Here is a 111,398-nt window from a genome sequence, read left to right as displayed (position 1 = left end):
TCTACGCCCGCGAGGCGTTCGGCGACTTCGCCGGGTTCCTCGCGGCCTGGGCGTACTGGATCACCACCTGGGTGTCCAACGCCGCGCTCGCCGTCGCCGCCGTGGGCTACCTCGACGTACTGATCCCGGTCAGCCACCACCGCTGGACCGCGTGCCTGGCCGCCCTGGTCATCCAGTGGCTCCCGGCCCTCGCCAACTTCGCGGGCACCCGCTGGATCGGCGCCGTGCAGCTGGTCTCCACCGTGCTGAAGTTCGTACCGCTGCTGCTCGTGGCGGTCGGCGGACTGTTCTTCTTCGACCCCTCCAAGCTGGGCCCGTTCAACGCGGGCGGGGGCAGCGCGGTCGGTGCCGTCTCCGCCTCCGCCGCCCTGCTGCTCTACTCCTACCTCGGCGTGGAGTCCGCCGCCGTCAGCGCCGGCGAGGTCCGCGACGCCCGCCGCAACGTCGGCCGGGCCACCGTGATCGGCACCGTGGGCGCCGCCGTCGTCTACCTCCTCGGCACGGTCTCCGTCTTCGGCACCGTCTCCCACAGCAGCCTGGTGAAGTCGACCGCGCCGTTCTCCGACGCCGTGAACTCGATGTTCGGCGGCACCTGGGGCGGCTGGGCCGTGGCGCTCGCCGCGCTGGTCTCGATGACCGGCTGCCTGAACGGCTGGACCCTGCTCAGCGCGCAGACCCCGTACGCCGCCGCGCGCGACGGGCTCTTCCCGGCCGCCTTCACCCGGCGCCGGCGCGGGGTGCCGACCGTGGGCGTCGGCGTCACGGTCGTCCTCTCCTCACTGCTCACCGTCTACAACTTCATGGCGGGCTCGGCGCACGTCTTCGAGGTCCTGGTACTGGTCACCACCTTCACGGCGACCGTCCCCTACCTGCTGGCCACGGCCGCGCAGCTCCACCACCTCGCCTCCGGCCGCCGCGACGCGGTCGACGGACGGCGGCTGGTGCGTGACGCGGTGATCGCCGCCGTCGCCGCGGGCTTCTCCATCTGGCTGGTCGCGGGCGCGGGCTACGCGGCGGTCTACCAGGGCGTGCTGTTCCTGTTCGTCGGCATCCTCGTCTACGCCGTGATGGCCGGACGGCGGCGCCGCTCCGAAGCCTGAGCACGAAGGAGCCCGGCGGTCCTGGAAGGGGCCGCCGGGCTTCGTCGTACCTGCTAACTGCACAAGCGGATCGCCTCCTACCGCTGGCCCGGGTGATCTTCGGCTGCGTACCGTGACCCACCGACGACGAGCCGCGTGGACAGGGAGTGAGCAGCGAGTGCAGCCGACGTTCGTACTGGTACATGGCGCCTTCGCCAACTCCTTCTCCTTCGCCCCGCTCCAGGCCGAGCTGGGACTGCTCGGGCACCGCTCGGTCGCCGTCGACCTGCCCGGCCACGGCTTCGGAGCGACCTACCCGCACGCCTACCAGGCACCGCAGGACCCCGAGGGGCTCGCCACCGCGCCCGGCGCGATCAAGGGCGTCACGCTCGCCGACAACACCGCCCACCTGATCGGGGTGCTGGAGCGGGCCAAGGCGAACGGCCCCGTCATCCTCGTCTCGCACAGCCGGGGCGGCATCACGGCCACCGCCGCCGCCAACGCGCGGCCGGACCTGATCGACCGGCTGGTGTACGTCTCGGCCTGGGCCCCGGTCGAACTGGAAGCCGGTCAGTACTACGCCGAGCCGGAGATGGCCACGGTCGACCCCGCCTCGCTCACCCTCGCCCTGGCCGGGAACCCGGCCGAGCTGGGCCTGCTCCGCGTCAATTTCCGCACCGCCGACCCGGCAGCCCTCGCCGCGCTCAAGGACGCCTTCCTCGCGGACGGCACCGACGACGAGTTCCTCGTCTTCCTCAACACCTTCCAGCCCGACGAGAACCTCGACGCGGGCGGTGCGGCCGACCGCGCCCGGGCCGACACCTGGGGCCGGGTCCCGAAGACCTACGTACGCCTCGCCGACGACGTGAGCATGCCGCTCGCCCTCCAGGACCGGCTCATCCGCGAGGGCGACGAGCTGACCCCGGACAACCCCTACGACGTACGCACCCTCGCGGGCAGCCATCTGAAATGGCTGGTCGACCCGGCTCCGGCGGCCCGCGTGCTCGCCGGACTCGCCCCGATCACCGGCTGACCGGGAAATACCCCTTTGTGCTTACATCCTGACCTGCCCCAGTCGGCATGTCTGGACAAAACATTGACAGCGGACGGCACAGGGACTTGTATCCCGTCCCGACGCAACAGCGCTCACCCTCCCCAGCACAGTGAGGTGCAGGAACGATGGACCGCTCTTCTCGCTCGCGCTCGCGCCGACTGGCTCCCGTCGTGGCAGTGGCCGCCGCGGCAGCCCTCACCCTCGCCGGCTGCTCCAGCGGTTCCGGCGGGAAGAAGGCGACGGAGGGAGGATCGGGGGCGCCGGCCGGCAAGGCCGACACCCCCCGGATGACGGTCGCGCTGGTCACCCACCAGTCGCCCGGCGACACCTTCTGGGACATCGTCCGCAAGGGCGCCGAAGCCGCCGCAGCCAAGGACAACATCAAGCTCGTCTACTCCGCCGACCCCAACGCGGGCACCCAGGCCAACCTGGTGCAGAACGCCGTCGACCAGAAGGTGGACGGCATCGCGGTCACCCTGGCCAAGCCCGACGCCCTGAAGGACGTCATCGGAAAGGCGAACGCGGCGAAGATACCCGTGGTCGGCCTCAACTCCGGGCTCAGCGACTGGAAGAAGCTCGGACTGCTCCAGTTCTTCGGGCAGGACGAGAGCGTCGCGGGCGAGGCGCTCGGCAAGAAGCTGAACGAGGTCGGCGCCAAGAAGATCGTGTGTGTGATCCACGAGCAGGGCAACGTCGGCCTCACCCAGCGCTGCGACGGCGTGAAGAAGACCTTCTCCGGCAAGACCGAGACGCTGTACGTCAACGGCACCGACCGGCCGTCCGTGCAGTCCACCATCACCGCCAAGCTGAAGCAGGACAGCTCCCTCGACCACGTCGTCACCCTCGGCGCCCCCTTCGCGCTGACCGCCGTGCAGTCCGTCGCCGACGCGGGCGGCAAGGCCAAGGTCGCCACCTTCGACCTCAACAAGGACCTCACGGGCGCCGTCAAGAAGGGCACCATCGAGTTCGCGGTGGACCAGCAGCCCTACCTCCAGGGCTACTTGGCCATCGACTCGCTGTGGCTGTACAAGAACAACGGCAACTACAGCGGCGGCGGCGAGCAGCCGGTGCTCACGGGTCCGGCCTTCGTGGACAAGTCCAACGTCGACCGGGTCGCCGAGTTCGCGGCGAAGGGCACCCGCTGATGAGTACCGCCCAGCAGACCGAACCGGCGGCCTCCCCGCCACCGGTTCCCGGTCCGGCGCCGGCCGCCGGGCGCACCGCCGGGCGCCCGCTCGCGCTGCGGCTGCTGGCCCGGCCCGAAGTGGGCGTGTTCCTGGGGGCGGTGGCCGTCCTGGTCTTCTTCCTGATCGCGGCCCCCTCGCTGCGCCAGGGCGACTCGATGGCCACCGTGCTCTACCAGTGCTCCACCATCGGGCTCATGGCGCTGCCGGTCGCCCTGCTGATGATCGGCGGGGAGTTCGACCTGTCCTCCGGCGTCGCCGTCATCACCTCCGCGCTCACCGCGAGCATGCTCAGCTACCAGCTCACGGTGAACGTCTGGACCGGCGTCCTCGTCTCCCTCGTCCTCTCCCTGGCCATCGGCGCCTTCAACGGCTGGATGGTGGTGCGCACCGGGCTGCCCAGCTTCCTGGTCACCCTCGGCACCTTCCTGATCCTCCAGGGCGTCAACCTCGCCGTGACCAAGCTGGTCACCGGCAACGTCGCCACCGACGACATCAGCGACATGGACGGCTTCGCCCAGGCCAAGGCGGTCTTCGCGTCCTCGGTCGACATCGGGGGAGTCCAGGTGAAGATCACCGTCTTCTACTGGCTGGTCTTCGCCGCGCTCGCCACCTGGGTGCTGCTGCGCACCAAGTACGGCAACTGGATCTTCGCGGCCGGCGGAAGCAAGGAGAGCGCCCGTGCGGTCGGCGTCCGGGTGGACTTCACCAAGATCACGCTGTTCATGCTGGTGAGCTTCGGCGCGTGGTTCGTCGGCATGCACAACCTGTTCGCGTTCAACACCGTGCAGTCCGGTGAGGGCGTGGGCCAGGAGCTGATCTACATCGCGGCCGCGGTGATCGGCGGCTGTCTGCTGACCGGCGGCTCGGGCTCCGCGATCGGGCCGGTCTTCGGCGCGTTCATGTTCGGCATGGTCAACCAGGGCATCGTCTTCGCGGGCTGGAACCCCGACTGGTTCAAGGCGTTCCTCGGTGTGATGCTGCTCGGCGCCGTCCTGATCAATCTGTGGGTCCAGCGCACGGCGACCCGGAGGTGAATGCGATGACCGGCCAAGACACCGCTCCACTGGTGGAGTTGCGCGACGCGGGCAAGTCGTACGGCAATGTACGCGCCCTGCACGGCGTCGACCTGACCGTCCACGCCGGACGGGTCACCTGCGTCCTCGGCGACAACGGCGCGGGCAAGTCCACCCTGATCAAAATCATTTCGGGCCTGCACCGGCACACCGAGGGCGAATTCCTCGTGGACGGCGAGCCGGTGAGCTTCGACAGCCCGCGCGACGCCCTGGCCAAGGGCATCGCGGCCGTCTACCAGGACCTCGCCACCATCCCGCTCATGCCGGTGTGGCGGAACTTCTTCCTCGGCTCCGAACTCACCAAGGGCCCCTGGCCGTTGCGTCGCCTGGACATCGCCCGCATGAAGGAGACCGCCGACCGCGAACTACGCGAGATGGGCATCGTCCTGGACGACCTGGAACAGCCCATCGGTACCCTCTCCGGCGGCCAGCGCCAGTGCGTGGCCATCGCCCGCGCCGTCCACTTCGGCGCCCGCGTGCTGATCCTGGACGAGCCGACCGCCGCGCTCGGCGTCAAGCAGTCCGGGGTGGTCCTCAAGTACATCGCCGCCGCCCGTGACCGGGGTCTCGGCGTCATCTTCATCACCCACAACCCCCACCACGCCTACATGGTCGGCGACCACTTCACCGTCCTCCGCCTCGGCACCCTCGAACTCAGCGCGGCACGCGGCGACATCACCCTGGAGGACCTCACCGACCACATGGCGGGCGGCACGGAACTCACGGCACTCAAGCACGAGTTGGCGCAGGTGCGAGGGGTGGATGTGGCGGGGCTGCCGGACGAGCCGGACCTGAGGGCCGAATGACCGCACCCTGAGCCGTCACGGTGACATCGCTATCCTGCCCGTCGTGACGGTGGGAACCGAAGAGACCCGGCTGATCGTCCTGCGGGGCAACAGCGCCTCGGGGAAGTCCTCGACCGCGGCCGGGCTGCGCGAACGGTTCGGCCGCAACCTCGCCATCGTGGGGCAGGACAACCTCCGCCGCGATGTACTCCGCGAACATGACCGCCCCGGCGCGGCCAACATCGGCCTGATCGGCATGACGGCCCGCTACGCGCTGGACGCCGGGTTCCACACGGTCGTCGAGGGCATCCTGTACGCCGACCGGTACGCCGCGATGCTGGAGGACCTGGTGCGCGAGCACCGGGGCGTCTCCCGCTGCTACTACCTGGACGTGCCGCTGCAGGAGACGCTGGCTCGGCATGTGACGAAGGGCGACGCGACCTACCTGTCCCACGTCACCGACGACCACCTGCGCGACTGGTACCGGGAGCGGGACCTGCTCCCCAGCAAGATCGAGACCGTCATCGACGCGAGCAGCGCTCTGGTGGACACGGTGGCCCGGATCATGCGGGAGACGGGGCTGGACATGGTGCCGGCCGTCGACCGCTGAGTACACCGCCGCCCGGGCGTGGCCGGAGCCGCGCATTCCGACCCCGCTCGCGGACGGCGTTGCGGGCGCCCTCAGCCGGTGCGGACCTCCGCCAGTGTCACCGGCCGGTGTTCGCGCAGCGAGCGGGTGCACGCCTCCGCGATCCAGCCCGCCTCCAGCGCCTCCTCGACCGTGCAGGGGGAGGGCCGGGCACCGCTCACCACCTCGGCGAACGCGGTGAGTTCGGCACGGTAGGCGTCGGTGAAGCGGTCCATGAAGAAGTCGTGCGGGGTGCCCGAGGGGAAGGTGACTCCAGGCTCGGCCGAGCGGATCGGCAGCCGGTCGTCCAGGCCGACCGCGAGGGAGTCCTCGAACCCGAGCAGCTCCATGCGTACGTCGTGACCCCGCGCGTTGTGGCGGGAGTTGGACACCACCGCGATCGTGCCGTCGTCCAGCGTGAGGATCGCCCCCGTGGTGTCCGCGTCGCCCGCCTGCCCGATGTACGCCGCACCCCGGTTGCCGCCGACCGCGTACACCTCGGTCACCTCGCGGCCGGTCACCCAGCGGATCATGTCGAAGTCGTGCACCGAGCAGTCCCGGAAGATGCCGCCGGAGGCTGCGACGTACGCGGCGGGCGGCGGCGCCGGGTCCAGGGTGGTGGAGCGCACGGTGTGCAGCTTGCCCAGCTCGCCGGAGCGGACGGCGGCCCGCGCGGCCATGAAGCCCGCGTCGAAGCGGCGGTTGAAGCCGATCTGGATCGGCACCCCGCTGTCCCGCACGGCCTCCAGCACGGCCACGCCCTCCGCGATCGTGCGGGCCACCGGCTTCTCGCAGAACACCGGCACGCCCGCCGCGACCCCGGCCCGGATCAGCTCCGGGTGCGCGTCGGTGGCGGCCGCGATCACCAGCCCGTCCACCCCGGCCGCGAGCAGTGCCTCCGGTGAGTCCGCGACCTGGGCCCCGTACCGCTCGGCGGCCGCCTTCGCCGCGTCCGCTACCGGGTCGGCGACGACGAGGGAAGTGATGGCGTCCAGCGCGGACAGGGTCTCGGCGTGGAAGGCGCCGATGCGGCCGAGGCCGAGAATTCCGATACGCATGTGCTCAAGTGCTCCTCGCTCGTGCTGTGACAGGGGCCCGCGCTTCAGCTCACCGGCAGGTCGACCCACCCCCGTCCCTCGGCCGACACCGCCATCGCGTCCAGCACACCGGCCGCGCGCACCGCGTCCGCGAGCGTGGCGCCGTACGGCTTGCCCTCCGCGATCGAGCGCAGGAACCGGTACGCCTCGATGACCTTCAGGTCGTCGTAGCCCATCGCGTTGGCCGCGCCGGGCTGGAACGCGGCGAACTCGCCGTCGCCCGGACCGACGTACACCGTGCTCACCGGCTGGTCCTGGTACGTGCCGCCCCGGCTGACGCGGAGTTCGTTCAGCCGGCGGAAGTCCCAGAACACCGCGCCCTCGGTGCCGTGCACCTCGAAGCCGTAGTTGTTCTGCTCGCCGACCGAGACCCGGCACGCCTCCAGCACGCCACGGGCGCCGGAGGCGAAGCGCAGCAGGCAGCTGACGTAGTCCTCGTTCTCGACCGGGCCGCGCTCGCCGCCCGCCGCGAGGGTGTGCCCGGCGGTGGCGCCGGTGGGCCGGGAGCGCTCCGGGACGAACACCGCCGTGTCGGCGGCCAGCGACGCGATGTCCCCGAGCAGGAAGTGGGCGAGATCGGCGCCGTGCGAGGCCAGGTCGCCCAGCACCCCGCTGCCGCCCCGGTCCCGCTCGTACCGCCAGGTCAGGGCACCGTCCGGGTGGGCCGCGTAGTCGCTGAACAGCCGGACGCGGGCGTGGGTGACACGGCCGATCCCGCCCGAGGCGATCAGCTCGCGGGCGGCCTCCACGGCGGGCGCGTTGCGGTAGTTGAAGCCGACCGCGCCCTGGACGCCCGTCTGGGCGACCGCGTCCGCGACCGCGCGGGCGTCCGCGCCGCTCAGCCCGACCGGCTTCTCGATCCAGATGTGCTTGCCCGCCTCCGCCATGGCCACGCCGATCTCGCGGTGCAGGAAGTTCGGCGCGGTGATGCTGACGGCGTGCACGCGGGGGTCGGCGGCGACCTCGCGCCAGTCGCGGGTGGCGGTGGCGAAACCGTACTGCTCGGCCGCCTCCTCCGCCCGCCCCGGAACCTCCTCGGCGACGGTCACCAGCTCGGGGCGCAGGGGGAGCCGGGGGTAGTGGTGCGGGAGGCGGGCGTACGCCTGGGTGTGCACCCGGCCCATCCAGCCGAAACCGACGACGGCGACACCCAGCGCATCCACCATGACAGCCCTTCTCCGGACCAGATCCACATCTGCCGGGCCCACCTTTGTGCGGACAAATGCCGGGTGTCAACCCTGGTGCACGCCCCCGACCGGTGCACACCGGCGTGCGGGGGCTCGGGCTCCGGGTGATCGTGGGAGGCATGGCTGCTGACCCGACGGCGCAGACCGGCGCACCCCGGCGGCGGCGCGACACCCGTGAGTCGGTCCTGTTCGGCGGGGTGTACGGCGCCGTCCTGGCCAGCTCCCTGGTCGCCGCGCTCACCCAGCACGGGCACGGCTCCGCGGCCAGCCGCCGCTACGACGCCCTGTGGGTGCTGGTCACCGCGTTCGCCTCGGCCCTCGCCCACGGCTACGCCCACCACGTCGCCGAGCGCGGCCCCCGGCGCCGCGGCGAGGTGCTGCGCGCCCTGCGCGACGAGTGGCCGCTCGTGGCGGCCGTACTGCCGACCGTGTTCCTGCTGGCCGGCGCGGGGTGGGGGTGGTGGCCGCCGGGCGAGGTCGAGTACCCCGCGCTCTACCTCAACATCGCCATCCTCTTCACCCTCGGCCTGATCACCGCCCGCTGGGCCGCCCGCAGCTGGCCGGCCGCGATCCTCATCGGCCTCGCGGACGCCTTGCTCGGCTTCGTCGTGGTCATCGCCAACGCACTCATCAAGTGACACGCCGGTACGGGCACCAGTGCGGGTGCGGTAGGGTTGACCTGCGTGATCACGCGGAACACTCCGCCGAGATCGCATCGGGACGTGGCGCAGCTTGGTAGCGCACTTGACTGGGGGTCAAGGGGTCGCAGGTTCAAATCCTGTCGTCCCGACTCGTGAGAGTCGCAGCTCAGGGCCGGTTTCGGAGAAATCCGAAACCGGCCCTTGGTCATTCTTGGGGACCAGTTGGGGACCGGCGTACTTGATCGGATTCAGCGGGTCATGACGATCGGGCTCGGCAGGGAACGAGGTGCGCGCAGCGCGCTGAGGTGTGCGCAGCGCGCCGCCCCGGCGGCCGTGATCTTGTGTACGTCGGGGTGCAGGTAGCGCTGGGTGGTGGTCAGCGATCCGTGGCCGGCGATGCGTCGCAGGACGTGTACTTGGACTCCGGCGTCGGCGAACCAGGTCAGGCCGGTGTGCCGGAGATCGTGGCGGCGCAGGTGCTCGTAGCCGAGGTTGGTGACCACGTCGTCCCAGTGTGTGGCGTCGCGCAGGACGGCGGTGGAGATGCGTCCGCCGCGCGGGCCGGTGAACAGGCGGGCATCGGGATTGGGTCCGGCGGACAGGACGCGCTGAGCGACGAGGGGACGGATCTCCTCGACGATGGGGACCTTGCGGGCCCGCTTTCCCTTGGTGCCCTTGTCGGTCAGTCCGCCGGGAGCGGGTGTGGTCTGGCGCCGCACGGTCCAGATCCACTATCCAGTTCTGCACGGTGCGGTCGACGACGCCATTGGTGATCATCCGCACCGGGAGGTGGCCCAGGGCGGGAACGACACGCATCCGCCACCCCGACAAGTACGGGTCCAGCGTTTTCAACTCCAGGCCGCGCAGGGCGAGGGCCATGTTTGCTTCGCCGTATTCGGCGAGCTTCATGGTGGCCAGCGACGGACTCAGGCCGGCCTCTGCGGCCTCGATGATGGCCTGGAGCCATTCCTGAGCCTCGTCTTCGCTGTCCTTTCCCTCGGACAGTGATTGGCGGCGCTTGCTGGTCGGATCGGTCCAGCGGACACGCGCCCGATACGGCGTCGGGCGGTCAGGTCGGTACTCGATGTCGGTCGAGAGCCGAACACCGGCAGGAACGTTGGTCTTATCGGCCATTAAGCCCCTCGGTCGGGACCGTACGTCGGTCGCGCAGCCATTCTTCGATGTCAAGGGCGCTGTAAATGACGACGCGCTCCGAGACCGAAACGAATGGCGGCCCCTGGGGAGGCTGGGCGGTGCGCCAGCGGCGCAGGGTTGAGGCGTCGATTCTCAAGTACGCAGCGAGGTCACTGGTCGAATGCCAGGCGCTGGTGAGGAGAGGCGCTCGACTGTCCGGTGAGACGGCATGCTGCTGTGCAGCAGCAGGGTCAGCTGTAAACTCCTTCTCGCTATGCGATGCGACGTTGGTAATGGTTGCTATTGGTTCGTTGGGCAAGTGTGGCTATTCTCCGGGGAGTACGGAACGCTAGACGGATGTACGGAAGAGTCCAGACACGGATAAAAGTTCGGAGAACGTGCGGCGGATTGTCGCCAGGTAGTGGCGAGTTTCGGTCGCCGGTGCTTCGATGTGTGGTCGTGCTCAGGCGCTCCGGTGGTGCATCAATCGTCTCCGGAAACACCGGTTTGGGTAACCGGTGTTTCCGGGCTATGCTGCCGGCGCGTCGGACGGCGGTAGGCGGTCATTCCGATGCTTGCTGTCATGTCCATTGACGCAGTGGCAAGTCTCAGGAGGTCTCACACGGCTCCTGTCGTCGACGGCTGCTCTTTTCGTGGGGCGGCGGGGAAGCGACCGAATCGGGACCTGAGTGCCGGGAAAGGGAGGCTGTGCCCATGAGTCCATTCCATGCGCCAGATCTCGCGCTCTGCTAGTCGACCTCGTCCGGCCGGGCTTCGGCGGGACGATAGGGGTGATCAGCCCACTCACAGTTCCGGGCGCAATCAGGTGCAGGGCGCATATCACGGCAGAGCCAGGGCCGAAGTCCGGCGACGGTGACGGTGCCGTGGAAGACGTAGGCCCTTTTGGCATAGCGGGTGACGATGGCACGGGAATTCTTGAGCCGGTTGATCGTTCGCTCGACCTCGTTGCGGCGTTTGTAGATCTCAATGTCGAAACCGGGGGCCAGCCACCCTTGCTTCCACGCCTTGTGCGGTTGGGCCGCTGGTCCTTCGGTTCGGGGATGGTCTGCTTGATCTGGCGACTTCGCAGGTATTGAACTTGAAAGCGTGATGTCGGTCTGCCGGAGGCGACCTCAGCGACGCGTCACGGGGTCCGCTCGGTGGGGTTGGTGTTGCCCATAGGGTTGGGCTGTCAGGCCCTCCGCGTCGTCCGTCGTTTGTGGCTGGAAGAAACCGTGACCATTGCCGCTCGCCTCATCGCCACCACCACTGCTCCGCTGGACCCAGCGTCAGCGGGGGCTCCGCGGGTGCTGTGCTGGCCGAACCGCACGCTCGTGGTGCAGCGCGGCGACGTTGAGGTGGTGGTGCTCGATGTTGACGAGCCTGACGCTGGCGTGCACGCAGTGCGGTCGGTGGAGGCGACCGGTGCGACGTGGTGGGAAGTGCGGCACGGCTGCTGGGGCGGCTGTCCTTTGCTGCATGCGTCGTTCGACGAGTACGCGGGACGACGAGGACCACTTCTACGCGGACAGCGGCTCGGCAGCCGTCAGCGCGGACGGCAAGCTCGTTTGGGCACACGTCCGCGGGCCGCTGGCCAGTGACGGGAACAGGGAGGAGGACCAGGAACTTTGGGTGGTCCTGGACGCCGTGGGCGGAAGGGTCGTGGGACGTATGACCACCGGGACCGTGGCCTCCAGCTCCGAGCACACGTCTCACCCGGACCCTTCACAGATGGGGCTGCGTCTCGGTGAGGGCGAAGACGGGTCGCCAGTGCTGTGGGGACGGTGGGATGGGCAGCAGTTGACCGCCGAGCAGATCGGCATCGAGCGGATCCTGCTGGCAGTGAGCCCGTCTGGTCGGCGGCTGCTGAGTGTTCCCTCGGGCAGTGGTCGCTCTCGCTCCACCAGGTGGAGCACGGCTCGAAGGTCATTCGGAAACTGGACGCCGCGGATGCCGTGCCCACACACCCGCGGAACACCGCCGGTGACAGGGTCTACTGGGACTTCGAAGCTGCCTTCATGGACGAGGACACCGTGGTTGCCGGCACCTCCGAGTGCGATGTCCGGTATGGATCGGTCCGTCACTGGCTGGTCGAGGTCAACGGAATGGACCTGCTTGGCAAGATCTCCTACCCCCTTCCAGTCGCCGGGCCCGCGCACAGCTGGGGGCGGCAGGTGGTACACGATCTCGAAGGACGGGACTTCCGTGCACCTGTGGGAGCTGGCCAAGGGAACGGACGTTGGCCGGGTGACGTCTGCGCCATTCGGGGAACGTCGCCTGCCGGCACCCAGTAGTCCTGGGGCGTGAGATATGCGCAGGGCGGCGGGCTGACCGACGCCGAGAGGGCCAAGCGGGAGCGATTGCGGCTGCAGGCCGTGGACTGCTTCGAGGCCGGGCAGAAGAACGCGGAGGTCGCTGTCTCGCTGCGGGTGAGCGTCCGGTCGGTGGAGCGATGGTGCAGTGCCTGGCGTGAGCAGGGTGAGGCGGGGCTGCTCTCGCAGGGCTCGCCGGGAAGGTCGAAGCTCAGCGCGCGCTAGGTCGCCAGGCTGGAGCGGGAGTTGGAGCGCTGCCCACTCGCCCACGGCTGGGCGGACCAACGGTGGACGCTGGCGCGAATCAAGACGCTGATCGGCCGACGCTTACGTATCCTGCACGGTCGAGGGCACCTGACGGTTGCTCAAGCGTCACGGTTGGTCGTGGCAGCAGCTCGCCCGCCGAGCCATCGAGCGCGACGACGAGGCAGTCGAGGTCTGGAGGAAGGACACCTGGCCGCGGGTAAGAGCATGCGGCGGAGCGCGTGGCCTGGATCGTCTTTGAGGACGAGGCCGGGCAGTCACTGACTCCGCCGCGCGCTAGGACCTGGGGCAGGATCGGCCAGACCCCGGTTGGGCGGGGGCCGCGGTTTCGGGCGGGTGTTGATGGCGGGCATGAGGCGAACGCCGAGTGGCTCACCGTGTTCCAACTGCCCGTCTACGCACCGAACCTCAACCCCACCGAGGGCATCTGGTCACTCGTCAAGCGGGACATCGGAAACCTTGCCGCCGCCGACTTGAGCCAGATCACCAGCGCCGTCAAACGCCGACTCAAGCGGATTCAGTACCGCCCGGCCCTTGCCGACGGCTGTCTCGCCGAGACCGGCCTGATCATGGACGACTGACCACCGACATCACGCTTTCAACTTCAGTAGTGCTGTCCGGCATGGACGCGGCGCGGCGGCAACCCTTGCTCGGCATCACGACGGCTTCGAGGTCTGACCGGCGACATCCTGGAGGCCCGCGTCCGGCTGCCCCGCGAGATCGGCGCCTGGCGGTTGCATCCAGGAAACGACGGGGTGGAAGCCGTCTCCCCTGCAGCCGATCACGGACGTGGAGCAGATCGGCCGTGGCGCTGGCCTGCCCCATGATCTCGAAGTGGAAGAGGAGTTCGGCCGTGCTCGGCGCCGTTGTACTCGTAGGCGTGGTATGACCCAGCGGGTCGGTGGCCGAACTGAACAGTCGCTGGATCTCGTTGCAGGTGAGCGGGATCAGTCCATCCGGGGCCGACACCTTTGCCAGCGATGCGGTGGTGGATTCCACGCCCGCGGAGCCATCTACGCACGTGATCGTAGTCGTAGCCCTTGTCGGCATGCAGTTTCGGCGGCCGTGGGCGCCCGGGGGTCGCGGTGGGAGGGCTTCCTGATCTTTGCGGGACAACTCTCAGCCGCGTACGGCAGGGGGCTGCGGTTGGAGGGCAGGTGAGGTTCTGCCAAGAGGGTCGGGGCGGTCACAGACTGGATGGCTGCAGGAGATGATCGCTGGAAGGGGCTTCCAGCGTCGGCGTGCGATGGCTGCCGTGCTCCCCCAGCCTTGCCCACAGGGCGTGCTCGAACGGGTCGTCCTGTAGGACGCCGGTGTCCGCCCAGGCTCCCCGGTCCGTCGTGGGGGAGAGGATCTCCCTGAGCGTGGGGATGTTGAAGGCCGGATGATGGCTGAGCATGCGCCGCAGCGAGCTGAGCCCGGTGCCGGGAAGTCCTACGACGAACACGACGTCGTTCCCGTGCGGTTCGGGATCGACCTGGCCCGTCTCGATCAGCTCGCGCACCCTCGTCTGCCGGGCGAGCGACGAGACGAGGCGACGGCGCGCGACGGCGACCCCCTCGGGGCTCAGGTCCGCCTCGTCGGCCAGGGAGGCGGTCAGTCGCCGGAAGGCGGCGAGGAAGCGGGGCCGCGTGGTGACGTCCGCGCCACCGCCGCCCCGTCGTGCCGCCGCCACGACGCTTTCCAGGTCGAAGGGCGAGGCCGACGCGTCGGCGGCCGGTCCTGCCCGCTCCCCGCTTCTCCGGGGCGTGATGCACTGATTGATCACCGGTTCGCTCCCCTCCCTCAGTGATGTGAGCCGACCACAGTCGTCACACCGCATGAGCGTCGGACACCAAAACGATTCATACGAGGGTCTGTTCGCCGGGTTCACTCGGCGATCACCGTAATGCGCGGCGGTCCCTAGCGTCCATCCCCGCCGCCGTCCCGCGACCTCTCAGGGGAGCGGGTTCCGCAAGTGTGATGTGCGCCATTCTCAGGCGCTCCGGTTGCGTCTAACTTGACCAGGGGCCGATTCCGACTCAACGACGCGTCCTCCGGCTTCCCATAGGGTGTGATGACGCAGAGGGGGCCAGGTGTTCAGCAGACCGTTCCGGCGAAGGCGCGGACTTTCCAACGCCGTTGACCGGCGACGGGACGCCGAACTGACATCGCACAGCCGTCGGCTGATCCGCCGGCTCGCGCCTCCGCTGCCGCTCAGGGTGGCCGAGTTGTGCGAACTGCTCGCCGAACACCGCGGCATCCCCATCACGTTGCAGAAGTGGGAACTGCCGGCCGACGGGCCCTTCGGCGTACTGCTCTCCCGCCGGCACGGGGACGTCATCGTCTACCAGGCCAACACCACCGAGGCGCACCAGGCCCACATCATCCTGCACGAGGTCGGCCACATCGTCGCCTACGACCTCGCCGGGGAGCGCCCCGAGCTGCCGCAGACGCGCAGCTGCTACTCCGACCGCGACGAGCGGGACGCCGAGATAGTCGCGTCCACGCTCATGCACGAGGCGATGCTGATCCAGCGCCGGGCGCAACGCCACGGACTCGCCGAGCCGTGGCAGCCGTCCATGTACGGAAGCCTCGTCATCGACGACGGGCCCATGTGACGCCCTGACCGGCCCGCGCCGCCGATCCGATGCGGTCAGGGGACCAGGACCAGCTTGCCGCGGAAGCCGCCGCGCTCCAGCCGCCGGTGGGCTTCGGCCGCCTCCTCGAAGGGGAGCACCGTGACCTCCGGGTGCGGAGCGGTGCCCCGGGCCGCGGCATCGGCCACGGCCGTCAGGTCGTCCCGGTCCATCTCCACGCCGACCAGTGTGTACGCGACGTCCGGGCGGTCGGGCGGGGTCGGCGCGCTGAACGGGGTGATGGTCAGGAAGGCGCCCTGCGGCCGTACCGCGTCGAACAGGTCCGGCGCGCCGGCGGCGTCGATGACGATGTCGTAGGTTCCGGCCGCGATGTGCGCGGGATCGGTCAACACCGCGCCGTCAGCCGGGAGTCCGGACCGCAGCTCCTGCCACTCGGCCCGGTCGGCGGGGCGGACCAGGAGATCGGTCACGGCCGACGCCTCGCCGAGTAGGCGGGCCGCGAGGTGGCCGCCGACGCCGCCCTGGGCCCCGATCAGCAGGATGCGCTTCCCACGGCGGTCAGGGGTGCCGCGGAGCAACTGCACCGCGGTCACGCCCGCCAGCGGCAGCGCGGCGGCGTCGGTGAGCGACATCCCGTCCGGGACCCGCGCCACGTGCTCGGCACCGAAGGCCACGTACTCGGCCATGCTGCCCACACCCGTGCCGAGTTGGGCGGTCATCGCCAGGACGCGGTCACCGGTACGGAAACCGGAGCCTGCGGGGGCGTGCGCGACGGTGCCCGCCAGGTCCCAGCCGAGCACCGCGGGCAGCTTGGTGGGTATCAGTCCCGAACGGGTCGCCAGGTCGACCGGATTGACGGCAGCCGCGGCCGTCTTGATCACAAGGTCGTCTCCCGCCTGCGGCTCGGGCAGCTCCAGGACTTCCAGGACCTCCGGTCCGCCGGTCCTCGTCATGCCGACAGCCTTCACGCGTCTCCCTCCTCACGCGTCTCCCTCCTCACGCGCGGGCCCCGCTGACCTGCCCGGGGCGTCCAGCACGTCCATGATCGACAGAAGTTGCTCACGCAGTTCCGGGGTGAGCTGGCCGGCGCGCATCGCGATCGAACGCACCTGCCGGTCGGACAGCGCCTCCGCCCACTCGTCCTTCTCCTCCCCGGCGGCGGGCTGGGGCGTCTCGGAGATCAGCGCGCTCACCGACACCGGCAGCGTCATCTCCCGGGACTGGAAGTAGCGCACGATCGCCGAGAGCACGCTGACGGTCGGGTTGGTCTGCGATCCGTTGCGCAGCGCCGTGAGATAGCTCCGGGAGATCGTGATGTCGTGACCGGGGTCCCGGGAGATCGCCTGGGCGACCTCCGACGTCGTCGGTTCCCGTAGACGTCCCACGGTGTCGGCGGTGGCGGCATCGGCGAACCAGGCGTTCAGGCGTTCTGCCAGCGTGGCCATGGGGGATCGACCTCCCGAAGATCCGGCGGCTCATGGGTGGCGCCGGACCGGACATGGCGCCACTCGATCTGACGGATGCACGCTGAGCCCTCGTCTTATGCCCTCAGAGGCGTCCTAGGTTCGTGATGTTAACACATACGTCACCCAACCGGCTTGGCTGCTACTATAGTGAACACAGTGCTGGCAGAGATGTCACGTGTTCAGTCATGTAGCGCCCGACATTCGGAGGGGACATGCAGAGCGGTACTCAGTTCACCCAGGGGCTTCGCCTGGCCATGGACGACGGCCCGGCCTGGACGGTCGAAGCCGTGCGCCAGGTCCGCTACCACGTGGTCGGCTCCGACCACCTCTTCTCGACGCACAACACCGACCTGCTGGACGGCTGCCCGGAGGCTCCGCTGAGGGCCGGGGAGCGGCGACTCGTCGTCATCGACGAGAACGTGGAGAAGCTCCACGGCGCGCGAATCCGCGAGTACTTCGCCTTCCACGACGTGCGGATCACGGTGCTTGTCCTGCGCGCCGACGAGACCGTGAAGCAGTGGGACGCGGTGTCCCGGGTCGTCGACGCGATGAACGACTTCGGCATCGACCGGCGCCGCGAGCCGGTCATCGCCATCGGCGGCGGCGTGCTCACCGACGTCGTCGGTTTCGCGGCCAGCCTCTACCGCCGGGGAACCCCCTACATCCGCATACCCACCACGCTGATCGGGCTGGTCGACGCGGGGGTCGGGGTCAAGACCGGGGTCAACTACAGCAGCGGCAAGAACCGGTTGGGCACCTACGCGCCGGCCAAGGTCACCTTCCTCGACCGCTCCTTCCTGCGCAGCCTGGACCTGCGGCACATCAGCAACGGCCTCGCCGAGATCCTCAAGATGGCGCTCATCCGCTCGGAGGATCTCTTCACCCTGCTCGAGACGCACGGCCCGGCGGTGCGCGCGGACCGCTTCCAGGGTTCCACCGGCACCCTGGCCCGGGCGGCCGATGCCATCTTCGCCGACTCCATCCACCTCATGCTGGAGGAGTTGCAGCCCAACCTGTGGGAGTCCGCGCTGGAGCGCTGCGTGGACTACGGGCACACCTTCAGCCCGACCATCGAGATGCACGCGCTCCCCGAACTGCTGCACGGCGAGGCCGTGGTGATCGACATGGCGCTCACCACGGCGCTGGGCACGCTGCGGGGCGACGTCAGCCAGGAGGAGGCCGGCCGGATCTTCGCCGTCATCCGCGCGCTCGGACTGCCCTTGTGGAGCGACGTGCTGGAGGACCGGGGCCTGCTGGAGGAGGCGCTGCGCGACACCGTGCGCCACCGCGACGGCCAGCAGAGGCTGCCGCTGCCGGTCGGCATCGGACGCCACCGGTTTGTCAACGACGTCGAACCCGCGGAACTGGAGGCGGCGACCCGCGTGCTGCGCCAGGCCCACGAAGCGGTCCGGCACCTCCCGGCCGGCACTCTGGTGGGCGCGTGAGTGCCGCGCGCCCTGTCCGGCGGGCGGTGGTGGTCGGCGGATCGACCGGTATCGGGCGCGGCGTCGCGGACGCCTGGGCCGCCCTCGGGATCGAGACCCACGTGTTCAGCCGCAGCCGCCCCGCCGGGGACGGCGGTGACCGCCTCGTCTGGCACCACCTCGACTTCCGTGACCCCGAGCAGGCCAAGGAGGCCCTGCGCGCGGGCATTCCCGAACAGGTCGACCTGGCCTGCTACTCCGCGGTCTACTTCACGGCCACGCGCGAGCCGTTCACCCAGGTCAGCGAGGCCGACTGGCTGGACCAGTTCGCGATCAACGTCCACGGCCTGTCCTGGACCCTGCGCGCGGCGCTGCCCGCGCTCCGCGAGGCCGGACCCGGCCTCTTCCTGCACATCTCCTCGGAGGTCGTCTACAACGCGGGGCCCAACCGGTCCGGCTACGCGGCCACCAAGGCGGCGGCCGACTCCCTGATCCGGTCGGTCTCCCAGGAGACCGACCCCGCGCGAACTGTCTTCGTGCAGGCGCTGCCCTCCGGCATGGTCGACAGCCCCGGTATCCGGGCCCGCCGCTCCGCGGACTTCGACTACAGCGGCTACATGTCCCCGGCCTCCTTCGCCCCGCTGGCCGCCGAACTCGCCCGCACCCGGGGCGTTCCCTATGCGGGCGACGCGCTCGTCGTGGACGGCGAGGGCGTCTGGTCGCCCGTCGCGGACGGCCTTCCGGTGTCCCAGTCGCGTCCGCTCGCGGGCCGCTCCTAGGTCTGTCGTCCGGACCCCGCCGGGCAACGCCGGTTTCCCGGGCCGGCCTGCGTCCGGACGACAAGACCCCAGCCAGCCTCTCAGCGATGAGAGCCGTCCGTTCACGTTTTCTGGAGTCTCCGTTGCCTCATCTGCAAGCGTCAGCGCTGCTGTTCGACATGGACGGCACCCTGGTGGACTCGACCGCGCTGGTCGAGTCCACCTGGGCCGGCTTCTGCGAGCGGCACCAACTCGATCTCGCGGAGGTGCTCTCCTTCGCCCACGGGCGCCCCACCCGGGAGACCGTAGGGCACTTCCTCGCCGAATCCGACCTCGCGACGGCGGAGACCCGGCGTCTGATCGCGCACGAGGAGTCAGAGACCACCGGCATCACCGAGGTCCCCGGGGCCCGGGCGCTGCTGGACGAGCTGCCACCCGCGAGCTGGGCCGTGGTCACCTCCGCGAGCCGCCGGCTGGCGGAGGTGCGGATGGCCGCGGCGGGACTCCCGCTGCCCGGGATCCTGATCAGCGCGGACGACGTGCGGCGCGGCAAGCCGGATCCCGAGGGCTATCTGCTGGCCGCCGCCGCGATCGGGTGCCCGCCGCAGGACGCCCTGGTCTTCGAGGACTCCGGCGCCGGGGTGCGGGCCGGACTCGCCGGCTGCGGACGCACCGTGGTCATCGGCGACCTCGACGCTTTCGACGACGTCGCACCGCGCTGGCCCGACTTCCGCGGCTTCCGGTTCGTCGGCCCGTCCCCGCACGGGGTGACCCTGGACGTGCCCAAGCCGGTCACCGCGGGGCTGGTGGCCCTCTCGTGACGCTCCACCCGAGTGTCCGGGACCCTGCCCGGTCCCCGAACGCGACCCCGGTGCCGGACCCCGTCTTCGCGGCGGACATCGGCGGTTCCTGGGTGCGGATGCGAGACGGCGGACAGCACGCGCCGGCCGAGCGGCTGCCGTCGCCCAGCCGCCTGCGCCACCCGGACCGCCCCGTCCACCAACTGCGAGCAGAAATGGTCGAGTTGCTGAGTGACCGGGTTCCTGCAGGCGCCCGCGCTGTCCTCTCCTTCGGCGCGGCCATCGACCACCTCACCGGCAGCGTCTACGGCTCGGCGCCGCTGTGGGGGGACGAGTCCGCCCCGTACGACCTGGCCGCCGATCTGCGGCGGCGACGCCCCGACGTCACCTGGCACCTGGTCAACGACGTGACCGCCGCGCTGCTCGACTTCGCCGCCACACACGCCCGGCCCGGTACCCGGCGGGTCGCCTACCTGACCGTCAGCAGCGGCATCGGGCTGCGCATCGCCGACCTGGAACGGACCAGGATTCCGGTCGACTCCGGCGGACTGCAGGGCGAGGTCGGCCATCTGCCGGTCCCGCTCTCCGAGCCCGGCGCGGAGGTCCTCGCGGGCCTGCCCTGCGAGTGCGGCGCGACGGACCACCTCGCCTCGGTCGCCTCCGGGCCCGGCATGGTCCGCGCGGCCCTGCGGCTCGGACTCGCGGACGCCGGGCGGCTTCCCGAGTGGCTCCCCGGCGCACTCGCCGCGGGCGATCCCGGCGCCCGCCGCCTGTTGGAGCTGTGCGCGGCTCCCGTCGCCCATCTGCTGCGGACCCTGTGGTGCCTCGACCCGCATCTCGACCTGGTCGGCGTCGGCGGGGGAGTGGTGGAGGGACTCGGCGGGCACTACGCGGCCGAGATCCGCCGCCGGCTCGCCACCGCCACCTCCTACGCCGACCGGGGACGCGACGCCGACTGGCTCGACGACCGGCTCGTCTTCTGCGAGCCGGGGCGGGTCGACCCGCTGCGCGGCGTACTGGGCATCGGCGAGTGGCTTCCGGGGATCACTCCGTGAGCGCCTCGACCTCGACCCACCGCGCCCTGGTGCGCCGGCCGGCCGACGCCGAGAACCGGACCCTGGTCGAGGTTGCCGAGGTGCGCATCCCGCGGCTCGACGCGGGCGACGTCCTGCTGGCGATGGCGTTCGCGGGCGTGTGCGGCACCGACTGGCAGATCCTGCGCGGTCTGCGCGACGACCCCAGCCCCGTCCTCGGCCACGAGGGCGTCGGGTACGTGGTCGAACCGGGGGAGTCGGGGCTGCGGCCGGGCACGCCGGTCACCGTCAACCCCACGCATCCGCGGGATCCCTCCTTCCTGCTCGGTCACAACCTGCCCGGAATGTGGGCGGAGTACTGCCGCATCCCCGCCACGGCCGTCCGCGCGGGACTGATCGTCCCGGTACCCGCCGACGCCGGGCAGCCGCGGGTGGCCGCACTCGCGGAGCCGCTCGCCTCGGCCCTGTACGGCGTACGCGTCGCGCGCCACGCGCTGCGGCCGGCCGCGCTGGTCGTGTGGGGCGACGGCATCGTGGGGCGTCTCGCGCGGGAGCTCTGGGACCGGGAACTGCCCGGCCGCCGCACGCTGCTCGTCGGACGCGGAGCGGATGCCGTCGATCCGGACGGCGCCGAACTGCCCCGGATGCTGGCCCAGTTGCCCTCGCCAGTCGTCGCCGTGATCGCCACGCCGCGCACCGGGACGTGCGGGGCGCTCAAGGCTCTGGACCGGCACGTTCCGGGCACCCTCCTGGTCGACGTCCACAGCGGCCTGCCCTCGGGACCGGTCCGGCTGACCGCCGGCGACATCGACATCGCCGCCGTCCGTGCGGCCAACTGTGGTGGCGAGCCCTGGCCGCCGCGGATCGCGGAGTACACCCGCCCGCTCGGCTCGCTGCTGCTCTGCGGACACCGAGGCGTCTCCGGAAAGCACCTGCGTGAGGCCGTCGAGCTGCTGCGCACCACCGCGGAGCTGGGCGAGCGCGTCCTGACCCACGAGGTCACGCTGGCGGAGGCCGCCGACTTGATCAACACCGTGCTGACCTCGTCCGCGCGTCGGGCCGACGGCCGCCGGGTGCTCAAGACGGCGATCCGTCTCGGGGACCGGCCGTGACCGCGCCGGCCGTCGCCGCGCCGCAGTGGCGGATGGACCTCGACCGCGTCGCGGCGGCCCGCGCCGCGATCGCGGCCGGGGCGGACCACCTGCATCTGGACCACGGGGGCGCGCACCGCGGCAGACCGCTGAGCGACCCCGTCGCGCTGCGGGCCGCCGAGGCGGTGACGAGGGAGATCCCGGTCCCCGTGCTCGCCGTCAACCACGTCAACGACATCGGCCTGGCGCACGAGGACGGCAGCGCGAACCCGGCGGCCGTCGGCCTCCTGCTCCGAGCACTGGACCACGCTCACCACCTGGGTGCCGCCGTGCTCCACGTGCCCGGATTCCGGCGGAGCCTGCCGGCCACCGCCGGCCTGCTCGCCGGAACGGCCGAGGCGCTGCGCGGCGTGTGCGCGCGCCTCGGCGGCACGGAACTGCTGGTCGCCTACGAATCGCCCCTGGGTGCACGCGAATCCCTCGCGCTCGCCCGGGAGGTGGACCACCCGGCTCTCCGCCTGGTGCTGGACACCGGCAACCTCCTCGAAGCAGGCCACGGACCGCTCGCGTTCGCGGAGACCGTCATGACGGCCGGACTCCTCCTGCCGGACCTGCACGTCAAGGACGGTGCCGGCGTCCGGGCGCCCTCTGCATGCCACCTTCCGGCACTGCTGCGGGCCACCCAGGCGCGCTCGGTGCTCATCGAGAACGACTACCGGGAGGACCCCGGCCGGCTGCGCGAGGACATCGCGCTCTGCCGCCGCGCGGCCGACCTCCCCCACTCCAAGGACACACCGTGAAAGCCATCCAGCTCACCTCGCCCCGCACGCTGTCGGTCACGGACACCGAGCCTGCCGAACCCGGTCCCGACGAGGTCCTCGTCCGGGTCGGACTGCTCGGTCTCTGCGGAACCGACCTCGGCTTCTTCGACGGCAGCAGCAACTATCTGCGCGACGGTCTGAAGAGCTACCCCTTCGTCCTCGGCCACGAATGGCTCGGCACGGTCGTGCAGACCGGTCCCGGCGCGGACGCAGGACTGCTCGGCCGACGGGTGTCGGGCCACAACTTCCGCGTCTGCGGCCGGTGCGCGTACTGCCGGCAGGGCCGTATCCGCTCCTGCCCGGACCGTAGCGAGGTCGGCGTGCTCGGCCCCCGTCCGGGCGTCGGCGCGGAGCTGATCAGCGTGCCCGTGGACACCCTCACCCTGATCCCCGACGGCCTGTCCGACATGGCGGGCGCCCTGCTCGAACCGACCGCGGCCGCGATGCACGCCGTGGACCGGCTTGCCGTCACGTCGGCGGACCGCGTCGCCGTGCTGGGGGCCGGCACGCTCGGGCTCGCGGCGGCGCAGGTGGCCCGCGCGATCGGGGCGGACACCGTCGTGTTCGATCCACAGCCCGCGGCCCGCGCCCTGGCCGCCGAACTGGGTCTGCGCGCCCAGCCTGGTCCGACCGAGACGGACCAGGAAGGCTACGACGCCGTGATCGAGGCGTCGGGCAACGAGGCGGCGGTCCGCTCCGCCGTCGGCCTGGTCGCGTCCGGCGGCCGCATCGCCCAGTTGGGCACCCCGCACCACACCGTGGACGGGTTCGACGCGGCCGCTCTGGTGATCCGGGACGTGACGCTGCACGGCGTGCTGTCCGGCATCGGGTACTGGGAACGGCTGGTGGACCTCGTGGCCTCGGGCGCGGTGAACCTGGACGCGCTCGTCGACCGGGTCTACCCGCTGGACGAACTCGACGCCGCCTTCGCCCGCCTCGCCGACGGGGGCCGGGTCCGCCCCAAGGTCCTGGTGCGAATGGCCCCCCAGCTCCCCGTCCCGGGTGCGGCGTGAGGGGAGCGGCGGCGGCCCGGGAACGCATGGACGCGGCGACCGTCGCGCGGCTGGCCGTCCTCGCCGGCGCCACGTTCGTCTACGTCACCTTCGAGGTCTTCCCGGTCGGGCTCATCCAGGACATCGCCCGCAGCCTGGATGTCTCCACCGGCCGGGTCGGGCTGCTCATCAGCGGGTACGCGGTGGTCGCCGCCGTCGTCACCGTGCCCACGGTGGCGCTGGCGTCGCGCGTCTCGCGCGGTACCGCACTGGTGGTCTCGTTGCTCGTGCTGGTGGTGGCCGAGGTGGTCGCGGCCACCGCCACCGGCTTCCCCACGATGGTGCTCAGCCGTGTCGCCGCAGCCCTGACACACGGCGTGCTGTGGTCGCTGATCGCCCCGGCCGCCGCGACGCTGGTCCCCCGTGACCGCGTGGGCACCGCCACCGCGGCGGTGTTCGGCGGCTCCACGCTGGCCGCGATCGTCGGCAGCCCGGGAACGACGCTCGTCGGCGAACTGATCGGATGGCGTGCGACGTTGTTGGTGCTCGCGGCGGCCACCGTGGCGGTGACCATCGGGCTGGTGTGGGCCCTCCGGCCGAGCGGGCGCGCCCACGTGGCCGGGACCGGCGAAGCCGCCGCGCGGGACACGCGGGGGTCGGTGCACTGGCCGCGCGTGCTGATCCTCTGCGCCGTGGCGGTGGTCCTCATCACCGCCCACTTCCTCAGCTACACCTACTTCGCCGTGCTCGTCGCCGACATCACCGGCACCCCCTCCGCGGTCGTCGCGCTGCTCGCGGACTTCGGTCTCGCCGGGGCCGTGGGCACCTGGCTGGTGGGGCGCTACAACGACACCGCTCCGCAGCGGACCGCCGCCGTGACCATCGCCGTGTTCGCCGCGGGGATCGGGCTGCTGGCACTCTCGCCGGTCCTGGGCGGCGCCGGGGTGCGCCGCGCGGCCGCCGGGGTCGCCGTCGCCCTGTGGGGCGGCGCGTTCGCCGCGGCCGGACCGGTCTTCCAGACGGGCGTCATGCGCCTGGCCGGTGCGGACGCCGACCGCGCGTCCTCCGTGTACGTCACGGGCTTCCAGATCGGCATCTCCGGTGGTTCGGCCATCGGCGCCGCCCTGCTGGGCCTCTCCCCGCTGTGGTTGCCGGTCACCTCGACCGCACTGGTGGCGGCGGTGCTGCTGGCGGTGCTCGTGCGGCGGCCCGTGCCCGCGGCCGACGAGACCGACAGCCGGGAGCCGGAAGAGTCCCTTCAGGAGCTCTGAGGCATTTTCAGAATCGACTTGCTTTTATAGTGGCACCTAAGCTTCTATAAGAACATCGAGTCGCGGCACGGTGTCGTGCCGCGTGATCCCCCCGCCCTGGGCGCCGTCCGGTCAGGCCACGGCGCCCGCCGGGTCGGCCCGCTCCCGTCATCCGGCCTCGCGGCCCGCGCCCTCATGGCGACGCGCCCGCTCCCGCCGGACGGAGCCGGCCGCACACCACCGCTCCATCCATGAAAGGCGACGAGATGCCTCAGACGACCATCGGCAACGCGACGGTGCACCACCGCATCGAGGGGAGCGGGCCCGGCCTGCTCCTGGTGCACGGCACCGGCGCCACCGGGGAGGCCAACTACGGTCATCTGCTGGGGGAGTTCACGGATCAGCACACCGTGATCCTCCCGGACTACGCCGGCAGCGGTGAGACCGTCGACGACGGGGGTCCGCTGACGCTGGACCAGCTCGCCGACCAGGTGCTCGGCGCCGCCGACGAGGCGACCGGCGAACCCGTCGACATCGTGGGCTTCTCGCTCGGCGCGCTCATCGCCGTGACCGCCGCAGCCAAGCGCCCCGAGCGGGTCCGCCGCCTCGTGCTGGTCGCCGGCTGGGCGCGCAACGACGACCCGCGTAAGCGCCTGGGCTTCCGCCTCTGGCGCAGGCTGGCCGACGTCGACCCGGAGCTGTACTCCCACTTCGTCAGCATGATGCTCTTCACCCCGGGCTTCCTGGCGAACCTCGAACCGGAGACGTTCGACTCGGCCGTGGGCGGCATCGAGGTCAACGAGGGCACATTGCGGCAGATCGATCTCGGTCTGGAGGCCGACGTCAGCGAGTTGCTGCCCGGGATCAATGTCCCCACCCTCGTCGTCGGCTGCCGCCACGACCAGCTGGTCCCCGTCGAGCACTCCAGGGAACTCCACGAGGCGATCTCCGGCAGCGACTACCAGGAGATCGCGAGCGGTCACCTGGTGCCGGCCGAGGCGCCGGACGAACTGGTCAAGCTCATCCGGGACTTCCTGGACTGAGCCCGGCGGCGGGCGCCACGTGACGTGATCGAGGCGGGGCCGGCCGGAGCCGAGACCTGCCGGCGTCCTTTCGCCCGGCCCCGCCTCCGCCCGGCGCGCCGACGCCGCCGATTCAACCGTCAGCTCTAGGACGTCAGCTCTAGGAACGAGGTTCGCCCATGGCCACGCGCCAGACCCAACCGACCGAGCTCATACCGCCGTCGCCCGCGTCGCCGTCACGGGCCGAGCCCGGCAGAGCCGCCACGCAGGCCGGCGGTTCCCGGGTCCGGCTGCCCTCCCTCACCGGGATGCGGTTCCCGGCCGCATTGCTGGTGTTCCTGTTCCACCTCTCGCTGCCTGCCCACTGGCTCGTGGCCGGCGACGCCAACGACACCTTCTTCGCCCGTCTGGTCGAGGAGGCCGGCGGCGTGGGCGTCACCTTCTTCTTCGTCCTCAGCGGCTTCGTCCTCACCTGGTCCGCCCGCGAGGGTGATCCGAACAGGTCATTCTGGCGGCGGCGTTACATCAAGATCGTGCCGAACTACCTCGTCGCCTGGGTTCTCGCGATGCTGCTGATCGCCGTCGGCACCGCCCCGTGGCGCTCGGTCGCCACCTTCCTCATGCTCCAGTCCTGGGTGCCGGACTACGCCACCAACTTCAGCGTGAACGCCCCGGGCTGGTCGTTGTCCACCGAGGTCTTCTTCTACCTCTGCTTCCCCGCGCTGATCGCAGCCGTACGGCGAATATCCCCGCAGCACCTCAAGTACTGGGTCGCGGCGGTCGTCGCGGGCGTGTGCGCCACCCCCTGGCTGGCCACCGCTCTGATCCCCGCGGGCGATGTCTACATGTCGAACGAACCGGGCGTCTCCGGGCTCCACCTGTGGTTCGCCTACGTGTTCCCGCCCGCCCGCCTGCTCGACTTCCTGCTCGGTATCCTCGTCGCCCGCGTGGTGATGCTGGGGCGCTGGCGCGACATCGGCCTCGCCTGGTCCAGCCTGCTGCTCGTGGCCTCCTACGTGGTCTCCGAACTCCCCGGCGTGCCCTACCTGTTCGCGCAGCGTGCGGTTTGCCTGGTGCCGTGCGTCCTGCTGATCGCGGCCGGTGCGCTCGCCGACGCGTCGGGCCGGCCCAGTCTCTTCCGTCACCGCGCGATGACCTGGCTCGGAGAGGTGTCGTTCGCCTTCTACCTGGTCCACTTCATCGTGCTCTCCGAGGTGTACAACCTGATCGGCGCCCCTCTGGAGTCGGGCTGGGCCATGGCCGCCGTCGCCGTCGCCGAGTGCGCCGTGTCGGTGCTGGCCGCCTGGGCGATGTACGCCTGGGTCGAGAAGCCGCTGGTACGCCGCTGGTCCCGACCCCGGGACCAGGCCCGCGCCGAAGCCGCCACCGCCTGACCCGCCCCGCCGGAGTCGCAACCGCCCTTCACCCCGGTCCCGGCCCGTCCACATGACAGAAAGCGCACGTCATGTCGTTTCGACTGATTGCCCTGATCCTCGCGATCTTCTGCGTCGGTACCGCGGAGTTGTCGCCCAGCGGCATGCTCGACGATCTCTCCTCGGACCTCACGGTGAGCCTGGCCACGGCCGGACTGCTGGTGACCGTGTACGCGCTGACGATGGTGGTCGGCGGTCCGCTGGTCACCACGCTCACCACGCGGGTCCGACGCAAGCCCCTGCTCGTCGCTCTGCTGGCTGTCTTCATCTGCGGCAACGTCCTGTGCGCCCTGGCACCGGACTTCTACGTCCTGGTGGCCGGCCGGATACTGACCGCGGTGGTGCACGGCACCTTCATGGCGGTGTGCGTCGTCACCGCCGGCGCCATCTCAGGGCCGGGCAAGGAGGGAGCCGCCGTCGCGGCCACCCAGCTCGGGATCAATCTCGCCACCGTCCTCGGCGTGCCCATGGGCTCGTTCCTCGCCCAGCACTACGACTGGCGGGCCTCGTTCGCCATCGTCGCGGTGCTGGCCGCGGTGTCCGTCGTGCTCGTGGTGGCGTGGGTACCCGACACGCCCGCCCCGCAGGTGACCGCGGCCCACGAGGCCCGGGTGTTCCGGCGGCCCGAGGTCTGGGGCACGGTGGCCGTCACCGTGCTGTGCTCCGGTGGCATGTTCGCCCTCATCACCTTCATGGTGCCGCTCATGACCGGAGTCGGCGGGCTCGCCCGCGACTGGGTGCCCGCCGTGCTCCTCGCCTACGGAGTGGCCTCCATCGTGGGCAGTCTGCTCGGCGGGCGGTTCGCGGACCGGGGCATCGACCGGGCGGTGGTCTCCCTGTCCTGGGGCCTGGCCGCCGTCTGCGTGCTCGTGTGGCTTCTCGCCCCCCATCCGGTCGGCGTCGCCCTCGCCATCGTGCTGTTCTCGCTCGCCACCTTCGCCCTGATCCCCGGACTCCAGACCAAGGTGCTCACCGAGGCCGCCGACGCTCCCACCCTGTCCCTCACCGCCAACATGTCCGCCTTCGGCATGGGCGCCGCGCTGGGGTCCTGGGCGGGCGGCCTCCTGGTCGAATCCGGTTCCGGAACCCGCGCGGTGCCTCTGGGCGCCGCAGCGCTCACCGCCGCGGGCGCCCTGCTCCTGCTCGGACTTCGCTTCACGGCTCGCCGCTCCCCGGCCGGCCCCAGCCCGGACGCGCTCGCGGAGAGCGTCCCCGTCACCAAGAGGTGAGCCATGACGACCGATCCCCTCACCCCCCGGCCCGGCCGGACCACCGGTGAGGACCTGCCCGAACGCCCGGCGTCGCTGCCCTCCCTGACGGGGCTGCGGTTCATAGCGGCGGTCATGGTCTTTTTCTTCCACTCCTCCTTCTTCGAGCCCCTCACCAACCCCTTCGCGGACCGCGGTACGGCCGAGGGGTTCCAGTGGCTGTTCAGCAAGGCCGGCTGGATGGGAGTGTCCTTCTTCTTCGTCCTGAGCGGTTTCGTCCTGACCTGGTCGAGCAGGAAGAACGACTCGGTCACCGGGTTCTGGCGTCGCCGGCTGCTCAAGATCTTTCCCAACCACGTCGCCACCTGGGCCCTGGCCATGCTGCTCTTCGCCGGGGCGGCCACCCCGCTCACCGCGTGGCTGCCGAACCTGTTCCTGGTCCACTCGTGGTTCCCGCAGCACGGCGTCTACATCAGCGTCAACGCGCCCAGCTGGTCGCTCTGCAGTGAACTGCTTTTCTACCTCGCCTTCCCCTTCCTCATCGGACCGGTCCGCCGCATTACGCCGGAGCGGCTGTGGGCCTGGGCGGGCGCCACGGTGGCCGGCATGCTGCTGCTCGAGGCCGCGGTCGACCTCCTGGTGCCTGATCAACCGCGCACCCCCGAGGGATTCCCCATCTCCTCCCTCCAGTTCTGGCTCGGCTACAACTTCCCGCCCAGCCGCATGTTCGAGTTCGTGCTCGGCATGCTCCTGGCCCGGCTGGTCCTGGCGGGACGGTTCCCCCGCGTCCCGCTCCCCGCCGCTGTCGCGCTGGCCGTGGCCGGCTACGCGCTGGCGCTGAACGTGCCGTTCCTGTACGGGTTCACGGTGGCCGGCATCATCCCGGTCGGCGTTCTGGTCTGCTCGGTGGCCGAGGCGGACATCCGCGGCAGCCGCACCCTTCTCCGGGGGCCGGTGATGCGGTGGCTGGGCGAAGTCTCCTTCGGCTTCTACCTGGCCCAGTACCTGGTGCTCTTCTACGGCCGCATCATCGTGCAGCACGGCAGCACTTACGGCCTGGTCGGCGGGGTGCTCGAACTGCTCGGCCTGCTGCTGGTCACGCTTGCCCTGGGCTGGGTGCTGATGACGTGTGTCGAACGTCCGGTCATGCACCGGTGGGCCCGGCCCCGCCGGGGGGCGCCCCGGCCGCCGGTCGAGTCTGCAGCCGTCCCGGCCACGCGGGCGCACGGCGAGGTGGCGGCCGCCGTCGCGGCGACCGGCGGCAGCGGGGCCGACATGCCGTCGAGGACCTGACAGGCCCCCGGGCCACTGCCGCCGACCGGTCCCGCCCGGTGTTCCCGGGCGAGACCGGGCACTCAGGCGTCCGCCGTGCGCGCCATGCGCTCTCCGCGGCCCGACCGCATGTCCCGCAGTCGCCGGGAGAGGGCGATCAGGTCGGCGAGGTCGCTCTCGTAGTCGGCGTCGCGCCCTGTGCCCGGGGTGACGAAGACCGCCGGTGCCGACGATGCCGTATCGCCCCCGTACGCGGCACCGTGCAGGCGCAGGGCCCGGTCGACCAGGCACGCGAGGTCCGGCTCGACCGGTGCGCCCGCGGCGGGGGGAGCCTCCCGCGACGCGTGTTGCAGATACGGGCTGAGACGGATGAGCCCGTCCCGGCATTCCACGTACCTGCGGTAGACGGCGGAGGTGTAGTCGAGGGACGGCAGCCACCGGTACTCGCGGCGCTGATCGAGGATCAGCTCCGGATAGAGGAACACGAGCCGTTGCCACAGCTCCTCCAGGTCGAGGAACTGAGCCCGGTGGACGGTGCGCTCCCGCAGGAACTGGGCGCCGCTGGCGAAGAACGGCAGGCTCAGCCCGGCGCACACCAGGATCGTGGCCATCTGCCCGAAGGCGAAGTCGGCCTCGTACGTGATGTAGCGCCCGTATCCCCGCCTCGCCAGGTCGTGGACCCACATGATCCGGAAGAGACAGCTCAGGGAGAGGCCGAGGAGGCCGACGGAGACGCTGCTCAGGCTCAGCCGCGCCACCAGTCGGCCGCGCCGGGCGTGCCGCAGGGCGAGCACGGCGCACTTGGCGTACCCGAAGATCAGAAAGGCGCCTCCGACGTCGTAGAACGTCCTCACCCGCCAGTCGTTCAGGTAGGGCCGGGTGAATGTGTGCGCGCGCAGATGCGGCGGCAGCAGGGCGGACATGGTGATCATCAGGGCCAGGCAGATGAGGCAGAACCTCACGTCCCACCTTCCGGCGAACTCCCATCGCCGAAGGGGACGCTCGTCCAGAAAGCAGATCATCGTGCAGAGTCCGCTCAGGATCGCGATGTTGTACGCGATCTTCGTGAACCCGGTGAAGAAGACGCCGTCCAGTGTCGTGGGGGCGAGGAGCTGGCCGATCAGGTTGCCCAGCCCGAGCAGGGAGAGCGACAGGAACAGATGAAGTCGCAGGGGGGAGCGGAAGCGGTGCCGGATGAGCATAGGGAGCGTCCACGCGGCGCCGCACAGCAGGGTGATGGTCGCGACCAGACTCACGCTTCGCATGGCGCTCCGGCGGTCGGTGCCGCCCCGTGGCGGGTTGGTCGATCCCTCGGGACGTCGAGCACACGCGCACAGCCGTCAGTTCTCGCACGCCGTCTTCTCTGGCCGAACACGCGTCTCTCCCCTTGCCGAACCGGTCTGAGGTCCACATCGCGACGCGCCATTGAGCCCGTGCGGCCATTAGGCAACCTACGGTTCTCGATCAACGACAGCAAGTCACCGCGGACGGTCCGGCCGGGAGCGGGGGAGTGGGACCGTCCGGCACCACATGATCTTTGCTCAGGCATGGCGCATTCGAAGTCGCCGCCGTGCCAGGAACCGTCCTGTGCCACATGGGGACCAAGGGCCTCGACCCGCCTCACCACGTCCAGCTCGGCGATCATGACCGGGTCGCATCGCGTCCGGTCGCTGGCGTCGACGTCGCCGTACTCAACATCACATAGCAGCATCTGATTTGCTCGTGGCTCGTTGCCCACCGCGGGCCCAAAGCCCCAGAGAAGTCCCAGAGATGCCGCCGCACCCCTCCCTGACCCGCTGGACCTTGTCGACGAAGTACGGATCGGTCGACAGCTTGAAGGTCTCCGACCGGTGCGGCTGAAGGCCGAACGCCCGCCAGATCCGTGACACCGACGACTGCGAGAGGCCCATCTCCTTCGCCATCGACCTCGTCGACCAGTGCGTTGCGTTCTTCGGAGTGGATTCCAGCGTCTTGGTGACCACCGCGGCGACCTGCTCGTCCGTCACCGTTCTGGGGCCGCCCGGACGTGGCATGTCACCCAGGCCGGCGATCCGGTACTGCGCGAACCGGGCCCGCCAGCGGCCCACCGCATGAGGGGTCGAACCCAACTGTTCCGCAACGTCCTTGTTCGACGCGCCGGTTGCACAGGCCAGGACGATCCGACATCGCAATGCCCACGCCTGCGGCGTGGAACGACGCCGCACCCATTCCTCGAGCGCGGCCCGTTCCTCGTCCGACAGCGTCAACTCGGCCTTCGGCCGCCCCGTCCGTGCCATAGAGCAAGCCTGTACATCTGAACGGAATTCCCGACTCAAAACACTAGCGGGGGCCGCAGCCCTCGGCCGTTCCTGGGGGCCGGCGCCGGTCAGGCGCCGGGGAGGAAGAGGCAGAAGAGGTGGCCGTGGGGGTCGCGCAGTACGCGGACATCCTCCTGCGGCTGGTGTTTCTCCACCGTCGCACCCAGGGCGCACGCGCGCTCGGTCTCCGTGGCGAGGTCGTCGACCTGGATGTCGAGGTGCGCCTGCATCTGCCGGCCACCGGGGCCGGACGGCCACTCCGGGGGGCGGTGGTTCTCCTCCAACTGGAAGCTGAGGCTGGGGCGTTCGCTCCCCACCGGCCTGAGCCGGACCCAGTCGGGGTCCCGGTCGGCCTCCTCCCAGCCCAGCAGTGCGCGGTAGAAGTCGGCGAGCGCGGGCGGGTCGGGGGTGCCGAGTACGAAGGCGGCGAGCATCGTCGTCATGCCCCATCCCTGCCCGCTCCATGAAATGGACAATGCCGGTACGCCCTACGAATCCGGGGACTGGGCGGACCCCAAGGTTCACGTTTTGCGCGCCGGTGCGCCGTCCCTCGTCCCCCCCCCGCCCCGGTACGCCGCCCGGCGATCGTGGAGACGGTGCGTGCGGTGCGGGAGGGATGGGTGGACGTGCGGGGCGAGCCCGCGTACCGCTGGCGATGCTCAGGTCGGTGCCGCGCAAGTCGGCCATGCGGAGGTCGGCGCGATGGAAGACCGCGCCGTGGGCGTAACAGTGCCTGGTCCTTGTCGACCGGCTCCTGTCGAACTCAGCCGCTCCCAAAGTTGTGAGGGGCACCGCCTCAGAGCTGAACCACCGCCAGCGGCGCGGCAGTCGGCTGCTTCGAGCCGCCCGCGGGCTCCACCGTGATGCCGACGGCCGTCGCCCGGCCGAGGGGGCCCAGCAGTACCCGGCCCTGGCGGCCGCCCGTGCCGGAGAGCAGGCCGCCCGAGCGGAAGGTGCCGTTGTCGGCGTACCAGAGCTGGTACACCTTTCCTCCGCCGAGGGCGGGCAGCCCGGCGGCGATGAACGCCGCCTTCTGCTGCCGGCGGGACACGACCACGCCGGCCTGTGCGCCGTTGCTCAGCTCGCCGGTGCGCACGGTGGCGTCCGGGGCGGTGACCACGTCGGCGAGCGAGGCGGTGCGCCGCTCCTGCTGGAGGGCTGCGCGTCGGGCGTCCCGCGCTTCCTCGTGCTGCCACCAGGCGACCGATCCGCCCGCGACGGCCGCCGCGAGACAGGCGGCGAGCGCCCAGGGGAGCAGCCGTCGGGCGTGGCTCACCTGGGCGGGCGGCGTCTCCTGCCGGGTGTTCCGGATGCCTGCCAGTACGCGTGCGCGCGCCGCGTCGTCCGGGGGCAGCGCGGTGGCTTCGGCGAGCCCGACGACCGCGTCCATGAGCTGCGCGGCCTCCTCCCGGCAGGCCGCGCAGGCCGCGAGGTGGTTCTCGAAGGCCGCCCGTTCGCCGGGGGGCAGGGCGTCGAGCACATAGGCGCCGACAGCGTCGTGTTCGCTGGGTCCCGAGTTCATCCGCCGGCCTCCAGACACTCCCGCAGCCGGTGCAGCCCGGTGCGCATCCGCGTCTTCACGGTGCCGGCCGGCCTGCTCAGGGCACGGGCGACCTCCTCGTACGTCAGGCCCTCGTAGTAGGCCAGCACCAGAGGCACCCGCTGGTTCCGGCACAGTGCCGCCAGGCAGCGGTAGAGCCTGCGCTGCTCGTCGCGGTCCTGCACCAGCTCGGCCACCATGTCGAACGGGCGCTCGCTGTTGCCCAGCGCCGCTCTGCGGTCCCGGTCGGACGCGGCCCGCGCCGAGCGGACCCGGTCAACCGCGCGGTGGTGCGCCAGGGCGAACACCCACGACTTGGCCGAAGCGCGCTCGGGGTCGAAGCGGGCCGCCGTGCGCCAGACCTCAAGCATCACCTCCTGGGCGACCTCCTCCGCCTGGGAGGCGTCGCGCACCACGCGCAGGGCCAGGCCGCGCACGGAGCCGGACAGGCTGTCGTACAGCAGGGTGAACGCCTCCTCGCTGCCTCGCGCGGTCGCCGTCAGGTATCCGTCGAGCTGCTGGTCGGCGGCGGATCTGTGCTCGGCGGCGGATCTGTGCCTGGGCATCCGTGTCGCACCTCCCCTCGTCCTCGCCCCTCCTGGCCGGGTTCTCCCTGCACAGCCTGGGTGTCCGGCGCCGTTCCCGCGCCTGCTGGACGCCCGGGGGCCCGGAAGTCCGTCCGTTCGAGTGCCCGTGCCGCCCGGGGGAGGTCACGGGGGCGGTCCGTCCGCGGCGCCGAGGACGGCCCAGACGGTGTGCCCGTTCCGGGTCGGCTCGTCGCCCCAGCGGCTGGCCAGTGCGTCGACCAGGAACAGACCGCGGCCGGACTCCTCGAGCGTGAAGGACGGATGCCGCCACCGGGCCCGCACCAGGGTGGTGTCGAAGCTCGGTCCCGCGTCGGCCACCTCGATGCGCAGGGCCGCCCGGTCGGGGGACCGGCGGCGCAGCGCGCACGCGACCCGCACGGGCGGCCTGCCGTGGCGCAGCGCGTTGGACAGCAGCTCGCTGACCACCACGGTGGCATCGTCCGCGAGTTCCGCCGCCTGCCAACGGGCGAGGCGGTCGCGCAGATCGTCGCGCACCGCGTCGGCGGGTTCGGCGGAGTCGTAGCTCAGACGGCAGGAATCGCGCTTCATGACGAACACCTTCAGCGGACTTTCAGTGCCTTTCGGATAACAGGTGCCTTTCAGGTAATTCGTTACTGAATGCGCCTTGGATGGGTGTCCGGTGTACGTCATGACGGCCGACAGAAAGTCCTGAAGTGGGGCAAACCATGGCAGCAGCTGCTCCGAATCACAGACATGGATGCTTCGAGACCTGAGGGGAGGTGTACTCAATGCGCGCACTCAGTGTGAAGAGGGCCGCTGTCCTCGCGGCGGCAGGAACGATGCTGGCGGGCGGCGCCGCCATCGGGACGGCGGGAACCGCCTCGGCGTCCGTACCCACGTCGGCGCCGGCATCGCACAGCCAGCACCACGGCGACCGGGGGTCGGGCCATCACGGTCACGACAACCGCCACCACGAGCGGAACGGCCACGACGGCTACGGCCATGACGGCTGGGGCAACTCGCACCACCGTTGGCACAACCACTGGCACGACGGCTGGTGGGGCAACGGCTGCTGGCACTCCGGTTATTGGTACTGATCCGGTGACCGGGGCAAGAGGTGGGGCCGGCCCATGAGCGGGGGCCGGCCCCACCGTCCGTACGGAATGACGCCCCCGGTGTCAGACCGAGGCCATGTCCGGCTGGGCCCGCTGCTCGCCGACGTTGCCCGCACGCGGGCCGGCCGGTGGCTTCGTCGGCCACCACACCCAGGGGCCCGTGTCGACGGCGAAGGCCGGGACGAGGAACGGGCGGACGAACAGGGTGTCGAGGAGGACGCCCACGGCGACGATGATGCCGATCTGCGCGAGGTAGCGCAGCGGCATGACGGTCAGCGCGGCGAAGGTGACGGCGAGAACGACCCCCGCCGAACTGATGGCGTTACCCGTGGCGCGCAGTCCTCGGAGCGTGCCGATCCGCTGTCCCGCGAGCAGGGACTCACGGCGGACGCGGTGCATGAGGAAGATGTTGTAGTCCACCCCGAGCGCGATGAGGAAGACGAAGGAGAACAGGATCAGGGACGGCTCCGTCGCGGTCGAACCGAAGGCGAAGCCGAAGATCAGCGCCGAAATGCCCAGCGCGGCCAGGAAGTTGACCACGGCGATGACGACGAGCGCGACCGGCAGCGCGAGGCTGCGCAACAGGCCGAGCAGGAGCAGCAGCACGATCACCAGGACCGCGGGCAGGACGAGGGTGCGGTCGCGCTCGGCCGCCCTCTGCATGTCGTACACCTGCGCCGGATGGCCGCCGACCTGGGCTCGGGGGCCTGCGGCCGTGCGGAGGCGGCCTACGGTCTCCTGGGCGCGTGCACTGTCCGGGGCGCTGTCGAGGGTGACCGCGATCGCCGTGCGGGCCGGGGACTTGGCCGAGCCGGCGCCGGGAACGACGTCCGTCCGGGCGACTCCCGCCGTGGCGTCGACCCGCTGCCGCATCCGTGCGGCGCCGTCGGAGTCGACCAGGACGATGGCCGGGCTGCCGGTTCCCGCGGGGAAATGAGCCTCCAGAGCCGACTGGGCGAGCACCGAGGGCGCCCGCGCCGCGAGTGCCTGGCCCAGCGGCAGGCCACCGGGGGCCAGCAGTACGGCGAGGGACGCGCATCCCGCGAGCGCCGCGCAGCCCACCGTCCACACCGGACGCGCGTGCCGCTCGACCACCGCCGCGACCAGGGACCAGACCCTCCCGCCGGACCGGCCGGAGTGCGGTCCCCGCGGCCAGAACATCGCACGGGGGCCGAGGAGTACGGCGGCCGGGACGAAGGTGAGCGCGGCCGGTACACAGCAGGCCATCGCCACCGCTCCGGCCAGGGCGAGGGAGTGGTTGGCGGGGAGGGAGCTGAGGAGCAGGGCGACCATGGCGCAGGCCACTGTCGCCGCGCTCGCCGTGACGGGTGCCCAACTCGCCCGCAACGCAGTCCGCATGGCGGCCGGGGGTGACATCTCCGGCGCGTGCTCGTGATACCGCGCCAGCAGAAGCAGGCCGTAGTCCGTGGTCGCGCCGATGACCAGCACGGAGAGGATGCCCTGCACCTGCCCGTCGATCGTCACCACGTCCCAGGTCCCCAGCGCGTACAGGGCCGCACTGCACAGGGTCAGCGCGACGATCCCGGAGGCGGCCACCACGAGGGGCAGCAGGACGCTTCGGTGGACGAGGAACAGAATCGCGGCGACCGCGGCCAGCGCGATCATCAGCAGCCTGCCGTCGATGCCCTCGAACGCCGTCTGCAGGTCGGCCTGCGCCGCCGCGGGACCGGCCAGCCGGACCCTGCTGTCCGGCAACGAACCGGCGATCTTCCTGATGCGCTCCAGAGTCGGCTGGAGCCGTGACTCGTCCGGGTCGGCGAGAGTGACGACGCCTACGAGGGCCCGGCCGTCGGCCGAGGAGGTCACAGGGCCGGCGGACCCGGCCGAACGGGGCAGCGCGCGGAGGACCCGCTGTGCGGCCACCGGGTTCAACCGTGTGATCTGGGCCTGCCGGGCGGAGGCTTCCCATACGACCACGACCGGTGGCCCCGCAGCCGGTCCGCCCTTCTGGAGCTCCTCCGCCACCCGGCTCGACTCGGCCGTGGCGGGCAACGTCATCGTCGGCCGTTGTGCCGCGACCGACGCGAGCCGGCCGGGAAAGGCGGCCGTGCACACGGCCACGACCAGCCAGGCGGCCACGACGAACACCGGAAGCCGTGCCACCGCGAACCACTGGCGGAACGAGCGCACAACATCACCTCACGCGTGGGGACGATCACGGCGCCGAGTGCATGGATGCTCGACCTCATCGACGGTGATCCGATGCCGCCACCCCGACCGGATCGGTGCGAAGACCTGGATTACCTCTTCCGGGGGCACCGGCCGGTGAACATCGCCGGGCCGGAGCCCCGTCGTCCCACGTGCCCGTCAGCTGTACACGAGCAGACGGTCACACGTGCTCGTGCCGTCGTGGAGCGAGGTGTCGCTGTTGAGGACGTAGAAGGCGTTGGCGAAGCCGCTCGATGTGATCTTCGGGACCACGATCAGGGTCTGGTCCGCCATGCTCAGGGAGTTCGGACGCACCACGTTGGTGTACAGCAGGTCGAAGAGGTTGCTCGTGAGGTTGGGGAGCCGGAGGATGCGGTACACGCGGTCGCCCCCCGTGCCCGTGATGGGGGCCTGGTTGGCCGAGGCCGCCCACTGCGAGGGGGACGTGGTCATACGGCCCTGCATCTCGAGTTCCTGGAGGCGCCGCTGCGTGCTCGGCCGGATGGCGGCCATGTGGATGTGGAGCTGGTTGAGCTGCCGGGCGCCCTGGGAGTTGATCCCCAGCCCGATGTGCGTGGACTGCACGGGGACGTCTCCGCCCCTGCGGGCGTTCTCCCACGCCTCGTGCCAGTAGTTCGCGACTCCGCCGGTCTCGAGAAACGGGCATTCGATACCCGTGATGCGGCACGTCGGCACCAGGAGATAGTTGTGCGTGGTCTCCGGCTTTCCGTGCAGCACGATGTAATTCGGGGTCATCTTCAGGCAGTTCGGCTTCTGCTGCGGCGGGGGCGGGACCGTCCCGTTGACGCAGTACTGGACGTCGTGCCACAGCGGGTCGTTGTCCGTGGGCCGGCCGCAGATGCCCTGGAGCTGGGCAGGGGGGCACGGGCTCGCGCCGCCGGGGGGAGGAGGCGTGGTGGGGCACGAGTCGGGCGTCGGGCCCGCGCTGACGCCGCTCGCCGCCGCGGCCGTGCCACCGCTCATCGCGGCCGCGCCGGTCAGCAGCGTCGCGGCACCGAGGGTTCCGGAGAGTGCGACGAATTGACGCCGGGGCAGGCCGTTCGCGTTCTGCTGGTCATTCATGTCTGATCTCCGAGGGGATGACCACTGGCTGGGGGTTTTTGCAGGGTAGGTGTCGGAAATCGATCTGCGGCGTTTTACTCACCGGCTGAATGAGTGAGCGTGGGGGACGGCGGTACGCTTTCGGGCGATGCCGGAGAACCGCCAAACCCTGCCCGAGTCGGTGGACGTGCCGCTGCGCGGGGCCGGCTGGCTGCCGCACGGCTATCACCTCGACCCGCATTCGCACCCCCACGGCCAGCTCGTCTACGCCGCCGCCGGAGTGCTGGCCACCACCACCGAGCGCGGTACCTGGGTCGCCCCGGCCAACCGCGTGACCTGGACCCCGCCGGGGTTCGCCCACTCCCATCGCTTCTACGGCCGTACCGACGTTCGCCTGCTCAGCGTCCCGCCGGAGCTGTGCGGTGAACTCGCCGACCGGCCGAGCGTGTTCGCGGTCAGCCCGCTGCTGCGCGAGGCGGTCCTCGTGCTCACCGACCGGGCGGAAACGCGCCCCGGTGCCCACGGGCGCCTCCTCGCCGTGGTCATGGACGAGCTGTCCGACACCCCCGAGCAGTCACTGCACCTGCCCGAACCCCGCGACGACCGGCTGCACGCCGTCACCGACCTCCTGCACGCCGATCCCGCCCGCCCCGCCACCCTGGCCGAGCTGGGCCGGGCGGCCGGGGCGAGCGAGCGCACGCTGAGCCGGCTGTTCCACACCGAGCTGGGCATGAGCTTCCACCGCTGGCGCACCACCCTGCGCATCCATCACGCCCTGGCCCATCTCACCAACGGCCTGTCGGTCACCGACACCGCGATGGCGTGCGGCTGGTCCAACCCCTCCAGCTTCATCGAGGCGTTCACCGAGGTGGTCGGCCAGACCCCCGGCCGCTATCAGGCGGAGCTGCGCAGCACGTAGGTTGGCGGCTTTCCGGTATCCGCTGTCCCTTTCCCGGTGGTTCCCCGCCCCGGTCCGGCTCCAGAGTGGTGTCAGTCCCCCCGACCACCCTTCTGAGCACGGAGGCTCGTACACCCATGACCGAGACACGCGACCACACCGCCGTAGTCATCGTCGGAGCCGGCGTCGCCGGCCTGGCGCTCGGCAACTTCCTGCTGCGCAACGGCGTCGGCTGCGTCGTACTGGAGAAGCACAGCCGCGCCTACGTCGAGCAGCGGCAGCGGGCCGGGACCATCGACGGCTTCGGGGTGCGGATGCTCCGTGAGTGGGGGCTCGCGGAGGTGCTGGCGGGCGACCCCGTCCCGCAGAGCGAAGGCGGCTTCTACCTCGACGGGGAGGCCATGCCGATCGAGGTGGACGACGACAACGAGAGCCTCTACTGCCCGCAGCAGGTCCTCGTGCGCAACCTCACCGACGTCTTCCTGCGCGAGGGCGGCGATCTGCGCTACGAGGCCGCCGACGTGGCGTTGGAGGACATCGACGGCGCGCACCCCCGCGCCCGCTACCGGGACGCCGACGGCACGACCCGGGTCGTCGACTGCGATCTCATCGCCGGGTGCGACGGCTTCCACGGTGTCAGCCGGCGCTCCGTGCCCGCAGGCGCCCTCACCGAGTACTCCCACCAGTACGGGTACTCCTGGCTCAGCGCCCTGGCCGCCGTCCCGACCAGCCCGTCCGGCATGGCGATCCACTCGCGCGGCCTCGCCGGACTGATCCCGCGCGGCCCGCACGCCACCCGGATCTACCTCCAGTGCGCCCTGGACGACACCCCCGAGCAGTGGCCGGACGAGCGCGTCTGGGGCGAACTGGAAGCCCGGTTCGGGACGTCGGTGTCGCGCGGCGAGATCGTCAGCAAGCAGATCGTGCCCCTGCGCGGCGTGGTCTTCGACCCCATGAGCTACGGCAAGCTCTTCCTCCTCGGGGACGCGGCGCACATCGTTCCGCCGATGAGCGCGAAGGGAATCCATCTCGCCCTGCACGACGCCGAGGTGTTCGCCCGCGCGGTCCTCCGCCGGGTCAAGGAGGGTGATGCGAGTCTGCTCGACAGCTACTCCGAGACCTGCCTGCCGCACATCTGGAACTACCAGGCGTTCGCCACCTGGATCACCGACGTCATGCACGACGCCGGTGACACCGGGCACGCGGGAGAGTTCCGCAAGCAGGTCGCCCGAGCGGAACTCCAGCGGCAGTTCACCTCGGAGGCCGCGAACAGGCTCTTCGGCGAACTCACCGCCGGGACCAACTGAGCAGCCGGTCAGGAGTACAGCTGTGCTCCGGGGAGCGCGTCGGGGTCCCGGCGCACCTCGGCGGTGTTCGTCTCGGGCAGGAACCAGGCACAGACGAAGGTGATCAGGCCCATGAGCGCGATGTACGCCGCGACCAGCGTGGTCGTCCCGGTCTCCGCGATCACGGCGGTCATCAGGATCGGCGTACCGCCGCTGACGATGATGGCGGACAGCTGGTAGGCCAGAGAGGCGCCGGAATAGCGGACGTTGGGTGCGAAAAGCTCACCGAGGAAGGCGGCCATCGGGCCGTACGTCAGTCCCTGGAAGAGGAAGCCGACGGTGACCGCGACGAAGACCAGGGGCGCCGACGCAGTGTCCACCAGCGCGAAGTAGGGGAACGCCCAGGCCGCCACGCCGAGCCCGCCGACGAGGACCAGGTTGCGCCGGCCGAAGCGGTCCGACAGGTGGCCCGCGTAGGGGAGTATCCCCGCCATCAGGGCCGAGCTGAGCAGGGTGACGGTGAGCAGGGAGTTGCGTTCCATGTGCAGCGTCGTCGTGCCGTAGCTCAGCAGGCCGGTGATGCTCACGTAGAAGAGGCTGTTCGTCGCGGACAGGGTGCCGCAACCGAGCAGGATGGTGCGCCAGTTGCGGCGGACAGCCTCGGTCAGCGGGGCCCGGACCACGCTCGCTTCCGGCTTGACGGCGGCCTTTTCCTGGAGTTGGCGGAAGTCCGGGGTGTCCTCGACCTTGTTCTGGATGTGCAGGACGACGGGGAACATGACCGCGCTGAGCAGGAACGGAATGCGCCAGCCCCAGTCGAGGAACGCGTCGCTCGATATGACGGAGCCGGTCGTGGTGAAGATCAGGTTCACGATGATGACCGCGACCGGGACGCTCGTCTGCCCGAACGTGCCCGCGAAACCACGGCGTTTGGGGTGCGCCGACTCCGTGAGGAGCAGCGCGATGCCACCCCACTGGCCGCCCGCCGCCGCCCCCTGGACGAAGCGGAGCAGCACCAGCAGGACCGGTGCGAGCACGCCGACGCTCGCGGCACTCGGCAGACAGCCGATGAGGAACGTCGCCGCGGCCATGCCGATCAGGCAGGCCACGACCGTGGGCTTGCGGCCGTGCTTGTCACCGAAGTGACCGGCGAGCAGCCCGCCGAGCGGCCGGGCCACGAACCCGGCCCAGAAGGTGCTGAAGGACAGCAGCGTGCCCATGAAGGCGGACGAGTGCGGGAAGAAGACGTGCGGGAAGACCAGCGCCGCCGCCGTGCCGTAGAGGAAGAAGTCGTACCACTCGATCGAGCTGCCGATCAGTCCGGCCGCCAGCAGCTTCCAGCCGGTACGGCGCTCGGGCACGCTGGCGGGATCGGAGCCGTCGCCCTGGACTTGGGCCTGCGTGGATGAGGCCATGGGAGGCATCCCTCCGGTTCTGGTCAGGGGTATGTGCGGGGACGCCCGCCGGCCGGTCGGGGCATGTGTCACAGCTCTGTGTGGGGTGAGAGTAGGGCTGAGCAAGCGCTTTGGGAGATGGGGATTGGCTACACTCCTCGCACTCCAGGGGTGGGTGAATCCACCACCTCCCTTCTCGTCCCCTCTCGTAAAAGGCGAGCGATGGCACCGACCGAGTCCGAGCCCGACAGGAACGACGGCCAGGGCGGACTCGCCGCCTACCGGCTGCGCCGCGAACGCGAGCTGAGCAGCCTGTACGCGACGGCCCGCTCGCTGACCGTGCTGGGCGAGGTCGACGTGGTGCTGCCGGCCGTCGTCCGGGAGGCGCACGAGCTGATCGGGAGCGACTTCGTCTATCTCTCGCTCCGCGACGCGGACGGCACTCTCGCCCTCGGCGCGGCGGCGGGCACCATCTCGCCGGAGTTCTCCTCCGCGCGCATGCCCGCCGGGGCCGGCCTCGGCGGCTGGGTGATCGAGACCAGGGCGCCCGTCTGGGTCAGCGACTACCGGCACGCCGACGGCTTCCACCGCGACCCCGTCTTCGACCGCCTCGTCTCCGACGAGGGACTGGTGGCACTGCTCGGCGTACCGCTCCTGGTGGGCGACCGCGTGATCGGCGTCCTCTTCGCCGCCGACCGCACCGAGCGCCCCTTCGAGAAGGACGAGGTCGCCCTCCTCAGCGCCTTCGCCGACCATGCCGCGATCGCGCTCAACAACGCGCGGCTGTACGACGAGAGCCGGGTGGCACTCCAACGCCTCCAGGACGCGTACCGCGTCATCGAGGACCAGGTCGCCACCATGGAGCTGGCCGCCGCGGTGCACGAGGCGCTGACCCATGTGGTGCTGACCGGCGGCGGACCGGGTGACATCGCGCAGTCACTGGTCGAGCATCTGGAGGGCGTGGTCACCATCCGGGACCGGGACGACAAGGTCGTCGCCGCACGCTCCTCCGGGGCCCGAACCACGGGCGCCGACCCCCGACTTGAGCGGAAGCTGCTGGAGGAGGCGCGCCGGACCGGGCGGTGCGTCTACGGCCAGGGCGACGACGGCACGGTCCTCAGCGTGGCCGCCATCCAGGCCGGCGGCAGCCACCTGGGCTCCCTGTCCCTCCGGCGCCGGGCCCTCACGGAGTCGGCGGACGTCCGGATGCTGGAGCGCTCGGCCCAGATCACGGGCCTGCTCGCGCTCATGCGTGACGCCCGTGTCGAGGCCGAGGAGCGGGTACGGGGCGAACTGCTCACGGAGCTGCTGTCCCACCCGCCGCTCCAGCCGGTCCATCCCGCGCTGCGCGACCGCGCGCTCGCTCGCGGCGTAGACGTCGACCGGCTCGACGTCCTGGTCGCGGCCGACTGTTCCGACCGGTCCGCCGGCGACATCGTCCGCGAGCTGCACGCCTCCTCCCCGGAGTGGTCCGGGCTGGCCGGCGAATACCTGGGCCGGGCGACGATGCTGCTCCACGCCGACGATCCCGAGGCCGCGGTACGGATGCTGCACCACCGGCTGCGCCGCAGACTCGGCACGCCGGTCCTCGTGGTCGCCGACCGGATCACCGGACACGACCGCGCCCACTCCTTCACGCTGGCCCAGCGCTGCCTGGACGTCATGCGCTCCCTCGGCGACACCGACCGGGGCTCCACCACGCGGCGGTACGCGATGTACGGGCTGGTCTTCGACCCCCGGCGCGCCCAGGAACTGGACGGGTTCATCAGCGACTCCCTCGGCCCCCTGCTCGACTACGACCGACGCCGCTCGACCGACCTCGTGAGCACGGCGGCCGCCTACTTCGCCCACTCCGGGAACCTGAGCCGGACCGCCCACTCCCTCCATGTGCACACCAACACCCTGCTGAAGCGCCTGGACCGCATCGCGGCCCTCCTCGGCGACGACTGGCGCTCGGCGGACTCCGCGCTGCGGCTCCATCTCGCGGTGCGGCTGCACCAGTTGAGGGCGGTGCTGGACGGACCGGGGTAGATGCCGGCGCTCAGGGAGCCGCTGTCGCCGCTGCCCTGTCGCGGGGCGAGCGGTCGCGCAGCACCAGCAGGGTCCAGCCGCGGCCGGACGGGTCGAGGGGCTTGGTCGCGGCGGTGAAGAGTTCCGCGGCCCGGCGGTAGGAGAGGCGGCCACGGCCGGTCACCGGGCAGCGGTCGGTCGGGGGTGTGGTGGCGGGGGCTCGGCGGGCGGTGACGAACACCGGGCCCGCGGTGCGGCCTGCCAGGAGCAGGGGGAGCAGCCGGGCCGTTCCCGGGCCCCAGCTCACACCGGCCTTCGCGCCTCTCCTGGTGCGCCGGCCGGGGAGGTCCAAGTGGTCGATGTCCAGGGCGAGTACGTGCTCCACGGGGGCCCGGGACTCGTGGAGCAGGTACCACAGGGTCAGCTCTCGGAGTGGCGCCCGCAGGCCCAGGGCGGCTCGGGCGCGGTCCGGGGTGGGGAGCCGGGTCGGCGCGGGCGGTTGTGCCAGGCCGGCGGCCGGGTCCGTGCTGATCCAGCTTCGCGCCAGCCACCAGGCGGTGGCTGCTCGGAGGCAGGCCAACTCCCGGGTGAGGGTGGTGGGTTGTGCGGAGGCGGTGCGGTCGGCCAGCCCTCGTCGCAGGCGCTTTGGGGTCTTCGGGTCGTCCAGCAGGGCGAGGGGGACGGTCGGCGGGTGGGCGCCCCTGCGGTCGCGGCCGGTGGGGGTGCGCCGGTCGACCAGGGGCCAGGCCCAGCCGAGCAGCGATATGCGGTAGACACGGCGGGACGCGGGGCCGAGATCCACTGCGGCCAGGTAGCGGTCGACGGCGGCGCCGTATTCGACCGGTGCCACTTGGTCCTTGCTCATGTTGCCGCCCACCCGCAGTAAATGAGTTTCACGGAGCCTTCTTGTGTTTCGGTAACTGACCTTACCATCAGGCGTATTGCGGTAAACGCAATCCGTTTACTGCGCCAACTCGCGCCAGGCGGAAGGTTTTCATAAAGAGGCGGAATTTATTCGCGGAACCCCTTGCGGTGAATTGTTCGGCGGAGGCAGGGTGCGGATTCATGACACTCGGTACTCACCGGCTGCGCGTACTGCGGCACGCCCGGTTCCGCCGCTTCCTGCTCGGCCGGACCACCTCGCTGCTCGGCTCCGGGATGAACACGATCGCCACGACCTTCGCCGTGCTGCAGCTCCCCGGTGGCGGTGTCGACGCCGTCGGCGGGGTCATGGCGGCCCGGATTCTCGCGGTGCTGGTCGTGCTGCTGCTCGGCGGCGTGTTCACCGACCGGATCGGGGCCCGTACGGTCATGGCGGCGGCGGATCTGCTCCGGTTCCTCTCCCAAGGTGTGCTGGCCGTGTTGCTGCTCACCCACAGCGTGCGGATCTGGGAAGTGGTCGTGCTGGCGGTGCTCCTCGGGATCGGGGAGGGCGGATTCATGCCGGGCTTGTCGGCACTGGTTCCCGGTCTCGTCCCGGCGGACGAACTCGCTGACGCCAACGCGCTGTTGGAGATGGCCCGGCCGATGACCTCGATCGTGGGGCCGGGACTGGCCGGTCTGCTCGTCGCCGCCTTCGACGCCGGGACGGTGGTCGCTGTCGACGCGGTCACTTACGGCGTGAGTGTCGTCGCTCTGGTGGGGTTGCCGCTGACGCGGACGGCCGAAGGTGCCGGGGGTGGGTCGTTCAGCGAACTTGGGCGTGGCTGGCGGGAGTTCACCGCACGCACCTGGCTGTGGGTCACGACCCTCCACATCGGCCTCTTCAACTTCCTCCTCTGGGCGCCGTTCCTGGTCCTCGGACCGTCCATGGCTGAGCAGCGGCTCGGCGGGGCGAGGGCCTGGGGGCTGGTGCTGGCCCTCGAAGGGATCGGCGCGATCGTCGGCGGGTTGCTGCTGCTCGGCCGGAACCCCCGGCGGGGGCTCACCTGGTCCGTGGCCGCGTCCGCCGGCTGGGCCGTTCCCGCGGCCGCGCTGGCCTTCAGGTTGCCGCTTGTCTGGGTGGCTGCCGCCGCCTTCTGCGCGGGGATCGGTGCCGCCGTGTGCACCACCCTCGCCGCGACCGTCATCCAGCGTGACATCCCGGCGGAGGTGCGGGGGCGTATCAGCGCCTTCGACAGTCTGGGTGCCTTTGCCCTGGGACCGCTCGGGCTGGCGCTGGCGGGGCCGGTGTCAGGGGTCGTGGGCGCGGACCGGCTGCTGGGATTCGGGGTGTTGTGGCAGTTGACCGCGGTGGGGGTGGTGCTGGCGGTGCCGTCCGTGCGCAGGCATGAGGCAACTCCGCCGGCTGAGAAGAGGGTTGGGGTCATCCACTGAACGCCACCGGCGGACGGTCTTTCGGCCGCCCGCCGGTGGTTCGCCTACTTTCCCGTCCCCGCGGTCACGGGCAGGAGCTGGAGCTCTGGCCGACGACATGGGCGTCCGCGTTGTCCGCCGCCTTCACATAGGCGGCCGACGTGCCTCGGCGGTCGTAGGTCTTGGTGAAGTCGGAGCCGAGGTCGACGATGAACTTCACCTTGTAGCAGTACCCCGCGTCGATGCGCAGCGTGTCCCAGTCCTCCTGGTAGGGGGTGTGACCCCCGCCCGAGGAGAGGTAGTAGGTGGTCTGCGCCACGTTGTCGCTCTTGCACGTCGGCTGGGTGGCCGTCCACGCGCCGGTGCTGTCGCCGCCGCGACACCAGTTCTTGAGCGCCGTGGCCCCCAGAGCGGTGTCGTTCACCGAGGACGAGCAGCCCGCGAGGCTGCAACTCGCCCCGGCGTTGGCGGCGGTGGCCGATCCCAGCACCGCCACGAACGCCATCGCCGTCACCGCGCCCGCCGCTCTGCCCAGCCTTCTGGGCAGCACTTTCTTGGAAAACACGAAGAACCCCTCCCCTTTTGGCCCATGCTCCCGGCATGAACTCAGCCAGGAAGCTAGCGTCTTTCACCGGCCGTGTCAGTGCAGCGGCACCGGTGTGAAATTGCCGCCCGGCGGGGTGGTGGAGGGGGAGCAGGTCGGCGGCATGGCTTCCGTGCTCGTCGTCGGTTACGACCCGCAAGCGATTCCCGGTATCGACGGAGATGCCCCTCGGGCCGCCCTCGCCTTCAATACCAGCGGCGGGGACAGCGTCGAGGCGGCGCGGCGGTGGCTGTGAAGCGTCAGGCCAGCGGCTTGCTGAGGACCGCCTTGCGGTGGCTGAAGGTGTCGAGGGAATAGCGGCCGTGGTAGTTGCCCATGCCGCTCTCGCCCACGCCGCCGAAGGGGAGGTCGGAGACGGTGAGATGGGCGAGGGGAAGGCCGTGGCCCAGGCCGCCGGAGGAGGTCTCGGCGGCGATGCGCTCGCGGGTGGTATCGGAGTCGGTGAAGACGTACAGCGCGAGGGGCTTGTCGCGGTCGTTGATGAAGTCCACCGCCGCGTCCAGGTCCGGCACGGTGACGATCGGGAGGATCGGCCCGAAGATCTCCTCCCGCATCACCGGTGCCTCGGGGGCGACGTCGGCCAGGACGGTCGGGGCGATGTACTTGACCGTACGGTCGCTGTCCCCGCCGACGGCCACCCGGCCGGAGTCGAGCAGGCCGGAGAGGCGGTCGAAGTGGCGCTCGTTGATGATGCGGCCGTACTCGGGCGAGGCCGCCGGGTCAGTGCCGTAGATGCCCTCGATCGCGCGGACGAGCGCTGCCTCCAGGGCGGGGGCGGTCTCCGGGTCGGTGAGGACGTAGTCGGGGGCGACACAGGTCTGCCCGGCGTTGAGGAACTTGCCGCGGGCCAGCCGGTCGGCGACCACGTCGAGGTCGGTGTCCCGGTCGACGAACGCCGGTGACTTGCCGCCGAGTTCGAGGGTGACGGGGGTCAGGTGCTCGGCGGCGGCGCGCATCACGACGCGGCCTACGGTGCCGTTGCCGGTGTAGAAGATGTGGTCGAAGCGCTCGGCCAGCAGGGCCGTGGTCTCCGGGATGCCGCCCTCGACCACGGCGACCGCGTCGGTGTCGAGGTAGGCCGGGATCAGCTCGGCCAGCGCGGCGGAGGTGGCCGGGGCCAGCTCGCTCGGCTTCGCCACGACCGCGTTGCCGGAGGCGAGGGCGCCGACCATGGGGGCGAGCAGGAGCTGGGCCGGGTAGTTCCAGGGGGCGATGACGAGGACGACGCCGAGCGGGTCGTACTGCGTCCAGGCCGTGGCGTCGTCGCCGAGGTACGCGGGGACCGGGGCCGGCTCGGGGCGCAGCCACTCCTCCAGGTGCTCCAGGGTGTGGTCGATCTCGCGGATCGTGAAGTCGATCTCCGTGCGGTACGCCTCGGTGGCGCTCTTGCCCAGGTCGGCGTGGAGGGCGGCGGCGAGGTCGGCGCCATGCTCGGTGAGCATGGCGCGCAGTCGGCGCAGCTGCTCCTCGCGCCATTCGACGGACTTGGTCCGGCCGGTACGGAACGTGTCGCGCAGCCGGGCCACGGTGTCGGCGGGCTGCTCGGTGGGGGAGTGGTTCACGGGTGCCTCGCGTCCTCGACGATCAGATGTAAACACCAACCTTTCAGACGGCCGGGAAAATTCCACGGATTGCCCGGAATGACGTAGATCACGGCGCGTACGCGAAAGGGCCGCCCCGGATGATCCGGGACGGCCCTCACAGTCACTCTCTCAGCGGCTCAGGAAGTGGTCAGGTTGATCATCCGGTGGTCGGACAGCGTGCCGTCCACGACCCGGCACGTGTACGTGGGTCCCTGCGGGCCGAAGATGTAGTCGATCTTGTTGTTGCCGTCCGTGGGTGCGCCGGTGTGCGGCGAGGACGGGGTCGGCTGCCCGCACTCCTGGTGGCCCGGGTAGAGGGGGTCGAGGTAACCGACGTCGTTCTGCGTGGTGTTGAGGTCACCGCCGTAGTAGGTGGTGTAGCCGAGCGGCGTCAGGCCGTCGACGGTGTCGCGCATCGTCTGGGCCTGCTTGGGGCGGTACAGGTCCGACGGGTCGGTGTCGTCGCCCGCGGGTTTGCCGTTCGGGTCCGTGTACGGCCCGCTGCTGAAGTGGGCGTTGCAGTACGCGGTGCCCTCGGCCGGCATGACCGCGCAGAGCATGGGCCGCTGCTCCTTCGCGAAGTCCGTCGACTTCTTCTTGGGCGGCGACGGAAGGACGGTGCCCTGGTACCAGGTGTTGCTGTCGGGCACGGCGAGGGCGATGCCGAAGGAACCCCGGCTGACACCGTCGTTGGAGTCGTCGCAGTCCTTCTGGGCCTCGATGTCCGTGTCGCCGACCTTGAAGGATGTCGGCATGAAACGCACGTCCATGGGACCGGCCCAGCTTTCGAGCGCCAGCTCCAGAGGCTTGGCCGCCTTCTCGCAGATCTCCTGGAAGAAGATCGCGTCGGGGCGCCGGGTGCCCATGGCCTGGTGGAGCGCGTTCGACACGTTGGTGGCGACGGTCGTGGACGGGGCTTTGTTCAGGGAGCACGAGCCGTTGTTGTTGGCGCAGACGTTCCAGGAGACGACGTCACGCGCGACCGGCGCCTGCGCGGTGGGCGCGGGCGCGGGACTGGTGGAACCCTGTCCGCCGACCTTCACCAGGGTGAAGCGCTCCCAGGAACCGAGGGTCTCGACATCGGCGGGCTGCGCCGTACGCGCCCGCAGCAGTCCCTTGTCCGGGTAGGTGCCCAGCTCCGCCGCCACGTACTTCTTGTTGGACGCCAGCAGGCCGAACGTGTTGCCGGACAGAGGCTTCAGCGTGAAGCGCTCCCAGGCCCCCGTCGTCGTCGCCCGGGTCCGCAGCATGGAGTCGCTGGCGTCGTCCTCGGTCGTGACGTAGTTGCCGGTCGCCTCGGAGCGGAAGCTCACCGTGCTGCCGAAACCGCTGTCCGTGACCCAGTCGGTGTGCAGCGTGAACTGCTCGGCGGTCCCAGGCGTGGTGGCGGTCAGGTTGGCCCTGAGCTTGGAGTCGCCGTTGGTCCCGGCGGAGACGGTCACGAAGTGACCGGCCACCTTCAGTGCCCACCTCTGGCCCGCCGACGACGGGGGCACCGGGGTGTCGGCCGCGGCCGACGGCGCGGCCAGTGCCACGACGGTGCTGAGCGCGGTGAGAACCGCCGCCAGCAGGAGCCGTATTCGTTTGAGCATGTGTCATCCCTCGTGAACTCTCCGCGCCCGTGCACGGAGGTGAACGCGAGGTGAAGTCAACCATGATCCAGACCGGTGAGACATGGACATGTCTGACCGGTCCGTGCTGAACAGGACCCGGCCGTCAGGAGGGCGATCCCAGCCGCACGTCCAGCCCGTCGGTCTCCGTCCAGAAGCGGTCGTCCGCGTCCTGGAGGCGGGCGGCGGCGTGGCGGAGGTGGAGGCGGGCGGCGGCCTGGGCGGCTTCGGGGTCGTGGGCTTCGACGGCGGCGAGGATGGCGTGGTGCTCCTGGCGGACCGCCTCGATGAAGTCGCTGCGGCGGGCCTCGTTGGCGCGGGTGACACGGATGCCGCCGCGGGCCACCTCGCCCAGGTAGCGCACCGTCTGGACGAGGACCGGGTTGCCGGTGGACTCCGCGATGGAGCGGTGGAAGGCCAGATCCTCGTCCACACCGTCACCGTCGGCGGCGACCGCAGTGTCCAGGGCGGCCAGCGCCAGGCGCATCCGGGCGATGTCGTCCGGTGTGGCACGGGTCGCGGCCAGGGCAGCCGCCTCCCCCTCCAGGGCGGCGCGGACCTCGACGATCTGGAACACCTTGGACTTGGTGCCCAGGGACTCCGCCTCCAGATCGAGCGGCCGGGTGCGCCGGGGCAGGACGAAGACGCCGAGGCCCTGGCGGGGCTCGACCAGGCCCGCGTTGCGCAGCCGGGACACCGCCTCGCGGATGACGGTGCGGCTCACGCCGAGCTGCTTGACCAGCGCGACCTCGGTCGGCAGTTTGTCGCCCTCGGCGAGCCGCCCGGACTCGATCTCCTCCGCGAGGATCGCGGCGACCCGGTCCGCGAGCCGTATCGGACCGCTCACCTTGGAAAACATGCTTTTCAGTCTATCGACCGGCGCTCTGCCGCCCGGCCCCGAGCGCGGTGACGGCGGTCACCGCGTCGGCGTGGTCGGCGAGGTACTCCCTCACGACCGACTCGAAGTCCGGGTCCGCCGCAAGGCCGAGCGTGGCGGCGCGCGCGTTGTCGAAGTCGGCGGGCCAGGAGCCCACGATGGCCTCGACGGCGGGCTCGGGAGCCACCGTCACCAGGTCCGCGACGGTGTCCCCGGCCACCCGGCGGAGGGTCTGGAGCATCTCGGCGACGGAGACCGTCAGGGCGGGCAGGTTGACCGGGAGCCGCCCGCTCAGCTGCCCGGGGCCTTCGCCGCGCTCTAGCTCCGCGACCCGGAGGATGCCCGCGACCGTGCGCCGGGGCGAGGCCAGGGCCACCCGCAGGCCGGGGTCGACGGGGCAGACGGCCGGCAGCCCGGCCAGGGGCTCCCGGACGATGCCGGACAGGAACCCGGACGCGGCGGCGTTGGGCCTGCCCGGCCGCACCGACACGGTCATCAGCCGGGCCACACGCCCGTCCACGAAGCCCCGGCGCGTGTACTCGGCGACCAGCTGCTCACAGACGAACTTCTGCACGCCGTAGCTGGACCGAGGGGTCGGCAGGGTGGCCTCGCTGACCAGCTCGGGCAGCGGCAGCGCCGGGTCCGAGCCGTACACCGCGACACTGCTGGAGAACAGCAGCCGTACGACCGGGCCCCCGGCGGCCCCCTGGGTGCGGGCCGCTTCGAGCAGGGCGCGGGTGGTGTCCACGTTGGCGGCCATGCCGAGGTCGAAGTCGGCCTCGCACTCGGCCGACACGGCGGACGCGAGATGGATCACCGCGTCCACCGGCTCGGCGAACAACTCGCCCAGCCGCGCGGTCAGATCACCCTGGACCACCTCCACGAGCGGGTCGGCGGCGAGCGGCGAGCCGTCCGGTACGAACAGGTCGGCCAGCACCAGCCGGTCCACGGGTGCGCCCCGGAACGTCCGTGTCTCCAGCAGCCGTTCGGCCACCTGGCGGCCCAGGAAGCCGAAGCCACCGGTGATGACGATCCTCATGCGTATGCTCCTCGGTAGTCGCGCAGCCAGCCGAGCCCCTCGCTCGTCCCGGCACGGGGGCGGTACTCGCAGCCGATCCACCCCTCGAAGGCCAACTCATCGATGACATCGAAGAGATGGCCGATGTTCAGTTCGCCCGCGTCGGGCTCGTGCCGGTCGGGCACGCCCGCGATCTGGAGATGCCCGACCCGGCCGGTCGGCAGGTCCCGGCGCAGGGCCGTGGTGAGGTCTCCCTCGGTGATCTGGCAGTGGTAGAGGTCCAGTTGGACCTTGACGTTGTCGGCACCCAACTCCTGTACGACAGCGTGCGCTTCGGCCTGCCGGGTGAGGAAGTACCCCGGCATGTCACGGTGGTTGATCGGCTCGATCAGGATGTCCACCCCGGCCGCCCCGGCCCGCTCGGCGGCCCAGGCGAGGTTGCCGAGATAGGTGTCACGGGCCGCACCGGCCGGCAGCAGTCCGGCCATCACATGCACGCGCGGGCAGTCCAGGGCGGCCGCGTACTCCAGCGCCCGGTCGATCCCGGCCCGCGTCTCCGCCTCGCGTCCGGGCAGCGCGGCCGTCCCCCGCTCACCCGAATCCCAGTCACCGGGAGGCGCGTTGAACAGCACCTGCCGCAGCCCGTGGTCGTCCAGCCGACGGCGCAGCTCGGCGGCGTCGTACTCGTACGGGAACAGGTACTCGACGGCTTCGAAGCCGTCCGCCGAGGCCGCGGCGAAGCGGGCCGGGAACGGGTGCTCGGTGTACATCATGGACAGGTTCGCTGCGAACCTCGGCATGGTCACTCCCATGACGCCGATGGGGCGTCGGTCAGCGGTTGACGACGTCCTTCTTGGTGGTGAGTACGGCGGCGGCGCCCACGACGAGGCTCAACGCCAGCACGTACATCGGTATCGACGCCGAGCCGGTGCTGTCCTTGAGCGCGCCGATCATGTACGGGCTGACGAAACCGGCCAGATTGCCGACCGAGTTGATGAGGGCGAGCCCGGCCGCGGCCGCCGTACCGCCCAGGAAGGCGGTGGGCAGCGACCAGAACAGCGGGGCGCAGGTCAGCACGCCGGCCGCCGCGAACGACAGCGCGATCAGGGACAGCACGGTCGAGCCCGACCAGGAGGCGGCCAGCGTGAAGCCGACGGCGCCCATGAGGCTCGGGATCACCAGGTGCCAGCGGCGCTCCCGGCGCCGGTCGGCCGACCGCCCGAACAGGTTCATGGCGACCAGCGCGGCCAGGAACGGCACCGAACTGAGCACGCCGATGGCCAGGTTGCCCTTGATGCCGGTGGCCTCCACGAAGGTCGGCATCCAGAACGTCAGCGCGTACTGGCCCATCACGAAACAGAAGTAGATGAGGCTCATCAGCCACACCTTGGGGTCGCGGAAGCCGTCCCAGACCTTGCCGTGGACGGTCCGGTGCGCGGCGTCCTCGGCGAGCGCCCGCTCCACGACGGCCTTCTCCTCGTCACTGAGCCACTTCGCGTCCCGTACGCCGTTGTCGAGGTAGAACAGCGTGGCCACACCGACGGCCAACGCCGGGAGGGCCTCCAGCGCGAACATCCACTGCCACCCCTGCCAGCCGCCCGTGCCGTGGAAGGCGTCCAGAATCCAGCCGGAGAGCGGGTTGCCGAAGATGCCCGCCACGGGGATCGCCGACATGAACATCGCTATGACGCGGGCCCTGCGGTGGGACGGGAACCAGTAGGTGCAGTACAGGATGACACCGGGGTAGAACCCGGCCTCGGCCGCGCCTAGCAGGAAGCGGAGCACGTAGAACGTCGTCTCGTTGGTGACGAACACGAACGCCGCCGAGACCACGCCCCAGCTGATCATGATCCGGGCGATCCAGGTGCGGGCGCCCACCCGCTGCAGCAGCAGGTTCGACGGGACCTCGAAGAGGAAGTACCCGATGAAGAACAGCCCGGCGCCGAGGCCGTACGACGCCTCGCTGAACCCCAGGTCACCGGACATCTGGAGCTTGGCGAAGCCCACGTTGACACGGTCGAGGTAGGAGACGATGTAGCAGAGGACGAGGAAGGGGACGATGCGCCGGACGACCTTGCGGAAGACGGCGTTCTCGCGGGTGAGGTCGACTTCGGTGGCGACCGTGGGGAGCGACATGACGAATCCTTAGAGCGGCTCAGGGGGATTCTCGGGCGGGACGGGGGAGTGGGGACGGGGGAGCGGAGATCACCACCGCGCGCCGAACACGGATCGCAGTTCGGCGAGGGCGGGCTCGGGCAGCGGTTCGGGCCGGCGCTCGGTGAGCAGCCACAGGCGGGCCGTTTCCTCGAGTTCTTCGAGGACGGCCAGTGCGGAGGCCGCGTCGGGCCCCCAGGCGACCGGGCCCAGCCGGTCGAGCAGCACGGCCCGGATCGGCGTACCGCTCGCGGCGCGTTCGGCGATGCGGGCGGTCACCAGGTCGGCCACGCGCGGGTCGCCGGGCCGGTGGTAGGGGACGAGCGGGACGTGCCCGACCTTCATCACGTAGTACGGCGTGATCGGGGGCAGCACGTCGTCCTCGCGCCACACACCGGCCAGGGTCAGCCCGACCAGGTGCGTGGAGTGGGTGTGGACGACGAAGCGGGCGGTGGGGTCGGCGGCGTAGATCCGCCGGTGCAGGGTGAGGGTCTTGCTGGCGCGGTCGCCCGCGATCTGCTCGCCCCGCGCGTCGACCAGTGCGAGCCGGCCGGGTTCCAGGAAGCCCAGGGCGGCGTCGGTCGGGGTGATCAGGTGGGCGTCACCGACCCGGGCGCTGATGTTGCCCGCGCTGGCGTGGACGTATCCCCGCGCGAAGAGACTCGTGCCGACCCGTACGATCTCGCGCCGGGCCTCCTCCACCGGGTCGGTCATGACTTCTCCAGCAGGGAGAACGCGGCGGAGAAGAAGTCGGGGGCGCCGAAGTTGCCTGACTTCAGGGTGAGATGGAGCGTCGCCCCGTCGGGCAGCGTCGCCGCGCACCAGGGCACACCGGGGTCGATCTGCGGGCCGATCCGGAGCCCGGTGACGCCGAGCGCCTGCACGACGGCGCCCGAGGTCTCGCCCCCGGCGACGACGAGCTGTCGTACCCCGCGCGCCACGAGCCCCCGCGCCACCTCGGCCAGGGTGCGTTCCACCAGCTCACCGGCCTCGGCTGCACCGAGCCTGCTCTGCACCCCGCGCACCGCGTCGGGCGCCTCGGTGGAGTAGATCAGCACGGGTCCGTCGGCCAAGTGAGCCTCGGCGAAGGCCAGCGCCTCACCGGCCACGTCCGCACCGGCCGCGATGCGCAGCGGGTCCACGCTGAACGCGGGGCGCCCGCTGTCCAGGAACTCCCGGACCTGGCCGTTCGTCGCCACGGACACCGACCCGGAGACGATGGCCCGGTACCCACCGGCGGCCGGCAACCGAGCTGCCGCCGTGGATGGTTGGAGCCCCCAGTTGGCGGGCAGCCCGATGGCCAGGCCCGAACCGGCGGTCACCAGCGGCAGATCCCGCACGGCCTCGCCCAGGCGCACCAGGTCGTCGTTGGAGACGGCGTCGGCAATGGCGAACGCGACGCCCTCGGAACGCAGTTCGTCGATACGGGCCCGCACCGCGTCCGCACCCGCCGCGAGGGCCGCGTGGTCGATGAGACCGACGGGACGCGTGGTCTGCGCGCCCAGCACGTTGACCAGATTGGAGTCGGTCATCGGCGTCAGCGGGTGATCCCGCATGCCGCTCTCGCTCAACAGCACGTCGCCCACGAAGAGATGACCCTTGAAGACCGTGCGCCCGTTGTCCGGGAACGCCGGGGTGGCCACCGTGAAACCGGTGCCCAGAGCGTCCATCAGGGCCTCGGTGACCGGACCGATGTTCCCGGCCGGGGTGGAGTCGAAGGTCGAGCAGTACTTGAAGTAGATCTGCTCGGCGCCCGCGCCCCGCAGCCACGCCAGGGCGCGCAGCGAGGCGTCCACGGCCTCCGCGACGGGCACGGTACGGGACTTGAGCGCGATCACGACGGCGTCCGCGTCCCCCGCGATGTCGTAGCCGCCGTCCTCGGGGACGTCGATGAGCTGGACCACGCGCATGCCCGCGCGCACCAGGTTGTTCGCCAGGTCCGTGGCGCCGGTGAAGTCGTCGGCGATGGCGCCGAGCCGGATTCCCATGTCAGCCATCCTCCGGCTTCGGCAGGTCGATCCCGGGGAAGATCTTGATCACCGCGCTGTCGTCCTCGCCGCCCAGACCCGAGGCCGCGGCTTGCAGGAACATCTGGTGGGCGGTGGCGGCCAGCGGCAGCGGGAAACGCTCGGGGCGGGCGGAGTCGAGCACGATGCCGAGGTCCTTGACGAAGATGTCGACGGCGGACAGGGGTGTGTAGTCGCCGGCCAGCACATGCGCCATGCGGTTCTCGAACATCCATGAGTTGCCCGCGCTGTGCGTGATGACCTCGTACAGCGTCTCGGCCGGGACACCGGCCCTGATGCCCAGTGCCATCGCCTCGGCGGCCGCGGCGATGTGCACGCCCGCGAGCAGCTGGTTGACGACCTTGACCTTGGAGCCGAGTCCGGCGCTGTCGCCCAGCCGGTGGACGGTCGCGCTCATCGCGTCCAGCACTGGCCCGGCGAGCGCGTACGCCTCCGGGGCGCCGGACGTCATCATGGTCAGCTCACCGGCCGCGGCGCGCACGGCACCGCCGGAGACCGGGGCGTCCAGGTAGAGCACGTCCAACTCGGCCAGTCGGTCGCCCAGTTCGGCCGACCAGGCGGGGTCGACGGTGGAGCACATCACGAACACGGCACCCGGACGCAGCCGCTCGGCGGCACTGCCCGAACCGAACAACACCTGCTCGAGCTGGGCCGAGTTGACGACCACGCCGACCAGGACATCGACAGCGGCGGCGAGTTCACCGGGTGTCGGGAAGGCGGTGCCGCCCTCGCGGGCGAAGTCGGCGGCCGCATCGGGCCGCAGGTCGTGGACCCCGACGTCGTACCCCGCGTTCCGCAGGCTCCGTGCCATCCCGAGCCCCATGGCCCCGAGTCCCACCACGCCCACACGGGGCGGAGTGGCGGACCTTTCCTGGTCGTTCACGCGCAACATCCTTGTCTCGCTGTGGCCGCCCGGACGCCCTTCACTGCCAGGCCCCTTCGCCGACGGTCGAGTCATATGATGACCTGATGACAGCAGTTGACGCACTGTGATGCCGGTCACATGTGGGCTGCTTCACGGGCGCGGGATGATGGGCCGAGTGCCGGGCATGAGCTTCCTCGGGGGTCTTCCGGCCGTCCCGATCCGATCCGCGCAACGGCACCACTGGAGATTCGCTGTGAGCCTCGACGGCATACCCGTAGCTCTCGCCCCCGGCGGCGCTTTGGACGCCGAAGCCCGTAAGCAGCGTCTGCGCCGCCGCCTGGAGCGGCTGATCGGAGTGGCCGCGACCGAGGGGAACGAGCTGGTCCCGCTGCGCAACGGCAGCGTCATCTTCCCCGCGATGCTGGAGGCCATCGCCTCGGCCCGGCACACGATCGACATGATGACCTTCGTGTACTGGCGGGGCCAGATAGCCCGCGACTTCGCCGCCGCCCTCGCCGACCGGGCGCGGGACGGGGTGCGGGTACGGCTGCTGCTCGACGGCTTCGGCGCCAAGCAGATCGAGCCGGCGCTGCTGGACCTCATGGACACCGCCGGGGTCCAGGTGGCCTGGTTCCGCAAGCCCGTCTGGCTCTCGCCGTTCAAGCAGAACCACCGGTGCCACCGCAAGGCGCTGATCGTGGACGAGGACACCGCGTTCACCGGCGGTGTCGGCATCGCGGAGGAGTGGTGCGGCGACGCCCGCAACCCCGGCGAGTGGCGCGACACGCATGTCCAGGTGCGTGGACCGGCGGTGGACGGGATCGCCGCCGCCTTCGCCCAGAACTGGGCCGAGTGCCACGACGAACTCTTCGACGACCGCGACCGCTTCACCGAGCACGAGCAGGTCGGCAGCTCGATCGTCCAGGTCGTGCGCGGCTCGGCCAGCATCGGCTGGCAGGACATGCAGACCCTCATCCGGGTCATGCTCGCCTCCGCCGAGGAACGCTTCCGCCTCGCCACGGCCTACTTCGCCCCCGACGACTACTTCATCGACCTGCTGTGCCGCACCGCCCGCAGAGGCGTCCGCGTGGAGATCCTGCTGCCCGGCCCGCACACCGACCAGCGCGCCTGCCAGCTCGCCGGACAGCACCACTACACGCGGCTGCTGCGCGCGGGCGTCGACATCCGCCAGTACCAGCCGACGATGATGCACGCCAAGATCATCACCGTGGACTCGGTGGCGGCCCTGATCGGGTCCACCAACTTCAACCGCCGCTCCATGGACCACGACGAGGAGGTCATGCTCGCCGTGCTGGACGAGAAGTTCACCGCGTCCCTCGACCGCGACTACGACGCCGATCTGGAGCACAGCGTGGCCATCGACCTCGCCAGATGGCGGCGGAGAGCGGCGTTCCAGCGGCTGAAGGAGGCGGCGGTCACTCCCGTGAGACGCTTCCTGTGACGAAGGGCGGACGGCGGTAGCCGAGTGGGAGGCAGCTGAGAGTGTTCTCGGTGGATGTCAGGCAGCACGCGCTGGGCGTGCTGTTCGTGTTGTGCGGGGAGCTGGACTTCGACAGCGTGGTGCAACTGCACGAGGCCGCCGACGAAGAACTGGCCAAGTCGAAAGGGGTGTCGCCGGTGGTGGTCGACTGCACCGCGCTGACCTTCTGCGACTCCTCCGGGATCAGCGCGCTGCTCCGTCTCTACCAGCGGCTTTCCGTGCAGCAAAGGGTGCTTCGGCTGGCGGCCGTACCCGCCTCGGTGTCGCGTCTGTTCACCCTGACAGGTTTGGACCAGCTCTTCTCCGTGCACATGGACGCTGCTGAGGCGCTTGCCGCAGGCTCGGACATACGTGGCGTCGTCGCGGCGGCTCAACAGAATGAGGAGCGGAGCGCATGACGCTCGTACCAGGGCTGAACCAGCCCGAGCCGGGCCGGCCGGGGGGTACCTCGGGCGGACAGGACGACGATCTGCGCGCACTGTTCGGGCACTCGACGGCCCTCTTCGCCTCCCTCGCCGGTCCGGCGCACATGCTGGAGTCGGCGAACCCGGCGTTCTTCGCCGCGATCGGCGGCACGGACCGGGCCCGCACCGGTCTGCCGCTCGGAGAGCTGCTGCCGGAACTCGTCGAGCAGGGCCTGATCGCCCTGCTGGACCGCGTCTTCCGTACCGGCCGGCCCGTCACCGGCCGGGACCGGCGGGTGCTGCTGGGGTCCGGGGTCGACGCGCGCGAGGCGTTCTTCGACTTCACCTACGAGCCCCGCCTCGACGCCGGCGGCAATGTGACCGGCGTGCGCGTGATCGGCGTCGAGACCACCCAGGTCAGGCAGGCCAAAGCGCTGACGGCCGAGCACGGGGCGCTGCTCGAACAGATCGCCCGCCAGGCCCCGTTGGCCGACGTGCTGCACGGCATGGCCCGCGTCATCGAGGAGCTGGCGCCCGACGAGGTGCTGGTCTCGGTGCTGCTCGCCGACGCCGACGGCCGCCATCTGCGCCACGGAGCCGCCCCCAGCCTGCCCGACTTCTACAACCAGGCCATCGACGGCATCGCCGCCGGCGACGGCGTGGGCTCCTGCGGTACCGCCGCCCACCGCCGGCAGAGCGTGATCGTCGCCGACATCGCCACCCACGAGTACTGGGACGACTTCCGTGACCTGGCCGTGAAGGCCGGACTCGCCGCCTGCTGGTCCACCCCCATCCTGGCCCGCGACGGATCGCTGCTCGGCACCTTCGCCATGTACCACCGCACGCCCCGCGCGCCGCAGGACTACGACCTCGCGCTCGCCCGGATCTTCGCGGGCACCGCCGCCCTGGCCATCGAGCGCCACCACACCGAGCAGGCACGGCAGGCCGCCGAGGCCCGCGAGAAGGCCGCCCGCGCCGACCTCGCCTTCCTGCTGGACGCCAGCACCTCCCTCGCCTACGACCTGGACGCCGCCCAGACGCTCCAGCGCCTGGCCGACGCGTGCAGCCCCGCCCTCGCACCGCTGAGCGCGGTCGACATCGTGGAGGCGGGCCGCGTACGCCGCACAGCCACCGCGGCACCGGACGCCGAGCAGCGCGCCCTGCTGGCGTCGCACATCCCGGTCTACGACGCCGCCGACGACGCCGTGGCCCGTGTCCTGGCCTCCGGGGTGAGCGAGGTCGCCCGCCGCACGCCCACCGGTCCGGGGCCCTGGCACGACCTGGGCGTCACCGGCTATCTGTGCGTCCCCCTCCTCGACCGGGGCAGCACCTTCGGCACCATGACCCTGCTGAGCGTCGGCGACCACACCTTCGACGGGCACACCGTCGCGCTGGCCGAGGAACTCGCCCGCCGGGCCTCCGCCGCCGCGCGTAACGCCCGCCAGTACACCCACCGCGTCACCCTGGCCCGCGACCTCCAGGCCGGTCTGCTGCTGCCCGGAGTGCCCGAGGTGCCCGGCGCCGACGTGGCCACGTACTACCACCCCGCCGGCGAGGGGCTCGACATCGGCGGCGACTTCTACGACGTCTTCCCGCTGCGGGACGGCCGGTGGGCGTTCATGCTCGGCGACGTGTGCGGGCGCGGCGCGACCGCCGCGACCACCACCGCCCTGGTCCGGCACACCGCCCGTGCCGTCGCCCCGCTGCTGCCCGGTCCGCAGGCCGTCGTCGAGGCCGTCAACCGGGCGCTGTGCGACCGCCCCGGCAGCCATGGCACCGGCTTCGTCACCCTCGTCTACGGCCAGTTCACCCCGACCCCGGAGGGGCTGGAGATCGAGCTGATCCGGGCCGGGCACACCGCGCCCCTCGTCCTCGACGCGGACCACGCCGTCCATACCGTCGAGGCGTCCGGACTCCTCCTGGGCGTTGCCCCCGACCCGCAGGTCAGCCCCAGACGGCTCCGACTGCGGCCGCAGGAGAGTCTGTTGCTCTACACCGACGGTCTGACCGAGGCCCGCGCCCCGGACGGTGAGCAGTTCGGTGAGGAACGCGTCGCCCAGGCCCTGGCCGGGTCCCCGCGCCCGCCCGCCGCGCGGCACCTCATCGACACGCTGACCGATGCCGTGCACGTCTTCACCGGCGGGCACGACATCGACGACGACCAGGCCGTCCTCGTCCTCTCCGCCACCTAGCGGTTCGGCCTGACGGATGCGCTAGGCGGTGGGTCCGGTGCGGGTCACGCCGAGACCGCGCAGCGAGCGGTCGGCGAGCGTCACGGCGAGGAAGAGGGCGCTGACGGCGAGCATCAGCCAGGAGAGATGGTGCAGTCCGCCGGTGTCGGCGCGCTGCCCGAAGAGGGCGCCGCCCGCAGCGGCGGCGACGATGGCGCCGAGGTAGCCGAAGGTGCGCAGCAGTCCGGCGGAGGAGCCCATGCGCTCGGGGTCGGCCTGGTGGAAGACGGAGTTCTGCAGGGCCAGGCTGTTCAGGCCCTGCGGGACACCGAGGACGAGGACGACGGCCAGCAGCATCCACACCGGGCTGCGGTCGGTCAGGGTCAGCAGCAGAGCGCACGCGGCGAGCTGACCGGCGGACCCCACCAGGAGCTTGCCGCGGATCACCTGCCGGCGCCCGGTGAGCGTCGAGACGACCAAGGCGGTGACGAACAGCGGGAGTTGGACCAGCCCGGCCTGCGAGGCCGACAGCCCCCGGCCCTCCTCCAGCCACTGGGTGTACCCGTACAGGAAGGCGTAGCCGACGATGTACGCGAGCAGGGCGCGGGAGTAGGTGGCCAGCAGGGGGAGGTTGCCGCTCAGTACGCGCAGGTCGATGAAGGGCTGCGGTGTCCGTAGCTCGCGCCAGGTGAAGGCGGCCGCCGTGACGAGGGTCAGCACGGGCAGGTACCAGTGGGCGGCGCCGGGTTCCATGAGGAAGAGCAGCAGGCAGACCAGGGCCGTGGCGAACAGGCCCATGCCGGGCAGGTCCAGCGCGGCGAGGGGGTGCCGGTCCTCGGTACGGGGGGCCGGCGGGGTCGCGGGGAGGCGGCGGGCGCCGAGGTACAGACCGACCAGGGCCAGCGGGATGTTGACGGCGAGGGTGGCGCGCCAGCCGCCGACACCGATCAGCAGTCCGCCGAGGCTGGGGCCGATGACGGCGACGGTCTGGGTGGTGACGGCCAGCGCGGTGAGCACGCCCGTCGGGCTCTCCTGCCCGGTGCGCCGGGCCTCGCTGCGGATCAGGTACATGGCGGCCGGATAGCCGGAACAGGTACCGAAGCCGAGGAGTACGCGCGCGGCGATGAGCACGCCGAGACTCGGGGCGAGCATGCCCACGACCCCCGCGACACCGGTCAGCGCCGTGCCCACCAGGAACAGACGGCGCGGCCCGAAGAGGTCGATCAGCCGTCCGACGACGGGCTGGCCGATGGACGTGGCCAGATACAGGGCGGAGACGAGCCAGGCGGTCTGCGCGGGCGGTGCGCCGAACGCGGCGCCGATCGGCACCAGGGAGACCGAGAGGACGGAGGAGTTGACCGGGTTGAGTACGGACCCCAGCATCATCGGGGCGAGCAGGCGCCGGTCGAAGCCGTCGCTCTTCTTCGCCTTGCCGGGGGGCAGTTGGCGCAGGGTCACGAGCGGACGACCCGGTCCAGTATGGCCGCCGCCTCCAGCAGGGTCCGCCGCTCGGCCTCCGTGCACTGGTCCTCCAGCGCGCGGGTGAGCCAGCCCTCCCCGGCCCGCCGGCGGTCCTCCAGGAAGGCGTGCCCGCTGTCGGTGACGAACACCAGCTGCCGCCGCCCGTCGGAGGGGTCCTGCCGCCGGGACACGAGCCCGCGCTCCTCCAGCACGGCCACGGTCGCGGCCACCGACTGATGCCGCACCCGCTCGGCGGCGGCCAGTTCGCTGACCGACGCCTCCCCGTCCTTGTCGAGCCGGCTGAGCACGGACGTCTGCGACGGCGTCAGATCACCGGGGTCGTAACTCTCCCGCATCCGCCGCCGCAGCCGGCTGAACACCACCCGGAACTCGTGCGCCGCACGCACAGCGGATTCGGACACACCGGTGGTGGCGGGGATCTCGGTCATATCTGCAGGCTAACTTGCGCAGGCCAGGCTGCGCAAATATCCGGACCGGGCAGCCTGCTCCGGAAAGTGTCGCGGAGCAGGCTCTCGGGGGTTCGGGTGCTCGGGTCAGAGGGTCGCGCGGCGGCGGAGTTCCTTCTTGTCGGGCTTGCCGACGTCCGTGAGGGGGAGGGCGGGCGGGAAGGTGACGCGGGCCGGCTCGTACATGGCGCCGCGCTCGGCCCGTACCAGCGCGCGGAGGTCGTCGGCGGTCGTGGTGGCGCCGGGGGAGAGGAGTACTGCGGCGTGGACGCGTTCCATGCGGTCCTCGTCGCGCACGCCGAAGACCGCGCTCTGGAGAACGTCCGGATGGCTGTTGAGCAGGTCCTCCAGCTCGGTGGTGTACACATGGCCGCCGACCACGACGATCATGTCCTTGAGGCGGTCCACCACCGTCAGATAGCCCTCGTCGTCACGGAAGCCGATGTCACCGGTGTGCAGCCAGCCGTCCTGGAGGACCTCGGCGGTGAGTTGCGGCTGCTTCCAGTAGCCCTGCATGACCATGGCGGAGCGGACGCAGATCTCGCCGTGCTCACCGTTCGGCAGGACGTTGCCGTCCGGGTCCCGGATCTCCACGTCGACGCCGGGCAGGATCTTCCCGGCGGTGCGCAGGAGCGCGGGGTTGTCCGGGTCGTGGTCCATCGGGGGCAGGACGCTGATGAGGCCGCCCTCGTTCTGGCCGTACCCCTGCATCAGCACCGGGCCGAGGCGCCGTACGGCGTCGGCGATCCGCGCGGGGGAGGACTGGCAGCCGCCGTAGAGGACCTGGCGCAGGCCGGAGGTGTCGGTGTGCGCCATGTCGGGGTGGTCCAGCAACTGGTAGAGCAGCGGCGGCAGCAGCCACAGGTGGGTGATGCGCTCCAGCTCGATGGTGCGCAGCACCTGGCCCGGCTCGAAGTCGTCCAGCAGGACCACCGTGCCGCCGGTCTCCAGTACCGCGTCGGCGAGCATCCCGGCCGCGTGGGCGATGGTCGTGGCGACCAACTGGCGGTGCGCGCCGCTCTCTTCACCGGTGACCGGACGGGCGGCGCGTGTCTCCTGTACCTGGCGGTACGTGGTGCAGATGCCCTTGGGGTGACCAGTGGTGCCGCCCGTGTGGCGGATGCCGCAGATGTCGTCCGGCTCGGCCTGGCTGGGGAACGGTACGGCGTCCTCGGTGGCTGCGAGTGCCAACAGGTCCTCGGCGCTGTCACAAGGGCCCAGCGTCAGCACCGACTTGACCGGCACCGACTCGGTGATCTCCGCGGCCCGGTCGGTCAGCCGAGGGTCGACCACCAGGTCCCGCGTCTCCACGTCGGCGACGATCGCGGCCTGCACGTCGGCGGAGAGCTTGCTGTACAGGTGGTTGACCTGAGCGCCGATCAGATTGGCGGCGTAACGGACGGCTATCGCCTCGGGCAGGTTGCCGCTGAGCAGGGTGACGGTCTGGCCGCGCTCGATCCCCTGGGCCTGCATGGCCCACGCCATCCGGTGTACCAGATCGCGGAACTCCCCTGCGCTCACACGGTGTTCGCCGTGCACCAGGGCCTCGCGGGCGGGGTTCTCCCGCAGGGCGTCGAGGACGTCCTCCACCGGGTTGCGGAAGCGTGGGGCTGCGACGTCGGGCATGGGGGGTCCTCCTGGGCCGGCGCACACTGCGGGCCGGCCGGTTGTTGCTGTTGTCCTGTGGGGGGACGGGAAAGTTCCCGAAATAAAGGTTGCCTAGACCAACCAAGTCGACTCTAGGACGCCCGTACGGACGGCGCCAACTTCACGGACGCGAACGTCGACTATCGGCCGATTCGGCTAGGTCAATCGGCCAATATCGACCCCGTACACCCCTGTTGACCAGGGATGACGGTGCTGGGGGTGAGGTCCTGAGAGGGGCGAACAGCGTCGGTGCGCCGAGGGTGGGGGTGCGGGAGTCGGTTGGGGATGCCCTCGATGGAGGGGCGCAGTTGGCAGTTCGACGGTTGGCAGACTCCGCAGATGACTGCACCGACAGCTCTCGTCCTGTGGACCGGTTCGGGCAGGCGAGGGACGCGCCCATGTCGAGGTGTTCAGGTCGTGGTCGGAGACGAGGCGGCGGTAGCGGGTGCGTGTCGGTTCGTCGAGGCTTCGGCGGAGTCCCCCGTGGCCCGGAAGTGGCGCCGACCGGATTACCGAGGGAGTGCAAGGCGCCGACTGCACCCTCCCCGGCGGGCGACTCCAGTCGAGGACCTGGATGGGCGGGCAGTACCTCTCGTACTCGCGTCAGGGTGTCCGGCGATCGGATCACCCCTTCGAGGTCCAGACGTCCACGGCAGTGCGCGTCAATTTCATCTTGACGCTCGATGGTCGTCAACTTAGTCTTGACGCATGAGTCCACTCGACATCAATCTCGCCGACCTGATCGCCCGCCTCGACGAGGAACTCCCCGACGCCGGCGACCTCGCCCACATCAGCGAAGCGCGGCTGCGGGCGCAGACGTTGTCCGATCTCGGAGATCAGCTCATCGACCACTACGTGAGCAAGGCCAAGCGGTCCGGGGCTTCCTGGACCGAGATCGGGGATGCCATCGGGGTGTCCAAGCAGGCCGCCCAGCAGCGGCACGCGCCCGGGCCGTTCGAGCGGTTCACCGAGCTGAACCGGCACGGCATCGTGCTGGCGCAGGAGGCCGCGCGGACGCACAAGCACGAGTCCATCGGCACCGAACACCTGCTGCTCGGGCTCCTCGGGGAGCCGCAGGGGCTGGCGTACGAGGTGCTGGTGGCGAAGGCTGGTTCGGAGCAGCGCGTCCGGGACGCGGTCGCGGAGGCGCTGCCGCCGGCCGGGCCGAAAGCGCTGCGGGGGCACATCGCGTTCACGGAGGAGAGCAAGGCGGCCATCGAGCAGGCGCGGAACGCGGCGGCCGAGCTGGGTCACGACCGGGTCGGCACCGAGCACACGCTGCTGGGTCTGATCCGTGTCGACGGGAGCCCGGCCGCCCAGATCCTGCGCGACCTCGGCTTCACGCCGGACGAGCTGCGCGAGACGGTCGCCGTGCGGGGAGAGCGCTGACAGCGCATCACTTCACGGAATCCCAGAATCCCGTCAACGCCTCGATCACCGCCTCCGGTTCGTACACGTTCGGTGAGTGCCCGCCGCCAGTGATCTCCGTGTAGTGGGCGCCCAACTCGCGGGCCATCGAAGCTGCTTCGCGCTCCGGCCAGGTCTCCTCCGGGGTGCCGAAGACGACGGAGGTGGGGACGCCGGAACCGCGTAGCGCCGCGCTGCGGTCCGGCTCGGTGAGCATCTGCTCTGCGGCCAGGCGGAGGGCCTCCGGGGCGTTGCGGGACCAGCGGTCCGAGAGGAAGGCGACCACCTCCTCGGGGACTCCGCCCTCCTCGGGGCGGAGGAACGGCCACAGGTCCGGGACGGGGGTCGTGCGCAGGGCGTCCAGCAGGAGCTGCAGACGGCTTCGCGTCGACTCCGACACCGCCGCCGGGCCGAAGTTCAGCAGCGTCAGCGAGGCCCAAGTGTCCATGGGGGAAGGGGTGTTCAGCACAGCCAAGCGCGACACCAGCCCCCCGTAAGAGTGGCCCACCAGATGCACCGGGCCCAGCACCGCCGCCAGCGCGAGCACGTCCGACGCCAGATCCTCGGGCGCGTACGAAGGCGCCTTTGACGCCGGGCCTGTCTCGTACTGGCCCCGCTGGTCGATGGCGATCACCCGGTAGCCGGCCTCCGCCAGGCCCGGCAGCAGCGACAGGAAGTCCTCCTTGCTGCCGTTGAAGCCCGGTACCAGCAGGGCCGTACCGCGCTGGACGCCGTTCGGGGGAGTGGCCGTGAATGCCGCGAAAGTACCCCGGGCGGTGTCCAGGCGCACGCTCCGGACGCTCTCGGGGCGGGCGATCGAGAGGATCTGGCTCATGGGGGTGATGGTACGTAAGGGCCTGTCCCAGGGATGGACGCCCTCTTGACGCAGCGTGCGGCCGGGCCGACACTCCAAGTCGGGGAAGTCCAGCGAACAGGTGGGGACGCATGACGCGCCTGGAGACGGTGACCGGCCGCAGTGGCCGCACGCCGTGGCGCGCGCCCCTCCTCACCTCCCGCCTGCACATCGACCTGCTGCGTGTGTGCAGCGCCATCGGACCGCGCCACTGACCTGGGCCTTCGCCCGTTCACGCGCCCTCGTCCACCGCACTCCCACCCTCCTCTCTCACGTCCGCCGACGCTGTTCCCGCAGGCGCGCGCCACCGCGCGCCCTCGCCCCTGGGGAGACGTTCGTATGCCCATCACCGCGCCGACCGCCCTTCCGACCGTCCGGCACAGCTCCGCCTTCCGGGGGCGGCTCGGCCAGGACGCCCGCAGCGGCCACTACGCCGTGCCGCACCGCTACCGGCTCCACCTCTCCACCGCCGGCCCCGACGGACTGCGCCTCGCCATCGGCCACAGCCTGCTCGGCCTCGACGCGAGCTGTCCGGTCACCCTGCTCCCCGCCGTCCCCGACGCCCCGGACGGCGGCCACACCGCGCTCCAGCCGCTCTACGAGGCCAGCGCGCACCGCTACTCCGGCCCCGCGCATGCCCCAGTGCTCAGCGACGCCTGGTCCGGACGCATCGTCAGCACCCACGCGCCCGACATCCTGCGCGACCTGGACCTCTTCCCGCGCGCCGGCGGCGACCCGCTGCGGCCCTGCGGCTGGGAGTCCACCATCGACGCCGTGGAACGGCTCTGCGCCGAGGGCATCGAACAGGCCGCGCAGCGGGCGGGCCGCGCCGACGAGGACCCGGCCGGGCGGGCCGCCGCGCTCGACGTGCTCCTCGACACCCTGGGCCGGCTGGAGCGCTGGCTGACCGAGGAGGAGTACCTCGCCGGAGGCCGGCTGACCGCCGCCGACATCGACCTCTGGGTCTCCCTCGTCCAGCTCGACACCGTGCACCGCTGCCACCTCGACGCCTCCGCCGTGCACCGGATCACCGGCTTCACCGCCCTGTGGTCCTACGCCCGCCGCCTCGCCGCCCACCCTGCCTTCGGCACCCACCTCGACCTCGACGGCATCGCCCGCCGTCACCACGGCCGCTGCCAGGGGCTCGAAGCCGCGGGGGCCGCCGTGCAGATCCTGGACTGGGCCGCCCACGTCAAGGGCTAGCCCAGGGCGTCCAGCAACACGGCCAGCGCGCCCGCCAGTTGGTCCAAGCCCGCTCCGGGCGCCCCGCCGGGCTCCGTCATGTACGTGTCCCGGCGGATCTCCACCATCAGCGCGCTCACCCGCCGCTCCCGGCCGTAGTGCGCGAGGGGTACGTACGTCCCGGCGAACGGGCTGTCCAGCCCCGTCTTCCCGTAGGGCGAGAACGCCGACCGCGCCGCCGCCGTCAGTCCCGGCGGGGTGTGGAAGGGGTCCGTGCCCAGGCACACCGCCGGGCGCGGACCTTCGCCGTGCAGCTCGTAGGGGAGCGGGTGGGACGGGTAGGAGTGGACGTCGATCAACACCACCCGTCCGGCCGCGGCCAGCCGCTCCGACACCGCCTCGGTCATCGCGCGGGCGTACGGCTCGAAGTACCGCTCGATCAGCGGTTCCTGGGCGGTGTCCTCGGCCCGCAACGGCTCTCCGTGCGTGGTCCGGGTGTACACCGCGCCCATGCCCACCGCGCCCATCTCCTCCCGCTCGTCCGGGAACCGCTCCGGGTCCACCACCAGCCGGGACAGCCGGTTCACGAACCGCCACGGCCGCATCCCCGCCAACTTGGCCGCCCTTTGCGCCAGTTCGGCGGTGTGGGCGTCCGTGATGTGATCCAACTCCCGCTCCAGGGCGGCATCGTCGAGCAGTAGCCCGGCCCGCACCTCCGCCGGGATCGCCCGCGCGGAATGCGGTACGTGGAGCAGGACCGGCGACGCGGGGTCACCCGGCAGCAGCTCGAACGAGGGCTCGGACACATCGGCTCCCTGGGATCAGCGCAGCAACTCGGCCACCAGTCTGCCAACCTGCTCCGTCTCGATCAGGAACCCATCGTGCCCGTACGGTGATTCCACCACGCGGACCCGGTCCGCCGACGGGATCAGCGCGGCCAACTCCCGTTGCTGAGACAGTGGATAGAGCCGGTCGGAGTCCACCCCGGCCACCAGTGTCGGCGCCCGCACCCGTGCCAGCGCCGACCGCGCACCGCCCCTCCCGCGCCCCACGTCATGCGCGTTCATCGCCTCGGTCAGCACCACGTAACTCCCCGCGTCGAAGCGGCGGATCAGTTTCCCGGCGTGGTGGTCCAGGTACGAGCCCACCTGGTAACGGCCCCCGTGCCACGGGTCCTCGACGCCCTGCACAACCCGGCCGAACCGGGTCTGCAGCTCCGCCTCCGCGCGGTAGGTCACGTGGGCCACGCGGCGGGCCAGACCGAGTCCCTCCACCGGGCCGTGTCCGGTGCCGTGGTAGTCGCCGCTCTGCCAGTGCGGGTCGGTGCGGATGGCCCGCAGCTGGATGTCCGCCCAGGCGATGTGCTCGGCGCTCGCCGAGGCGGTCGTGGCGAGCAGCAGCAGCGCGCCGACCCGCTCCGGGTACGACACTCCCCACTCCACCGCCCGCATCCCGCCCATCGAGCCGCCGACGACCAGCGCCCACCGTTCGATCCCGAGGGCGTCCGCGAGCCCGGCCTCCGCCGCCACCTGGTCCCGCTGGGTCAGGAACGGGAACGCCCCGCCCCAGGCCCGCTCGGTGCCCGGACGGGGAGAGGCCGGACCGGTGCTGCCCTGGCAGCCGCCCAGGGCGTTCGGCGCGAGAACGAACCAGCGGTCGGTGTCCAGCGCCCGGCCCGGTCCGACCAGCGCGTCCCACCAGCCGGGCGTGGGATGACCCGGCGCGGCCGGACCCGCCACATGGCTGTCGCCGGTCAGCGCGTGCAGCACCAGCACCGCGTTGGACCGGTCCGGCGCGAGCCGCCCCCAGGTCTCGAACGCCAGGCGCACGCCCGGCAGTTCACCGCCCGCCTCCAGTGGCAGCGGCGTGCCGGCCGTATGCCACCGGCGGCGCCCGGCGGGGTCCCCGTCCCGCCAGGCGCCGGTGACCGCCGGGAGCGGCACGGGGCGGGCGCGCGGAACGGTGCTCAGGAGGCGCCCTTGGCCGCGCGGAACCCGGCCTCCAGGTCCGCCTTCAGATCGGCCAGGTTCTCGATGCCCACCGACAGCCGGACCAGCCCCGGCGCGGTACCGGTCGCCGTCAGCTGCGCCTCGTCCAGCTGGCTGTGCGTGGTGGACGCGGGATGGATGATCAGGCTGCGTACGTCACCGATGTTGGCGAGATGGCTGAACAGCTCCACCGCGTCCACGAACCGCCTGCCCGCCTCCACCCCGTCCCGCAGCTCGAAGGAGACGACCGCGCCGGAGCCGCGCGGCAGGTACTTCTGCCCGGCCTCGTACCACCGGCTGGACGTAAGGCCCGGATAGTGGACGGCGGCCACCTCGTCGCGGCCCTGGAGCCACTCGGCCAGGGCCAGGGCGTTGGAAGAGTGCCGTTCGAGGCGCAGGCTCAGCGTCTCCACGCCCTGGAGCAGCAGGAACGCCGAGTGCGGGGAGAGCGCCGGGCCGAGGTCGCGCAGCAGCTGCACCCGCAGCTTGACCGCGAACGCGCCCGGGCCGAGCGCGGGCCAGTAGCGCAGGCCGTGGTAGCTCGGGTCGGGCTCGGAGAAGTCCGGGAACCGCTCGGGGTGGGCGCCGAAGTCGAAGGTGCCGCCGTCCACCACCACACCGGCGATGGCGGTGCCGTGCCCGCCGAGGAACTTGGTCGCGGAGTGCACCACGATGTCCGCGCCGTGCTCGATGGGCCGCAGCAGATAGGGAGTCGGCACGGTGTTGTCCACGATCAGCGGCACGCCCGCGTCGTGCGCAACGTCGGCGACCGCCCGTACGTCGAGCACGTTGCCGCGCGGATTGCCCAGGGTCTCCGCGAACAGCGCCTTGGTGTTCGGGCGGATCGCGGCCCGCCAGGCGTCCGCGTCGTCCGGGTCGTCCACGAACGACACCTCGATGCCCAGCCTCGGCAGGGTGTGCCGGAACAGGTTGTACGTGCCGCCGTACAGGGAGGCGCTGGAGACGATGTGGTCGCCCGCGCCCGCCAGGGTCAGCAGGGCGAGCGTCTCGGCGGCCTGCCCGGACGCCAGCGCGACGGCGGCGACTCCGCCCTCCAGCGCGGCGATCCGCTGCTCGAACACGTCCTGCGTCGGGTTGTGGATACGGGTGTAGATGTTGCCGGGCTCGGCGAGCGAGAACAGGTCGGCGGCGTGCTGGGTGTCCTGGAAGACGAAGGACGTGGTCTGGTAGATCGGCGTGGCCCGTGCCCCGGTCGTCGGGTCGGGTACCGCACCGGCGTGGATCTGCCGGGTCTCGAAGGACCAGGCAGAGGTGTCGGGGCCGGCGGGCGGCTCGTCCGGGGTGTGACCGGCGGTGACCGAGTCGATGGGCTGGCTGCTCATGGTGCTCCTCGTGCGGTGCGGGCGCGGACTCGGGCACGAGAAAAGCACGGGCGGACACCCCCGGACAGCCCGGCACGAACCCTGACACGAGGACTTCATGTACGCCACATCCCCGCAACACGGCCGCAGCAGAGCCCCCATACGACCGTGCCCCGGCCGGAGGGAACCGGCCGGGGCACGTGCAAGCGCGGGAAGCGTCAGCTGAGCGAGGCGAGCGCCGCGTTCCAGGTGGCGGACGGGCGCATGACCGCGTCGGCCTTGGCCTTCTCCGGCTGGTAGTAGCCGCCGATGTCGGCCGGGGAGCCCTGCACCGCGAGGAGCTCCTCGACGATTCGCTGCTCGTCGGCCGCGAGGGCCTCCGCGAACGGGGCGAACGCCTTGGCCAGGTCGGCGTCGTCGGTCTGCTTGGCCAGCTCCTGCGCCCAGTACAGGGAGAGGAAGAAGTGGCTGCCGCGGTTGTCGATGCCGCCGACGCGACGGGTCGGGGACTTGTCCTCGTTGAGGAAGGTCGCCGTGGCGCGGTCCAGGGTGTCGGCGAGGACCTTGGCGCGGGTGTTGCCGGTGGTCTCCGCGTACTGCTCGAAGGCGGGGACCAGGGCGAAGAACTCGCCGAGGGAGTCCCAGCGCAGGTAGTTCTCCTTGACCAGCTGCTGGACGTGCTTCGGGGCCGAGCCGCCGGCACCGGTCTCGAACAGGCCGCCGCCCGCCATCAGCGGGACGACCGACAGCATCTTGGCGCTGGTGCCCAGCTCCAGGATCGGGAAGAGGTCGGTCAGGTAGTCACGGAGCACGTTGCCGGTCACCGAGATGGTGTTCTCGCCGCGGCGGATGCGCTCCACCGACAGCTTGGCGGCCTCGACCGGCGGCAGGACACGGATGTCCAGGCCCTCGGTGTCGTGCTCGGTCAGGTACTGGTTGACCTTGGCGATCAGGTTGGCGTCGTGCGCGCGGGTCTCGTCCAGCCAGAACACGGCCGGGTCGCCGGTGGCGCGGGCGCGGGTGACGGCCAGCTTGACCCAGTCGCGGATCGGGTCGTCCTTGGTCTGGCAGGCGCGGAAGATGTCGCCCTCGGCGACCGGCTGCTCGATGAGGACGTTGCCGTCCGCGTCGACCACGCGGACGGTGCCCGCGGCGCTGACCTCGAAGGTCTTGTCGTGCGAGCCGTACTCCTCGGCCTTCTGCGCCATCAGGCCGACGTTCGGGACCGTGCCCATGGTGGACGGGTCGTAGGCGCCGTTGGCGCGGCAGTCCTCGATGACGGCCTGGTAGACACCGGCGTAGGAGGAGTCCGGGATCACCGCGAGGGTGTCGTGCTCCTCGCCGTCCGGGCCCCACATGTGGCCGGAGGTGCGGATCATCGCGGGCATGGAGGCGTCCACGATGACGTCCGAGGGGACGTGCAGGTTGGTGATGCCCTTGTCGGAGTCGACCATGGCGAGGGCCGGGCCGTCGGCCAGCTCGGCGTCGAAGGACGCCTTGATCTCGGCGCCCTCGGGCAGGCTCTCCAGACCCTTGTAGATGCCGCCGAGGCCGTCGTTGGGGGACAGGCCGGCCGACTTCAGGGTCTGGCCGTACTTGGCGAACGTCTTCGGGAAGAAGGCGCGCACCACGTGACCGAAGACGATCGGGTCGGAGACCTTCATCATCGTGGCCTTCAGGTGCACGGAGAACAGGACGCCCTCCTCCTTCGCGCGGGCGACCTGCGCGGCGAGGAACTGCTCCAGCTCGGCGACGTGCATGACGGAGGCGTCGACGACCTCGTCCTTGCGGACCGGCACCGACTCGCGCAGCACGGTGGTGGTGCCGTCCTCGGCGACCAGCTCGATACGGAGCGTGCCGTCCTCGGCGATCACCGTGGACTTCTCGGTGGAGCGGAAGTCGTTCTCACCCATGGTGGCCACGTTGGTCTTGGACTCGGGGGTCCAGGCGCCCATGCGGTGCGGGTGGGTCTTGGCGTAGTTCTTCACCGAGGCCGGGGCGCGGCGGTCGGAGTTGCCCTCACGCAGGACCGGGTTCACGGCGGAACCCTTGATCTTGTCGTAGCGGGCGCGGACCTCGCGCTCCTCGTCGGTCTTCGGGTCCTCGGGGTAGTCCGGCAGCGCGTAGCCCTTGGCCTGCAGCTCGGCGACGGCGGCCTTGAGCTGCGGGGTCGAGGCCGAGACGTTCGGCAGCTTGACGATGTTCGCGGCAGGCGTCCTGGCCAGGTCGCCCAGCTCGGCGAGCGCGTCCGGGATGCGCTGGTCCTCGGTCAGGTACTCCGGGAAGACGGCGATGATGCGCCCGGCGAGCGAGATGTCGCGGGTCTCCACCGGGACACCGGCCTGCGCGGCGTACGCCTGGATCACCGGCAGGAACGAATGGGTCGCCAGGGCCGGCGCTTCGTCCGTGTAGGTGTAGATGATGGTCGAGTCAGTCACCGGGTGCTCCGCTCCACGTCTGCAACATTGCTCGACATCAAGATATCTCGTGACCGGGTCCGGTTCGACAGGGGTCCGGGGCTGACCACTCAGCGGGCGCTGCCGGTCATCTCGCGCTCGATCCAGCGGCAGATCACGTCCACGACGTACACATGCTCGGCGCGGGTCAGGTCCCGGTCCTTGGGGATGCCGTGGCAGCGCAGCAGACAGGTGCGGCAGCAGGTGCCGGTGGCGTGCTGGGCGACGAAGACCGGATGGCCCCGGTACGGGGTCTGCTTGCCGTCCTTGTGCGGCCGGGCCGGGGCGAGCCGCCCCGCGATCAGGTCGTACGCGTGCCATCTGATCGTGGCCGGACCCTTCAGCTCGGCCGTGACCCGGTCCCGTCCGCGCAGGTGGAACTTCGCCCGGAACGGCTGCCGGGTGATCGAGTCGAGCCGCGCGTCCAGCGCGGCGCGGGACGGCGGCGTGAAGGGCTCGGGGTCGGGGGCGGGACCGGGATCGCGGGAAGAAGTCATACTATTTCGAGCTTAGCCCGGTGGCATGAGCCGCCGGGCGCGCGTGCCACGATGAGCCGATGAGTGATGAACGCCGGAACCTGCTCGTGGACGAGACGCCCCTGCCCGACGGCATCGAGGAGCGGCTGCGGGCGCAGCTCACCTTCCTGGTGGAGGTGGACCAGCTCAAGACCGTGCTGCGTCAGTCGCCCCTCGCGGCGGCGGACCGCCGGGAGAACGACGCCGAGCACTCGTGGCATCTGGCCATGATGGTCGCGGTCCTCGCCGAGCACTCCGACGAGCCCATCGACGTGGGCCACACCATCGAGCTGGTGCTGCTGCACGATTTGGTGGAGATCTACGCCGGTGACACCCCGCTGTACGACAGCGCGGGCGGCGCCGGTCAGCAGGAGCGGGAGGCGGTGGCGGCCGACGAGCTCTTCCGGCTGCTCCCGGACGACCAGGCCCGGCGGATGCGGGACCTGTGGGACGAGTTCGAGGAGCGTGTCACCCCCGAGGCCCGGTTCGCCAAGGCCATGGACCGGCTCCAGCCGCTCCTGCTCAACTGGATGGCCCGCGGCGGTACTTGGCGTACCCCCGGCGTCACCGCCGATGACGTACGGGCCCGCAAGGCGGTGATCGGAGACGCCTCCGCGTCCCTGTGGACGGCGGGCCGGTACCTCATCGACGAGGGCGAGCGGCGCGGCTGGTCGCGGAGCGCGGCGTCCGAGGACCGAGGGGCCTGATGGCGACGCCCGGCCCAGCGGGCGCCGCCATCTCGCTCACTGGTCGGCCAGGGTCGGGCCCGTGGGCATGTCCTCGGCGGTGCGCTGCTGCGGTATCAGTACCGAGCCCTGCTGGAGGGCGACCGTGCGGGTCGGGGCCGGGATACGGATGCCCTCCTCGCGGTAGCGGCGGTGCAGGCGCTTGATGAACTCGTGCTTGATCCGGAACTGGTCGCTGAACTCGCCGACGCCCAGGATGATCGTGAACCCGATCCGCGAGTCGCCGAAGGTGTGGAAGCGGATCGCCGCCTCGTGCTCCGGGACGGCGCCGGTGATCTCGGTCATGATCTCGTCGACCACCTCGGCCGTCACCTTCTCGACGTGCTCCAGGTCCGAGTCGTAGCTCACCCCCGCCTGCACCAGCACCGTCAACTCCTGCTCGGGGCGGGTGAAGTTGGTCATGTTGGTCTTGGCGAGCTGGCCGTTGGGGATGACCACCAGGTTGTTGGAGAGCTGACGCACGGTCGTCTGGCGCCAGTTGATGTCGACGACATACCCCTCCTCGCCGCTGCTCAGCCGGATGTAGTCACCGGGCTGCACGGTCTTGGAGGCGAGGATGTGGATGCCCGCGAAGAGGTTGGCCAGCGTGTCCTGGAGTGCCAGCGCGACCGCCAGACCGCCGACACCGAGGGCGGTGAGGAGCGGGGCGATCGAGATGCCGAGCGTCTGGAGCACCACCAGGAACCCGATGGCCAGCACCAGTACGCGGGTGATGTTGACGAAGATGGTCGCCGAGCCCGCCACGCCCGAGCGGGACTGGGTGACGCTCTGCACCAGGCCCGCGATCACCCGGGCCGCCGACAGGGTCACCACGAAGATCAGCCAGACCTGGAGGGACTGGTTGACGTGGTGCTGCACGGTACGGGTCAGCGGCAGCACGGCCGCGCCCGCCGAGATACCGCCCGCTATCGCCGCCCACGGTACGACGGAACGCAATGCGTCCACGATGACGTCGTCACCGCTCCAGCGGGTCCGCTTGGCGTGCTTGGCCAGCCAGCGCAGCACTGTGCGGGACAGGAAGGCCAGCACCAGACCGGCGGCCAGCGCGATGCCGGCGAGGACCAGGTCGTCCAGGGTCACGCCACGGTTCATCGGTCACCTCCACCAGGACGCCCCGCGGCGGCCGAGGACGCCGATGCCGGCCGGATGTGATGTTGCGTCACGTTGTCACCTGTTCGCTGTCCGGGATGGGCGAACGTGCTCACTGTACGAAGGTTCGATGAAGGGCACGTGTGGTCATCCTGCCGTATCCGCAGGGCAGTTCGTACCGTCCGAGGATGTACGGACAGTGACCGGTCGTCCGGTGTTCCGTCGGTCGTCCCGACGTTCGCGGAGTCGGGGTCCGGCGCCCCTGAAGTGCCGCGCGGACACTCGACGCGGCGATTCGCTTTTCTGGACTTATCGTCCTTTACACTTTCGCTCGTCACTCAGCGTGAGGATAAATATGAGAAGCGTGACTCAAACGCTGCGCAGCCCGCGGCGTCCCTTCGTGCTCGGCGCCGTGCTCACCATCGCGCTCGTCGTGCAGTCCGCCGTCATCGTCGAACAGCACCTGCAGATCCAGGGTCTGCAGACGCAGACCGTCGACTTCCAGAAGGACATGGAGCCGGGTCCGCCCGGCCCCTCCGGTCCGCCCGGTCCCACCGGCCCCGCCGGTCCCATCGGCCCGGCCGGGAAGGACGGGACGGACGGTGCGGACGGCGCGGCCGGGCCCGCCGGGAAGGACGGCAAGGACGGGAAGGACGGCAAGGACGCCGTCGCCCCTCCGGCGAGCTAGCGCTACCCCCGCGGTCACCCCCGTGAACCGTCGTCCGTCGTGCTTCACCGTCACACAGTGTGAGGATCAATGAGAAGCGTCAAAGAGGTGCTGCGCGGGTCGCGGCGCCGCATGGCGGTCGGCGCGGCGCTGACCGTCGTACTGATCGGGCAGGCGGTCCTGCTCGTCGCCCACCAACAGCAGCTCGACGAGATGCAGATGCAGCGCGTCAGTCTCGAGGACGGCGGCACCGGCACGCACCAGGGCCCGCCCGGCCCGCCCGGCCCCTCCGGCCCGTCCGGCGACGCCGGTCCCCTCGGCCCCACGGGTCGGCCGGGGGAGGACGGGGACGACGGCGACGACGGCAGACGGGGCCCCTGGGGGCGGCGGGGTCACGACGGCAGGGACGGACGGGTCATCGTCTACAAGTGACGGTCCTGCGGGGGCGGTCGGCCGTACGAGGGTGAGTGCGACCCTCGTGCGGCCGACGGTTGCAGGCGTGTACCCGCCGCGAGTTCACGCCTCCCCGAACATGCCGTGCCGCCCCGCACCCCCGGCGAACCGGGCCGCCCCCTCCGACGCCTCGGCCAACACGCCCGTACCGTGCCGGAGTTCACCCCGCATCGCCTCCTCCTCGGGCAGTCCCTCCTGGTCGAGCACGGAGGCCCGGTCGGACCGGAGGCAGTCCTGCGGGAAGCGGGCGATCGTCGCCGCCAGCTCCTCCGCCTCGGCGCGGGCGCGGCCCGTGGGGACGACGCGGTCCGCGAGACCGATGGCATGCGCCTCGGCGGCCGGGACCGGCCGGCCGGTGAGGATCATGTCCATCGCCCGGCCGGTCCCGATCAGCCGGGGCAGCCGTACCGTGCCGCCGTCGATCAGCGGTACGCCCCAGCGGCGGCAGAACACGCCGAACACCGCGTCCTCCTCCGCCACCCGTAGATCGCACCACAGGGCCAGCTCCAGACCGCCCGCCACGGCATGCCCGGCCACGGCCGCGATCACCGGCTTGGACAGCCGCATCCGGGTCGGCCCCATCGGGCCGTCGCCGTCCGGCGCGACCCGGTTGCCGCGCCCGGTGCCGATCGCCTTCAGGTCGGCGCCCGCGCAGAACGTGCCGCCCTCGCCCCACAGCACCGCCACGCGCGCAAGGTCGTCCGCCTCGAACGCCCGGAAAGCGGCGGCCAGTTCGGTCGCCGTCGGGCCGTCGACCGCGTTGCGCGCCGCCGGGCGTGACAGGACGACCGTCGTGACATGATCCTTCGTCTCCACCCGAACCGGCACCCTGACTCCTCCTCGCCGAGCTGCTGGAAGGGTCACTGTGCCGCACGCGGCCCCCGAGCGGTTGACCTCGACCAAACTTGAGGTCTTACGTTGGGCTCATGAGCATGGAAACCACCGCCTGGACGCAGCTGCACAGCGTGATGACCGCGCAGCAGCAGCGCCGGCCCCTCGCCCGCGCCACGCTGCGCCGCATCGCCGCCTTCGCCCGACCGCACCGGGCGGGCATCACCCGGTTCGTCCTGCTCGGCATCGTCACCGCCCTGCTCGCCGTGGCCACCCCGGTACTCGCCGGACGCGTCGTCGACGCCATCGTGGCGGGCCACGACTCCGGCCGGGTGGTCAGGCTCTCGCTGCTCATCGCGGTCGTCGCGCTGGCGGAGGCCGGGCTCGGCGTCTTCGTGCGGCGGCTGTCGGCGACTCTGGGAGAGGGGCTCATCCTCGATCTGCGCACCGCCGTCTTCGACCACGTCCAGCGGATGCCCGTCGCCTTCTTCACCCGCACCCGCACCGGCGCCCTGGTCAGCCGCCTCAACAACGACGTCATCGGCGCCCAGCGGGCCTTCGCCTCCACCCTGTCCGGCGTGGTCACCAACGTGGTCACCCTGCTGCTCACCCTCGCCGTCATGCTCACCCTGTCCTGGCAGATCACCCTGCTCGCCCTGGTCCTGCTGCCGGTGTTCGTGCTGCCCGCCCGCCGGATGGGCCGCCGCATGGCCCGGATGCAGCGGGAGGCGGCCGAGCTGAACGCGGCCATGGGCACCCGGATGACGGAACGCTTCTCCGCGCCCGGCGCCACCCTCGTCAAGCTGTTCGGCCGCCCGGAGGAGGAGTCGGCCCAGTTCGCCGCCCGCGCCCGCGAGGTCCGCGACATCGGCGTGCGCACCGCCACCGCCCAGTCGGTGTTCATCACCGCCCTCACCCTGGTCTCCGCCCTCGCGCTCGCCCTCGTCTACGGCCTCGGCGGCTGGTTCGCGCTGCGCGGCACCCTGGAGGCCGGCGCCGTCGTCTCCCTCGCCCTGCTGCTCACCCGGCTCTACGCCCCGCTCACCTCGCTCGCCGGGGCACGGGTGGAGGTGATGAGCGCCCTGGTCAGCTTCGAGCGGGTCTTCGAGGTGCTGGACCTGGAGCCGCTCATCGCCGAGAAACCCGACGCGGTCGCGGTGCCGGACGGCCCGGTCGCCATCGAGTTCGACGACGTGCGCTTCGCCTACCCGGCCGCCGACAAGGTCTCCCTCGCCTCGCTGGAGGAGGTCGCCGCACTCGACGTACGCGGCGGCGCCGAAGTCCTGCACGGGGTCTCCTTCCGCGCCGCCCCCGGCGAGACCGTCGCCCTGGTCGGCTCCTCCGGCGCCGGCAAGTCCACCATCGCCCAGCTGCTGCCCCGGCTGTACGACGCCGACGGCGGCGCCGTACGCGTCGGCGGGATCGACGTACGGGACCTGAGCACCGCCTCGCTGCGCGCCACCGTCGGCATGGTCACCCAGGACGGCCACCTCTTCCACGACACCGTCCGCGCCAACCTGCTCCTCGCCCGCCCCGACGCCGCCGACGACGAACTGTGGGCCGCGCTCGGCCGGGCCCGGCTGGCCGAGGTCGTACGGTCCCTGCCGGACGGGCTCGACACGGTCGTCGGCGAGCGCGGCTACCGGCTCTCCGGCGGCGAACGCCAGCGCATGACCATCGCCCGGCTGCTGCTGGCCCGCCAGCGCGTCGTCATCCTCGACGAGGCCACCGCGCACCTCGACAACACCTCCGAGGCGGCCGTCCAGGAGGCCCTGGCCGAGGCGCTCCAGGACCGCACCGCCGTCGTCATCGCCCACCGGCTCTCCACCGTCCGCGCCGCCGACCAGATCCTCGTCGTGGAGGCCGGCCGGATCGTGGAACGCGGCACCCACGACCAACTCCTCGCGGCCGGGGGGCGGTACGCCGAGCTGTACCGGACCCAGTTCGCCGGACGGGACGACGAGACGGTGCCGGCGGCCTGAGCGGTCTTGGTGAATCGGTGCGCCGCCGTGCTGGACGCCGCCCGTGACAGGGCCCACGATTCCTCCCACGGGCACGGGAGAGAGGGATCGTCGGGGATGAGCGGGACGGGGCGGACGCGGCCGACGGAGACGGCGGCACAAGACGGTAGCCGCGAGGGCCTGTTGCGGGTCCTCGCGGTGGACGACGAGGAACCCGCGCTCGAAGAGCTGCTGTACCTGCTCGACCAGGACCCCAGGGTCGGCAGCGTGCTGCCCGCGCTGGAGGCCACCGAGGCGCTGCGCACCCTCAGCCGGGCGGTCGAGGGCGGCGCGGACGCCGTCGACGTCGTCTTCCTCGACGTCAGCATGCCGGGTCTCAACGGCCTCGAACTGGCCCGCCTGCTCGGCGGGTTCGCCGCACCGCCGCTCATCGTCTTCGTCACCGCCCATGAGGACTTCGCCGTCCGCGCCTTCGACCTCAAGGCCGTCGACTACCTCCTCAAGCCGCTGCGCAAGGAGCGGTTCGCCGAGGCCGTGCGCCGGGTGGCCGAGCTGACCCACGCCGGCCAGGGCCCCCGCGCCCAGCCGGCCGCACCGCCCACCGGCGGCCAAGTCCCGGTGGAACTCGGCGGGGTGACCCGGTTCGTGCCCGTCGCCGACATCGTCTACGCCGAGGCGCACGGCGACTACGCCCGGCTGCACACCCGGCGCGGCAGCCACCTGGTGCGCGTACCGCTGTCCACACTGGAGGAGCAGTGGCGGACGCACGGGTTCGTCCGCATCCACCGCAGTCATCTCGTCGCACTCGCCCGGATCGAGGAACTACGCCTGGACGGCGGCAACCTGACCGTCCGGGTCGGCGACCGCGTCCTCCCCGTCAGCCGCCGCAACGCCCGTGAACTGCGCGACCTGCTGGCCCGCCGCGCCACCGGCACCGCGGCCCGCGCCCGGTGAGCGGCCGGGGTCCGGCGGCGCACTGTGGCGACCCTGTGCCGAACCCCGTCAGGGCCCTGTCTCACCACAGGAGCGCTGCGTACACTCGCCGCAACAAGGTGATCACCGGCGGCACGGGGGGTGCGTCATGGGTGCGGAACCCGCACCGCGCCGGGAGGTGGTCACCGGAGCCCCCGGCACCGGCCGCCCCGCCCGCACCGGCACCGCGCATCCGCGGAATCCCGGGCACGACGACGCCGTCGTGAAGAAACTGATGCGACGTCAGATACGGATCGGTCTCGGCGCGTGCTCCCTGCTCGCCCTTCCCCTCGGACTGCTCCCCGTGGTGTTCCGGCTCCTGCCGCCCGGTGACACCAGTCAGGGCGCCGCCTGGCTGCTGCTGGGTGTCGCGCCCTACCCCGTCCTGCTCGCCACCGGCGCCTGGTACGTCCGCCGTGCCGAGCGCAACGAGGGTGACGTGACCGGGCGTTGAACCAGACCTACGGAATAGCCGGGGTGTCCGCCGTGGTGCTCGCCACGGCACTGGTCGGCGCGCTCGGCCTGCGCGTCTCCCGGACCACCTCCGACTTCTACGTGGCCTCCCGCACCGTCGCCCCCCGGCTCAACGCCTTCGCGGTGAGCGGCGAGTACCTGTCCGCCGCCTCCTTCCTCGGCATCGCCGGACTGCTGCTCGCCCAGGGCGTCGACATGCTCTGGTTCCCCATCGGCTACACCGCGGGATTCCTCGTCCTGCTGGCCTTCGTCGCCGCCCCGCTGCGCCGCTCCGGTGCCTACACGTTGCCCGACTTCGCCGAAGCCCGGCTGGAGTCGCGGGCCGTGCGCCGGATCGCCGGGGTGCTCGTGGTCGGCGTCGGCTGGCTCTATCTGCTGCCCCAGCTGCGCGGCGCCGGCCTCACCCTGCGGCTGCTCACCGGCGCGCCCGGCTGGCTCGGCGGACTGGTCGTCGCCGCCGTGGTGACCGCCGCCGTCGCCGCCGGGGGCATGCGCAGCATCACCTTCGTCCAGGCGTTCCAGTACTGGCTGAAACTCACCGCCCTGCTGGTGCCCGTGGTGTTCCTGCTCGCCGCCTGGCACGCCGACCGCGCCCCGCTGCCCGCCTGGGACGAGCGGCCCGTCTTCCACCGCGCCACCGAGGTCCGCGTCGACCGGCCGGTGACCGTCACCGTGCACGAACCCGTACGTGTCACCGCCTCCGGCAGCGTCGACGGACACCCGCTGCGCGAGGCCGCCCTCGTCCTCACCGAGGGCCGTCACCACATCGGCGCGCACACCGAACTCCGCTTCCCCTCCGGCGCCCGAGTACCGCTGCCCGACCGGGCGACAGGCTTCGCCTCGAACCGGTCGGAACCCCTCGCCCCGAGCCGCGGGGAACACGGCCTGTACGCCACCTACGGGCTGATCCTCGCCACCTTCCTCGGCACCATGGGCCTGCCCCACGTCGTCGTCCGCTTCTACACCAACCCCGACGGCCGCGCCGCCCGCCGCACCACCGTCATCGTGCTCGGCCTGCTCGGCGCGTTCTACCTGCTGATGCCTCTGTACGGCTCGCTGGCCCGGCTGTACGCCCCCGACCTGCTGCTCACCGGCGACACCGACGCCGCCGTCCTCGTCCTGCCGCAACGCCTGATCGGCGGGGTCGGCGGCGATCTGCTCGGCGCGCTGGTCGCGGGCGGGGCCTGCGCGGCCTTCCTCTCCACCGCCTCCGGGCTCACCATGTCCGTCGCCGGGGTGCTCGCGCAGGACGTGCTCCCGGCGCTGGGGCTCAGGCACTTCCGGCTCGCCGTCGTACCGGCCATCGCCGTGCCCACCGCCGTGGGCACGGTGGTCGGCGGGCTGCCGGTGGCCGACGCGGTCGGGCTGGCGTTCGCCGTGTCCGCGTCCTCCTTCTGTCCGTTGCTGATCCTCGGCATCTGGTGGCGCGGACTGACCCCGCCCGGCGCGATCGCCGGACTGATCCTCGGCGGCGGCTCGGCGCTCACCGCCGTCACCGCGACCATCGCCGGCGGCGCCCGCTCCGGCTGGACGCACACCCTGCTGGCCTGGCCCGCCGTGTGGTCGGTGCCCGTCGGCTTCGCGGCGATGGTGCTGACCTCGCTCGCCACCCGGCGCCGCGTCCCGCCCGGCACGGCGGCCACGATGGCCCGGCTGCACCTGCCGGAGCGGCGGGCGTGAGCAGCCGGTGCGGAGTGGGCCTCGAGTGTGCCGCGTGGCCGGCGTGCGGCATGCTCACGCCGGTGCTCGGCGATCGCGCCGGTCAACCGTCACCGGGCCCGGCCGCACGGCCCCTACACCGGTCATGAGAAGCCGAAACGAAGCAGGGAGTGAGAGTTGAGCGTGCTCGGGGTGCTGCTGCTTGCCGTCGCGGGGCTCGCGCTGTTCGTGCTCGGGGCCGCGCTCGGGCATGTCGCCCTCCGCCGCCAGCAGGCGAATCCGGCCGGCCCCGGCACCCCCGTCGAACAGGCCACCTTCCACACCCTGCACACCGCCTCGCTCGCCGCGCCCCCGCTGCGCGCGGGCCTCAACCCGGACACCGCCCGCAAAGCGGCGCGGCGGCTGCGGCCGCTGCTCGGCACCGGCGCGCTGGCCCTCACCGACGAGGAGTCCGTCCTCGCCTGGGACGGCGCGGGCGACCACCACCGCGCCCAGATCGCCGAACGGCTGCCCGCCGTGGTGCGCGGCGGCCGGACCCAGAGCGTGGAACTGGTCTGCGCCCATGCCGACTGTCCCGTCCGGCAGGGGGTGCTCGCCCCGCTGACCGTGGACGGCCGGGTCACCGGCGTGCTCGCCGCCTTCGGCGACGGCGAGTCCGGGGTGCTGCTCCGGGCCGCCGAGGAGGTCGCCCGCTGGGTCTCCGTCCAGCTCGAACTGGTCGACCTGGACCGGGCCCGCTCCAGCGTGATCGAGGCCGAGATCCGCGCCCTGCGCGCCCAGATCTCCCCCCACTTCATCTACAACTCCCTGGCGAGCATCGCCTCGTTCGTCCGCACCGACCCCGAGCGGGCCCGTGAACTCCTGCTGGAATTCGCGGACTTCACCCGCTACTCGTTCCGCCGGGGCGGCGACTTCACCACGCTGGCCGAAGAGCTGCGCTCCATCGAGCAGTACCTCGAACTCGCCCGCGCCCGCTTCGGCCGCCGTCTCGCCGTCACCCTGCGGATCGCGCCCGAGGTGCTGCCGGTGACCCTGCCGTTCCTGTGTCTGCAACCGCTCGTGGAGAACGCGCTCAAACACGGTCTGGAGGAGTCCGCGGAGCGCGGCCGCATCACGATCATCGCGGAGGACGAGGGCACCGAGGCCCGCGTCGTCATCGAGGACGACGGCGTCGGCATGGAACCCGACCGGCTCCGCGCCCTGCTGCGCGGCACCGCCGGACCCGACACCGGCATCGGCCTGAGCAACGTCGACCGCAGGCTGCGGCAGGTGTACGGGGACCCGTACGGTCTGGTCATCGAGACCGGCGTGGGTGCCGGCACGAAGATCACCGTACGGGTCCCGAAGTTCCGCCCCGGCTCGCGCCAGGGATGAGCGTCAGGTCCAGCGGCCGTTGGGCTGCTTGCGCTCCTGCTGCTGATGCCGGCCCGGCTGCTGGTCCTTCGCCTGCCGGGCGGCGGCCTCGGGGATCTGCGTGTGGTAGTAGAGCTGCTTGCCCTGCCCCCGTGCGCCCAGGCCGTGATGCCCCTTCACCGGAGAGTTCTTACGCATGACTCGACTCCTTGCTCGCATCAGGTCTGCGTGTCCAGGGAGATGTCCAGGGAGATCCGGTCACCGGCGTACGACGGCGCCCGTTTCGTTACGGTTCATGGTATGTCCGCTCCGCCATTCGGGCGACCGGGCCGGGGCCTGTTTCGAGGTGCGGGCGCGGGGGCGCGGTGCGACGCTGACTTGGTGCATACCTCTGAGCTGACTCCTGAGATCCGTGCCGCTCTGAGCGAGCCGAGGCCGTACCCCGCCATCACCCTGGTGATGCCGACCGACCCGGACTTCCCCTTCAGTGAGAAGAGCCGCATCCTGCTGCGCGACCTCGTCACCGAGGCCAAGCGCCGGCTGGCGGACGACCCGGACGTCTCGCGGGAGACCCGGCTGGAGCTGCGGGACCACATGCTGGACACCTCGGTGATCGAGCAGGTGGCCGACCCCTTCCACCCCGACGACGCCATGGTGGTCTACGTGGCCGCCGACGAGCCGGTCCAGGTCTGGCAGATGACCTCCCTCGCGCCGGTGCGCCCGCGCGTGGAGTTCGCCGACCAGTTCCTGACGCGGTATCTGGAAGCCGCCGAGCAGCGGTCCCGGCCGTTCCTCGTGCTCGTCCTCGACCAGGAGATGTGCCGCCTCTACCACGGTTCGGTGCGGCGCCTGGACGAGGTGGAACACCACGGCTTCCCGAGCGCGCCGGAGATCCCGTCGCCGGAGGACGCGTTGCCCGGCGCGATCCCGCACTCCGCCCCGTACGAGGGGCACAAGGCGCGCGTCGAGCAGTACCTGCGCATGGTCGACAAGCGTCTCGGTGACGCCGTCGGGGAGCACGACGGCGATTTGCCGCTGTTCGTCATCGGCGGCGACAAGATCCTCGCGGCGTTCAAGGCCGTCACCACGCACGGCAACATGATCGCGGGCACCCTGCCGTTGACCGGGATGGACAAGGACCGGGCGAAGGACCTGATGAAGCGGCTGGAGCCGGTCCTCGCCGAGTTCCGCGAGAAGCAGGTGGCGGAGGCCGTCGACGAACTGGGCGAGGCGCGCGGGCTCGGCAAGTACGCGGGCGGGCCTCTGGAGGTCTGGACGGCCGTCGCGGACAAGCGGGTGGCGCGGCTGCTCGTGGAGGAGGGGCTGGACCTCGCGGGCCGGATCACCGAGGACGGCCGGGTGCTGGAGCTGGTCGAGGTGCCCGAGCCGGTCACGCTGCCCGACCCCAGGCCGGACGTCGAGCCGCCGCCGCACACCATCGGCGTGGCCACCGACATCATCGAGCAACTCGTCGACCGGGCCATCGACGCCGACTCCCAGATCCTGTTCGTGCCCGACGGCACCCTCGCCGAGGCCGGCGGAGTGGCGGCGCTGCTGCGGTACTGACCGCCCTGGTCAGTCCGTCACGTCGGCGGCCTGGTCGCGGGTGTCGAGGACGGTGGTGCGGAACGACGTCACCACGGGCCGGAGATCGACCTGGTGCCAGGCCGCCCACAGCCGAACGGACATGTCCAGCCAGGGCAGTTCGCGCACCGTCACCCCCGCGACCGGTCCGCGCAGCATGCTCCGCTGGATCAGCGCCACCCCGAGCCCGGAGGCGACGAGCCCGAGCGCGGTCAGCGGCTCGGACGCCTCCAGCCGGATGTCGGGCGTGAACCCGGCGGCCGCGCAGGCGGCGATGAACTCGTCCCGCCAGGCCGGGCGTCGGCTGTTCTCCACCGCGATCCACGGCTGCTCCTCCAGGTCGGCCGGGTCCACGCGGGCCGACTCGGCGAGCGGATGCCCGGTCGGCACGGCCAGCAGCAGGGGGTCGTCGGTCAGCAGCGCGGCCCGCAGATCCGGATCGTCCTCGGCCGGCGGCTCCGGTACCAGGGCGATGTCCAGGCTCCGCTGGCGCAGACCCTCGAACTGCTCGGCGGCGGAGAAGTTGTAGAGGGCGACGTGGATGCCCGGCCGTTCGTCGTGCAGCTCCCGCAGCGCGCGCGGCAGCACCCCGGTGTGCATGGCGTCGACCGTGTACCCGATGCACAGCCCGCCCTCCTCGCCCCGGCCGAGCCGGCGGCCCAGGTTCTCCAGCCGGTCGGCGTGCCGCAGCAGCGCCTTGGCCTCGGAGAGGAAGACCCGCCCGTCCGCGGTGAGCCGGATACGCTGCTGGCTGCGCTCGAACAGGGTCAGCCCGAGGTTCTTCTCCAGCTGGGCGATCTGGCGGCTGAGCGGCGACTGCGAGATGTGCAGGCGCTCGGCCGCGCGGCCCACGTGTTCCTCCTCGGCGACGACCACGAAATAGCGGAGCTGGCGCAGATCCAGCATGTGAGACCTCCAGGGACTCAAGTATGTCCAAGCAAGTCTTGGACAGTCTCAAGCTTCGATCCTAGCCTCGACAGAGCAAGAACCGCGGACCACTGCAAAGCCCGCGCAACCCCACAAAAGCAAGGATCACGCTCACATGGGTATCAAGTCCCTCCTCCCCGGTCCCCTGGGCTTCGGCACCGCTCCGCTCGGCAACATGTTCCGGGCCATCCCCGAGGAAGAGGCCGCCGCGACCGTCGCCGCCGCCTGGGACCAGGGCATCCGCTACTTCGACACCGCGCCCTTCTACGGCGCCGGCCTGTCCGAGATACGCCTCGGCGAGGCCCTCGCCGGCCGCCCGCGCGACGACTACGTGCTCAGCACCAAGGTCGGCCGCGTCATCCACGACGACATCGAGGACCCGGCCGCCCGCGAGCTGGGCGAGAAGGGCGGCCTCTTCGAGCACGGCCGCCCCAACCGGATGACCGACGACTACACCGCCGACGCCACCCTCCGCTCCATCGAGGACAGCCTGAAGCGGCTGGGCACCGACCGGCTGGACATCGTCTGGGTCCACGACATCGCCCAGGACTTCCACGGCGACCAGTGGCTCGCCCGCTACGAGACCGCCCGCACCGGCGCCTTCCGCGTCCTTCAGGAGCTGCGCGACGAGGGCGTCATCAAGGCGTGGGGCCTCGGCGTCAACAAGGTCGAGCCGATCGAGCTGACCCTCGACCTCGACGAGCCCCGCCCCGACGCCTTCCTCCTCGCCGGCCGCTACACCCTGCTCGACCACGACCGCGCCCTCCAGCGGCTGCTCCCGGCCGCCGCCGAACAGGGCGTCGACATGGTCGTCGGCGGTCCCTACAGCTCCGGCGTGCTCGCCGGCGGGCGGCACTTCGAGTACCAGGAGGCCCCGCAGGCGATTCTCGACAAGGTCGACCGGATCAAGGCCCTGGCCGAGCGGCACGGCGTCTCCATCAAGGCGGCGGCCCTCCAGTTCGCCCTGGCCCACCCCGCCACCGCCGCCGTCGTCCCCGGCGCGACCCGGCCCAGCCGGATCGCCGAGGACGTGGCCGCGCTGCACGAGAGCGTCCCGGCCGCGTTCTGGGCGGACCTGCGCGCGGAGAACCTGATCTCCGCCGCCGCTCCCGTCCCCACCGTCTGACCCCCGACCGACCTCCCGAGGAAAGCACCATGGCAAGCACGAGCACGTACATCGACGTCCCCCACACCCCCGAGCACGTCTGGCGGCTCATCGGCGGCTTCGGCTCCCTGCCCGACTGGCTCCCCTACATCCCCGGCAGCACCCTCGGCGAGGGCGGCCGCGTCCGCACCCTCACCAACGCCGGGGGCGAGGTCATCGTCGAGCGCCTGATCGCCTTCGACGAGGAGGCCCGCAGTTGCACCTACGCCATCCTGAAGGCCCCCTTCCCGGTCACCGGCTACCTCTCCACCCTGACCGTGCGCGACCTCCCCGACGCCGGCACCGCCCGTGTCGAGTGGTCCGGCACCTTCACCCCGGCCGGCGCCACCGAGGAGGAGGCGGTCGCCCTGTTCCACGGCATCTACGCCGAGGGGCTGGCGGCGCTGGAGCGGACGCTGCGCGAGGGCGCGTAGCCTCCCCGCGCCGGCGCGTGATCTCCGGACATCCGCCGGCGCGGCCGCCAGTTCCCTACGATGCCGACATGCCCCGACCCGGCCCGGACCCGTACTGGAACACCAACGTCGCCCGCCACCCCGGCATCCTGCGCCAGGTTCCCCGCGGGTGCGGGGACGCCCTGGACGTCGGCTGCGGGGACGGGCTGCTGGCACGCAAGCTCGCGAGCCGCGTCCGGCACGTCACCGGCATCGACAAGTCGTCTGGCGAGGGCGGGGATGAGCTACGGCGAGGTGCGTGCCGCGGCGCGGCTGTTGTTGCCCGGGGTGCGCTATCGGCGGCACGTGCTGCGCCGGTACTCGCTCATCTGGCGGAAGCCGTGAGAGCTGTCACGCGCTCGTAGGCGGGCCCGGGGTCTGTTGGTTGTAGCGGCGGGCCGCTCGGTCGTTGAGGGCTCGGCCGGCTTTGTTGAGGGCCCGGCGCCAGGTGGGGGAGTGGGGAGCGCGGAGGGAGTGGCCCTGGCGCAGGGGGCGGGGGTGGCCGTCGGGCGGGGGCTGGGGGAGGGCGCGGGCGGCCAGACCGGTCGCCCGGGTCGTCGCCGTGGGCGCCACCCCGTGGGCGACCGAGGCCAGGCGGGCGGCCGGGGTGAGGACCACGCGGGTGCGGCGGCGCTCCACCGCCTGGACGACCTTCTCCGCCGCCCGCTCCGCGTCCATGGACAGCACCGGCGCGCCCGCGAGCGTGGAGAACCAGGCGTACTCCGCCTCCGCCTGCCCGCCGAACTCGGCCTGGAGATGTGAGCCGGTGCGCATCAGGCCCGGATGGACGGTCGTCACGCTGACCGCGCTCCCGGCCGTCTCCGCCTGGAGCCCCTCGCCCAGCGCCCGTACGGCCGCCTTCGCGCAGGAGTAGGGGACCAGGTGCGGCGGGGAGACCAGTCCGCCGACCGAGCCGATCAGGCCGAGGCGGCCGCCGGCCGGGCTGCGGCGCAGATGGGGGAGCGCGGCCAGACAGGTGTACAGGGTGCCGTCGAAGATCGTCGCCATGGCGTCCCGGAAGGCCCCGCTGCCCGCCGCCTCGGCCGGGGCGACCTGGATGACGCCCGCGTTGGCGATCACCACGTCGAGCCCGCCGGTCGCCGCGGCCGTCTCCTCGACCACCGCCGACACCGCGCCCTCGTCCCGTACGTCGCACACCACCGCGCGCACCGTACGGCCGGTCCGGCGGCGTATCCATCCCATCGCCCGGGCCAATTCCTCGGAATCCCGCGCGAGTATCGTCACCTCGCATCCGCGAGCCGAAAGCCGCGCGGCCGTCAGCAGGCCGAGACCTCGGGAACCGCCTGTGACCAGCGCGGACATGCCTTCGGACAGGGTGTCGTCGCTGCGCGTCATGTCCATACCTTTCGCCCAAAAGCTGGCAAATGCGGCTTCGAGTGCCCATTTCCCCGCTGTGGCGACGGGTGCGCGGTCCGGCAAGACTGGATTCATCCGTGCCTGGAAGCAGGTGGACCATGAGCAGTATCGAAGAGTCGGTCGAGGTCCGAGTACCCGTCCGCACCGCGTACGACCAGTGGACCCAGTTCAAGAGCTTTCCCCGGATCATGACCGCCGTGCAGCGCGTGGACCAGGTCGGTCCCGCGATGACCCGGTGGAAGGTGAAGACGGGGCTGCTCAGCAAGGAGTTCATGGCTGAGATCGTCGAGCAGGAACCGGACTCGCTGATCGCCTGGCGAAGTGTGGGGCGCGACCCCTGGCTGTGGGGCGACGTGTCCTTCCGCGAGGCCGCGCCGGGCCGCACCGTGATCACGGTGAAGATGCACATCGAGCCGCGCGGGCTCAGCGGCCGACTGCCGGGATCGGCGGACCGGGTGCGTCGGGTCGTCCGCGAGTCGCTCGAGAACTTCAAGGAGTTCATCGAGGGCCTCGGCGACGCCAGCGGCGCCTGGCGGGGCTCCATCCACCACGGCCGGGTCTCGCCCTCCGAGCCGGACCCGCCCAGGAGTCGCGTCCCCAAGTGGCCCGTCGGCTGACCCCCGAGCCGGCACGCGACACCGGACGACCGAGCGGCCCCCTGCGTTCCGCAGGACAGAGCGAGAGGCATTTCCATGAAGAAGGCGCCGAAGCACGAGCCGGACGAGCCGCTGACCGTCAGCCCGCCCAAGAAATGGGCGGCGGGCGTCCCCGCGGTGACGCACGCCCTGGAGTACTCCCTCGACGAGGCATCGCTGCGCACCACGGCGACGACGCTGTTGACCATGAACCAGGTCGGCGGCATCGACTGCCCGGGATGCGCCTGGGCCGACCCGGCACCGGGCCACCGGCACATGAACGAGTACTGCGAGAACGGTGCCAAGCACATCAACGACGAGGCCACCGGGCGCCGGATCACCCGCGAGTTCTTCCGCGCCCACACCGTCTCCTGGCTCAACGAGCAGTCCGACCTGTGGCTCAACCAGCAGGGCCGCCTCACCGAGCCGATGATCAAGCGGGCCGACTCGGACTACTACGAGCCGATCAGCTGGGCCGACGCGCTGGACCTGCTCGCCGACGAGCTGAAGTCCCTGGACTCGCCGGACGAGGCGTGCTTCTACACCTCCGGGCGGGCCAGCAACGAGTCGGCGTTCGTGCTCCAGCTGTTCGCCCGCGCCTTCGGCACCAACAACCTGCCGGACTGCAGCAACCTGTGCCACGAGACCAGCGGCTTCGGCCTGCACGAGACGCTGGGCACCGGTAAGGGCACCGTCTCGCTGGACGACATCTACCAGTCCGACCTGGTCTTCCTCGTCGGCCAGAACCCGGCGACGAACCACCCCCGCCAGCTGTCCGCGCTGGAGGAGTGCAAGGACAACGGCGGCAAGATCATCGCGGTGAACACGCTGCCCGAAGCGGGACTGATGCGGTTCAAGAACCCGCAGCAGATCCGGGGCATCGTCGGCGACGGCGTCAAGATCTCCGACCTCTTCATGCACATCCGCAGTGGCGGCGACCTGGCCCTCTTCCAGGGCCTCAACAAGCTGCTGCTGGAGGCCGAGGACGCCGCGCCCGGCACCGTGCTCGACCACGACTTCATCGCCGACCACACCTCCGGCTTCGAGGAGTTCGCCCAGCACGCCCGCAGCATCTCGTGGGACGACATCCTCACCGCCACCCAGCTCACCAGGGAGCAGATCGAGGAGGCCCACGACTACGTCATGCACGCCAAGAGCGTCATCGTCTGCTGGGCCATGGGCGTCACCCAGCAGCGGCACGGCGTGCCGACCGTCCGGGAGATCGTCAACTTCCTGATGCTGCGCGGCAACCTGGGCCGGGTCGGCTGCGGCGCCAGCCCCGTGCGCGGACACAGCAACGTCCAGGGCGACCGCACCATGGGCGTGTGGGAGCAGATGCCCGACGAGTTCCTGGACGCGCTCAAGTCCGAGTTCCGCTTCGAGCCGCCCCGCCACCACGGCTACGACGCGGTGAAGGCCGTCAAGGCGATGGCCGAGGGCAAGGTCAAGGTGTTCCTGTCGCTGGCGGGCAACTTCGTACGCGCCGCTCCCGACACCAACGTCACCGACGCCGCCATGCGCCGCTGCCGGGTCACCGCGCAGATCTCCACCAAGCTCAGCAAGGCGCACACCGTCACCGGCGAGACCGCGCTGATCCTGCCCTGCCTGGGCCGCACCGAGATCGACATCCAGGCCGGCGGCATCCAGTTCGTCACCGTGGAGAACACCTCCAGCGAGGTGCACACCTCCTACGGCAAGCTCCGTCCCGCCTCCCGGCTGCTGCTCAGCGAGGTGGCCATCCTGTGCCGCCTGGCCGAGCGCACCCTCGGCGACCGGGTCGACATCCCCTGGCTGGAGTTCGAGGCCGACTACGGCAACATCCGCGACCGGGTGGCCGAGATCATCCCCGGCTTCTTCGACTTCAACCGGCGGGTCTCCCGGCCCGGCGGCATCAAGCTCCCGAACCCGGTCAACGAGGGCGTCTACGCCACCGCCACCGGCAAGGCCATGTTCACCGTCAACGCGTGGGACATGTCCGCGGCGCCCCCCGGACACCTGGTCCTGCAGAGCACGCGCTCGCACGACCAGTGGAACACCATCCCGTACACCAACAACGACCGGTACCGCGGTATCCACGGACGCCGCAACATCATCATGATCAACCCCGAGGACATGGTCGATCTCGGGCTGATCAGGGGACAGTTCGTCGACATCATCGGCGTCTGGCACGACGACGTCGACCGCCGGGTGAAGGGCTTCGAGGTCATCCCCTACCCCACCACCCGAGGGTGCGCGGCCGCGTACTACCCGGAAGTGCAGCCGCTGATCCCGCTCGACAGCGTCGCCGAGATCAGCAACCAGCCCACCTCCAAGGGGTTCGTGGTCCGGCTCGAGCCGGGCAGCCCGCCTCCCGGCACCAAGCCCACCCACTGGCACGAGTGACCCCTGCCGCCGCTGCCGCCCTCACTCCGGGGGCGGCAGCAGCGTGCCCAGCGGACCCAGGTCGAGGTTGAGATCCTCCATCGTCAGGCCGTACCGGGCGCACAGCCCGGTCATCCGGTCGTGCAGGAGCATCAGCGTCGCCCCGAGCCGCTCCTCCTCCTCCTCGGTCAGGTCACCTTCGTCGACCCGGTGCAGCGCCTGCCGCTCCATCAGCTGACGCAGCAGCTCGACGAGGGTCAGGACCAGCTTCATCAAGTCCCGCTCCACGGTGTCGGGATCGGCCGTGATCCGGCGCGCCGGGGCGGACGCCCGCTCGCCGGAGGGGGCCAGATCGCCGGGGGCCGCGGGCAGCAGCCGGAACGCGCGCTCGGCGGCCGCCGCGACCTCCGCCCTGCGCCGCTCCGGGCCGCCCCGCGCCTCCTCCTCAGCCGTCATGCTCGCCCCGCGGCAGCGCCGGCGCCGACGTCGTGTCCTGGAACGGGGAAGGCACCTCCGAGCTGATGGACACGATCAGCGCCCGCAGCGACACGCGTACCAGGTCGATGCCCGCGATGGAGAGCACCACATCGCCGGTGAGCACCACCCCGCCGCTCAGCAGACGGTCCAGCAGATCGATCAGCGCAACCTGCCGCTGCGCCAGCGGCTCGGAGGCGGCCTGCCGGTCCGGAGTGGTCACGGCCCGGCCCCCGTCGCGTCGTCGCCGCTCTCCTCGTTCGCCATGGCGAACGAGTACGGCGCCCACGGCCCCGTGATCTCGACCCGCACCCCCGCCAGCCCGTCGGCGGCCCGCGCCACCTCGGCCCGGAACGCCTCGCCGTGCTCCAGTGGCACCAGATAGGCGTCGTTCATGACGTTCTCGCCCGCAGCCTCGGCGAGCGTCCCCTGCTGCACCCGGTGCCGGGCCCGCTCGGTGGCGTACGCCCGTCCAGCCGCCTCGATGCCCTCGGCCGCCCGCTGGGCCGACCCGTGCGCGGTGTCCCGCACCCGCTGCTGCTGCCTGCGGCCACGCAGATACGAGCGTCCGGGGCTCAGCTCGGCCTCGGCCGGGGCGGCGGGCGTCTCCGGAGCGGCCGAGGGCTCCACGTAGACCTTCACCCCCCACTCGACGTGTCCCGACAGTCGCGCCAGCCGGTCCGCGAACATCTCCCGCCCGCTGTCCAGCACTTCGCGCGCCCGCGCGTCGTCGAGATACACGGTGGCCAGGCGCAGCGGAAGCATCGTGGAGTGCGCGGCGACCGCCTCCACGACCCCGTGATGGGCGCGGGCCACCGCCGTCAGCCAGTCCAGATCCTCCAGCCGCCGGCGCAGCACCTCCTCCCGGAAGTCCTCCGCCGGCACCGAACTCGCCACCAGCACCAGGCCGTCGCCACCGGGCACCAGATGCACGGGGGCGCCGACCACACCCTCCAGCGCGGCCACCCGCTCCGCCAGGGTGTCGTCGGCGCGGGTCACGCCGTAGACGTAGGTCATGAGGTCACTCATGACGGGCCCGCTTCCGGCGGCGGGCGGGGCGCGGCTCCGGCTCTGGCTCCGGTTCCTCTTCCTCCACCTCGACCTCTTCCTCCTCTTCCTCCTCCTCAGGCTCCTCTTCCTCCTCCTCTTCCTCCTCCTCTTCCTCCTCCTCGGGTTCTTCCTCCTCCACCTCGACGTCTTCCACTTCCTCCTCGGGTTCCTCCTCCTCCTCCTCCAGCACCTCCGGTTCGGCCTCGAGAAGCTCCTCCGGCTGCCTGAGCGCGTTCAGTTCGGCCCGCAGGCGGGCGTTCTCCTCGGCGAGCGAGTGCTCGCCCCTGGCCCGCGAGGACAGGGAGGGATCGTGCTCCCACCAGTCGATGCCCATCTCCTTCGCCTTGTCGACGGAGGCGACCAGCAGCCGGAGTTTGATGGTCAGCAGTTCGATGTCGAGCAGGTTGATCTGGATGTCGCCCGCGATCACGATGCCCTTGTCGAGGACGCGTTCGAGGATGTCGGCGAGGTTGGCGGACGAGCCCTGCCCGTACGCCGGCGCCGCCCGCGACGAGGAGGAGCCGAGCCGGTTGCCCAGTGGTTCACTCACGGTGGTGGCCTCATGTTCCCTAGCGCGTGTTCCCTGGTGCCGGATCAGGGCTGCTGGTTGCGGAAGTTCCGTATCTCCTCCAGCCGGTCGAGCAGTTCGTCCTCGCGCCGGTCGAACGTCTCCTCGTCGATCTCCCCGGCGAGCAACTGCTTTTCCAGTGCGGCGAGTTCGCTCTGGACAGGCGCCGGGTCGTAGTACTCGTCCTCGGCTGCCTCCAGGACGCGCTCCATCACCCAGCCGACACCGCGCACCGGCGCCAGGGGGAGGGTGACGATCTGGGTGAACAGGCCCATGATGTCTCTCGGTTCTCAGACGAAGCTGTAGGGCGGAAGCGGGCCGTTCAGCCGGAAGTCGAGGCCCTCGCCCAGCTGATGGGCGACGCTCAACTCCGTGGTGAGGAAAGCCTCTTCCTGATCGTCGGCCACCAGGAAGGACACACTGAGGAAGTCCGATCCGGTCGGCTGCGAGGAGTCCAGGTCACGCGCGAACGGACGCAGCGCCTCCACCACGCCCGCGGCCAGCGCCTCCTGACGGGCCTGCACCTCCTGGGCCACCATCTCGCCGAGCCGCACGGGTGCCGACGGGTCCTCCGACCCGGCCCGGATCTCGTCGTTGAGCTGCCGCGCCGGGCGGGACTCGGTGAGGATCTGGCGCAGGAGGGAGTCCTCGTCCTGGGACACCTTCAGGTGGTACTCGGTACAGCCCTCCAGCTCCCGGAGCCGGTCCGCGTACTCCTCGGCCCGCTCCTCCAGCGCGGCCCGTACCTCGTCGTCGCTCGCTGCCACGAGCCCGAACCGCAGGGGCAGCACCGTGCCGTCGGCCATGAGCCGTTCCTGCACCTCCTGGTGCGCGCCGACGTCGCGGCGCTTGGGGCGCAGGTCCTCAGGCGCGTCGCTGACCACCGCGCACAGCGACCCGGCGGTCACGGCCCGCAGGGGGCCGGGCGATTCACCGACGCCGCGCAGGTCGTCCAGGCGCAGCGGGTGCTGCTTGTCGGTGACGGAGTAGACGTAGACGCCCATGACTCATTCCCTCTCGCGGGTCGAAGTCCGTTTGGAGGTGCGCTTGGCCGGCCGCCGCTTCCGCGCGGGCTCCCGCTCCTCTTCCTCCGCCTGGTCCTCGTCGTCGCTGTCACGGCCGGTGATGCCCTTGACGGACTCGGTGACCGCCTCGGCGGCGCCGCTCAGCGCGCCCTTGGACTTGCCCTTGGCACCGCTCTCCACGGTGTCGCCGACGATGTCGGTCAGCTGCGCCGGTGCCTTGCGCCCGGCTTCGAGGTCCAGCCGGTTGCACGCCTCCGCGAAGCGCAGATATGTGTCGACGCTGGCCACGACGATGCGCGCGTCGATCTTCAGTATCTCGATCCCCACCAGTGACACGCGGATGAAGATGTCGATCACCAGCCCGCGATCAAGGATGAGTTCCAGGACGTCGTAGAGGCTGCCGCCGCCACCCGCACGGGTGGTACCGCCTCCGCCTTGCGGCACCACGGTCATGGTGCCTCCCTTCACCGGGCGGCCTCAGCCGCGCCGGTCGATCTGCCCCCGGGTGTAGCGGCGCGTGCGCTCGTAGGACACGAGGTCGCCCTCCTTGTCGAGGGTGACGCGGTAAGTCGCCATCACGCTGGTCGTGTCGGGCACTCGCTCCAGTTCGAGCACCTCTACGTCGGCCTCCCAACCATCGTCCGTCGGTTTCAGCGCCGACACCGATTCCGGGGACCGGCCGAGCAATTCCGTCAGCTGCTCGGCGGCGGTCCGCATCGCCCAGGCAGGGCCCTTGGCGGGGCGGCGACGCGACTCACCGGCCGGGTGTCGACCGGTGCTGCGAGTGCTGCCGGAGCGCCGCTTCGCGGGCTCTTCTGCTGCGGCCATGGTCTCTCCGGAGGTCGGAGCGGGCGCCAGATTCCACGCATGAACATACAATTTCAGCATATAGGGTTATATGTCGCATCAGCGTCGGGCGGCTCCTCAGGGGCTCGCTGGGACCACGTGTGCGGCTCCAGCGGAGCCTCGGCGCGGCGCACGATGCGTGCGATCCCTTCCTCGATCGCGGGCCGGGTCGGGGGCCGGCCCGAAGCCCGGCTTCTTCCCCGACCCTTTCCGAAGGGAACCGGTTCATGAATGACACGACCAAGGTCGCTCTCGCCGCCGCCGTAGCCGGTGGCTACGTACTCGGACGTACGAAGAAGGGACGCCTCGCCTTCGCGCTGGCGACGTATCTCGCCGGGCGGCGTACCGGGCTCAATCCCCAGGCGCTCCTGACCGAGGGCCTGGGCAAACTCGGAGAGATGCCGGGCGTCGCCCAGCTGAACGAGCAGGTGCGCGGCGAACTGCTGAACGCGGGACGCAAAGCACTGACCGCCACCGCCGACCGCCGCCTCGGCGACCTCGCCGAATCCCTCCGTGAGCGCACGCAGCGCATCGGTCAGAAGCCGGAGGAAGCGGAAGAGGAGGAGCCCGAAGAGCCTGAGGAGGAAGAGGAGTTCGAGGAGGAGGAAGAGTCGGAGGAGCCCGAGGAGCCTGAGGAGGAAGAGGAGTTCGAGGAGGAGGAAGAAGTAGAGGAACCCGAAGCGCAGGAGGAGGAACCCGAGGAGGAGGAAGAGGAAGAACCCGAAGGGGAGGAGGAGCCCGAGGGGGAGGAAGCGGAAGAGGGTGAGGAGGAAGAAGAAGAGGAGCCCGAGGAGGAGGAACCTGAAGAAGAGGAAGAAGAGGAAGAAGAAGAGGAGGAGGAAGAGGAAGAGCCCGAGGAGGAGCCCGAGAAGCCGTCACCGCGCCGTCGGCCCGCCGCGAAGAAGGCCCCCGCCAAGAAGGACGCTCCGGCGAAGAAGGCCCCCGCGAAGAAGGCTCCCGAGAAGAAGGCTCCCGCCAAGAAGGCTCCTGCCAAGAAGGCCCCGGCGAAGAAGGCCGCCCCCGCCAAGAAGTCGGCCCCCGCCAAGAAGTCGGCCCCCGCCAAGAAGTCGACGGCCAAGAAGACGGCCGCGAAGAAGACCCCTGCCAAGAAGGCTCCGGCGAAGAAGTCGGCCGCCAAGAAGACCAGTGGGCGTCGGAGGTAGGTAATGGCCGGCACGGAAGACGTCAAGGACAAGGCCAAGGACGGTGCGGGCTCCGGCCTGGACATGCTGCGCGGCCAACTCGTCGACTATCTCGGCGCCCAGGCGGAGCACCTCGCCGACAAGGCGGGGGACAAGGTCACGGGCCTGACCGAGCAGCTCATCAAGACGGCCGAAGGCGGCGGCGGCGGCTTCCTCACGGGCGTCGGGAGCCGCATGCTCAAGGGCGAGTCGCCGTTCAAGGCGCTGGTCTCCCAGAAGGCCGGCGACGTCAAGGACAAGGTGGTGGACAAGGCCAAGGGCCTGTTCGGCGGCGGGAGCAAGGGGAAGTCCGGCAGCGCCAAGGTGATGAACATCATCGAGGTACTGGACATCGGACTGCCGCTGCGGACCACCTACGACCACTGGACCCAGTACGACGAGTTCAGCGGCTTCACCAAGGGCGTGCAGAGCGTCTCCCAGAGCGACGAGGTCACCAGCGACTGGAAGCTGAAGGTCGGCCCCTCCAAGCGCAGTTACAAGGCGACCGTGCAGGAGCAGATCCCGGACCAGCGGATCGTCTGGACCTCAGAGGGCGCCAAGGGCACCACCCGTGGCTGTGTGACCTTCCACGAACTCGCCCCGGAACTGACCCGGATCGTCCTCGTCGTCGAGTACTCCCCGGCCGGCTTCTTCGAGAAGACCGGCAACATCTGGCGCGCCCAAGGACGCCGTCTGCGGCTGGACTTCAAGAACTTCCAGCGCTACGTCAGCTTCGCCGACCCGGAGGAGCTGGAGGGCTGGCGCGGCGAGATCCGCGACGGCGAGGTCGTCCGCTCCCACGAGGAGGCCGTGGAGGAGGAGGAGAGCGAGGCCGAAGGCGAAGAGGGCGACGGTGACGAGGAGGAGTACGAGGACGAGGAAGAGGACGAGGGCGAGTACGACGACGAAGCCCCCGACGAAGAAGGCGACTTCGAGGACGAAGAGGAAGAGGAGGACGAGGAGGACGAGGAAGAGAGGTGACATCCGCACCGCTCACCGGGCGCGCCCGCCCCCACCACGGCGGCCGCGCCCGGCGAGCATGATCAGCCCCGGTCCAACTGCCGGAAGAACGCCCGGATGTCACCGACGAGCACGTCAGGCTGCTCCATCGCGGCGAAGTGCCCGCCCCGCTCGAACTCCGTCCAGCGCACGATGTTGTTCGTCCGTTCCGCCAGGTGCCGCAGCACGATGAAGTTCTCGCACGGGAACGCGGCGAACGCGGTCGGCGTCGAAGAGGGCTCGACCGGCAGACCCCAGTGGTCGGCGTGGGCCCGCTCGTAGTAGATGCGCGCCGAGGAACCCGCCGTCCCGGTCAGCCAGTACAGCATCACGTCGGTGAGCAGATGGTCGCGGTCGACGGCGTCCTCCGGCCGGTCCACCGAGTCCGTCCACTCCTTGAACTTCTCCGCGATCCAGGCCAGTTGTCCGACGGGGGAGTCGGTCAGGGCGTAGGCGAGGGTCTGCGGGCGGGTGGACTGGATGTCGGCGTAGCCCTGCTTCTCACGGCTCCACTCCTTCATCCGCGCCCAGGAGGCGAGGGTGCGTTCACGCTCGGCGGGGCTCAGCGCGGCGAGTTCCTCCCCGGTCGGCTCGGCCGTCGCACCGGCGCCGGGAATCAGGTTCAGATGGACGCCGATGACCCGCTCGGGGCGGATACGGCCCAGCTCGCGGCTGACGGCCGCGCCCCAGTCGCCGCCCTGGGCGCCGTAACGCCCGTAACCCAGGCGGTCCATCAGCTCCGCGAACGCCGCCGCGGTCCTGCGGTACTCCCAGCCGGGCTCGCGGGTAGGCCCGGAGAAGCCGAAGCCGGGGATGCTCGGCAGCACCAGATGGAAGGCGTCGGCCGGGTCGCCGCCGTGCGCGCGGGGGTCGGTCAGCGGGCCCGCGATCCGCTCGAACTCGGCGAACGAACCGGGCCAGCCGTGCGTGATGATCAGCGGGGTGGCGTCCGGCTCCGGGGAACGCAGGTGCGCGAAGTGGATGTTCGCGCCGTCGATCGTGGTCATGAACTGCGGCCACTCGTTCAGCCGGGCCTCGTCCGGTGAAGTCGTCATAGCGGCGCAGCCTAGGCGTCCCGCCCGGCGCGTTTCTCGTCATTTCCGGCGGGTCCCATGGGCCGAACGGCTCTCGACCGGTGCGGCCACTCGTGGGCCGGGTACGGGCAATGCATGGACAGCTTCGACGTGGATTCGGCGTTGCGGGAGGCACTGGACCGGCTCACCCTGCTGGACCAGACCGCGTCCGTACTGGCGAGCACGCTCGACGCGGAAGAGGGGATGCGCCGCGTGTGCCGGGTGCTCGTCCCGGCGCTGGCGGACTGGAGCGTGGGCGACCTCATGGACGAGGCCGGCCACCTGGAGCGTGTCTGCGTCACGCACGGGGAGCCGGGCACCTGGCTGGTCGGGATGACCGGTGTGCTGCCTAGTGTGGGGGAGGACTCCGAGGACCCGTGGTCGCGGGTGCTGCGCGGCGCCGGCGCGCTGCTGCTGTCGGCCGGGCGGTGCATGCCGGACGCGGAGACCGCCGACCCGTTGCACGCGCTGAACAGCGAGCTGTTCCGGCGGCTGGGCGGCGGCTCGGGGATCGTCGCCCCGCTGCGGGCCCGGCGCCGGGTGCTCGGCGCGCTGACTCTCGTCCGCGGCCCGGAGCGGGAGCCGTTCGGGGAGCGGGACCTGGCGCTGGTGGAGGGACTGGCCCACCGGGTGGGCCTCGCGGTGGACAACGCCCGGCTGCACACCGAGGTGCAGACCATCGCCGAGCGGATGCAGCGTTCCCTGCTGCCCAGCCTGCCCGTCGTGGACGGCCTGCGCATCGCCGCCCGCTACACCCCCGCCACCTCCTCCGCGCAGGTCGGCGGGGACTGGTACGACAGCTTCGTACTGCCCCAGGGCGACACCGCGCTGATCATCGGCGATGTCACCGGCCACGATCTCCAGGCGGCCGTGGCGATGAGCCAGATCCGCAACATGCTGCGCGGCATCGCCTGCGACCGCCAGGAGCCGCCCGGCCGCATCCTGCGCCGCCTGGACCTGGCGATGGCCGCGCTGTACCCGCACCAGACCGCCACCTGCGTCTACGCCCTGCTCAAGGGCCCTGAGGACGGCCGGTACCAGCTGGACTGGGCGTCCGCCGGCCATCTGCCGCCGCTGCTGATCACCCCGGCCGGGGACACGACGTACCTGGACGCCGGCCGCGGCATGGTCCTCGGCGTCGACCCCGAGGCCCAGCGGATCGGCGCCGACGCCGTCCTGCCGCCCGGCGGCACCCTGCTCCTCTACACCGACGGCCTGGTCGAACGCCGGGGTGAGCCCCTCGACCACAGCCTCACCCGGCTGCGCCGGCACGCGGCCACCCTGGTCGACCAGAACCTGGACGTCATGTGCGAGGAACTGCTGACCGGCCTCGCCCCGGACGCCGAGGACGATGTCGCCATGATCGCCCTGCGTCTGCCCACCTCCACGCCCTGACCACGCAGCCGGGCGGCGCGCCGGGGCATGACGGGCGGGTCCGCGTGGCACCCGCCCTGTGTGCGAGGGATACGTGCGACATGGCAAGGAATGACGGCTGACCTGTCGGCTGCGGTGGCCGCCGCGCGACGGGCCTTGGCGGGGCCCAGCCGGGAACGCGACCTCGTGGTGCAGGCGCTCAAGGCGGCGCTGGCCGCCTGGGTGGCCTGGGCGGTGGCGGGCTGGTGGCTTCAGGCGCCGGTGGCGTTCGTCGCGCCCTGGGTGGCAGTGGTGCTGGTCGAGTCCACCGTCTACCGCTCCCTCACCCACGGGCTACAGCAGCTCGCGGCGATCGCCACCGGTACCGTCGTCGCCACCGCCGTGGGGCTGCTGCTCCCGCACACCGAGGCCGCGATGGCTCTCGTACTGCCCCTGGTGCTGCTGCTCGGCCAGTGGCACCGGCTCGGCAGCCAGGGCATCTACGCCGCCACCGGCGCCCTGTTCACCCTGACCGCCGGACCCGTCTCCGTCGTCACCTCCGCCGCCCGGCTCGGTGAGGCGCTGTTCGGCGCGGTGGTCGGCCTGGCCGTCAACGCCCTGATCCGGCCGCCCGTCTATCTGCGCGACGCCCGAGCCCTGCTCCAGGACGCGGCCGACGAGGCCCACGACATCCTCCAGGAGGTGGCCGGGGGCCTCGCCGACGGGCGCCTGGACGCGGACGCGGTGTCCGGCTGGCACGACCGCGCCCTGCGGCTCTACCCCCTGGTCGAGCAGGCCAAGGCCGCCGTCGGCTGGAACCGGGAGAGCCTGCGCGTCAACCTGCGCCACCGCCCCAAGGCCGTACCCCACCCCGGCCGGGGCTACGACGACGCGGTCACCGTGCTGGAATACGCCGCCGTGCACACCGCGGGCGTCACCCGCACCGTGCTGGAGACCGTCTCCGACGAGGACGCGGCGCCCCGGCTGGAGGCCGGTATCGCCCGGCACTACGCCCGCTACCTCAGCCTGACCGCGCACGCGCTGCGCCTCTACAGCAACAGCCGCTTCGGCCCCGCGAGCGACGACGGGCTGCGCGAGGCCGTGCACGACATGCGCGAGACGCTCCAGACCCTGCGCCAGGACCTGGTCCGCTCCACCACCGACGACCCGGCCGGCGTCGCCGTCTACGGCGCCCTGCTCGCCCAGGCCCACCGCCTGGCCCAGCAGATGGTCCTCTCGGCCAACTGACCCGCTCGACGTTCCCGGTCCGGCGCCGCCCGGAGGAATTCCGGGACGCCGAACGTGGTACGAGAAGTACGTAAGGGGGTTTTTGCCAACGAATTACCTTCGGTGATCGAATGGACCGCGCGTGATGCCGACCTCCACGAGCACGACCACGACCCCGACCGCCGCCGCCGGATCCCTCGTCTCCCCGGTGAACTCGCACAACGAGTGGGACCCGCTGGAGGAGATCATCGTCGGGCGTCTCGAAGGCGCCACGATCCCCTCCAAGCACCCCGTGGTGTCCTGCAACGTGCCGCGCTGGGGCGCCGGGCTCCAGGGGCTCGCCGCCGGGCGAAGATACCCGCGCACGCTGATCCGGCGGGCGCAGCGCGAACTCGACCGGTTCATCGACCTGCTGCGCTCCCTCGGCGTCACCGTCACCCGCCCGGACGCCGTCGCACACCGGCGGGCGTTCGCCACCCCCGACTGGTCGTCCAAGGGGTTCTGCAACACCTGCCCCCGGGACAGCCTGCTCGTCATCGGGGACGAGATCATCGAGACGCCGATGGCGTGGCCCTGCCGGTACTTCGAGACGCACTCCTACCGCGGCCTGATCAAGGACTACTTCCGGCGCGGCGCCCGCTGGACGGCGGCCCCGAAACCCCAGCTCACCGACGAGCTGTACGAGGAGGACTTCCGTGTGCCAGGGCCCGGCGAGCCCATGCGGCGCATCCTCACCGAGTTCGAGCCGGTCTTCGACGCGGCGGACTTCGTACGCGCCGGGCACGACCTCTTCGTGACCCGCGGCAATGTCACCAACGGCATGGGGATCGAGTGGCTGCGAAGGCATCTCGGCCCCCGGTACCGCGTCCACGAGATCGAGAGCCGCTGCCGTACGCCCATGCACATCGACACCACGTTCGTGCTGCTCGCGCCGGGCAAGGTGATGGTCAACCCGGAGTACATCGACGTCCACCGGCTGCCCGGTGTCCTGAAGTCCTGGGACGTGCTCATCGCCCCGGAACCCGACCCGATCCACGACCCCCTGCTCAAGGTCACCTCGATGTGCGGCAAGTGGCTCAGCATGAACGTGCTGATGCTGGACGAGAAGCGGGTGATCGTGGAACGCCACCACACCGGCATGGTGCGCGCCCTGGAACGCTGGGGGTTCGAGCCCGTCCCGTGCGACCTGCTGCACTACGCGCCCTTCGGCGGCTCCTTCCACTGCGCGACGCTCGACGTCCGGCGCCGGGGTGTGGCGCAGTCCTACTTCCCCTGAGGCCGGGCGCCGGTCAGGTGTGCCGGGCGTGCACGGGGTTGTTGGCCACCTCGTCCGGGCAGCCGCGCCGGGAAGACCGGTCGCGCCGCCAGTCGAACGCGGCGAGCGCCAGCGACGCGGCCATGCCGAGGAGGGCGGCGGCCAGCGCGGCGACGAGGGCGGTGCGGTAGTCGCCGCCGGTGCTGCCGAGCACCACGTAGAACAGGCCGGGCAGCGCGGCGGTGCCCACCGCGGCACCCAGCCGCTGCCCGGTCTGGAGCGCACCCCCGGCCGCGCCCGCCATGCGCACCGGCACATCGCGCAGGGTCATGGTGATGTTGGGCGAGACGACGAAGCCGCTGCCGATCCCGCCGATGAAGAGCACCGGCGCGGCCACCCAGGGCGCGATCCCCAGCGGCGCGAAGCGCAGCAGCAGGGCGGTACCGCCCAGACCGGCGATCACGCCCGCCAGACCGCACACCGTCAGCACCCGGCCGAACCGCTCCACCAGCCGCCCCGCGAGCACGGCCGCGCTCGCCGAGCCGAGGGCGAAGGCGGTCACGGCGAGGCCCGACTCGAGCGGCGAGTAGCCGAGGCCGTGCTGGTAGAACAGCGCGAACACCAGCCAGACCCCGCTGAAGCCGACGAAGTACAGCGTGCCCACCCCGGCGCCGACCGCGTAGCCGCGCACCGTGGTGAACAGCCGCGGATCGAGCAGCGGCTGCGCGTCACGGGCGACCAGGCGCCGCTGCCACAGCCCGAAGCCGACGAGCAGCACGGCGGCGGCCGGGAAGAGCCACCACAATCGCCCGATCCCGCCGGAGTCCGCCTGGACCAGCGGATACATCAGCGCCAGCACCCCGGTCCCGAGCAGCAGCACACCCACCACGTCCACGCGCCCCCGCCCCGAGCGCTGGACGCGGGGCAGCAGACGGCGGCCCAGCAGGACGGCCAGGAGGCCGATGGGGACGTTGACGTAGAAGATCCACCGCCAGCCCTGCTCGCCGGAGGCCAGGGCGAGGATGGCGCCGCCGGTGATCGGGCCGATGGCGGAGGAGATGCCCACGGTCGCGCCGAAGAAGCCGAAGGCCCGGCCGCGCTCCGCGCCCCGGAACAGCTGCTGGATCAGCGCCGAGTTCTGCGGTGCCATGAACCCCGCCGCCAGCCCCTGGCAGAGCCGGGCCAGCACCAGCAGGGTGATGTCCGGCGCCGCACCGCAGGCCGCGCTGAAGACCACGAACCCGCTGAGCGCCAGCAGGAAGATACGGCGCCGGTCCAGCGCGTCACCCAGCCGCCCGGCGGTGACCAGGGCGAGCGCGAAGGTCAGGGCGTACCCGGACACCACCCACTGCACCTCGGCCGGGGTGGCGTGCAGATCCCGCTGGATGGTGGGCAGCGCCACCGCGACGATCGTCACGTCCAGCAGGCTCATGAAACCGGCGACCAGGGTCACCCACAGGGCCCGCCACCGGCGCGGGTCCGGTTCGTAGCCGTCCGCCGGGGCGGCCGGACGCCCGCCGCCCGCCGTCGATGCCGACCGAGTCACCAGGGCTCCTCTCGCCGGGACGCAACACCGGGCCATCGAGTTCCCCGACAGGCCCCCGGCACTCGTACGGCCCCTTTTCGATCACCCTCGGTAGCAGCTCGGGCGCGCAGTGAAGAGGATCGTTTGAGCACGCGCTGACGGTGCAGGTGTTCTGCTTGAAAACGTGTACGGCGAAAGGAACACCCATGGCGGCCCTCGACAACGAAGATCCGGTGGACCCCGGCGCGGTCAGACGCCACCGTGTGCTGTTCCGCGCGATCGAGCGGCGGCGCAACCCCAAGCTGCGCCGCAGCGACATCACCGTCACGGACCAGGCCGCCGTGAAGCGCGCCACCAAGGCGGCCGCGCTCGGCAACGCCATGGAGTGGTACGACTTCGGCATCTACAGCTATCTCGCCGCGACCCTCGGCAAGGTGTTCTTCCCCTCGGGGAGCGACACGGTGCAGCTGCTCAGCTCCTTCGCCACCTTCGCCGTGGCCTTCCTGGTGCGCCCGCTCGGCGGCATGGTCTTCGGGCCGCTCGGCGACAAGATCGGCCGTAAGCGCGTCCTGTCCATGACCATGATCATGATGGCCGTGGGCACCTTCGCCATCGGGCTGATCCCCTCGCACGCCGCCATCGGCCTGTGGGCCCCGGCCCTGCTGATCTTCTTCCGGCTGGTCCAGGGCTTCTCGACCGGCGGCGAGTACGGCGGCGCCTCCACCTTCATCGCGGAGTACGCCCCGGACAAGCGGCGCGGGTTCTTCGGCAGCTTCCTGGAGTTCGGCACGCTCGCCGGATACGTCGGCGCCTCCGGCCTGGTCGTCATCCTGAGCACCGTCTTCAGCGACGACCAGATGCTGCACTGGGGCTGGCGCATCCCCTTCCTGGTCGCGGCGCCGCTCGGCTTCATCGGCCTCTACCTGCGGCTCAAGCTCGACGAGACGCCCGCCTTCCTGAAGCTGGAGGGCGGCAACGTCCGGGCGACCGATGCCGCCGACGCGGTGGAGACCTCGGCCACCGCCGACCTGGGCAAGATCTTCACCCGGCACTGGCGGCCGCTGGTGCTGTGCCTCGCGCTCGTCGCGGCGTACAACATCACCGACTACATGCTGCTCTCGTACATGCCGACGTATCTGTCGGACGAGCTGGGCTACCCCACCAACCACGGGCTGCTGATCCTGCTGCTGGTGATGGTGCTCCAGATGTGCGTCATCAACCAGGTCGGCCGGCTCTCGGACCGCTTCGGGCGCAAGCCGCTGCTGATGGCGGGGATGCTCGGGTTCCTCTTCCTGTCGGTGCCCGCCTTCCTGCTCATCCGGCAGGGCAGCGTCGTCCTCATCGCCGTGGGCCTGCTCATGATGGGGCTCTCCCTGGTGACGATGCTCGGCACGATGTCGGCGGCGCTCCCGGCGATCTTCCCGACCCAGGTGCGCTACGGCTCCCTCTCGGTGGCCTACAACCTCGCCACCTCGATCTTCGGCGGCACGACCCCGCTGGTGATCACCTACCTGATCAGCGTCTTCCACACCAACCTGATGCCCGCCTACTACGCCACCGCGGCCGCGGTCGTCGGTGTCATCGCGGTGCTGTGTATGAAGGAGACGGCCAACAAGCCGCTCGCGGGCTCGCCGCCCGCCGTGGAGACGGAGAAGGAGGCCGCGGAGATCGTCCAGGCCCAGGCCCCGGCGCCCAGGTTCTGACCCGCGCCGGGTCCGCGTACGACGGAACGCCCCCAGCCATCGCGGCACGGGGGCGTTCCGTCGTCTCCGGCCGAAGGCGCTACGGCTTGATGCCCACCGCGGTCCACAGGCTGACCTCCGCGTCCGTGGCGGTCGGCTCGGCGTCCGGGCGCCAGCGGTGGCCGACCTGGACACCGGGCTCCAGCAGCTCCAGCCCGTCGAAGAAGCGCGCCACGTCGGCGCGGGAGCGGAACTGCACCGGGGTCCCGGCGCCGTTGTAGATGTCGGTGACCTTCTGCCAGGTGGGCGCGTCGAAGTCGGGCGTGCAGTGGCTCAGGGCGAGCGCGCTGCCCGAGGGAAGCACGTCCAGCAGCCGGCTGACGATGCCGTACGGGTCCCGGTCGTCCGGCACGAAGTGCATCAGGGCGTTCAGGGACAGCGCGACCGGCTGCCTCATGTCCAGGACGTCGGTCAGCTCGGGGGCGTCCAGCAGCGACTGCGGGTCGTTGACGTCCGCCTCTATGTACGCGGTGCGGCCCTCGGCGGTGCTGCGCATGAGGCGCTCGGCGTACTTGAGGACGAGCGGGTCGTTGTCGGCGTACACCACCCGCGCGTCGGCCACCACCGACTGGGCCACCTGGTGCAGGTTCGGCTCGGTGGGGACGCCGGTGCCGATGTCCAGCCACTGCCGGATGCCGTGCTCCCGGGCGAGGACCCGCGTGGCGCGGTGCATGAAGGCGCGGTTCTCGCGGGCGCACACGAAGATGCCGGGATAGGCCGACGCCACCGACTCCGCGGCGTGCTTGTCTATCTCGAAGTGGTCCTTGCCGCCCAGGTAGTAGTCGTACATCCGGGCGGAGTGGGGCCTGCTGGTGTCGATGTCCCGCGCCGCGTGCGAGTTGGTCATCCTGTCCCTTTTCGGTGTGTGCGTGGGGGGAGAAGTCAGCCGTTGGTCAGATGGTCGGCGAGGCCCCGCTTGACCCCCGCGACGAACGCGGTGATCTCCTCCGGGGTGTAGATCAGCGCGGGTCCGGCGGGGTCGGTCGACTGGCGCAGCGCCACCCGTCCGTCGGCGAGCTGCTTGGTCTGCACGCACTGGCCGCCGTTCGGGCCGCTCCAGGGGGACTCCCAGCCCTGCTCGCCGAGGTCGGAGGCGGGCATCCCGTTGTAGGCGTGGCCACGGCCGTCGATGGTGGTCATGAGTACTCCTTGCGCATGCGGTTCAGCAGCGCCCTGCTCTGCGCGTCGGAGGACAGCAGGGACATGCGGTTGTGCGCCTCCAGGTGGGCGACGACGTCGGAGCGCTGGTCCAGGTACATCGCGCCGGAGAGGATCTCGCTGTAGACGATGTCCGGCAGCTCCGGCTCCTCGAACCGGAAGTACGTGAACGGCGCGCACGCCCCCACATGGGCACCGGCGGCGAACGGCACGACCTCCACGCTGACGTGCTCCAGCTCCGAGAGCTCCAGCAGCCGGTCGATCTGCTCCCGCATCACCTCGGGACCGCCCACCACCCGGTGCAGGACGGCCTCCTCCATCACGACCCACAGCGTCGGCGAGTCGGCACGCTCCAGCAGGGCCTGGCGGCGCAGCCGCAGGTCCACGCGGCGCGCCAGGTCCTCGTCGCCGTCGTTCGGGAAACCGCCGCTGAGCACGGCGCGCGCGTACGTGTGGGTCTGGAGCAGGCCCGTCACATAGTGCGGCTCGTAGGTGCGCAGGGTCTTCGCGCCGGTCTCCAGGCTCACGTACGCGCTGAACCAGCCCGGCACCACATCGCGGTAGGCGTGCCACCAGCCGGGCTCGTTGGCCCGCTCGGCGAAGGCGACGAACTCGTCCCGCTCCTGCCGGTCGGCGCCGTAGGTCTCGAGCAGCTTCTCCACGTAGAGGGGCTTGAGCGCCACCTCCGCCTTCTCCAGCCGGCGGATGGTCAGGGCCGTGACCCTGAGCGCCCGCGCCGCGTCCTCCAGTGAGGCGCCCGCTTCCTGGCGCCGCTCCTGAAGCCTCCGGCCCAGGACCATGCGGAGCACGGTGGGCGCACTGGTGGTGCTGCCCGCACTCGAACGGCCTTCACTCACGCCCTACCTCCTGATGGGCTGTCACTCGTAAGAGTGTGACAGGGAGTTGGTGAATCAACCAGACGGATAGCGGCTCTCTGTAATTATCAGGGAGTCGGTTGCAGCCTGAACTCGGTTGCGAGCATAGTTACTTGAGTGACCGCCTCACGGAAGGCAACCATCGTGCCCCCCACCACGACCTCGTCTCCCGACCTGTTGGACGTCGCGGACCCGGACCAGACGCACTGGATCACTCTGCGCTCGCACCACTCCAGCGTCAGGATCGCCCGCCGCTCCATGCGGGACCGGCTGACCGGGTGGCCGCTGCCCGGAGAGCTGCGCGCGGACGCCGTGCTGCTCGTGTCCGAACTCGCCACCAACGCCGTCCTGCACACCTCCAGCGTGCGCATCCTGTGCGGTATCGGCCTCATCGCCCCCGGCCGCCTGCGCATCGAGGTGCACGACCACGACTACTCCGGCCAGGGCCTGTCCCGGCGCGAACCCGGGCCCGACGACGAGGGCGGGCGGGGGCTCCTGCTCGTCGAACAGCTCGCCGACTGCTGGGGCGTCGACCGGTCCAGGCTCACCAGTGGCAACGCGGTGTGGGCGACGCTGACCTTCTGACGCGCATCAGTCTTCGGCGGGCGTCAGTTCGGCCAGCAGCAGGGTCCGGTCGTCCGCGCCGCCCGTGCCCGAGGGTGCGTTCAGCAGGTGCTCGCACAGTGCGGGCAGATCGGTGCCCAGCTCGGAGACGGCCGCGTCCAGGGAGTCGGCCAGGCGGGCTATCTGGTGGTCGATGTCGGCGTCGCGGGACTCGACCAGACCGTCGCTGTAGAGCACCAGCAGCGCGGACTCCGGGACGGTGAACACGGTCGCCTCGTAGTGGCCCGTGCCCAGCCCCAGGGGCAGTCCGGGCTCGGTCAGCGGGACCGGGACGGTCCTTCCGTCCGGGCCGCGCAGTAACGGGGGCGGATGACCGGCGCTCACCAGCGTGCAGGTGCGCTCCCCGGGCGCCCACTCGGCGTAGACACAGGTGGCGAAGGAAGCGCCGGGTGTGTCACAGGCGAGCGCGTCGAGCCGCCGTACGAGATCGACCGCCGGGATGTCGAACCCGGCGAACGCCCGCACAGCGGTGCGGAGTTGCAGCATGGCGACGGCGGACTCCGGGCCGTGGCCCATGGCGTCGCCCACGATCAGGCTGACCCGGCCGTCCGGCCGTCGCAGCACGTCGAACCAGTCGCCGCCTATGACCGTGTCCTGCCCGGCCGGGAGCGAGCCGTGGCTGACCCGGCAGCCCTCGAAACTCTGGAGCGCGCCGGACGGCAGGCTGCCCCGGATGGCCAGCGTGGTACGCCGCTCGTGCTCGTAGCGGCGGGCGTTGTCCAGGGCGACCGAGGCCCGTGCCGCCAGCGCCTCCAGGGCCGCCACCTCGGTGGGCCGGAACGGCTCCCGGTCCGGCCCCCGCGTGCACGCGACGAAGCCGATCGTGACGTCCCGCAGCCGCAGCGGCACGACGAGGAAGGACGCCGTCCGCAGCAGCTCGTCCATCCGCGCGTCCCCGTTGCCGGAGGCGATCAGCCGCGCGGAGGTGTGCGGGTCCACCGAATCCAGCAACTGCGCCTGCCCGGAGGACATCGCGCGGGCGTACGGCGTCTCGCGGGGGAAGACGATCACCTCGCCGACCGGCAGCAGCTTCTCCCAGTCCTCCCGCGCGTCCGCACCCACCCGCAGTGCCAGCCGGTGCGCCTCGATGCGCGGCGGGTCCGGAGCCACGCCCGCGTTCTCCCCCCGGCGCCACCGCTCCAGCAGATACACCGACGCCGCGTCGGCGAAGGCGGGCGTCAGCCGTTGCGTGAACTGGCCTCCGGTCAGCGGCAGATCGAGCGCGGAGCCGATCGCGTCGGCGGCGGGGGAGAGGAGCGGCCGGCGCGGCGAGGGCCGGGCGGCGGGCGGTTCGTCGATGCGACCGCACGGGTCGTTCCGCAGAGTCGTGCCTTTCCGGGGGGGGGGGGGGGGGGGGGGGGGGGGGGGGGCCCAACGGGCCGCGCCCGGCGCACGACGGGCGGGGGAAAATGTGAAAGAAC

At 71.3% G+C, this 111,398-nt stretch carries 107 protein-coding genes, 1 tRNA gene and 5 pseudogenes (1 of these 113 running past the window's edge); 56 read left to right on the top strand and 57 right to left on the bottom strand.

Annotated features, from left to right (window positions below; genetic code table 11):
* The 6 genes from ACIGA3_RS05995 to ACIGA3_RS05970 form a co-directional block, all read left to right on the top strand.
* Nucleotides 1-1,100, top strand: partial view of an amino acid permease gene (locus ACIGA3_RS05995; RefSeq protein ID WP_399711006.1) — the 3' portion only. It extends 298 nt beyond the left edge of the window; only the last 1,100 of its 1,398 coding nucleotides appear in the window; its start codon lies beyond the left edge, outside the window; the stop codon is at nucleotides 1,098-1,100.
* 157 nt (nucleotides 1,101-1,257) lie between these two features.
* Nucleotides 1,258-2,112, top strand: coding sequence for an alpha/beta fold hydrolase (locus ACIGA3_RS05990; protein WP_399711005.1), 855 nt, complete (start codon nucleotides 1,258-1,260; stop codon nucleotides 2,110-2,112).
* 146 nt (nucleotides 2,113-2,258) lie between these two features.
* Entirely contained in the window at nucleotides 2,259-3,278 is a 1,020-nt protein-coding gene (locus ACIGA3_RS05985) for a sugar ABC transporter substrate-binding protein (protein WP_399711004.1), read from the top strand.
* Nucleotides 3,278-4,354 (top strand): ABC transporter permease, encoded by a 1,077-nt coding sequence (locus tag ACIGA3_RS05980; protein WP_399711002.1) that lies wholly within the window; start codon nucleotides 3,278-3,280, stop codon nucleotides 4,352-4,354. The genes ACIGA3_RS05985 and ACIGA3_RS05980 overlap by 1 nt, the downstream gene beginning before the upstream one ends.
* Before the next feature lie 5 nt (nucleotides 4,355-4,359).
* The gene (locus tag ACIGA3_RS05975; protein ID WP_399711000.1) at nucleotides 4,360-5,199 is read left to right on the top strand and encodes an ATP-binding cassette domain-containing protein; all 840 of its coding nucleotides are present in this window, start codon (nucleotides 4,360-4,362) and stop codon (nucleotides 5,197-5,199) included.
* Nucleotides 5,200-5,233: 34 nt separating this feature from the next.
* Nucleotides 5,234-5,788, top strand: a complete 555-nt coding sequence (locus ACIGA3_RS05970; RefSeq protein WP_399712431.1) for an AAA family ATPase — start codon at nucleotides 5,234-5,236, stop codon at nucleotides 5,786-5,788.
* Between the two features lie 71 nt (nucleotides 5,789-5,859).
* On the opposite strand, the gene ACIGA3_RS05965 is transcribed toward ACIGA3_RS05970, so the two are convergent.
* Together ACIGA3_RS05965 and ACIGA3_RS05960 are read right to left on the bottom strand one after the other, a co-directional pair.
* Nucleotides 5,860-6,864, bottom strand: coding sequence for a Gfo/Idh/MocA family oxidoreductase (locus tag ACIGA3_RS05965; RefSeq protein ID WP_399710998.1), 1,005 nt, complete (start codon nucleotides 6,862-6,864; stop codon nucleotides 5,860-5,862).
* 44 nt (nucleotides 6,865-6,908) lie between these two features.
* Nucleotides 6,909-8,069 carry a Gfo/Idh/MocA family protein gene (locus ACIGA3_RS05960; protein ID WP_399710996.1) on the bottom strand — a complete coding sequence of 387 codons (1,161 nt, stop codon included), beginning with the start codon at nucleotides 8,067-8,069 and terminating at the stop codon, nucleotides 6,909-6,911.
* A gap of 140 nt (nucleotides 8,070-8,209) precedes the next feature.
* Between ACIGA3_RS05960 and ACIGA3_RS05955 the strand changes: the two genes are divergently transcribed.
* A complete protein-coding gene (locus ACIGA3_RS05955; protein WP_399710995.1) occupies nucleotides 8,210-8,728 on the top strand; it encodes a hypothetical protein in 519 nt (172 codons plus the stop codon).
* A 78-nt stretch (nucleotides 8,729-8,806) separates the two neighbouring features.
* A tRNA-Pro gene (locus ACIGA3_RS05950) sits at nucleotides 8,807-8,880 on the top strand.
* 99 nt (nucleotides 8,881-8,979) lie between these two features.
* Here the strand turns inward: ACIGA3_RS05950 and ACIGA3_RS05945 are convergent.
* Both ACIGA3_RS05945 and ACIGA3_RS05940 read right to left on the bottom strand, forming a co-directional pair.
* Nucleotides 8,980-9,865 (bottom strand): annotated as a pseudogene (locus ACIGA3_RS05945) (tyrosine-type recombinase/integrase).
* A gap of 848 nt (nucleotides 9,866-10,713) precedes the next feature.
* A pseudogene (locus ACIGA3_RS05940) lies at nucleotides 10,714-11,009 on the bottom strand (IS5/IS1182 family transposase); the annotation flags it as partial.
* 1,159 nt (nucleotides 11,010-12,168) lie between these two features.
* On the opposite strand from ACIGA3_RS05940, the gene ACIGA3_RS05935 reads away from it, so the two are divergent.
* From ACIGA3_RS05935 to ACIGA3_RS05925, 3 genes are all read left to right on the top strand, one after another.
* Complete coding sequence (locus ACIGA3_RS05935) at nucleotides 12,169-12,402, top strand: helix-turn-helix domain-containing protein (protein WP_399710993.1); 234 nt, start codon at nucleotides 12,169-12,171, stop codon at nucleotides 12,400-12,402.
* A gap of 136 nt (nucleotides 12,403-12,538) precedes the next feature.
* Entirely contained in the window at nucleotides 12,539-12,682 is a 144-nt protein-coding gene (locus ACIGA3_RS05930; RefSeq protein WP_399710991.1) for a winged helix-turn-helix domain-containing protein, read from the top strand.
* Nucleotides 12,663-13,022: an IS630 family transposase gene (locus ACIGA3_RS05925; RefSeq protein WP_399710989.1), complete on the top strand. Its 360-nt coding sequence runs from the start codon at nucleotides 12,663-12,665 to the stop codon at nucleotides 13,020-13,022. Before ACIGA3_RS05930 ends, ACIGA3_RS05925 begins: the two co-directional genes overlap by 20 nt.
* Nucleotides 13,023-13,405: 383 nt before the next feature.
* Here ACIGA3_RS05925 and ACIGA3_RS05920 read toward each other — a convergent pair.
* Together ACIGA3_RS05920 and ACIGA3_RS05915 are read right to left on the bottom strand one after the other, a co-directional pair.
* A pseudogene (locus tag ACIGA3_RS05920) lies at nucleotides 13,406-13,516 on the bottom strand (IS5/IS1182 family transposase); the annotation flags it as partial.
* 111 nt (nucleotides 13,517-13,627) lie between these two features.
* The gene (locus ACIGA3_RS05915; protein WP_399710987.1) at nucleotides 13,628-14,209 is read right to left on the bottom strand and encodes a hypothetical protein; all 582 of its coding nucleotides are present in this window, start codon (nucleotides 14,207-14,209) and stop codon (nucleotides 13,628-13,630) included.
* Between the two features lie 307 nt (nucleotides 14,210-14,516).
* Here ACIGA3_RS05915 and ACIGA3_RS05910 point away from each other — a divergent pair, with 307 nt between their 5' ends.
* Nucleotides 14,517-15,041: a hypothetical protein gene (locus ACIGA3_RS05910; protein ID WP_399710986.1), complete on the top strand. Its 525-nt coding sequence runs from the start codon at nucleotides 14,517-14,519 to the stop codon at nucleotides 15,039-15,041.
* A 35-nt stretch (nucleotides 15,042-15,076) separates the two neighbouring features.
* Here ACIGA3_RS05910 and ACIGA3_RS05905 read toward each other — a convergent pair whose 3' ends face one another.
* Both ACIGA3_RS05905 and ACIGA3_RS05900 read right to left on the bottom strand, forming a co-directional pair.
* Entirely contained in the window at nucleotides 15,077-15,973 is an 897-nt protein-coding gene (locus ACIGA3_RS05905) for an NADP-dependent oxidoreductase (RefSeq protein WP_399710984.1), read from the bottom strand.
* Nucleotides 15,974-16,000: 27 nt separating this feature from the next.
* Complete coding sequence (locus ACIGA3_RS05900) at nucleotides 16,001-16,465, bottom strand: hypothetical protein (protein ID WP_399710982.1); 465 nt, start codon at nucleotides 16,463-16,465, stop codon at nucleotides 16,001-16,003.
* A gap of 233 nt (nucleotides 16,466-16,698) precedes the next feature.
* Between ACIGA3_RS05900 and ACIGA3_RS05895 the strand changes: the two genes are divergently transcribed.
* The 12 genes from ACIGA3_RS05895 to ACIGA3_RS05840 all read left to right on the top strand — a co-directional run bounded on the left by ACIGA3_RS05895 (nucleotide 16,699) and on the right by ACIGA3_RS05840 (nucleotide 29,612).
* Complete coding sequence (locus ACIGA3_RS05895; protein ID WP_399710980.1) at nucleotides 16,699-17,931, top strand: sedoheptulose 7-phosphate cyclase; 1,233 nt, start codon at nucleotides 16,699-16,701, stop codon at nucleotides 17,929-17,931.
* Nucleotides 17,928-18,689 carry an SDR family NAD(P)-dependent oxidoreductase gene (locus ACIGA3_RS05890; protein ID WP_399710978.1) on the top strand — a complete coding sequence of 254 codons (762 nt, stop codon included), beginning with the start codon at nucleotides 17,928-17,930 and terminating at the stop codon, nucleotides 18,687-18,689. Before ACIGA3_RS05895 ends, ACIGA3_RS05890 begins: the two co-directional genes overlap by 4 nt.
* Before the next feature lie 122 nt (nucleotides 18,690-18,811).
* Nucleotides 18,812-19,489: an HAD-IA family hydrolase gene (locus tag ACIGA3_RS05885; protein ID WP_399710976.1), complete on the top strand. Its 678-nt coding sequence runs from the start codon at nucleotides 18,812-18,814 to the stop codon at nucleotides 19,487-19,489.
* A 50-nt stretch (nucleotides 19,490-19,539) separates the two neighbouring features.
* On the top strand, nucleotides 19,540-20,523 hold the full coding sequence (locus ACIGA3_RS05880; RefSeq protein ID WP_399710974.1) for an ROK family protein: 984 nt from the start codon (nucleotides 19,540-19,542) through the stop codon (nucleotides 20,521-20,523).
* On the top strand, nucleotides 20,520-21,614 hold the full coding sequence (locus ACIGA3_RS05875) for an alcohol dehydrogenase catalytic domain-containing protein (protein WP_399710972.1): 1,095 nt from the start codon (nucleotides 20,520-20,522) through the stop codon (nucleotides 21,612-21,614). Before ACIGA3_RS05880 ends, ACIGA3_RS05875 begins: the two co-directional genes overlap by 4 nt.
* Complete coding sequence (locus ACIGA3_RS05870; RefSeq protein ID WP_399710970.1) at nucleotides 21,611-22,393, top strand: sugar phosphate isomerase/epimerase family protein; 783 nt, start codon at nucleotides 21,611-21,613, stop codon at nucleotides 22,391-22,393. The genes ACIGA3_RS05875 and ACIGA3_RS05870 overlap by 4 nt, the downstream gene beginning before the upstream one ends.
* Entirely contained in the window at nucleotides 22,390-23,427 is a 1,038-nt protein-coding gene (locus ACIGA3_RS05865) for a zinc-binding dehydrogenase (RefSeq protein ID WP_399710968.1), read from the top strand. Before ACIGA3_RS05870 ends, ACIGA3_RS05865 begins: the two co-directional genes overlap by 4 nt.
* Nucleotides 23,428-23,453: 26 nt before the next feature.
* Entirely contained in the window at nucleotides 23,454-24,677 is a 1,224-nt protein-coding gene (locus tag ACIGA3_RS05860) for an MFS transporter (RefSeq protein ID WP_399710966.1), read from the top strand.
* A gap of 245 nt (nucleotides 24,678-24,922) precedes the next feature.
* A complete protein-coding gene (locus tag ACIGA3_RS05855; protein WP_399710964.1) occupies nucleotides 24,923-25,699 on the top strand; it encodes an alpha/beta fold hydrolase in 777 nt (258 codons plus the stop codon).
* 158 nt (nucleotides 25,700-25,857) lie between these two features.
* Nucleotides 25,858-27,072, top strand: coding sequence for an acyltransferase family protein (locus ACIGA3_RS05850; protein WP_399710962.1), 1,215 nt, complete (start codon nucleotides 25,858-25,860; stop codon nucleotides 27,070-27,072).
* Between the two features lie 71 nt (nucleotides 27,073-27,143).
* Complete coding sequence (locus ACIGA3_RS05845) at nucleotides 27,144-28,340, top strand: MFS transporter (RefSeq protein ID WP_399710960.1); 1,197 nt, start codon at nucleotides 27,144-27,146, stop codon at nucleotides 28,338-28,340.
* A gap of 3 nt (nucleotides 28,341-28,343) precedes the next feature.
* The gene (locus ACIGA3_RS05840; RefSeq protein ID WP_399710958.1) at nucleotides 28,344-29,612 is read left to right on the top strand and encodes an acyltransferase family protein; all 1,269 of its coding nucleotides are present in this window, start codon (nucleotides 28,344-28,346) and stop codon (nucleotides 29,610-29,612) included.
* A 62-nt stretch (nucleotides 29,613-29,674) separates the two neighbouring features.
* Here ACIGA3_RS05840 and ACIGA3_RS05835 read toward each other — a convergent pair whose 3' ends face one another.
* From ACIGA3_RS05835 to ACIGA3_RS05805, 7 genes and pseudogenes are all read right to left on the bottom strand, one after another.
* Complete coding sequence (locus tag ACIGA3_RS05835) at nucleotides 29,675-30,856, bottom strand: MAB_1171c family putative transporter (protein WP_399710956.1); 1,182 nt, start codon at nucleotides 30,854-30,856, stop codon at nucleotides 29,675-29,677.
* Between the two features lie 525 nt (nucleotides 30,857-31,381).
* Nucleotides 31,382-31,867, bottom strand: a pseudogene (locus ACIGA3_RS05830) (helix-turn-helix domain-containing protein); the annotation flags it as partial.
* 89 nt (nucleotides 31,868-31,956) lie between these two features.
* Nucleotides 31,957-32,331 (bottom strand): VOC family protein, encoded by a 375-nt coding sequence (locus ACIGA3_RS05825; RefSeq protein ID WP_399710955.1) that lies wholly within the window; start codon nucleotides 32,329-32,331, stop codon nucleotides 31,957-31,959.
* 226 nt (nucleotides 32,332-32,557) lie between these two features.
* Nucleotides 32,558-32,680, bottom strand: a pseudogene (locus ACIGA3_RS05820) (pentapeptide repeat-containing protein); the annotation flags it as partial.
* 4 nt (nucleotides 32,681-32,684) lie between these two features.
* Nucleotides 32,685-33,410, bottom strand: a complete 726-nt coding sequence (locus ACIGA3_RS05815; protein WP_399710953.1) for an anti-sigma factor domain-containing protein — start codon at nucleotides 33,408-33,410, stop codon at nucleotides 32,685-32,687.
* Entirely contained in the window at nucleotides 33,407-33,994 is a 588-nt protein-coding gene (sigK, locus tag ACIGA3_RS05810; RefSeq protein ID WP_399710951.1) for an ECF RNA polymerase sigma factor SigK, read from the bottom strand. The genes ACIGA3_RS05815 and sigK overlap by 4 nt, the downstream gene beginning before the upstream one ends.
* Nucleotides 33,995-34,138: 144 nt before the next feature.
* Nucleotides 34,139-34,564, bottom strand: a complete 426-nt coding sequence (locus ACIGA3_RS05805; protein ID WP_399710950.1) for an ATP-binding protein — start codon at nucleotides 34,562-34,564, stop codon at nucleotides 34,139-34,141.
* A gap of 200 nt (nucleotides 34,565-34,764) precedes the next feature.
* Between ACIGA3_RS05805 and ACIGA3_RS05800 the strand changes: the two genes are divergently transcribed.
* The gene (locus tag ACIGA3_RS05800) at nucleotides 34,765-35,073 is read left to right on the top strand and encodes a hypothetical protein (RefSeq protein WP_399710948.1); all 309 of its coding nucleotides are present in this window, start codon (nucleotides 34,765-34,767) and stop codon (nucleotides 35,071-35,073) included.
* 81 nt (nucleotides 35,074-35,154) lie between these two features.
* On the opposite strand, the gene ACIGA3_RS05795 is transcribed toward ACIGA3_RS05800, so the two are convergent.
* Both ACIGA3_RS05795 and ACIGA3_RS05790 read right to left on the bottom strand, forming a co-directional pair.
* Nucleotides 35,155-37,242, bottom strand: a complete 2,088-nt coding sequence (locus ACIGA3_RS05795; RefSeq protein ID WP_399710947.1) for an MMPL family transporter — start codon at nucleotides 37,240-37,242, stop codon at nucleotides 35,155-35,157.
* A 177-nt stretch (nucleotides 37,243-37,419) separates the two neighbouring features.
* A complete protein-coding gene (locus ACIGA3_RS05790) occupies nucleotides 37,420-38,343 on the bottom strand; it encodes a CDP-diacylglycerol diphosphatase (protein WP_399710945.1) in 924 nt (307 codons plus the stop codon).
* 127 nt (nucleotides 38,344-38,470) lie between these two features.
* On the opposite strand from ACIGA3_RS05790, the gene ACIGA3_RS05785 reads away from it, so the two are divergent.
* Together ACIGA3_RS05785 and ACIGA3_RS05780 are read left to right on the top strand one after the other, a co-directional pair.
* Nucleotides 38,471-39,241, top strand: coding sequence for an AraC family transcriptional regulator (locus tag ACIGA3_RS05785; RefSeq protein WP_399710943.1), 771 nt, complete (start codon nucleotides 38,471-38,473; stop codon nucleotides 39,239-39,241).
* A 116-nt stretch (nucleotides 39,242-39,357) separates the two neighbouring features.
* The gene (locus tag ACIGA3_RS05780) at nucleotides 39,358-40,527 is read left to right on the top strand and encodes a 4-hydroxybenzoate 3-monooxygenase (RefSeq protein WP_399710941.1); all 1,170 of its coding nucleotides are present in this window, start codon (nucleotides 39,358-39,360) and stop codon (nucleotides 40,525-40,527) included.
* A gap of 8 nt (nucleotides 40,528-40,535) precedes the next feature.
* Here the strand turns inward: ACIGA3_RS05780 and ACIGA3_RS05775 are convergent, their stop codons facing one another.
* Nucleotides 40,536-41,921 carry an MFS transporter gene (locus ACIGA3_RS05775; protein ID WP_399710939.1) on the bottom strand — a complete coding sequence of 462 codons (1,386 nt, stop codon included), beginning with the start codon at nucleotides 41,919-41,921 and terminating at the stop codon, nucleotides 40,536-40,538.
* A gap of 201 nt (nucleotides 41,922-42,122) precedes the next feature.
* Here ACIGA3_RS05775 and ACIGA3_RS05770 point away from each other — a divergent pair, with 201 nt between their 5' ends.
* Complete coding sequence (locus ACIGA3_RS05770; protein ID WP_399710937.1) at nucleotides 42,123-43,931, top strand: helix-turn-helix domain-containing protein; 1,809 nt, start codon at nucleotides 42,123-42,125, stop codon at nucleotides 43,929-43,931.
* Between the two features lie 10 nt (nucleotides 43,932-43,941).
* On the opposite strand, the gene ACIGA3_RS05765 is transcribed toward ACIGA3_RS05770, so the two are convergent.
* A complete protein-coding gene (locus ACIGA3_RS05765; protein WP_399710935.1) occupies nucleotides 43,942-44,775 on the bottom strand; it encodes a hypothetical protein in 834 nt (277 codons plus the stop codon).
* 200 nt (nucleotides 44,776-44,975) lie between these two features.
* On the opposite strand from ACIGA3_RS05765, the gene ACIGA3_RS05760 reads away from it, so the two are divergent.
* On the top strand, nucleotides 44,976-46,226 hold the full coding sequence (locus ACIGA3_RS05760; protein ID WP_399710933.1) for an MFS transporter: 1,251 nt from the start codon (nucleotides 44,976-44,978) through the stop codon (nucleotides 46,224-46,226).
* Nucleotides 46,227-46,290: 64 nt separating this feature from the next.
* Here the strand turns inward: ACIGA3_RS05760 and ACIGA3_RS05755 are convergent, their stop codons facing one another.
* Nucleotides 46,291-46,770 (bottom strand): hypothetical protein, encoded by a 480-nt coding sequence (locus ACIGA3_RS05755; protein ID WP_399710931.1) that lies wholly within the window; start codon nucleotides 46,768-46,770, stop codon nucleotides 46,291-46,293.
* A gap of 142 nt (nucleotides 46,771-46,912) precedes the next feature.
* Here ACIGA3_RS05755 and ACIGA3_RS05750 point away from each other — a divergent pair, with 142 nt between their 5' ends.
* Entirely contained in the window at nucleotides 46,913-47,044 is a 132-nt protein-coding gene (locus tag ACIGA3_RS05750) for a hypothetical protein (RefSeq protein ID WP_399710929.1), read from the top strand.
* 4 nt (nucleotides 47,045-47,048) lie between these two features.
* Here the strand turns inward: ACIGA3_RS05750 and ACIGA3_RS05745 are convergent, their stop codons facing one another.
* From ACIGA3_RS05745 to ltnD, 9 genes are all read right to left on the bottom strand, one after another.
* Nucleotides 47,049-48,371 (bottom strand): aldehyde dehydrogenase family protein, encoded by a 1,323-nt coding sequence (locus tag ACIGA3_RS05745; protein WP_399710927.1) that lies wholly within the window; start codon nucleotides 48,369-48,371, stop codon nucleotides 47,049-47,051.
* Between the two features lie 158 nt (nucleotides 48,372-48,529).
* A complete protein-coding gene (locus ACIGA3_RS05740) occupies nucleotides 48,530-49,984 on the bottom strand; it encodes a fascin domain-containing protein (protein WP_399710925.1) in 1,455 nt (484 codons plus the stop codon).
* A 124-nt stretch (nucleotides 49,985-50,108) separates the two neighbouring features.
* Complete coding sequence (locus ACIGA3_RS05735; RefSeq protein WP_399710923.1) at nucleotides 50,109-50,861, bottom strand: FadR/GntR family transcriptional regulator; 753 nt, start codon at nucleotides 50,859-50,861, stop codon at nucleotides 50,109-50,111.
* A gap of 10 nt (nucleotides 50,862-50,871) precedes the next feature.
* Nucleotides 50,872-51,918, bottom strand: coding sequence for a D-erythronate dehydrogenase (gene denD, locus ACIGA3_RS05730; RefSeq protein ID WP_399710921.1), 1,047 nt, complete (start codon nucleotides 51,916-51,918; stop codon nucleotides 50,872-50,874).
* Entirely contained in the window at nucleotides 51,915-52,697 is a 783-nt protein-coding gene (otnI, locus tag ACIGA3_RS05725) for a 2-oxo-tetronate isomerase (protein ID WP_399710919.1), read from the bottom strand. The genes denD and otnI overlap by 4 nt, the downstream gene beginning before the upstream one ends.
* Before the next feature lie 31 nt (nucleotides 52,698-52,728).
* On the bottom strand, nucleotides 52,729-54,033 hold the full coding sequence (locus tag ACIGA3_RS05720) for an MFS transporter (protein WP_399710917.1): 1,305 nt from the start codon (nucleotides 54,031-54,033) through the stop codon (nucleotides 52,729-52,731).
* A gap of 69 nt (nucleotides 54,034-54,102) precedes the next feature.
* Nucleotides 54,103-54,765 (bottom strand): aldolase, encoded by a 663-nt coding sequence (locus ACIGA3_RS05715; protein ID WP_399710915.1) that lies wholly within the window; start codon nucleotides 54,763-54,765, stop codon nucleotides 54,103-54,105.
* Complete coding sequence (gene otnK / locus ACIGA3_RS05710) at nucleotides 54,762-56,039, bottom strand: 3-oxo-tetronate kinase (protein WP_399712429.1); 1,278 nt, start codon at nucleotides 56,037-56,039, stop codon at nucleotides 54,762-54,764. Before otnK ends, ACIGA3_RS05715 begins: the two co-directional genes overlap by 4 nt.
* A 1-nt stretch (nucleotide 56,040) precedes the next feature.
* A complete protein-coding gene (gene ltnD, locus ACIGA3_RS05705) occupies nucleotides 56,041-56,970 on the bottom strand; it encodes an L-threonate dehydrogenase (RefSeq protein WP_399710913.1) in 930 nt (309 codons plus the stop codon).
* A 226-nt stretch (nucleotides 56,971-57,196) separates the two neighbouring features.
* On the opposite strand from ltnD, the gene ACIGA3_RS05700 reads away from it, so the two are divergent.
* From ACIGA3_RS05700 to ACIGA3_RS05690, 3 genes are read left to right on the top strand one after another with little or no spacing between them, the layout of a single operon-like run.
* Nucleotides 57,197-58,405, top strand: coding sequence for a phosphatidylserine/phosphatidylglycerophosphate/cardiolipin synthase family protein (locus ACIGA3_RS05700; protein WP_399710911.1), 1,209 nt, complete (start codon nucleotides 57,197-57,199; stop codon nucleotides 58,403-58,405).
* Between the two features lie 50 nt (nucleotides 58,406-58,455).
* Entirely contained in the window at nucleotides 58,456-58,842 is a 387-nt protein-coding gene (locus ACIGA3_RS05695) for an STAS domain-containing protein (RefSeq protein ID WP_399710909.1), read from the top strand.
* Entirely contained in the window at nucleotides 58,839-61,040 is a 2,202-nt protein-coding gene (locus ACIGA3_RS05690; protein WP_399710907.1) for a GAF domain-containing SpoIIE family protein phosphatase, read from the top strand. The genes ACIGA3_RS05695 and ACIGA3_RS05690 overlap by 4 nt, the downstream gene beginning before the upstream one ends.
* Nucleotides 61,041-61,061: 21 nt before the next feature.
* Here ACIGA3_RS05690 and ACIGA3_RS05685 read toward each other — a convergent pair whose 3' ends face one another.
* The 3 genes from ACIGA3_RS05685 to ACIGA3_RS05675 all read right to left on the bottom strand — a co-directional run bounded on the left by ACIGA3_RS05685 (nucleotide 61,062) and on the right by ACIGA3_RS05675 (nucleotide 64,573).
* Nucleotides 61,062-62,405 carry an MFS transporter gene (locus ACIGA3_RS05685; RefSeq protein WP_399712427.1) on the bottom strand — a complete coding sequence of 448 codons (1,344 nt, stop codon included), beginning with the start codon at nucleotides 62,403-62,405 and terminating at the stop codon, nucleotides 61,062-61,064.
* A gap of 68 nt (nucleotides 62,406-62,473) precedes the next feature.
* Nucleotides 62,474-62,929: a MarR family winged helix-turn-helix transcriptional regulator gene (locus ACIGA3_RS05680; protein ID WP_399710905.1), complete on the bottom strand. Its 456-nt coding sequence runs from the start codon at nucleotides 62,927-62,929 to the stop codon at nucleotides 62,474-62,476.
* Between the two features lie 105 nt (nucleotides 62,930-63,034).
* Nucleotides 63,035-64,573, bottom strand: a complete 1,539-nt coding sequence (locus ACIGA3_RS05675) for an AMP-binding protein (protein WP_399710903.1) — start codon at nucleotides 64,571-64,573, stop codon at nucleotides 63,035-63,037.
* Between the two features lie 729 nt (nucleotides 64,574-65,302).
* Here ACIGA3_RS05675 and ACIGA3_RS05670 point away from each other — a divergent pair.
* Complete coding sequence (locus ACIGA3_RS05670) at nucleotides 65,303-65,983, top strand: Clp protease N-terminal domain-containing protein (protein ID WP_399710901.1); 681 nt, start codon at nucleotides 65,303-65,305, stop codon at nucleotides 65,981-65,983.
* Nucleotides 65,984-65,990: 7 nt separating this feature from the next.
* Here the strand turns inward: ACIGA3_RS05670 and ACIGA3_RS05665 are convergent, their stop codons facing one another.
* Nucleotides 65,991-66,836, bottom strand: a complete 846-nt coding sequence (locus ACIGA3_RS05665; protein ID WP_399710899.1) for an alpha/beta fold hydrolase — start codon at nucleotides 66,834-66,836, stop codon at nucleotides 65,991-65,993.
* Between the two features lie 110 nt (nucleotides 66,837-66,946).
* Here ACIGA3_RS05665 and ACIGA3_RS05660 point away from each other — a divergent pair, with 110 nt between their 5' ends.
* A complete protein-coding gene (locus ACIGA3_RS05660) occupies nucleotides 66,947-67,069 on the top strand; it encodes a putative leader peptide (protein ID WP_272919437.1) in 123 nt (40 codons plus the stop codon).
* Nucleotides 67,070-67,193: 124 nt separating this feature from the next.
* Nucleotides 67,194-68,057, top strand: coding sequence for a glutathione S-transferase C-terminal domain-containing protein (locus tag ACIGA3_RS05655; RefSeq protein ID WP_399710897.1), 864 nt, complete (start codon nucleotides 67,194-67,196; stop codon nucleotides 68,055-68,057).
* Here the strand turns inward: ACIGA3_RS05655 and ACIGA3_RS05650 are convergent.
* From ACIGA3_RS05650 to ACIGA3_RS05630, 5 genes are all read right to left on the bottom strand, one after another.
* A complete protein-coding gene (locus ACIGA3_RS05650; protein ID WP_399710895.1) occupies nucleotides 68,054-68,842 on the bottom strand; it encodes an N-formylglutamate amidohydrolase in 789 nt (262 codons plus the stop codon). The two genes, ACIGA3_RS05655 and ACIGA3_RS05650, sit on opposite strands and share 4 nt — an antisense overlap.
* Before the next feature lie 15 nt (nucleotides 68,843-68,857).
* Nucleotides 68,858-69,979: a homoserine O-acetyltransferase gene (locus ACIGA3_RS05645; RefSeq protein ID WP_399710893.1), complete on the bottom strand. Its 1,122-nt coding sequence runs from the start codon at nucleotides 69,977-69,979 to the stop codon at nucleotides 68,858-68,860.
* Between the two features lie 23 nt (nucleotides 69,980-70,002).
* Complete coding sequence (locus ACIGA3_RS05640) at nucleotides 70,003-71,367, bottom strand: bifunctional o-acetylhomoserine/o-acetylserine sulfhydrylase (protein WP_399710891.1); 1,365 nt, start codon at nucleotides 71,365-71,367, stop codon at nucleotides 70,003-70,005.
* 197 nt (nucleotides 71,368-71,564) lie between these two features.
* Nucleotides 71,565-73,784: an NADP-dependent isocitrate dehydrogenase gene (locus tag ACIGA3_RS05635; RefSeq protein WP_399710889.1), complete on the bottom strand. Its 2,220-nt coding sequence runs from the start codon at nucleotides 73,782-73,784 to the stop codon at nucleotides 71,565-71,567.
* Nucleotides 73,785-73,873: 89 nt separating this feature from the next.
* A complete protein-coding gene (locus tag ACIGA3_RS05630; RefSeq protein WP_399710887.1) occupies nucleotides 73,874-74,299 on the bottom strand; it encodes a DUF4186 domain-containing protein in 426 nt (141 codons plus the stop codon).
* A gap of 59 nt (nucleotides 74,300-74,358) precedes the next feature.
* On the opposite strand from ACIGA3_RS05630, the gene ACIGA3_RS05625 reads away from it, so the two are divergent.
* Nucleotides 74,359-75,024: an HD family hydrolase gene (locus ACIGA3_RS05625; protein WP_399710885.1), complete on the top strand. Its 666-nt coding sequence runs from the start codon at nucleotides 74,359-74,361 to the stop codon at nucleotides 75,022-75,024.
* A gap of 36 nt (nucleotides 75,025-75,060) precedes the next feature.
* Here the strand turns inward: ACIGA3_RS05625 and ACIGA3_RS05620 are convergent, their stop codons facing one another.
* Nucleotides 75,061-76,155, bottom strand: a complete 1,095-nt coding sequence (locus ACIGA3_RS05620; protein WP_399710884.1) for a mechanosensitive ion channel family protein — start codon at nucleotides 76,153-76,155, stop codon at nucleotides 75,061-75,063.
* A 361-nt stretch (nucleotides 76,156-76,516) separates the two neighbouring features.
* Here ACIGA3_RS05620 and ACIGA3_RS05615 point away from each other — a divergent pair, with 361 nt between their 5' ends.
* Nucleotides 76,517-76,840: a hypothetical protein gene (locus tag ACIGA3_RS05615; RefSeq protein ID WP_399710882.1), complete on the top strand. Its 324-nt coding sequence runs from the start codon at nucleotides 76,517-76,519 to the stop codon at nucleotides 76,838-76,840.
* Nucleotides 76,841-76,909: 69 nt separating this feature from the next.
* A complete protein-coding gene (locus ACIGA3_RS05610) occupies nucleotides 76,910-77,251 on the top strand; it encodes a hypothetical protein (RefSeq protein WP_399710880.1) in 342 nt (113 codons plus the stop codon).
* An 84-nt stretch (nucleotides 77,252-77,335) separates the two neighbouring features.
* Here ACIGA3_RS05610 and ACIGA3_RS05605 read toward each other — a convergent pair whose 3' ends face one another.
* Nucleotides 77,336-78,100 carry a crotonase/enoyl-CoA hydratase family protein gene (locus ACIGA3_RS05605; RefSeq protein ID WP_399710878.1) on the bottom strand — a complete coding sequence of 255 codons (765 nt, stop codon included), beginning with the start codon at nucleotides 78,098-78,100 and terminating at the stop codon, nucleotides 77,336-77,338.
* 104 nt (nucleotides 78,101-78,204) lie between these two features.
* Here ACIGA3_RS05605 and ACIGA3_RS05600 point away from each other — a divergent pair, with 104 nt between their 5' ends.
* From ACIGA3_RS05600 to ACIGA3_RS05580, 5 genes are all read left to right on the top strand, one after another.
* Entirely contained in the window at nucleotides 78,205-80,085 is a 1,881-nt protein-coding gene (locus ACIGA3_RS05600) for an ABC transporter ATP-binding protein (RefSeq protein ID WP_399712424.1), read from the top strand.
* 159 nt (nucleotides 80,086-80,244) lie between these two features.
* The gene (locus ACIGA3_RS05595; protein ID WP_399712421.1) at nucleotides 80,245-81,018 is read left to right on the top strand and encodes a LytR/AlgR family response regulator transcription factor; all 774 of its coding nucleotides are present in this window, start codon (nucleotides 80,245-80,247) and stop codon (nucleotides 81,016-81,018) included.
* Nucleotides 81,019-81,145: 127 nt separating this feature from the next.
* Nucleotides 81,146-81,490, top strand: a complete 345-nt coding sequence (locus ACIGA3_RS05590) for a hypothetical protein (protein ID WP_399710876.1) — start codon at nucleotides 81,146-81,148, stop codon at nucleotides 81,488-81,490.
* The gene (locus ACIGA3_RS05585; RefSeq protein ID WP_399710875.1) at nucleotides 81,487-83,190 is read left to right on the top strand and encodes a cation acetate symporter; all 1,704 of its coding nucleotides are present in this window, start codon (nucleotides 81,487-81,489) and stop codon (nucleotides 83,188-83,190) included. Before ACIGA3_RS05590 ends, ACIGA3_RS05585 begins: the two co-directional genes overlap by 4 nt.
* 156 nt (nucleotides 83,191-83,346) lie before the next feature.
* A complete protein-coding gene (locus ACIGA3_RS05580) occupies nucleotides 83,347-84,543 on the top strand; it encodes a sensor histidine kinase (RefSeq protein ID WP_399710873.1) in 1,197 nt (398 codons plus the stop codon).
* Nucleotides 84,544-84,546: 3 nt separating this feature from the next.
* Here the strand turns inward: ACIGA3_RS05580 and ACIGA3_RS05575 are convergent, their stop codons facing one another.
* Complete coding sequence (locus ACIGA3_RS05575; protein ID WP_399710871.1) at nucleotides 84,547-84,720, bottom strand: hypothetical protein; 174 nt, start codon at nucleotides 84,718-84,720, stop codon at nucleotides 84,547-84,549.
* A gap of 183 nt (nucleotides 84,721-84,903) precedes the next feature.
* Here ACIGA3_RS05575 and ACIGA3_RS05570 point away from each other — a divergent pair, with 183 nt between their 5' ends.
* Nucleotides 84,904-86,088 carry a hypothetical protein gene (locus ACIGA3_RS05570; RefSeq protein WP_399710869.1) on the top strand — a complete coding sequence of 395 codons (1,185 nt, stop codon included), beginning with the start codon at nucleotides 84,904-84,906 and terminating at the stop codon, nucleotides 86,086-86,088.
* A 9-nt stretch (nucleotides 86,089-86,097) separates the two neighbouring features.
* On the opposite strand, the gene ACIGA3_RS05565 is transcribed toward ACIGA3_RS05570, so the two are convergent.
* Nucleotides 86,098-87,012 (bottom strand): LysR substrate-binding domain-containing protein, encoded by a 915-nt coding sequence (locus ACIGA3_RS05565; RefSeq protein ID WP_399710867.1) that lies wholly within the window; start codon nucleotides 87,010-87,012, stop codon nucleotides 86,098-86,100.
* Nucleotides 87,013-87,148: 136 nt separating this feature from the next.
* Between ACIGA3_RS05565 and ACIGA3_RS05560 the strand changes: the two genes are divergently transcribed.
* The gene (locus ACIGA3_RS05560; RefSeq protein WP_399710866.1) at nucleotides 87,149-88,159 is read left to right on the top strand and encodes an aldo/keto reductase; all 1,011 of its coding nucleotides are present in this window, start codon (nucleotides 87,149-87,151) and stop codon (nucleotides 88,157-88,159) included.
* 29 nt (nucleotides 88,160-88,188) lie between these two features.
* Nucleotides 88,189-88,611: an SRPBCC family protein gene (locus ACIGA3_RS05555; protein WP_399710864.1), complete on the top strand. Its 423-nt coding sequence runs from the start codon at nucleotides 88,189-88,191 to the stop codon at nucleotides 88,609-88,611.
* Between the two features lie 369 nt (nucleotides 88,612-88,980).
* Here ACIGA3_RS05555 and ACIGA3_RS05550 read toward each other — a convergent pair whose 3' ends face one another.
* Nucleotides 88,981-89,985 carry an SDR family NAD(P)-dependent oxidoreductase gene (locus ACIGA3_RS05550; RefSeq protein ID WP_399710862.1) on the bottom strand — a complete coding sequence of 335 codons (1,005 nt, stop codon included), beginning with the start codon at nucleotides 89,983-89,985 and terminating at the stop codon, nucleotides 88,981-88,983.
* Nucleotides 89,986-90,104: 119 nt separating this feature from the next.
* Between ACIGA3_RS05550 and ACIGA3_RS05545 the strand changes: the two genes are divergently transcribed.
* Together ACIGA3_RS05545 and ACIGA3_RS05540 are read left to right on the top strand one after the other, a co-directional pair.
* On the top strand, nucleotides 90,105-90,623 hold the full coding sequence (locus ACIGA3_RS05545) for an SRPBCC family protein (protein WP_399710860.1): 519 nt from the start codon (nucleotides 90,105-90,107) through the stop codon (nucleotides 90,621-90,623).
* 75 nt (nucleotides 90,624-90,698) lie between these two features.
* Nucleotides 90,699-93,023, top strand: coding sequence for an FdhF/YdeP family oxidoreductase (locus ACIGA3_RS05540; protein ID WP_399710858.1), 2,325 nt, complete (start codon nucleotides 90,699-90,701; stop codon nucleotides 93,021-93,023).
* Nucleotides 93,024-93,044: 21 nt separating this feature from the next.
* Here the strand turns inward: ACIGA3_RS05540 and ACIGA3_RS05535 are convergent, their stop codons facing one another.
* The 8 genes from ACIGA3_RS05535 to ACIGA3_RS05500 are packed head-to-tail and all read right to left on the bottom strand — an operon-like array spanning nucleotide 93,045 to nucleotide 96,947.
* Nucleotides 93,045-93,458 (bottom strand): gas vesicle protein K, encoded by a 414-nt coding sequence (locus tag ACIGA3_RS05535; RefSeq protein WP_399710856.1) that lies wholly within the window; start codon nucleotides 93,456-93,458, stop codon nucleotides 93,045-93,047.
* Complete coding sequence (locus tag ACIGA3_RS05530) at nucleotides 93,448-93,699, bottom strand: gas vesicle protein (RefSeq protein WP_399710854.1); 252 nt, start codon at nucleotides 93,697-93,699, stop codon at nucleotides 93,448-93,450. The genes ACIGA3_RS05535 and ACIGA3_RS05530 overlap by 11 nt, the downstream gene beginning before the upstream one ends.
* On the bottom strand, nucleotides 93,696-94,505 hold the full coding sequence (locus ACIGA3_RS05525) for a GvpL/GvpF family gas vesicle protein (RefSeq protein WP_399710853.1): 810 nt from the start codon (nucleotides 94,503-94,505) through the stop codon (nucleotides 93,696-93,698). The genes ACIGA3_RS05530 and ACIGA3_RS05525 overlap by 4 nt, the downstream gene beginning before the upstream one ends.
* Nucleotides 94,498-95,076: a gas vesicle protein gene (locus tag ACIGA3_RS05520; RefSeq protein ID WP_399710851.1), complete on the bottom strand. Its 579-nt coding sequence runs from the start codon at nucleotides 95,074-95,076 to the stop codon at nucleotides 94,498-94,500. The genes ACIGA3_RS05525 and ACIGA3_RS05520 overlap by 8 nt, the downstream gene beginning before the upstream one ends.
* 44 nt (nucleotides 95,077-95,120) lie before the next feature.
* A complete protein-coding gene (locus ACIGA3_RS05515; RefSeq protein ID WP_391293766.1) occupies nucleotides 95,121-95,369 on the bottom strand; it encodes a gas vesicle protein GvpG in 249 nt (82 codons plus the stop codon).
* Nucleotides 95,370-95,384: 15 nt separating this feature from the next.
* Nucleotides 95,385-96,098, bottom strand: a complete 714-nt coding sequence (locus ACIGA3_RS05510) for a GvpL/GvpF family gas vesicle protein (protein WP_399710849.1) — start codon at nucleotides 96,096-96,098, stop codon at nucleotides 95,385-95,387.
* Nucleotides 96,099-96,101: 3 nt separating this feature from the next.
* Nucleotides 96,102-96,572, bottom strand: coding sequence for a gas vesicle protein GvpJ (gene gvpJ / locus ACIGA3_RS05505; RefSeq protein ID WP_399710847.1), 471 nt, complete (start codon nucleotides 96,570-96,572; stop codon nucleotides 96,102-96,104).
* Nucleotides 96,573-96,596: 24 nt separating this feature from the next.
* Complete coding sequence (locus ACIGA3_RS05500) at nucleotides 96,597-96,947, bottom strand: gas vesicle protein (protein ID WP_399710845.1); 351 nt, start codon at nucleotides 96,945-96,947, stop codon at nucleotides 96,597-96,599.
* 245 nt (nucleotides 96,948-97,192) lie between these two features.
* Here ACIGA3_RS05500 and ACIGA3_RS05495 point away from each other — a divergent pair, with 245 nt between their 5' ends.
* Together ACIGA3_RS05495 and ACIGA3_RS05490 are read left to right on the top strand one after the other, a co-directional pair.
* Nucleotides 97,193-98,128: a histone protein gene (locus ACIGA3_RS05495; protein ID WP_399710843.1), complete on the top strand. Its 936-nt coding sequence runs from the start codon at nucleotides 97,193-97,195 to the stop codon at nucleotides 98,126-98,128.
* Nucleotides 98,129-98,131: 3 nt separating this feature from the next.
* Nucleotides 98,132-99,127 (top strand): SRPBCC family protein, encoded by a 996-nt coding sequence (locus ACIGA3_RS05490; RefSeq protein WP_399710841.1) that lies wholly within the window; start codon nucleotides 98,132-98,134, stop codon nucleotides 99,125-99,127.
* Between the two features lie 62 nt (nucleotides 99,128-99,189).
* On the opposite strand, the gene ACIGA3_RS05485 is transcribed toward ACIGA3_RS05490, so the two are convergent.
* Nucleotides 99,190-100,200, bottom strand: coding sequence for an epoxide hydrolase (locus ACIGA3_RS05485; protein WP_399710839.1), 1,011 nt, complete (start codon nucleotides 100,198-100,200; stop codon nucleotides 99,190-99,192).
* Nucleotides 100,201-100,314: 114 nt separating this feature from the next.
* Here ACIGA3_RS05485 and ACIGA3_RS05480 point away from each other — a divergent pair, with 114 nt between their 5' ends.
* The 3 genes from ACIGA3_RS05480 to ACIGA3_RS05470 all read left to right on the top strand — a co-directional run bounded on the left by ACIGA3_RS05480 (nucleotide 100,315) and on the right by ACIGA3_RS05470 (nucleotide 104,074).
* Nucleotides 100,315-101,613, top strand: a complete 1,299-nt coding sequence (locus ACIGA3_RS05480; protein WP_399710837.1) for a PP2C family protein-serine/threonine phosphatase — start codon at nucleotides 100,315-100,317, stop codon at nucleotides 101,611-101,613.
* Nucleotides 101,614-101,703: 90 nt separating this feature from the next.
* A complete protein-coding gene (locus tag ACIGA3_RS05475; protein WP_399710836.1) occupies nucleotides 101,704-102,819 on the top strand; it encodes an aromatic acid exporter family protein in 1,116 nt (371 codons plus the stop codon).
* 124 nt (nucleotides 102,820-102,943) lie between these two features.
* Nucleotides 102,944-104,074, top strand: coding sequence for an amidinotransferase (locus tag ACIGA3_RS05470; protein ID WP_399710834.1), 1,131 nt, complete (start codon nucleotides 102,944-102,946; stop codon nucleotides 104,072-104,074).
* 13 nt (nucleotides 104,075-104,087) lie between these two features.
* On the opposite strand, the gene ACIGA3_RS05465 is transcribed toward ACIGA3_RS05470, so the two are convergent.
* A complete protein-coding gene (locus tag ACIGA3_RS05465; protein ID WP_399710831.1) occupies nucleotides 104,088-105,599 on the bottom strand; it encodes an MFS transporter in 1,512 nt (503 codons plus the stop codon).
* Nucleotides 105,600-105,784: 185 nt separating this feature from the next.
* Here ACIGA3_RS05465 and proP point away from each other — a divergent pair, with 185 nt between their 5' ends.
* Nucleotides 105,785-107,281, top strand: coding sequence for a glycine betaine/L-proline transporter ProP (proP, locus tag ACIGA3_RS05460; RefSeq protein ID WP_399710829.1), 1,497 nt, complete (start codon nucleotides 105,785-105,787; stop codon nucleotides 107,279-107,281).
* Nucleotides 107,282-107,360: 79 nt separating this feature from the next.
* On the opposite strand, the gene ACIGA3_RS05455 is transcribed toward proP, so the two are convergent.
* From ACIGA3_RS05455 to ACIGA3_RS05445, 3 genes are read right to left on the bottom strand one after another with little or no spacing between them, the layout of a single operon-like run.
* Nucleotides 107,361-108,167 (bottom strand): SAM-dependent methyltransferase, encoded by an 807-nt coding sequence (locus ACIGA3_RS05455; protein ID WP_399710827.1) that lies wholly within the window; start codon nucleotides 108,165-108,167, stop codon nucleotides 107,361-107,363.
* A gap of 35 nt (nucleotides 108,168-108,202) precedes the next feature.
* The gene (locus ACIGA3_RS05450) at nucleotides 108,203-108,460 is read right to left on the bottom strand and encodes a DUF397 domain-containing protein (protein ID WP_031181346.1); all 258 of its coding nucleotides are present in this window, start codon (nucleotides 108,458-108,460) and stop codon (nucleotides 108,203-108,205) included.
* Nucleotides 108,457-109,335: a helix-turn-helix domain-containing protein gene (locus tag ACIGA3_RS05445; protein WP_399710825.1), complete on the bottom strand. Its 879-nt coding sequence runs from the start codon at nucleotides 109,333-109,335 to the stop codon at nucleotides 108,457-108,459. Before ACIGA3_RS05445 ends, ACIGA3_RS05450 begins: the two co-directional genes overlap by 4 nt.
* Before the next feature lie 162 nt (nucleotides 109,336-109,497).
* On the opposite strand from ACIGA3_RS05445, the gene ACIGA3_RS05440 reads away from it, so the two are divergent.
* A complete protein-coding gene (locus tag ACIGA3_RS05440) occupies nucleotides 109,498-109,938 on the top strand; it encodes an ATP-binding protein (RefSeq protein WP_399710824.1) in 441 nt (146 codons plus the stop codon).
* Between the two features lie 6 nt (nucleotides 109,939-109,944).
* On the opposite strand, the gene ACIGA3_RS05435 is transcribed toward ACIGA3_RS05440, so the two are convergent.
* The gene (locus tag ACIGA3_RS05435; RefSeq protein WP_399712418.1) at nucleotides 109,945-111,300 is read right to left on the bottom strand and encodes a PP2C family protein-serine/threonine phosphatase; all 1,356 of its coding nucleotides are present in this window, start codon (nucleotides 111,298-111,300) and stop codon (nucleotides 109,945-109,947) included.
* Nucleotides 111,301-111,398: the final 98 nt, after the last annotated feature.

Source organism: Streptomyces sp. NPDC085596 (assembly GCF_044541565.1).
In the GTDB taxonomy this organism is placed as follows: Bacteria; Actinomycetota; Actinomycetes; order Streptomycetales; family Streptomycetaceae; genus Streptomyces.
This window is presented reverse-complemented; position numbering and strand designations above follow the sequence as displayed.

Coding starts and splice junctions, on each gene's coding strand:
- ACIGA3_RS05985 (WP_399711004.1), top strand. CDS start 2,259: ATGGACCGCTCTTCTCGCTCGCGCTCGCGCCGACTGGCTCCCGTCGTG.
- ACIGA3_RS05980 (WP_399711002.1), top strand. CDS start 3,278: ATGAGTACCGCCCAGCAGACCGAACCGGCGGCCTCCCCGCCACCGGTT.
- ACIGA3_RS05975 (WP_399711000.1), top strand. CDS start 4,360: ATGACCGGCCAAGACACCGCTCCACTGGTGGAGTTGCGCGACGCGGGC.
- ACIGA3_RS05965 (WP_399710998.1), bottom strand. CDS start 6,864: ATGCGTATCGGAATTCTCGGCCTCGGCCGCATCGGCGCCTTCCACGCC.
- ACIGA3_RS05960 (WP_399710996.1), bottom strand. CDS start 8,069: ATGGTGGATGCGCTGGGTGTCGCCGTCGTCGGTTTCGGCTGGATGGGC.
- ACIGA3_RS05955 (WP_399710995.1), top strand. CDS start 8,210: ATGGCTGCTGACCCGACGGCGCAGACCGGCGCACCCCGGCGGCGGCGC.
- ACIGA3_RS05905 (WP_399710984.1), bottom strand. CDS start 15,973: ATGACGAGGACCGGCGGACCGGAGGTCCTGGAAGTCCTGGAGCTGCCC.
- ACIGA3_RS05900 (WP_399710982.1), bottom strand. CDS start 16,465: ATGGCCACGCTGGCAGAACGCCTGAACGCCTGGTTCGCCGATGCCGCC.
- ACIGA3_RS05895 (WP_399710980.1), top strand. CDS start 16,699: ATGCAGAGCGGTACTCAGTTCACCCAGGGGCTTCGCCTGGCCATGGAC.
- ACIGA3_RS05860 (WP_399710966.1), top strand. CDS start 23,454: ATGGACGCGGCGACCGTCGCGCGGCTGGCCGTCCTCGCCGGCGCCACG.
- ACIGA3_RS05855 (WP_399710964.1), top strand. CDS start 24,923: ATGCCTCAGACGACCATCGGCAACGCGACGGTGCACCACCGCATCGAG.
- ACIGA3_RS05850 (WP_399710962.1), top strand. CDS start 25,858: ATGGCCACGCGCCAGACCCAACCGACCGAGCTCATACCGCCGTCGCCC.
- ACIGA3_RS05845 (WP_399710960.1), top strand. CDS start 27,144: ATGTCGTTTCGACTGATTGCCCTGATCCTCGCGATCTTCTGCGTCGGT.
- ACIGA3_RS05840 (WP_399710958.1), top strand. CDS start 28,344: ATGACGACCGATCCCCTCACCCCCCGGCCCGGCCGGACCACCGGTGAG.
- ACIGA3_RS05835 (WP_399710956.1), bottom strand. CDS start 30,856: ATGCGAAGCGTGAGTCTGGTCGCGACCATCACCCTGCTGTGCGGCGCC.
- ACIGA3_RS05825 (WP_399710955.1), bottom strand. CDS start 32,331: ATGACGACGATGCTCGCCGCCTTCGTACTCGGCACCCCCGACCCGCCC.
- ACIGA3_RS05815 (WP_399710953.1), bottom strand. CDS start 33,410: ATGAACTCGGGACCCAGCGAACACGACGCTGTCGGCGCCTATGTGCTC.
- sigK (WP_399710951.1), bottom strand. CDS start 33,994: ATGCCCAGGCACAGATCCGCCGCCGAGCACAGATCCGCCGCCGACCAG.
- ACIGA3_RS05805 (WP_399710950.1), bottom strand. CDS start 34,564: ATGAAGCGCGATTCCTGCCGTCTGAGCTACGACTCCGCCGAACCCGCC.
- ACIGA3_RS05800 (WP_399710948.1), top strand. CDS start 34,765: ATGCGCGCACTCAGTGTGAAGAGGGCCGCTGTCCTCGCGGCGGCAGGA.
- ACIGA3_RS05790 (WP_399710945.1), bottom strand. CDS start 38,343: ATGAATGACCAGCAGAACGCGAACGGCCTGCCCCGGCGTCAATTCGTC.
- ACIGA3_RS05785 (WP_399710943.1), top strand. CDS start 38,471: ATGCCGGAGAACCGCCAAACCCTGCCCGAGTCGGTGGACGTGCCGCTG.
- ACIGA3_RS05780 (WP_399710941.1), top strand. CDS start 39,358: ATGACCGAGACACGCGACCACACCGCCGTAGTCATCGTCGGAGCCGGC.
- ACIGA3_RS05775 (WP_399710939.1), bottom strand. CDS start 41,921: ATGGCCTCATCCACGCAGGCCCAAGTCCAGGGCGACGGCTCCGATCCC.
- ACIGA3_RS05770 (WP_399710937.1), top strand. CDS start 42,123: ATGGCACCGACCGAGTCCGAGCCCGACAGGAACGACGGCCAGGGCGGA.
- ACIGA3_RS05765 (WP_399710935.1), bottom strand. CDS start 44,775: ATGAGCAAGGACCAAGTGGCACCGGTCGAATACGGCGCCGCCGTCGAC.
- ACIGA3_RS05760 (WP_399710933.1), top strand. CDS start 44,976: ATGACACTCGGTACTCACCGGCTGCGCGTACTGCGGCACGCCCGGTTC.
- ACIGA3_RS05750 (WP_399710929.1), top strand. CDS start 46,913: ATGGCTTCCGTGCTCGTCGTCGGTTACGACCCGCAAGCGATTCCCGGT.
- ACIGA3_RS05740 (WP_399710925.1), bottom strand. CDS start 49,984: ATGCTCAAACGAATACGGCTCCTGCTGGCGGCGGTTCTCACCGCGCTC.
- ACIGA3_RS05735 (WP_399710923.1), bottom strand. CDS start 50,861: ATGTTTTCCAAGGTGAGCGGTCCGATACGGCTCGCGGACCGGGTCGCC.
- denD (WP_399710921.1), bottom strand. CDS start 51,918: ATGAGGATCGTCATCACCGGTGGCTTCGGCTTCCTGGGCCGCCAGGTG.
- otnI (WP_399710919.1), bottom strand. CDS start 52,697: ATGCCGAGGTTCGCAGCGAACCTGTCCATGATGTACACCGAGCACCCG.
- ACIGA3_RS05720 (WP_399710917.1), bottom strand. CDS start 54,033: ATGTCGCTCCCCACGGTCGCCACCGAAGTCGACCTCACCCGCGAGAAC.
- ACIGA3_RS05715 (WP_399710915.1), bottom strand. CDS start 54,765: ATGACCGACCCGGTGGAGGAGGCCCGGCGCGAGATCGTACGGGTCGGC.
- otnK (WP_399712429.1), bottom strand. CDS start 56,039: ATGGGAATCCGGCTCGGCGCCATCGCCGACGACTTCACCGGCGCCACG.
- ltnD (WP_399710913.1), bottom strand. CDS start 56,970: ATGTTGCGCGTGAACGACCAGGAAAGGTCCGCCACTCCGCCCCGTGTG.
- ACIGA3_RS05690 (WP_399710907.1), top strand. CDS start 58,839: ATGACGCTCGTACCAGGGCTGAACCAGCCCGAGCCGGGCCGGCCGGGG.
- ACIGA3_RS05685 (WP_399712427.1), bottom strand. CDS start 62,405: ATGATGCTGGGGTCCGTACTCAACCCGGTCAACTCCTCCGTCCTCTCG.
- ACIGA3_RS05680 (WP_399710905.1), bottom strand. CDS start 62,929: ATGACCGAGATCCCCGCCACCACCGGTGTGTCCGAATCCGCTGTGCGT.
- ACIGA3_RS05675 (WP_399710903.1), bottom strand. CDS start 64,573: ATGCCCGACGTCGCAGCCCCACGCTTCCGCAACCCGGTGGAGGACGTC.
- ACIGA3_RS05670 (WP_399710901.1), top strand. CDS start 65,303: ATGAGTCCACTCGACATCAATCTCGCCGACCTGATCGCCCGCCTCGAC.
- ACIGA3_RS05665 (WP_399710899.1), bottom strand. CDS start 66,836: ATGAGCCAGATCCTCTCGATCGCCCGCCCCGAGAGCGTCCGGAGCGTG.
- ACIGA3_RS05660 (WP_272919437.1), top strand. CDS start 66,947: ATGACGCGCCTGGAGACGGTGACCGGCCGCAGTGGCCGCACGCCGTGG.
- ACIGA3_RS05655 (WP_399710897.1), top strand. CDS start 67,194: ATGCCCATCACCGCGCCGACCGCCCTTCCGACCGTCCGGCACAGCTCC.
- ACIGA3_RS05640 (WP_399710891.1), bottom strand. CDS start 71,367: ATGAGCAGCCAGCCCATCGACTCGGTCACCGCCGGTCACACCCCGGAC.
- ACIGA3_RS05630 (WP_399710887.1), bottom strand. CDS start 74,299: ATGACTTCTTCCCGCGATCCCGGTCCCGCCCCCGACCCCGAGCCCTTC.
- ACIGA3_RS05625 (WP_399710885.1), top strand. CDS start 74,359: ATGAGTGATGAACGCCGGAACCTGCTCGTGGACGAGACGCCCCTGCCC.
- ACIGA3_RS05620 (WP_399710884.1), bottom strand. CDS start 76,155: ATGAACCGTGGCGTGACCCTGGACGACCTGGTCCTCGCCGGCATCGCG.
- ACIGA3_RS05610 (WP_399710880.1), top strand. CDS start 76,910: ATGAGAAGCGTCAAAGAGGTGCTGCGCGGGTCGCGGCGCCGCATGGCG.
- ACIGA3_RS05600 (WP_399712424.1), top strand. CDS start 78,205: ATGGAAACCACCGCCTGGACGCAGCTGCACAGCGTGATGACCGCGCAG.
- ACIGA3_RS05590 (WP_399710876.1), top strand. CDS start 81,146: ATGGGTGCGGAACCCGCACCGCGCCGGGAGGTGGTCACCGGAGCCCCC.
- ACIGA3_RS05575 (WP_399710871.1), bottom strand. CDS start 84,720: ATGCGTAAGAACTCTCCGGTGAAGGGGCATCACGGCCTGGGCGCACGG.
- ACIGA3_RS05565 (WP_399710867.1), bottom strand. CDS start 87,012: ATGCTGGATCTGCGCCAGCTCCGCTATTTCGTGGTCGTCGCCGAGGAG.
- ACIGA3_RS05560 (WP_399710866.1), top strand. CDS start 87,149: ATGGGTATCAAGTCCCTCCTCCCCGGTCCCCTGGGCTTCGGCACCGCT.
- ACIGA3_RS05555 (WP_399710864.1), top strand. CDS start 88,189: ATGGCAAGCACGAGCACGTACATCGACGTCCCCCACACCCCCGAGCAC.
- ACIGA3_RS05550 (WP_399710862.1), bottom strand. CDS start 89,985: ATGACGCGCAGCGACGACACCCTGTCCGAAGGCATGTCCGCGCTGGTC.
- ACIGA3_RS05545 (WP_399710860.1), top strand. CDS start 90,105: ATGAGCAGTATCGAAGAGTCGGTCGAGGTCCGAGTACCCGTCCGCACC.
- ACIGA3_RS05540 (WP_399710858.1), top strand. CDS start 90,699: ATGAAGAAGGCGCCGAAGCACGAGCCGGACGAGCCGCTGACCGTCAGC.
- ACIGA3_RS05535 (WP_399710856.1), bottom strand. CDS start 93,458: ATGACGGCTGAGGAGGAGGCGCGGGGCGGCCCGGAGCGGCGCAGGGCG.
- ACIGA3_RS05525 (WP_399710853.1), bottom strand. CDS start 94,505: ATGAGTGACCTCATGACCTACGTCTACGGCGTGACCCGCGCCGACGAC.
- ACIGA3_RS05515 (WP_391293766.1), bottom strand. CDS start 95,369: ATGGGCCTGTTCACCCAGATCGTCACCCTCCCCCTGGCGCCGGTGCGC.
- ACIGA3_RS05510 (WP_399710849.1), bottom strand. CDS start 96,098: ATGGGCGTCTACGTCTACTCCGTCACCGACAAGCAGCACCCGCTGCGC.
- gvpJ (WP_399710847.1), bottom strand. CDS start 96,572: ATGACCGTGGTGCCGCAAGGCGGAGGCGGTACCACCCGTGCGGGTGGC.
- ACIGA3_RS05500 (WP_399710845.1), bottom strand. CDS start 96,947: ATGGCCGCAGCAGAAGAGCCCGCGAAGCGGCGCTCCGGCAGCACTCGC.
- ACIGA3_RS05495 (WP_399710843.1), top strand. CDS start 97,193: ATGAATGACACGACCAAGGTCGCTCTCGCCGCCGCCGTAGCCGGTGGC.
- ACIGA3_RS05490 (WP_399710841.1), top strand. CDS start 98,132: ATGGCCGGCACGGAAGACGTCAAGGACAAGGCCAAGGACGGTGCGGGC.
- ACIGA3_RS05485 (WP_399710839.1), bottom strand. CDS start 100,200: ATGACGACTTCACCGGACGAGGCCCGGCTGAACGAGTGGCCGCAGTTC.
- ACIGA3_RS05480 (WP_399710837.1), top strand. CDS start 100,315: ATGGACAGCTTCGACGTGGATTCGGCGTTGCGGGAGGCACTGGACCGG.
- ACIGA3_RS05475 (WP_399710836.1), top strand. CDS start 101,704: ATGACGGCTGACCTGTCGGCTGCGGTGGCCGCCGCGCGACGGGCCTTG.
- ACIGA3_RS05470 (WP_399710834.1), top strand. CDS start 102,944: ATGCCGACCTCCACGAGCACGACCACGACCCCGACCGCCGCCGCCGGA.
- proP (WP_399710829.1), top strand. CDS start 105,785: ATGGCGGCCCTCGACAACGAAGATCCGGTGGACCCCGGCGCGGTCAGA.
- ACIGA3_RS05455 (WP_399710827.1), bottom strand. CDS start 108,167: ATGACCAACTCGCACGCGGCGCGGGACATCGACACCAGCAGGCCCCAC.
- ACIGA3_RS05450 (WP_031181346.1), bottom strand. CDS start 108,460: ATGACCACCATCGACGGCCGTGGCCACGCCTACAACGGGATGCCCGCC.